Below are 115343 nucleotides of genomic sequence, written 5' to 3'. Positions count from 1 at the left end.
ACTTTTGCCTTGAATTCACGCTTGTCTGTCAGTTTGACATAGACTTCGGATGCGCCATCTACCACGTGCGCATTTGTCAAAACATAGCCATCCTGGGAGATGATGAAACCAGAACCGACTCCGCGTGGCACTTCCTCCTCTTGCTGTTGAGGTGTTTTACGACCTTTAGGAGTTGGTTGTTGTTTTGGTGTTGGCATGGGAGTGCCGAAGAAGCGGCGGAAAAATTCCTGCATCTGCTCATCTTCAGCGCTCGTACCATTTTGGTTTAGCTGAACTTTTTCTGTTGTCCTGATATTCACGACAGCCGGGCCAGATTTTTCTACCAGTTCGGTAAAATCAGGTAGGCCGACTGCGGCTGCAGCCTCAGCCACAGGATTGGCATTGATTGCGGTCGGCGCAATAAAACCCACACAGGCACTCAAGACCAGGGTGGAAGCAATTTTTTCAATTGGAAAAAGTTTATTCGCTTTCATGGTGTCATTCGCTTATTTAGGTTTAAATTCAATTGAGTTCATTACTTGCCGGATTGCACTGACAGGCACTTCACCTACCACCGTAAGCCAGTACTCAGCATGGCGTTTCCCCATGATGGTCATGGCACCTTGCTGCAAACTGCCCTCCGTACGGTTTTCGCTATCCGGTTCTATAAAAACGGAAATCGCTGCCAAACCATCAGAGAAAATCATTTGCACTACCTGATGTGATTTGATCGCTGTTCCATCACTGTTTTTTGCATTTCCAGCAGCGGGAATCAGTCGCTTCATTTCACGGGTTTTCTTGAATCCGGCTGGCAAGGATTTAACAACCCAACCTGAATGGATATTGGACTGCACCGTTAAATTTTCAACCTGCCATTGTGCAGTATTTTGAAAAGTCGGTTTTACCCTCTGCTTGTCAATATCTCCGATGGTCAATTGAGTGAAAGCGATTTGTTCTATCACTTCATTTCTGGTATTGACAGTTTGTGCACGCAGCAACAGGCCAGAATTTTTTTCTACGCAGAGGCGGTAGCCATAGCGGAAACCATCACGTGGATCAAGCAAATATGTCTGACAATCGATACCCGCGACACGGCCAAGTTCAGCCTTTTTTATTGCATAAGAATCGGGGAGGGATTGCGCATTCGAGGTCAACAAGGCGGGAAATACTTCTTGTGTTGCATTTTTCTCTACCTGCAAGGTCTTACTTTCAGGCAGGTAGCAGGTCACTTCTTCGTTTTTTCGCAAGTATTCTCTGGGTTGCCCATCAAGAATTTCCAATTTTTCCAGTTCATTATTCCCATCAAGAACATGGGTAATTCTGGAAGTCCTGATTTGACTGGCTTGCTGATAAACAAAAGTACCGGAATAATTCAGCTTTTGCGCAGAAGCCTGCATTTTACGCAGTACGCTATGCACTTCACGCTTATCGTCCACCGTCTCTTGCGCCGCTGCCGGCGCCAACAAACCCAGCAAGCAGGCAGCCCCAGTCAATGCGATATTAAAACGCCATACGCACATCATATTTATTTTTCCGAAGCAGATGAAACGGCGTTAGCGTGCGTAACGTATTGTGCTCCGTTATTGATTGCGGGAGAAAAGCGCTGATGCGCCATCAGATAGCTGTCAATTCGTGGATCGCGCAGCATATCGATTTCTACCGGCTTTTTATCATTGCCTGACATAAGCTGAGAAGCTTGTTTGACAGGCTCATTCACTGCCAGCGTATTCACGCCAGGGTTTTCGGTATGATTGGCTAGCTGTACATTGCCTGAACTTGCAGCCTTGCTGCTGATTTGACTCGCTGCATCGGGATTAGTCTGAAAAGACTGCAATTGCGGGATCATGACAAAGGCGAACACCGCTGCGGCAGCCATACCAGCGACGGCTGCGTAAGCCCCCAGGAATTTTTGCTTCCTTTGCCTGCCCTGATTATCCTGCCCGCTGCTTTTTTGCATGGCTGTTGGCGCCAGTACAACAGGCTCGGCATTCAGTTTTTCAGAAAACCGCCGAGAAAAATCTGCACTGAAAGTAACTGCCAATTCTTCTGAACGAAGCACATCACCTATCTGGTGATAAATTTCCCATGCATCTTTGCTTTCTGCTTCATTTAAGCTCGCAAGCAGGGAATCCAGCTGAGCATCACTCAATTCGCCATCTGCCATGGCTGAGATACTCTCGTGTTGATTTGTGCTTTTGTTCATAATTTTCACCTTTTACCACTATTTTTGAATTCGTTTGTACTGCGTTTTGTTCGATACAAGCTTTGACCAGCGTTCACCAGCGTTGTTCCAGTGTAGTACCCAACAAGGGGCGCAATTTCTCGGCTATCGCTTCACGCGCCCTGAATATCCTGCTTCTCACCGTCCCTATGGGACAAAGCATGACTTCTGCAATTTCATCGTAGCTCAAGCCTTCTATCTCGCGCAGGGTAATTGCATTACGCAATTCCTCTGGCAAAGTCGACATGGCTGAGTTCACCGTTTCTGCTATCTGCTTGCTTGCCAACAGGGACTCTGGCGTATTGATATCCCTTAAGCCATCTGCATCAACAAAAGACTCTGCTTCATCCACATCAGCTTCTGTTGACGTGGGAGCCCTGCGCCCTTGGGTGACCAGGTGGTTTTTCGCTGTATTTACCCCGATACGGTACAACCAGGTATAAAAAGCGGAATCGCCACGAAAATTCGGTAATGCTCTGTATGCCTTGATAAATGCTTCCTGCACTACATCTTCCGCTTCTGCATGATCGTAGACGAGCCGGGACACGAGCCGCATTAGTTTCCTTTGGTATTTGGAAACCAGAAGCTCGAATGCTTTTTTGTCACCACGCTGGACGCGCTCAACCAATAGCTGATCAATTTCGCGTTCTGTCGTCACTCATTCATTCCTAAATTTGCATGGAACGAGAAAAGCCCATCCCAAATGCATGTTATTACCGTCAACATACGCGATCTATATACTGTCAGAGTCCGCGTGAATCCTAAAAGTTCCTTTGGCAGAAGTAAATTTCATGTCAGTTTGCTTGATGTTGTCCAATCCATATCAAACTAACCCTCAATGCCTGGAATGCAGCAGGGCTCAACGAATCTGGCAGTATAAGCAACTTATGTTCCTTGCCCGCTTCATCAAGTAAAAAAATTGATAAAAAGTATGGCCAAATACGACTTTTGTGACTTAAATGCACATTCAGCCTCGTTAACTGCACCTCTTGCTGTATTTTCAGGTGAAGTATCATCTCCCCTGTCGCAGAAATACTCAACTGCCTGCTTTGCTGGATGTGTTGCCAATGTCTGGAAACAAGGTAAGCGCTGCTGCAAAATGAACTGCTGATAATCAGGTAGATGACATAGGCTGGCACTGAGCTTGATTTCACCAGCAACAGGATGCTCAGATGCGCCAGTACCAGCATGCATAAGCATGCCAATTGCAGTATGCGTGAAGCACGGGTAACAATATGCAGTGCTATCGTCATGGTAAAAAAAATGGCACTTCATTTCGCTTGAAATGAAGTGCCAAGGCTAATTTTTTAAAAATCAGACTTTTGCAAATATCAGCGTACCATTCGTTCCGCCAAAGCCAAACGAATTTTTCACTGCATAATCTATGCGCATATCACGTGCGGTATTCGCACAATAATCAAGATCACATCCTGGATCCTGATTAAAGATATTCATGGTAGGTGGTGAAACCTGATTGTGCAGAGCAAGAACCGTAAACAAAGATTCAAGACCACCAGCGCCACCCAGCAAATGCCCCGTCATCGACTTGGTCGAATTGATGGTCATCTTGTATGCATGATCATCAAAAGTCGCCTTGATTGCATCCGTCTCGTTCTGATCACCAATTGATGTAGACGTGCCATGCGCATTCAGATAACTGATTTGCTCAGGGTTAATCTCAGCATCTTTCATGGCATTGATCATACTGCGGCGCGGACCATCCATGGTTGGCGTAGTGATGTGATAAGCATCAGCGCTCATACCAAAACCAATGACTTCAGCATAAATCTTTGCACCACGCGCCTTGGCATGTTCATATTCTTCCAGAACCATGACACCAGCACCTTCACCCAGAACAAAGCCATCGCGGTCTTTATCCCAAGGACGGGAAGCCGTCGCCGGATCGTCGTTTCTGGTGGAGAGCGCCCTTGCTGAAGCAAAACCACCCAGACCCAGAGGAGAAATCGTCGATTCTGCACCGCCGGCGATCATCACATCAGCATCGCCATACTCAATCATGCGAGCAGCGGAACCTATGCAATGCAGGCCAGTGGTACAAGCTGTCACGATCGCAAGATTAGGCCCTTTCAGACCATACTTGATCGACAGATTGCCAGAAATCATATTAATGATCGAGGCTGGTACAAAGAAAGGACTGATACGGCGTGGTCCACGCGCTATCAAGGTTTCCTTGGTTTCCTCTATCAACGGCAAACCGCCAATACCTGAACCTACGATGACGCCAATACGGTCGGCATTTTCTTCGGTGACGGCAAGACCAGAGTCTTGAAACGCCTGCATCCCTGCGGCGATGCCGTAGTGGATAAAGGTGTCCATGTTGCGCGCTTCTTTTGCCGGAATATAATCCTCGACATTGAAGCCCTTCACCTCACCTGCAAAATGTGTAGTGAAAGGAGTTGCATCAAATTTGGTAATCGTTGCAATTCCGGATTTACCTGAAGTGATGGCACTCCAGGCATCTGCAACAGTATTGCCGACTGGCGAAATACAACCGAGCCCGGTTACAACGACTCGACGTTTAAGCGAACGACTCAAGCGTTTCTCCTGGATTTGAAAAAATTCGACTAATTAAGCCTTCAGATGGGCTTTAGCGTAGTCAATCGCTTGTTGAACAGTAGTGATTTTCTCAGCTTGTTCGTCAGGGATTTCCATTTCGAATTCGTCTTCGAGTGCCATCACCAGTTCAACTGTGTCCAAAGAGTCTGCACCCAAATCATCTACGAAAGAAGATTCGATTTTGATGTCAGCTTCAGCGACGCCCAGTTGTTCAGCGACGATTTTCTTAACGCGTTGTTCGATATCGGACATGTGTGTCTCCAGTGAAAAAATCAAAAAAATAAGGGCCTACAGAAAGGTGCGCGCATTTTAGCAGGTTTGTGAGCAAAAAAAGCAAGCCTCTGATCCCCGGCAACAACTCCTGCTATTTTCGTCGAAGTTGCCTATAAAAATCAACAAAATGATTAGGCGAGGTACATCCCGCCATTCACGTGCAGTGTCGTTCCTGTGATGTACCCTGCATCTGGTGATGCCAAAAACACTGTTGCTGCGGCAATATCTTCCGGACGACCAAGTTTGGCGAGTGGGATTTGCTGCAAAATGGCCGCTTTTTGGTCCTCATTCAAGGCCCTGGTCATGTCAGTATCGATAAAACCAGGGGCAATACAGTTCACTGTAATATTGCGGCTGCCTATTTCCCTGGCCAATGCACGGCTCATGCCAGCCACACCGGCCTTGGCAGCAGCATAGTTCATTTGCCCAGGATTACCAGAAGAGCCCACTACGGAAGTAATATTGATGATGCGGCCATGCTTGGCCTTCATCATGCCACGCAATACAGCACGGGATAAACGTGCGACTGAAGTGAGATTGGTAGTGATGACGCTATCCCACTCCTCCTCCTTCATGCGCATGGCCAGTTGATCCTGGGTAATTCCAGCGTTATTGACCAGGATAGACAGGCTGCCAAATTCTTTCTGGATTTCATCGACCAGACCTGCAGTACGCTCTACATCATTGACATTGAAAGCTACGCCCTTACCTGAGCCAGGCGCTACTTCTTCAAGATACGCAGTAATTGCTGCCGCACCAGATTCTGTTGTTGCAGTACCTATAACTTTAGCACCGGCCTTGGCCAGACCAATAGCAATTGCCTTGCCAATACCGCGGGATGCGCCAGTAACCAGCGCCACTTGATTTTCTAATTGTTGAGTCATTTCAAGAGTTCCAATACTTTTTCTAAACTTGCCTGATCAAATACAGTGTCGCCCGTCAATTCAGCCTGAATACGCTTCGTCAGGCCAGTCAAGACCTTGCCTGGACCACATTCAATCACATGCGTGATGCCATCGGCATGCATCTTATTAATAGTTTCGACCCAACGTACCGGACTGGCAGCCTGCCTGACAAGCGCATCCTTGATAGCATCAACATCACTAACAACAGCAACATCGACATTATTAATCAATGGAATTGCTGGCGCCGAAAATGGAATGCCAGCCAGATATTCGCGCAATTTGTCTGAAGCAGGCTTGAGCAAGGATGAATGAAAAGGTGCAGAAACTGCCAAAGGCAAGGCGCGCTTGGCGCCTTTTGCCTTGGCAATTTCGCAAGCGCGGTCCACAGCGGCTTTATTGCCAGCAATGACAACCTGTGCCGGCGCATTGAAATTCACAGCCTCTACCACTTCGCCCGACACTGCAGCCATTGCTTCGGCACAAGCGGCCTGCACATCCTCGTCAGACAAACCCAAAATAGCGGCCATGCCGCCCTGTCCCACAGGCACGGCATCTTGCATGGCTTGCGCACGGAAGCGCACCATAGGCACCGCATCTTTAAAAGCGATAACGCCAGCGGCCACCAGGGCTGAATACTCACCCAAACTATGACCAGCCACCAGCTTGGGGGCTGCACCACCTGCAGCGATCCAGGCACGGTAGCAAGCTACGGCTGCCGTCAACATGACAGGCTGGGTATTAGTGGTCAGATCCAGCGCTTCTTTTGGACCTTCATTAATCATCATGCCCAAATCCAGTTGCAGTGCATCAGATGCTTCAGCAATGGTTTGTTGCACGACAGGATTATCAGCAAAGCCATTCAACATGCCTATTGCTTGCGAACCCTGTCCAGGAAATACAAATGCAAATTGCGTCATTTATTATCTCTAATCTTATCTCTAATATTCATTATTGATTGCCCAACTCACGTCCCAGGACACTCACATCTTGACGATGGCCGCACCCCAGGTAAAACCACCACCTACACCTTCAAGCATCACTGTATGCCCAGGCTTAACCCGGCCATCACGTACAGCCAGGTCCAATGCCAGCGGTATCGAAGCGGCAGAGGTATTACCATGCTGATCAACCGTGACCACCACTCTATCCATAGGCATGCGCATTTTTTTTGCAGTACTTTGCATGATGCGTATGTTTGCCTGATGGGGTATCAGCCAGTCGATCTGATCTGTAGTCAGACCAGCGATTTCCAGCGCTTCGTTGGCAACCTTTTCCAGTAAATTAACAGCAAGCTTAAAGACAGCCTGACCATCCATATACAAAAACGCGCTACCCTCAACTACGCCACTCTGGACATTGCCTGGCACACATAAAATATTGGCATAGCTGCCATCAGCATGCAATTTGGTGGCCAACACACCGGGCTCGTCCGAGCGCGACATGACGATAGCACCTGCACCATCACCAAACAGCACGCAAGTAGTACGGTCTTCAAAATTCAGGATGCGGGAAAATACCTCAGCACCGATCACCAGCACGTTTTTATGATTGCCCGCCTTGATCATGCTATCAGCGATGGACATGGCATACATGAAGCCGCTGCATACCGCTTGCACGTCAACAGCGGCCCCACCATTCGTGATGCCAAGCTTGTTTTGCACTACGCATGCAGTACTGGGGAAGCCCCCCAGAAAATCAGGTGTTGATGTTGCCAGCACGATCAAGTCAATATCATTAACCTGCATCCTGGCGGCATCCAACGCCCGTTTCGCTGCCTCTACCGCCATATCACTGACCGCCACGGATGGCTCAGCATAATGACGGAAAGAAATCCCGCTACGGGAGAATATCCACTCGTCTGAAGTTTCTATACCCTTCGCCGCCAGTTGATCTGTCAATTCCTGATTGCTTACTTTTTTGGGAGGCAGGTAGCTGCCTGTACCGATAATTTTGCTATAGAAAGTCATGCGGTTTTCTGTACCAAGAGTTCATTGTTGTCTGGAGCGACCTCAGCAACTGCGTCAGCATCTGCAATCGGCATCAATTTCGCCATTGAAGTCGCAATGCGTGACAATACATCATTTTTTGCCGCATCGAATGCGCGCTGTATTGCCCACTCATAACTATACTTGTCTGCGCTACCATGGCTTTTAAACACAAGGCCACGCAAGCCCAGCAAACTACCACCATTGTAATTGGAAGGATTCATGGTGCGCGAGATGGATTTCAAAGCGCCACGAGCGAAGATGGCACCCAACATATTCAGGGGATTACTCTTAAAGGCTGCAGTCAGCGTGATTTTTACAAAACGCCCCATCCCCTCAGCCGCTTTCAAGGTAACATTTCCGACAAAGCCATCGCAAACAACGATATCAGTCGTGCCCTCAAAAATATCATTGCCTTCGACATTGCCATAAAAATTCAGCAGGCCACGCTCATGATCGGCACGCAATAATTGCGCCGTTTTTTTGACGACATCATTACCTTTGATGTCCTCCTCACCTACATTCAACAAACCTATGCTTGGCTTATCTTTACCCTCCAGCGCAGATACCAGGGCAGAACCCATGATGGCAAACTGATGCAAATGCAGAGGCTCGCAATCTACATTCGCGCCCAGATCCAGCATATAGGTAGGAAGATTTTTTTGATTCGGCAGGATGCTGCAAATTGCCGGACGGTCCACGCCTTGCATGGTTTTCAATACATAACGGGAAACTGCCATGAGTGCGCCGGTGTTCCCCGCAGAAACGCAGGCCTGGGCAGTGCCTTCTTTAACCTGATTGATGGCGACGCGCATGGAAGAATCTTTCTTGCGGCGCAAGGCAACCTCTATAGGGTCATCCATCTCTACCACTTCTGTGGCGTTGATAATTTTTAAGCGTGTATGTGCACCGGCATGTAGCTTCTTCAGCTCGGCCTGAATGATAGATTCAGAGCCCACCAGGAGAAATTCGACATCAGGTTCGCGATTGGCAAAAGCAACAGCTGCTGCCACTGTAACTGCCGGGCCATGATCTCCGCCCATGCAGTCTATGGAAATTTTAATTGTCATGTAGTGATACGAAACTTCAATCCGAAACAGCGAGTGTATCAAACCGGAACAGACATCATCCCGAATTAATTTTTCAAAAGCGGGATTATCTCAAAAATTCAAAGACTCGCCGACAACAATTCAATCAAAAAGCAAATTAAGCACCCACTCAATCTCGCAAGAATGTATTAAACAAGCAAGTCAGGGTATAGGTTAACGCAAAAAAGCGGCGCCAAGTCAAAGACTCGTCACGCCGCTTCTTTACCAGGAACAGAGATTACTCGTCGTTCTTGGTTTTCAATACTTTACGACCACGGTAAAAGCCGTTAGGGCTGATGTGGTGACGCAGATGTGTTTCACCAGTTGTTGGCTCGATACCCAGTTGCGGTGCAACCAGGAAATCGTGGGAACGGTGCATGCCACGCTTGGATGGGGATTTTTTATTTTGCTGAACTGCCATGATAACTCCTAATACTTCAAAAAATGTTTCTAAAATTTAACACGCCTGGTTGAAGAATGCGAACATCAGCAACCAAGAATCCCTAACAATACTTCGACCTGAGTGTTTTTTCAGAATAATGCCACTAGGTACGCCCATTAATTTTCTTCAGCACGGCAAAAGCTGATTCTTTTTTGCCGACTTCCGCGTCAATCGCTGCAGTAGTATCTGCTGAAGCCAACGGTAGATCCGGGCATACTGCATGTTTGGGCGATTGGGGTATTGCCAGTAGCGCCTCATCCTCTATCAAATCCATGATATTGAATGTTTTGCTACCTACTACAACATCGATCTCGTCATCTTCAAGCAATGCTTCAATTTCATCTGCATTTTCTTCGTTTTTGGCGAGTACCAATATGGATTCAGAGTCAATATCAAATGCAAATGGTGTCAAACAACGCTGACACATCAACTGCACCGTACCATCCACAGATAATTGCAACTGCGGATGACCCAGCTTGTCTTTGCCACCCTGCAGAGACCAGTTCAGCGCACCTTCGGCACTTGCACTTTCTTCGGACAGGCGAGGTAAATCTGCGACTAAAATGCTTCCCGAACGCTGCTCTTCGAGCCGGGAGAACGTGAAAGCGTCAATCACAAATGCTTGCATAGGATTATTTGAACCCAGAAAACCTGCGATAATAACAGGATTACACCTAAGTAGTCAAAGAATTGGCGTGATTTTTTCGCGTAATGGCTATGAAAACCATAGGAAATGTTTCCGCAATGCAAATAAATAAGCAGCAAAGCAGGTTGATACTGGCATCAAGCTCAGTTTACCGCCGTGAATTGCTAACAAGACTGCAATTCAATTTCGAAAGTATAGCACCTGAACTTGATGAAAGCCCAAACCCGGGAGAAAGCCCCGAGCAAACCGCCCTGCGCCTGGCGCAACAAAAAGCTGAGGCGATAGCAAAAAATCAGCCAGACTCTATAATCATAGGTTCAGATCAGGTCGCGACGCTGGGGGACCTACAAATTGGCAAACCAGGCAATCATGAAGCAGCTTTAAAGCAGTTGCAACTCATGCGCGGACGTGAAGTGGCGTTCCATACGGCTCTCTGTGTCCTGGACAATCGTCAAAACGCCCCCTCCCCTCTACAAATTCAGGATATCTGTACTATGGTCAGGTTCAGGGACTTAAGCAACACGGAACTGGATGCCTATTTGCGCATAGAGCAGCCCTACGATTGCGCAGGCAGCGCCAAGAATGAAGGACTGGGAATCGCTATCATAGAAAGCATCAAAAGCGACGATCCCACAGCATTAACCGGCCTGCCACTTATTGCCCTGACCAGCATGCTACGTAATACCGGCCTGAGCTTCTTCAATCTTTGAATTGATCGCTTTATCCATTTCATAAAATAAAAAATCAAAACCCCATGACAGGCACGCTTTACTTAATCCCCAATACCCTGGGTCTGAACGAAGATCAGCAAGTTAATTTACTTGCCAGCATCATCCCCGACACCGTACAAAAAATGACGGCAGAACTCAGTCACTTCGTCGCTGAAAATGCCAAAACTACACGCGCTTATCTGAAATACCTGTCACAGGCACACCCCCTGCAAAAAGCCATGCAGGAAATCCAGATCAGCGAGCTGAATATCAATACGCCAGCGCAAGCACTGGAAGGCCTGCTGCAACCACTGCTGCAAGGTCATGACGTGGGTTTGATATCTGAGGCTGGTGTGCCCGCGGTTGCTGATCCGGGTTCTAACCTCGTCAGGCTCGCTCATCAACGCAATATCAAGGTACGCCCTCTGGTTGGCCCTTCCTCGCTATTACTGGCTTTGATGGGCAGTGGGCTGAATGGGCAAAGCTTTGCCTTTCATGGCTATTTGCCGACAGATGCCGCGTTGCGTGCAAAGCGCATCAAAGAACTCGAAGAGAGATCAAAAAAAGAGAAGCAAACACAATTATTGATAGAAACCCCTTATCGCAATGCTGCCATGCTGGAAGCCTTGAGTAATCACTGCCACGGATCTACGCTGATCTGCGTGGCGACGGATTTGAGCCTCAACACGGAATCACTGCAAACAAAAACGGCGGCTGAGTGGAAAACCAATTTAAGCAAGCAACAAGGCCCTGATTTTCATAAAAAACCGACAGTTTTCTTATTCTTAAGCAATTAAAAAGTGCACGACCGGTCGATTTTTCCTATTTGCGCTAAGATGTATTTTTTCCGGAGGAATGCACATGCTGAATTTTGATTTTTATAACCCTACACAAATCCTGTTTGGCAAAGGGCGCATAGCCGATCTGAACAAGGCTATCCCAGTCGAAGCCCATGTGTTGATGCTGTATGGTGGTGGCAGCATTAAACAAAATGGTGTCTATGATGAAGTCATTGCTGCACTTGGAACACGTCAGGTGACGGAATTTACTGGCATAGAACCCAATCCCAGCTATGAAACACTGATGAAGGCTGTCGAACTCATCAAGCAAAACAAAATAGACTTTTTGCTTGCAGTTGGTGGCGGCTCTGTTATCGATGGCACCAAATTCATCGCCGCTGCGGCCTTGTTTGAAGGCGATGATCCCTGGGTCATCATGGAAAAACGTGGCAACAATGTGACCAAGGCCATGCCATTTGGCAGCGTACTGACTTTGCCGGCCACTGGCTCCGAAATGAATAATGGCGGTGTCGTCACCCGTAAATCCATCAAGGCAAAAATGGCGTTCTCCAGCCGCCATTGCTTCCCGCAATTCTCGGTGTTGGACCCGACCAAGACTTTTACCCTGCCTGTACGCCAGATCGGCAATGGCGCAGTTGATGCCTTTGTCCACATCATGGAACAGTATCTGACCTACCCGGTTAATTCACCGGTGCAAGACAGATTTGCTGAAGGCCTGCTGCTGACACTGATAGAAGAAGGTCCGAAAGCCCTGGCTAACCCTGAAGATTACGATGTGCGCGCCAATCTCATGTGGTGTGCCACCATGGCCCTGAATGGTTTGATTTCAACTGGCGTGCCGCAAGACTGGGCGACGCACATGATAGGTCATGAACTGACCGCCTTGCACAACATTGACCACGCCCAAACCCTCGCCATCGTGCTGCCTAGCATGCTGCGCGTACGCAAGGAAGGCAAACGGGAAAAATTGCTGCAATTTGCAGAACGCGTATGGGGTTTGCATGAGGGCGATGAAGACAGTCGCATAGAAACAGCCATCAGCCGCATGCAGGATTACTTTGAGCAAATGGGCGTCAAAACCCGTCTCAGCGACTACCAGCTTGACAGCAATGATATTGCACCTATCCTGTCAGCACTGGAAACCCATCGCATGGTGAGCCTGGGTGAAAAGCGTGATGTGACTTTGGACGTCAGTCGTCAGGTATTGGAATTGAGTTTGTAATTAATTGCGGCCATTTATTCCAACAGGATTGAATGGCCGTAAATTTATTTCTTTACCGTTTTCTGGATATGGCAATTCGCATCCAGAAAACGCATGGCTCCTGTGTAATTGGTATCCCAGTCATCCATTAAATAATTACCAGCCTCTTCCACGAAATTATTCCAGTCCTCCAGCAAGCCTTCCTGCTTTTCGTGAGGCGCTGCTGTCTTTATCCAGCCCGTCGCCAACTCTGATTTGAATCCCTCATCACGGAATTTTTTCACCAGGCTTTTTGCTGTTTTTTCTGGTAATGTCGTTTTTGGTGTAATGCCACCAACAATACAGACGAACAGGGTCAGCAGCGAATCGATATCGGTTTTACCCTTGGTCAATTTCGTCCACTCCTTGGACACCAGAGCATCGTATTCAGAAGTGTCTTCCACTTCGTGGTCGCGCAAATAATAGCGATCCTTGAGTTCATACACCAGCTTATCCAGAGAGGCCGACTTATCTTGCAGGCGTGGCAAATCATGGGATTTGATCTCACCCAGTACGCGCTCAACGATGGCATGAAATTTCTCAGGGATATCAGCCATATCAATGGCTGACAAAGCCTTCTTCAACTTTGCTGCGGTATACGCACGGATAGCATCTATCAGGCTGGCGAACTCCACCTGGTTTTGCAGTGTCGCTTCAGGCTTGCCAAACATTTGCAGCAACAAGGCTGTGCGGACTACTGACACGGCTTCGACATCTTCTTCTTTGAGATAGCTGGCAGACAAGCCCAGTTCTTCACCAAACCAGTAGCCAGCCTCGATTTCCAGCGCATTCATTTGCCGGTGTTCAAGAGTATTTCTATACTCAATCGGCTTTTCCTTGAGTGACCAGGCTTCCAGAAAATCTTCTACCTTACCCTTGGCTTCATGACCCAGCAAGGCATATTCCGGCATGGCGAACAATGCTTTCAGCAAACCTGAGCCGCCACGCGACAAGGTCAGAAAGGTATTGTCGCGTATCATCTTGGCGGCCAGTTCAAGATCACCCTTTGTGGTTTCGATCAGATATAGGCTGGCCAGGTTGACGATACGTTTGCGTGCCGCTTCAATTTCCGGGCGCAGGTATTTACTGCCAAAAGTATCCGCTATCTGCACCATGCCTTTTGGGGCTTCTGCCTCAATCGCAGCAATCTTGGTGGTGGAAATAATTGCCTTTTGCACGCCATAACGCAGCGCCGATTCAAAGTAGGGGCGATTATCAAGCAGGGCGATTTCAAAAGTATTTTCAGGCATAAATACCAGAATAGAAGCAGGCTATGGAAATGAAAGGCAGGCAGAAAAAATCCTGCCACGTGCATTAAAATAACATCAACAATTACAAGGCTGACTCTTCGTCATCATCCTTGTCGTCGCCATCATCATTGTTTTTAGGGCGCTCGTCCTGCTCTTCTTCATTGCCGCCCTCGCCGCCTTCCAATAATTCATCTTGCGCCAGGCTGGCCTGGTAAGCTTTGTAACGTGCACGCAATTTCATCAGTACTTCGCGGAAAATTTCTGGCAGTTCATAGCGCAGGATATAAGTCACCTGCATCCAGTCGTGATCTTCCAGATTGGCCATGTCCAAAGGCGACGCCAGGCTCTCGGTGTCGCGGGTCAGATTGAGCAAATCATCATCACGTGCCTGGGTTTTGTTGTCGTCGCCATATTCATACAAATCGAAAGTCGCGTAGCGGTAGAAATGCTCTACCATTTGCGCCCTGTCGAGCAGGTAATCGACGAGAGCGTCATAGCCACCCTCCACTTCGGCGATTTCATACAAAAATTCTGCCGGGTCAGCACCTTCGCGGAAAATGACGGAATTGACCATGCCACGCAATTGTTCATGTGTCTGATCGCCATAGCGGCGTTCCAGCACCACAGCCTGGGCAAACTGCTCAGGCGTGACCAGCAGGTTCACCAAAGACTCTTTCGATGCATCGTACTCACGGATAATTGCCAGCAAATCCTTGGCCGGAAATTCATCAAGGGCAGCTACCAGTGCTTTGTCGCCTTCGGTTTCGGCCAGATTAGCCAGCGCATGTTCAGCACCGGCGATGTCACCCGCCTTGACCAGGCTTTGGGCTTCGATTAATGCAGGATAATTCATCTGTACTCCTTATTCTTTGCGGTCAAAACCTTGCTCAGCCAACCAGTCTGCACCGGCTTCGCCCAGATCATAATCATCACCATCATCACCGTCATCGCGACCGTGCCTGCCATATTGGCCATCAAGATCGCCATGTTCTTTCAGCTCTTCATTTTCCTCATTGGCTTCTTTATCTTCATCCTCATCAGCACCTGCCGCATCGCTAGCACCAGCTTTACGCGTGGTATTACTACGATTCAGATATTCCAGCGCTGCAGCCGTCACCAGGAAGGCTTCACCGTCAGGGTCTTTCAAGACAATACGACTCAGCGGCTCAGCCCAAGGCTCCAGCTTGACTGTTGTCGATAAACTTTTCCAGGAAGGGAATTTGCCTGCTTCTTTGGTAATCAATGATTCCATCGTCAATGGATTCATGAAAATGAAGCCCTGATGAAAAGCCACTGCCAGCATTTCAGGATTGCTGGCCATCATGGGTAATAACATAGGCAATTGTTCAGCCTTTTCACGCAACCTGGCCTTGAGCACGTTTTTGCCCTCGGAATCGGATTTCAAATCTTCCAATTCAGCCTTGTAGAGCGGAATAATATCTTCAAAAAAACGTGACAATTTCACTGCAATACTCCTGATAAATAATTTTTCCAGATTTCGGTCGCTGTCTCTATGGGAGAATCCAGTAAATTGCGCCGGCGATTTTCATCATAGGCAGTACGCGCTGCCTCGTCCGACAAGATATCGTAAGCTTCTTTGACCGCATGGAATTTTTCCGGCGCCAGTTCAGAATCATTTCTGTCTGGATGAAACTCTGCTGCCTTTTGACGAAACGCCTTCTTGACGTCTGCCAGACTCGCATTGGTGGCAATACCGAGAATAAAATAATAGTCTTTCATACACACCCTTGGCTTGCACTTGGACTTGAATTGACACTGCAGATCAGCAGCGAAGAACAAGGGGAACCATTTGCATGGATCCCCCTATACAGGAACAAGCCAGAATTCAGCTATTCCTGTAGATGCATATTAATGGTGATGACCGTGTTCGCCATGCACGTGACCATGCACAACTTCTTCATCAGTAGCTTCGCGTACTTCCAGCACTTCTGCATCGAAACGTATGGTCATGCCAGCCAGGGGATGATTGCCATCGACAGTCACCACGCCTGCATCAATGGCAGTAACGCGGAATTGCATGGTTTCGCCAGTTTCTGGCTCACGTGTTTCAAACATCATGCCAACTTCGATATCAGGAGGAAAAGCACTGATATCTTCTTCGCGCACGAATTCTGGATCAAATTCGCCAAAACCTTCTTCTGGTGCCAAAGTTACAGAGACTTTGTCGCCAACGGCTTTGCCATCCAGCGCGGCCTCAACTGCTGGCAAAATATTATCATATCCGCCATGCAAATAAACGATGGGCTGCTGATTCTGGTCTATGAGCTCGCCCTCAGCACTGAACATGGTGTAATTCAAAGTGACAGCGGTATTTTGTGTGATTTGCATGACAAATAAATAGAGTAATTGCGCATTATTGCGACAAAATTGAAATGAGTAAGCTTGATATCCAAGCATATATAGCCTACAAGCACCCATTTCAATAGGCTAACCGCGTATTGTAGCAGAGCCGCCTTCTATTTTTGGAGTTTGCTGTTTTTGTTATTCTATCTCTTCTGCACGTAATGCTCTTTCTTCAATGAACACCAGGAACTAAGCTTGGTTACAGCACAATTTTATTTTCCGTTAGGCAATAAAAAACCACCAGCGGCGGTTTTAAAAGTGGGACTGGATTGATGAAAGCCTGTCAAACACCAATTTTTTCAAGCATGGTACCCAGTTCACGCAGAGCTGGTTCCAGCTTGGGGTGCTGTGCAGCGAATTTCGCTGACAAAGCCTGCGAACGCTCGCTCAAGGCCGCGAATACTGGGTCATCGTGATTTTTTGTAGTAGACAAGACATGTTGAATATCCTCATTCAATTTCTCCAGCAAGGATTTCAACTCATCATCAACAGCTTCAGTACTTGCCAACTCTTGATGTAAGAGGCCCAGCAAATGTTTCAATTGCTCTTGTTTCATATCATATCTCCTTGATGGAACATTCTTAGCTTTTTGCAGCTTAGCTTTTTGCAGTTTAGTTGCTGACTCGCGGAAAAACCAGTACCACGGCTTCGGCAGCTATACCCTCTTCCCTACCTAGATAACCAAGACGTTCATTGGTTTTTGCTTTGATATTGACCTGGTTGATATCAACCTGCATATCTTCAGCAATATTTGCCACCATGCCTGCAATATGTGCTGCCATCTTCGGAGCCTGGGCAATGATGGTGGCATCCAGATTACCCACTTCATAACCTGCAGCGTGAATACGCTTGACAGCCTCACGCAATAAAACACGTGAATCAGCACCGGCAAAACGGGTATCGGTATCGGGGAAATGCCCCCCTATATCACCCAAGGCGACTGAACCAAAGAGTGCATCGGTAATGGCATGCAATAACACATCCGCATCTGAATGCCCAAGCAAACCTGTTGTGTGCGGGATAGTGACCCCACCAATAATCAATTTGCGACCGGGCACCAGTGCATGACAGTCATAACCCTGACCTATTCTGTACGGTAACATCTTATTTTGCATCAAGCTTCCTTTATTCTTCCGGGCTATTTAAATACTGGGCGATTAATGCCATATCGCTGGGTAAAGTCAGCTTCATATTTCGTGCATGCCCTTCAACCAGTATGGGGGCATGGCCTGCAGCTTCAATAGCGCTGGCTTCATCGGTCACCTGATATGCAGCATCCAGGGCATCGCACAACAACTGATAACGGAACATTTGCGGGGTTTGCGCCAACCACAAGCCATCACGAGGTATGGTTTGTACTTTGCCGTTTTCCACCCGTTTGACGGTATCAACTACCGGCAGGGCCAACAAGCCGCCGACTGTATTATCAGCAACCTGATCAATTAAATGCTGCAGCAGGCCAGATGTCAAACCCGGTCTGGCGGCATCGTGCACGAGTACCCAGTCTGCATTACCCAAAGTACTGGCTAGCTCGCTCAAGCCATTTCTGACCGTATCACGGCGACTGGCACCACCACAACGCAAGATTGTCAGCTTTTCTGCTTTATGCAGATATTCATCTACATAAGCGTCATCCGGGCCGACGACGACATAGGTATGCTGTATTTTTGAAAAACCAAGGAATGCATCGACAGTGTGCTGCAGAACTGATTTACTGCCTATACGCATATATTGCTTAGGTGTAGCTGCGCCCATACGCGAACCCACGCCCGCAGCAGGAATCAGCGCAACATAGCGAAGCGTATCTATCAGCTTTTCGGCGTCAAAATGATGTTCTTGCAATTGTTTTTCCATGAATGTCACAAGCTCTTGAAGCTGCCCCGATAAGAAAGAGCCCCTTCGTTTATAATTAGGCGCTCATTTTAACCGCGTATCTTGTTCCGTAAGCAGCTTTTACGGCATTCCACATGTATAGCCGCAATGTCATTTGATTTCAGCAAATCCTTAGCAAAACCCGGCCATAAACTGGCACTCCCCAATTTGCATGGTTCTTCCGATGCTTACGCCCTGGCGCAAGCAGCGACGGCGCTCAAGGCTGACAAGCGCATGCTGACCATTTTTGTCGCCAACCCTGGAGATGCCCAGCGTCTGCTGGATGAAATCCCTTGGTTTAATGCAGAACTGCGCTGCCATTTGCTGCCAGACTGGGAAACCCTGCCTTACGACGCCTTTTCACCGCATCAGGACTTGGTGTCTGAGCGCCTAGCCAGCCTGCATGAAATCCAGAATGGCAATTGCGATGTCTTGCTGGCACCGGCAACGACGGCCTTGTTGCGCATGGCCCCACCCTCTTTCCTGGCAGCCTACACCTTCTTTTTCAAAAAAGGTGATCGTCTTGACGAGGCCAAGCTAAAGAACCAACTGACACTGGCAGGTTATAGCCATGTCAACCAGGTCATGTCACCGGGTGAATATTCTGTGCGCGGTGGTTTGATAGACTTGTTCCCCATGGGCTCGACCCTACCTTACCGCCTGGATCTGTTTGGCGACACCATAGAGACCATACGCACCTTTGATGCCGATACGCAACGTTCGCTCTACCCTGTGCCGGAAGTACGCCTGCTGCCTGGTCGCGAATTCCCCATGGATGAACCTGCGCGCGCTGCCTTCCGCAGCCGCTGGCGCGAAACTTTTGAGGGTGATCCTTCACGTTCCAGTATCTATAAAGATATAGGAAATGGCATACCTTCAGCCGGCATAGAATATTACCTGCCGCTATTCTTTGAGCAAACCGCCACCCTGTTTGATTATCTGCCAGAAGCGCCGCATTTTGCGCTGATCGGCGATATTGACGATGCCATCCGGCGTTTCTGGAACGATACCCGTTCACGCTACCAGTTTTTAAAGTCTGACCGTGAACGCCCGGTGCTGGCACCAGAAAGCGTGTTTCTGCGCGACGAAGACTTTTTTGCTGCGATGAAACCGCTGGCGCGCTGGACCATCGCGTCCACCGATAAATCTGCTACTGCCTCTGAAGTATCCAGCTTTTTACCAGATATCGCCGTCAATCGCCGCGCTGATGATCCGCTAGCGAACTTGCGTTCCTTCCTGCTGCAAACAGACAAGCGCGTGATGATCTGCGCCGAAACACTGGGTCGTCGCGAAACCTTGCAGCAGTATTTCACTGAATACGATATCCGTCTAAGCCTGTGCGAAGGCTATGCCGACTTTACCACAGCGAATACCAAGCTGATGCTGGGCGTAGCTCCTCTGCACGCCGGTTTTGTACTTGCCGATGGTCTGGCATTTATTACTGAAGCCGAACTGTATGCCGGCAGTGGCAAACGCATAGGCCGTAAAAAGCAGGAAGCTGTTACCCAAGTTGAACACATGGTGCGCGACCTGTCAGAACTGAAAATTGGTGATCCTGTCGTCCATAGCAACCATGGCATAGGCCGCTACATGGGCCTGATCAGCATGGACCTGGGCGAAGGTGAAACCGAATTCCTGCATCTGGAATACGCTAAAGATACCAAACTGTACGTGCCGGTATCGCAATTGCATGTCATTTCTCGTTACTCCGGTGCGTCGCCAGATGACGCGCCTTTGCATAGCCTGGGTTCAGGCCAGTGGGAAAAAGCCAAGAAAAAAGCGGCGCAGCAAATTCGCGATACTGCCGCCGAGTTGCTGAACCTGTATGCCCGCCGCGCCGCGCGCCAGGGCCATGCCTTTGAGTATTCTGCACGTGACTATGAAGCCTTTGCCGATAGCTTTGGCTTTGATGAAACACCGGACCAGGCAGCAGCCATCACCGCTGTCATTGGCGACATGACCTCAGGCAAGCCTATGGACAGGCTGATCTGTGGCGACGTTGGCTTTGGCAAGACAGAGGTAGCCTTGCGTGCCGCCTTCGTTGCCGTCATGGGTGGCAAGCAAGTCGCCATCCTGGCACCTACCACCCTGCTGGCAGAGCAACATGCCCAGACTTTTGCTGACCGCTTTGCCGCCTGGCCAGTGAAAATTGCTGAATTATCACGATTCCGTTCCGGCAAGGAAATCAGCATCGCCATGAAAGGCATGGGCGACGGCACTGTTGATATCGTCATTGGCACGCATAAACTGCTGTCTGACGATGTTAAATTCTCCCGCCTTGGCCTGGTGATTATTGATGAAGAACATCGCTTTGGTGTACGCCAAAAAGAAGCCTTGAAGGCTTTGCGTGCAGAAGTCGATGTATTGACGCTGACAGCGACACCGATACCACGCACCCTGGGCATGGCACTGGAAGGCTTGCGTGACTTTTCTGTCATCGCGACAGCACCGCAAAAGCGGCTGGCGATCAAGACCTTCGTACGCGGCGAAGATGATTCTGTCATCCGCGAAGCCTGCTTGCGTGAATTGAAGCGTGGTGGTCAGGTCTATTTCCTGCACAATGAAGTTGAAACCATAGAAAACCGCAAGGCCATGCTGGAAGCCTTGCTGCCAGAGGCACGCGTAGTCGTGGCACATGGCCAGATGCATGAGCGTGACCTGGAAAAAGTCATGCGTGACTTTGTGGCCCAACGGCATAATATTTTGCTGTGTACCACGATTATTGAAACCGGTATCGACGTACCAACTGCCAATACCATCATCATGCACAGAGCCGACAAATTCGGTCTGGCACAGTTACATCAATTGCGTGGCCGCATCGGTCGCTCTCACCACCAGGCTTATGCCTACTTGCTGGTACATGATGTACAAAGCCTGACAAAGCAGGCGAATCGCCGTCTTGAAGCCATCCAGCAGATGGAAGAACTGGGTAGCGGCTTTTACCTGGCCATGCATGATCTGGAAATTCGCGGCGCCGGTGAAGTATTGGGCGATAACCAATCTGGCGAAATGCATGAGATAGGTTTCCAGATGTATTCCGACATGCTCAGTGAAGCAGTACGCTCGCTGAAGAATGGCAAGGAACCCGATCTGGCCGCACCACTATCAACCACGACAGAAATTAACCTGCACATCCCTGCCCTGCTACCGAATGAATTCTGTGGTGACGTACATGAACGTCTGTCCATCTACAAGCGTCTGGCCAATTGCAGCAGCGCTAGCGGCATTGATGATATGCAGGAAGAAATGATAGACCGTTTTGGCAAACTGCCAGAACCCGTAAAATCGCTGCTGGAAACCCATAGACTGCGCGTTGCAGCCAAACCGCTGGGCATCATCAAGATTGATGCCCATAGCGAAGCTGCGACACTGCAATTTGAACCCAAGCCACCGATAGACGGCATGCGCATCATAGAGCTGGTGCAAAAGAACAAGCACATCAAACTGAATGGTCAGGACAAACTACGCATCACAGCCGCCATGCCCGACCTGGCCAGCCGCGTAGCCCAGATCAAGGCTACCATCAAGGCACTGCACTAATTAATTGAATAAAAGAGACGACCATGCATTTGACCATACAAGGCCTGAACAACACGCTCAGCAATAATATCGCACTCGTTCAGGATATCGCCAGCCAGACCAGGGCAAAACTGATGCAACTGAATGTCCAGGCAGTGCGCCTCGACGATGCAGAATTTGATGCGCAGACTTTGAGCGCAATACGCGAGCGCTGCTTCGCTGCCCAATTAGATATCACGGCTCTGGACACGCAACTTGCGCTGACTGATTTCAAACTGGTCGCCATGGACATGGATTCAACCCTGATCACTATAGAATGCATAGATGAAATCGCTGACATGCAGGGCTTGAAACCGCAAGTGGCAGAAATTACCGAAGCCGCCATGCGCGGCGAACTGGAATTCCAGGAGAGCCTGGTCCGTCGCGTCGCCCTGCTCAAAGGCCTCGATGCCAGCGCCCTGCAACGCGTATACGACGAGCGCCTGCAATTGTCCCTGGGTGCAGATCAGATGCTGAAGACCATACAGCAAGCCGGTCTAAAGACTTTACTGGTATCCGGTGGTTTTACTTTCTTCACCGACCGCATGAAATCACGCCTGAATCTGGACTATACCCACTCCAATGTACTTGAAATCCAGGACGGCAAACTGACCGGCAAAGTCATAGGCACCATTATTGATGCAGATGAAAAACAGAGAACCGTGGAGCGCGTCTGTGCCGAGATGAGCATTCCCACCGATCAGGCCATCGTCATGGGTGACGGTGCGAATGATTTGAAAATGATGAAAATTTCTGGTTTGTCCGTCGCATTCAGGGCCAAGCCTGTGGTGCGTGCACAAGCAGACGTGGCCCTGAATTTTGTCGGGCTGGATGGAGTGTTGAATTTGCTGCAGGCACCTAGCCCATAAGCACTGAAGCACACAACACTGATAGTCAGTTCCCCCTCAACACTCAAATAATAGTACGAACGTTCTATTATTTGAGTTAGAATAGTTTCAGCTCATCCAGCACATCCACCTGTGCCAGGAGTAAGATCATACAAAAACTGAAACAATTGGGAGACACCGATGTTTGAAGAATTCATGGGCACCATGCCAGTGGCCGAGCGTCAAAAATTTGATGTGGCGGCACTGGCAGACTATATGCGTCAGCATGTTGAGGGTTTCGACGCTACGCTGGCAGACAAGCTGGTGGTGGAGCAATTCAAGGGGGGGCAGTCCAACCCCACTTTCAAACTCAGCGCGGGCGACCAGCGCTACGTCTTGCGTGCCAAACCTGGCCCAGTCGCAAAATTGCTACCTTCTGCCCATGCCATAGAACGTGAATTCAAGGTCATGAATGCCTTGAACAAAGCGGGTTTCCCTGCAGCACGCCAATATGCACTATGCACCGATGAAGATGTTATAGGCCGCGCCTTCTACGTCATGGAATTTGTTGATGGCCGTGTGCTGTGGGATCAATCGCTGCCCGGTATGACACCAACTGAGCGTGGCGAAATCTACGATGAAATGAATCGCGTCATCGCGCAATTGCACACCATCGATTATGCAGCCATCGGTTTGGCCGACTACGGCAAGCCAGGCAATTATTTTGCTCGCCAGATAGATCGTTGGACCAAACAATATCGTGCTTCCGAGACTGAAAAAATCGAAGCCATGGACAATCTTATTGAATGGCTGCCGCATAATATCCCGCCTGGAGACGACACCAGTATCGTGCACGGCGATTACCGCCTCGACAATATGATGTTCCACCCAACCGAGCCACGCATCATGGCGATACTGGATTGGGAACTGTCAACGCTTGGTCACCCCCTTGCTGATTTTTCTTATCATTGCATGAGTTGGCATGTAACCCCCGGCCAGTTCCGTGGCATCGCTGGTCTTGATCACAAGGCATTGGGCATCCCCAATGAGCAAGAATACATTGCCAAATATTGCGAACGTACAGGTAAAACCATACGTCAGGAAGATTTCAATTTCTACCTGGCCTATAACCTGTTCCGGATGGCAGGGATTTTGCAAGGCATCATGAAACGCTATGTTGATGGCACTGCATCCAGCGCACAGGCGAAAAAATCTGGCGAAGCGGCACGCCCCATGGCTGAACTCGGCTGGAGCTACGCTAAAAAGTAATCATCTATTCAGACAGCACATTCTCTCAGTTCCAAAGCAGCACAAAACGACAATATCATTGGAGACAACATGGAATTCGAATACTCAGATCGCTGTAAAGACTTGCAAGGCAAACTCTTGCGTTTCATGGATGAACATATTTATCCCAATGAAAAGGCCTATAAGGAAGAAATTGACCGTAATGGCCTAGAAAAAGGCAATCGCTGGATCGCTACCCAGATCATTGAAGACTTAAAACCAAAAGCGCGTGCACAAGGCTTGTGGAACTTATTCCTGCCAAAATCAGTGCGTGCGCCAGAAGGCTTGTCGAATCTGGATTACGCGCCACTATGCGAAATCATGGGCCGCGTGAGCTGGGCACCGGAAGTATTCAACTGCTCAGCACCTGACACCGGCAATATGGAAACCATAGAACGCTATGGCAGCGAAGAACACAAGAAGCAATGGCTGGAACCACTCTTGCGTGGTGAAATCCGCTCTGCCTTTGCGATGACAGAGCCAGGAGTTGCCTCATCTGACGCCACCAACATCGAAACCCGCATAGACCGCGATGGCGATGACTATGTCATCAATGGTCACAAGTGGTGGATATCCGGTGCTGGGGATCCACGTTGCGCCGTGTATATATTGATGGGCAAGACTGATTTCAATGCCGCCCGCCATTCACAGCAATCGATGATACTGGTGGATGCCAAAACTCCTGGCATTACAGTTGTCCGCCCTCTTCCCGTTTTTGGTTACGACGATGCTCCACATGGTCATTGCGAAATCCTGTTTGAAAACGTGCGCGTGCCAACATCGAATATTCTTTTAGGTGAAGGCCGTGGTTTTGAAATTGCCCAAGGCCGTCTTGGCCCTGGCCGCATCCATCACTGCATGCGTGCCATAGGCGTGGCAGAGCGTGCGCTGGAATTGATGTGCAAGCGTCTGAACAGCCGCACTGCCTTTGGCAAGAAAATTTCCGAACAAAGCATCTGGCGTGAGCGCATTGCAGAATCGCGCATACAAATCGACACGGCGCGCCTGTTGACTCTGAAGGCGGCTTATATGATGGATACCGTCGGCAACAAGCATGCTCAGGCAGAAATTGCCATGATCAAGGTATTGGCACCGAATGTCACCCAGCAAGTGCTGGACTGGGCGATACAGGCCCATGGTGCTGGTGGTGTTTCTGGCGATTTCCCGCTGGCAGCACAATGGGCTGGTAACCGTACTTTACGCCTGGCAGATGGCCCGGACGAAGTCCACAGGAATGCGATAGCCAAGCTGGAACTGGCAAAACACATCAGTCTGACGGAAGACTTGGGTTTGCCAATTACCCGTTCCTAAGCAAATAAGTCTGAATTGAGTCTGTGCGCAATTCGATAACAACATGAGTTGCGCACGACTATACTCTTGATATTATTTGGTACGAAGAATCACATTAACGGATTTTTGTGCATCAATGCCCTGGCAAAGACAAAACGCTCATGGCAGGTTTTTCGCCTGCATTAACTCCTGATCCGTTGTTAACAATTGCCAAAAAGATGCATAGGGCAGGAAAGACTGAGGCAGAGTTAAGCTACTAACAAATTAGTGCGCCTGATGTTGATAACTGGCATAAGCCGTGGCGGCCAAGATGATGGAAGCACCAGCTAATTCAAGCATTCCCGGTGTTTCTCGCAAAAACAGGTATGCCAGCAACATGCCATACACCGGCTCTAGCGAAGTCATGATGCTGACAAAACTGGTGGATAAATGACGCAGGCTGAACATGAACAAACCATGAGACAAGGCTGTAAACACCGCACCCAGCAAGATCAACCCCGACCAGATTTGTACGCTGTTGCCTGCCAGATCGCCTGTCAGTAACACCAAAGGCAGAAGTAAAACTGCGGCCACTCCATTTTGCAGAAATGCCAGTTTAAATGCAGGAATATGACTGCCCTGCCAGCGATTCACCATCGCCAGCAAAGCGAAACTGAAACCGGATAATATCCCCAGGCCCAAAGCATGGAGCGCACCATCCTCCCATGAAGTGGCACTGACCATCACCACCATACCAACAACTACAAATATAGCAGCCAAAGCATCGCATGCCCGCCTCTGCTCTTTAAAAAACCAGGGTTCAAGCAATGCCACAAATAAAGGAAAGCTGGCAAAACCCATCAAACCAAAAGCAACTGGAGCAAAATTGAGTGAGGCAAAAAAAGTCAGCCAGTGTATAGCCAGCAAAAAACCACAAAGGGCAACGCCCTTTGAAATATCTCGAAAATGCAATTGTCGCTGATAAGTTAGTACAGGTATAAGGCACAAGGCTGCAAACAAGGTACGCCCAAATACCAGCATTAAGGAGCTGACGGCCAGCGACTTGCCCAGCACGCCAGCAGCGCCGAATAAAAATACCGCAATATGCAGGGCGAATAAAGCAGGCAGCGCGGTCTTTTTCATATGAGTTTTATGCTTGCCGAGTATTAAGTATAAAGCCGAAGTATAAAGCGTTGATGCAACATGTCAGATGAAGGTTTTGCACTTTTATTTTGGATTAAAGCGCAAACGCATGAATCTATGCATAATGGATACTTGCTGTTTTCATCAACCCATTAAAGAGGGAAGCAATGATAGACGTTTATTCCTGGCCGACACCAAACGGACACAAAGTACACATCATGCTGGAAGAATGCGGCTTGCCTTACCGCGTCATTCCCGTTGATATTGGCGCTGGTGATCAATTTAAAGCCGATTTCCTGGCGATATCACCAAATAACAAGATACCTGCCATTGTCGATGCCGACGGCCCCGACGGCAAACCTATCGCCCTGTTTGAATCTGGTGCAATACTGATTTATCTTGCTGCTAAAACTGGCTTATTCCTTGGAAAAACCGACAGGGAGAAATACGAAGCTCTGCAATGGCTGATGTTTCAAATGGGTAGCGTTGGCCCCATGCTGGGTCAGGCTCATCATTTCCGCATCTATGCGCCTGAAAAGATAGAATATGCCGTTGACCGCTATACAAATGAAACAAAGCGCATCTACGGTGTCATTGATAAGCAACTGGAAAAAACCACTTATCTGGCAGGAGAGGAATATGGCATCGCCGACATTGCCACCTTCCCATGGACACGTTCATTCGCCAATCAGGGTGTAGACTGGGCAGAATTCCCGAATGCCAAACGCTGGTTTGATGCTATCAGCCAACGTCCTGCGGTACAACGTGGCGTGCAAGTATTGGCAGATTTGCGCAAACCTCTCGACAATGACAAGGCAAGAGAAGTTTTGTTTGGAAAAACACAGTACGCAAAGAAATAAACTCATTCACCGGGGGAGTAGCCAATTACCGTTACAATGGGCTTCACCCCCTCAACACTATTTCAGTATGCGTCGCCCTATAAAAAGAAACCGCCTCAAACTCGCCGCTGAAAGCCAGCGCGTCGCTAATCTTGCGCTTGCAGTTGCACAATCTGCCAGCCGTGTGGAAGACCTGGACTGGCAAGCCAAACTGGATGCACTGGTAACGAAAAGCCTCAGACAACACCATCAGGACATGTTGGAGTCAGCCACTGAGCATCTGTTCCAGACGCATCCCAATGGCTATGAGGTACTGACCGAAACACTGGAATCTGTGAGCACCTGCGCCCAGTTTGAGCATGAGGGACAGCCTTACACCAGCTTGTTGATCGCTGCCCCCATACTGGCCTGGACGCGTTTTGAAATTGCCTCGGGCAGCATACCTACAGAAGCGCTGGACACCCTGCACACGCAATTGAATGCCCACTTGCTGGCGGATGAAGCAAAGCTGCGCTTGTTACCCGGTTTGTACTCGATAGATCAATTACCGCGCAGCCATGTAGAAACCTATGCCTTGCTTGAGCGTCATAGCTTGGCTTTGTTAAAAAATACGCCTGCACCAACAGAAGCCGAGCGCGCACCTACTATTCCTTTTTTGGCTGACATACGTTATGTACTTGGGGTCCTGGTAGTGAAAAAAGATGCTCCACTCTTCCAGTGGCAAACCATAGATGCGCCTTATGATTGCGCACAAGCCAAAAATGATGCCTTGTTGCAATGGCAGCTACAAACAGATGCGACTGTCAAACGCCTGTTACCCGGATGTGGCATAGAACTTTTATTGCCCGAAGCCTATTACACGGCCTGCCGTGAAGCAGATATCAGGATACGTCCTGCAACCATACGCTCTGCCATGTTCTATCTGACCCAGACTCTGGGTAAAGAGGCCGACCAGTTCACAGTCATCATCGCATCTTTTGGCGAGCAGGAAAATCCAGGACAAATTGACGAATACCGCATCAGTTTTTGCCTGCGCGACGCGCCTGAAGTTATCTATGGTGTAGTCTGGCCGCTGTACCAGGCAGAGGACCAGATCATCGCTGTCAATCTGGATGAAAATGAACAACTTGCCGGTGAGATACCAGGCATCTTGCAAGAATGCGGTGTCACTGACATCATTCAACTGGAAGAAATTTTTGCCATGGAATTCTGCGATGATTGCGGCACACCACTATTTGCAGACAGGGATAGCGATCTGGTTCATACCGAAATGCCGGATGATGCACCAACACCAGGTGCAACCCACTTCCACTAAGCGTCAAAATTTGTCTAGTTTGGTGGTGATAGATGACGACAACGGGCAACCCTGCGCATAAAAGTGAACAAACCATCTCTGGAACAGACTCTGATTTTCATTTCAGAGATGGTTTGAGTACTGACGCACCAGCCATTAGCCAATTAATCTCCCAGTTTGTTCTGGATTTTTGCGTCAACCCTGATGGCAGCGGTGCTGATTTATTTTTGCAGTCTGTATCAGAGCCTGCAGAATTTTCTTATCTCTCTGATGCACGCTATCATTTCATTCTTGCGTGGCATGGTGAAACGCTGGCTGGTTTCATTGCCATGCGCGACCTCAGCCATCTGTTTCACCTGTTCGTCAATCCATCATTTCAGAAGCAAAGACTGTCAAGCGCCCTATGGCAGCGCGCACATCAGCATGCTGCCGCACAAGGGCATACGGGTCATTTTACTGTCAATTCTTCCTTGAATGCTATTCCCGTATATGAGCGTTTTGGTTTTCAGACCAAAGGTGAGGTAGTAGAAATGCACGGCATCGCCTTCCTGCCTATGCAAACTCCCATAGTCCATCTGTAACAAGTTTTTACGACTCAAACACTAGCTGCCAATTTTGCTTGGCACATTTGTGAAAATCCGTTGTACAATTAGTTTTGAACGGTCGTGCTTTTTTCTGCTTTTTTCTTTAATTGCTTGCTGCGGCCCATATAAACAGGAGACAACATGGATTTGAACTATACGGCAGAAGACCTTGCCTTCCGGGATCAGGTGCGCACCTACCTTGAAGCCAATCTTCCACAAGACCTGCAGCAAAAAGTATTGAATCATAAACGCCTGTCCAGAGAAGATTTTGTTCGCTGGCACAAAATACTAGCCAAACAGGGCTGGGTAGCCACAGGCTGGCCAACAGAATATGGCGGCACAGGCTGGACAGCAACCCAGCGCCATATCTTTGAAGAAGAATGCGCCCGCGCTGGCACACCGGCCATCCTGCCCTTTGGCGTGAATATGGTGGCACCCGTCATCATGGCATTTGGCAATCAGGCACAAAAAGACTACTACCTGCCACGCATACTGAGTTGTGAAGACTGGTGGTGCCAGGGCTACTCAGAACCAGGCTCAGGTTCAGACCTTGCATCCCTGAAAACCCGCGCCGAGCGCGAAGGTGAGCATTACATCGTCAACGGCCAAAAAACCTGGACCACTCTCGCACAGCATGCCGATATGATCTTTTGCCTGGTGCGCACTGACACTGGTGTACGTAAACAGGAAGGCATCTCTTTCCTGCTCATCGATATGAAGACGCCGGGCATTACCGTACGCCCGATCATCATGCTCGATGAAGAGCATGAAGTAAATGAAGTCTTCTTCGACAATGTCAAAGTCCCTGTAGAAAACCTGATAGGCGAAGAAAACAAGGGCTGGACATATGCCAAATACCTACTCGGCCATGAGCGCACGAATATCGCTGCCGTAGGCCGTGCCAAACGTGAATTGCAATTTCTCAAGCGCATAGCTGCCAAACATCAAAAAAATGGCCTGCCGCTGATTGACGATGCCGTCTATGCCAGCAAGGTCGCCAGTCTGGAAGTGGAATTGATGGCATTGGAAATTACAGTCCTGCGTGTTATTTCACAAGACAGTGGCCGCCCTGGCCCGGAAGCTTCGCTCCTCAAGATCAAGGGCACAGAAATCCAGCAAAGATTGACGGAATTGATGGTAGAGGCAGTTGGCCCTTACGGCCTGCCATTTGACCCAGCTTTCCTCGAAGGTGAGACTGAACATAGCATAGTCGGTGACGATGATGCTGCACCTTTGGCACCGTATTACTTCAATTTCCGCAAGACTTCCATTTATGGTGGTTCCAACGAAATTCAAAAAAACATCATCACTCAGATGATTCTGGGTCTGTGAGGAGAGCAAAATGGATTTCAATTTAACACAAGAACAAACACAGTTTGCTGATGCCTTGCGTCGCTGGGTAGAAAAAGACTATGGCTTTGAACAGCGTAAGCAAATCATAGAATCTACTGAAGGTGTATCTGCAAAAGCCTGGGGTGGCCTGACAGAACTTGGCGCACTGGCCTTACCCGTACCAGAAGAGCAAGGCGGCTTCAATGGTTCTGCCATCGACATGCTGGTCATCATGCAAGAACTGGGACGCGGCATTGTTATCGAGCCCTACTTCGCCACGGTCTTGGGCGCAGAGTTTTTGAAAAAATCCGGCAAGCATGCAGATGTGCTTGAGCAAATCGCTGGCGGTGAAGTCAAGCTGGCAAATGCACTCGGTGAAAGGCAATCACGTCACGACCTGTTTGACATTGCCACCACTGCCAGCAAAAGTGGCGATGGTTTTGTACTCAATGGCAGCAAGACCGTGGTGCTGCACGGCGCTCAGGCAGACAAACTGATCGTCTCTGCACGCAGCAGCGGCACGCAACGCGATGCGAATGGCATCAGCCTGTTTATCGTCGATGCAAATGCAGAAGGCATCAACCGTCGCGATTACCGTACCATCGATGGTTATCGAGCCGCTGATATAACATTCAAAAATGTACAAGTTGGTGCAGATGCGCTGCTAACTACCGTGGACGGCAGCTGGGAATTACTCGATGCGGTGGCAGATTACGGCGTTACCCTGTTGTGTGCAGAATCCATAGGCATCATGGAAGCAATTACCGCAGCTACCCTGGATTATCTGAAAACCCGTCAGCAATTTGGCGTACCTATCGGCAAATTCCAGGTCTTGCAACATCGCATGGCAGAAATGTTCATGGAAATGGAACAGGCACGCTCAATGGCAACGCTGGCTGCCGTCAAAATCGCTTCTGATGATGTAGAGGAGCGTCGGCGCACGGTATCTGCCGCCAAGGCAAGGATAGGCCAGGCTGCCAAATACATAGGCCAGCAAGCCGTGCAATTGCATGGTGGCATGGGTGTCACCAATGAACTGCCGGTTGCCCACATGTTCAAACGCCTGACCACGATAGAGCTCACACTGGGTGACACTGATCATCATCTGGCCAGATTTGTCGCACAACCCGGCTTTAAAAGCGCAGCCTGAATGCTGTAGAAAAATCCCGACTGTGTTCGGGATTTTTTTTGCGTTTTAAAACAATAAGGAAACAACGAGGACACACTATGAGTATCAAAACAGATCGCTGGTATTTTGAAGACTTCATTCCCGGTACAGTCATAGAACTGGGACAGCGTGTAGTAACGGAAGAAGAAATCATCACATTTGCCAGGCAATTTGACCCGCAATCTTTTCACGTCGATAAAGAAACCGCCAGCCATTCCATCTTTGGTGGCGTCATCGCCAGCGGCTGGCATACCTGCGGCATGATCATGCGCATGGTGGTGGATGGGTTCCTGGCCAATTCATCCAGCATGGGCTCTCCTGGCGTTGATGAAATACGCTGGATATTACCGGTACGTCCCGGCGACACCCTGACTGTCACAGCCGAAACTACGGGTAGCAAGCTGTCTACTTCAAAGCCAGACCGCGGTGTCATCAATACCTTGTGGAAAGCCTATAACCAGGAAGGCAAGCTGGTCTGCACGATTACCGGCATGGGCATGTTTGGCCGTCGTCCAGAGTAAAAAAATCAACATCAAGGAGACATGATGAGAGAATTTAATAGTCTTGCCGAATTAAAAGACTTGATAGGCCAGGAAGTTGCGCAATCAGAATGGGTAAAAATCAGTCAGGAAAGAGTGAACACTTTTGCTGATGCTACTGGCGATCATCAATGGATACATATCGATGTAGAAAGAGCCGAACGTGAATCCCCGTTTGGCGGGCCGATTGCACATGGCTTTTTGACTTTATCCTTACTGCCCATGCTGGTTGCCAATGCCATCAAACTCACCTACGTCAAAATGGGTGTCAATTATGGACTCAACAAGGTACGCTTCCCCTCCCCTGTACCTGTCGGCAGCCGGGTACGCGCGCGTTTGAAACTGCTGGAAATAGAAGACATCAAGGATGGCGCGCAATTCACCTGGGAAGTCACGATAGAACGTGAAGGCCAGGATAAACCGGTATGCGTGGCAGAATCAATTTCACGCTGCTATTAGCTCAGCCACTTACACCTCTTTGAGAACGAATACATGCCCAACCCAGACACATTAAAACGCTTCATCGCCAAGGTTGAAGCAAACCAACATGCCGCAGCGTGCGAAGAGTTTTATACCGAAAATTCCAGCATGCAGGAAAACCAGGCCAAACCCAGGATAGGCCGTGCAGCACATGTCGCTGCCGAACATGCCGTCATGTCGCGCGCCAGGTCAGTCACATCTACCTGCGTGCATCCGGTATTGGTGAATGGTGACCATGTCGTCATACGCTGGATTTTCAGGTTCGAGTGGTTGGATGGCAGTGTCACACAAATGGAAGAACTTGCCTACCAGCGCTGGGAAGGTGAATGCATAGCTGAGGAAACTTTCTTTTATGATCCAGCACAACGTATCCCTCAGCGAGCCAGCACTTGAAATAGTTGACACTTGAAGTGCGGTGAGGCCAAAGCACATGCCATGGCCTCAATAGCTTCAGTGAATGAGATTAATAAAATTTGACAGCGTAAATCGGTGGCAAATTAACAGATATCTGGTACCAATCATCCCCCTCATTCTCACTCGCCCACAAGTTGCCGGTAGTCGATGCCATCAACAGATTTTTGCCATTTTCCGACACAGCCAATCCATGGCGATACACCAGGTCATAACAATCTTGTTGTGGCAGACCGTTTCTTAAAGATTCAAAGGTCTTGCCACCATCCCTGGTACGCGTGACGCTCATGGCGCCATGCAGGGGCACACGCTTTTGGTCCGCCACAGCAGGCACAAACCAGGCAATATCGGGGTTGCGTGGGTGGGCGGCTACAGCAAAACCAAAATCTGGAATACCTTCAGGCAAATGCAATTGCTGCCAGCTCACAGCATCGTCTTCACTACGCCAGATACCATTGTGATGCTGACACCATAAGACATGGCTGGCGAATTTGCTGCGTGCGATCAGGTGCGGGTCCTGGATATTTTGCTTGTCTGCCATGTCAGGCGGCATATAAGCCGCATGCATACCGGATGCACATAATCCCCAGTTCTTGCCGCCATCTTCAGTTTTCCAGGCGCCGCCACAGGAGATACCCAGCAAAATATGCTGAGAATTGCGCGGGTTGACGCATATCGAATGTATGCCTGGCGTATCGTAACCGCCGCCCATCCACTCCTTGCGCTCTTCCCTGTCCCACAGACTGCGCACCAGCTCCCAGTTGTTGCCACGGTCAACAGAACGGAATAAGCCACCAGGCAAGGTACCGGCCCACAACACGCCCGGCTCTTCACTGCCACCAGTTTCCAGTGACCAGATGGCCTTCAGTTTCCAATCGACATCGTCCTCTGTTTTAGGGTGTTCAGGATAAGCTGGCGCGGCGATCTCTGTCCAGTCGTCACGGCCTTCATCCCGTCTATGCAACTTGACTCCAAAGTGTCCGAGATTCAATGCTGCATAGACGGCGCCATCGCGTTTGTCATGCAGGCACATGCTCAGGGGTTCTCCCAGAAAACTGATCTGATCCAGCTTCCACTTGCCGTCAATATGGATCAATTCAAACAAACCCTTGCGGGTTGCTACCATTGCTTTCATCATTAGCCTCCTGAAAGAGCCTGCAAGACATAGACTTGGCTATTTGAATTTAAAGGGTCACGCAAGCCACTGCGTTGCATGACACGCTTGCCATCGATAAAGATCACCACATGAAAACGCAGATCACCCTGTTCATCCAGGATATAGCCGCGTAGAGTGGGGTTGACCTGAAATGCTGCTTCCAGCGCATCGCGCAAATTATCCGCCACCGTTTCCACTTCAGGAACTTCAGTAAAACGACTGAGTTGCTGGGTGAAAATCAACCTGGCCATGATTATGCCCAGTCCTTGTATGGGTGTTTGAGCAAATTCGCATTTGCATAACGCCGGTCGTGGCTGACTTCTTCACCCAGCCAGGCCGGACGGTCAAATTGCTGTTGCTCGGATTCAAGCTCAACCTCTGCCACAATAAGGCCTAGATTATCGCCAATGAACTCATCCACTTCCCAGGTCAAACCTGCAAGAGGAATACGGTAACGTGTTTTTTCTATGAGAGGTTGCTGGCAGACTGTGTCCAGCAAGATTTGAGCATCGACCAGCGGGATGGGGTATTCCCATTCGCCACAGCTAATACCGGTTGACATGCCTTTGATGGTCAGCATCGCACGTTCTGCTTCTATGCGTACCCGTACGATGCGACCCGGGTCAGAACAAATATAACCCTGGCGCAGAAACGTGCCCTGCCCCTGTTGTTTGAAATCCTGATTCACAACAAGGAATTTGCGTTCAATTTCTACGCCCATTACTACTCCGATCAATAAATACCGGAATTATGCACTCAATGTAGCCAAAATCGGTTGCAACATTGCTTCACCCAATTTGATACTGCGAGAACCATCCCAACCCACTTCTGCATCCGGCAAATTGGCATTGTCCTTGAATGGCAATTCCAACGTCAGTGAAACGCATTTGAAGGTATGTCCAATATACTTGGATGCCAGTTTCAGTACATCTTCATTGTATTTGGATGCTTCGTAACCGTATTTGGTCTGGAAGTCCGGGCTGGCCAGGCAGAAGCTATTCACAAAATGCTGCTGCTCCTGCATTTGCTTTTCGCTAAAGCCTGCCAGCATTTCGCTGCCGGCCACGAAGATGTAAGGCAAGGCTTCATCACCATGGATATCCAGGAACAGGTCGCAACCTGTTTCATGGATCTTGTTCTTCACATAATACACTTCAGGGCTGGTTTCCAGCGAAGGTGTCATCCATTCACGGTTAAGGTTGGCACCAGCTGCATTGGTGCGCAGGTTGCCGCGTACAGAACCATCCGGGTTCATATTAGGGACAATATACACAACCGCTGTTTCCAGTATGCTGCGTGCGATTGGATTGGATGGATCCAGCAAGGCATTCAATGTGCCTTCAACCAGCCATTCAGCCATGGTTTCACCAGGATGCTGGCGCGCAATAATCCAGACTTTCTTTTCAGCCGCTGGGTCACCAACTACGATCAGGTTCAGATCGCGGCCATCGACGGTATTGCCCAGGTCTTCAACGCGGGCAACAGAGGAATTTTCTACCCCGCCCAGCAAGGCCAGGTGACGTTCCCAGGTATAAGGCTCAAAATAAGCGTAATACACGCTGTCACGCTCAGGGGTATGGCGTATGGTCATGACCTTGCCATCAAACTCGGTATCCACACGGAACCAGTTGGCCCTGTCATAACTTGCTACCGCACGATAGCCTTCCCAGCCCTTGGCATAGGTAGCATCACCCGCATTGAGGATACGCATGACGGTCTCCTGACCACGCGCACCCTGCAAGCGAAAGTGAAACCACTGCCAGATATCGGCATGTGAATCCTTGCGCAAATTTAAATCGATGGCCCCCGCCTGTTCCGCCTTGACGACTTCGATCGCTCCCGCGTCGAAATTCTGACTGATTTTAATTGTCATGTTGTATTTATTCAGAAATGTTTTTAAGCACCGTGGTGATACGGCGACCTAGGATGAGTATTTTCACAGTTTTTTCTAAATTATGAAAATATTTCAGTCAAATAATGAATAAAATCGGACAAATCTTTTCACCAAGGCAAGCATTTAAGAAGTTTCCGGCCAAACATAGCAAAATTCGCCACGATATACTATAATCTTTCGCTCAGTGTCGGGGCGTAGCGCAGCCTGGTAGCGTACGTGCATGGGGTGCACGGGGTCGGAGGTTCGAATCCTCTCGCCCCGACCATTGAAATCAAAGACTTACCCAGTTTGCTGATTACATAATCAGCACTGTATATTGAAGAAATCTTCAATACTTTTAAAACCTGCCTTGCGCAGGTTTTTTTATTTCAGTATTTCATTTTACTGAAAAGTATCATTTACCTCTCATATTTCCGTTAATTCCCGGTATTGTTGTATTTAAAATGCGTCGCACATCAACCCAAAAGCCTTGCAAGTTTAGCGTTTTGTATTAAATTTGAAATATTTATATAAATATCATAATCAATCACTAAAATTGATTAAAATAGCTTAGCAAGATTCTGACGACGCAAATACTTAAGCGTGGGTAAGATGAAACAAAAGCTTTGTTACATCGATATATGTCCTTACGCTAAACGGAGCGATAAGTTGATATTCTCCGGCTCCAGACAGAGCTGGCAAGAACGCTTACAGATTTTCCAGAATATCGTTTCAAGTCGGCACACTATCACCTGCAAGCGGGTGTTGATGACTGAAGCCCCCCTTTTTTTCTTTCCCTATCAATTTAAGCGTCTCTTAATCTTCCATGGTTCTTTTGTTCCATGTGCAGATATATTCCGCTTGCGGATCCGCAGAAAAGCGGGGTATTTATGAAAATGCCGACACTAAGATTGCGCACGGTTCGCCATAAACTGCTGCTCATGGTCTTGATCGCCAACTTAGTCACTTTAGCATCCGCTGGCGGGGCTCTGCTCTATCATGAATTAATGGAAAATCGCGCCAAGACGGTAGCTGAATTGTCGGTACTGGCAAGTATCCTGGCGCAAGGAAGTGCAGTAGCGTTGGAATTTGATGACATCAAAGTGGCCAATGAAAATCTGGCGCAATTACGGGCTAACCCCAATATTGTCGCTGCGGCGATATACACATCTCAAGGCAAATTATTTGCTCACTATTTACGTGAACCTGGTCGCAAGAATCAATTGCCTGCCAGTCCCAGTGTCGAAAATTCTCATTTTGAAGATGGTGAACTCGCAGTCTTCAAACGCATCAGTTCAGATCACGAAACTCTTGGCACAATATATTTGAGGCAGCACTATCAACTCGGCAAGTGGCTGCTTGATTATCTAGTCATACTTGGTCTGGTTTTATTTGCCAGCCTTGCATTAGGTGTACTTATTTCATCTCATTTGCAGCGTTGGATTTCAGTTCCGATTCATGCCATCAGCAGTGTCGCAAGACAAGTCATGGAACAGCGCAATTATCATTTACGTGCCAGTAAAAGTACGGAAGATGAAATTGGTCAGTTGGCCCAATCCTTCAATGACATGCTGCAAACTCTGGAGCGCGAGATCAGTGAAAAAAGCCAGGCAGAACAGGCTGTACGTACCCTGAATGCAGAACTTGAAGGCAGAGTGATTGATCGCACCAATGAACTGCAAGTTGCTAACCAAACCTTGATCAGCAGAACCGAAGAAGCAGAAAGTGCCAATCGTGCCAAGGCAGATTTTCTCGCCAATATGAGCCATGAAATTCGCACTCCCATGAATGCCATCCTGGGGTTCGCTTATTTGCTGGAACAGAATCAACTTAATGATGACGCCATAGATCTGGTCAAAAAAATCCGCAATGCTGGCCGTTCATTGCAAGCTATCATCAATGACATCCTGGATTTTTCCAAGATCGAGGCCGGGCAACTGGAGGTGGAGCATGCCCCTTTCCGTATCGTCGATTTGCTGGACAATCTGGCAGGGATTATGGCTGCCACCGCTGGTGACAAAGATATCGAACTGAACATTTCCCCGCCTCCCGCGTTCAGCGGCCAATTGCTTGGCGACGCACTGCGGGTAGAGCAGGTACTGATTAACCTTACCGGAAATGCCATCAAGTTTACCGAGCATGGCTCTGTCACGGTGAGCATCAGTCAACTAGCCAGGGATAACAGCACGATTACCTTGCGCTTTTCTGTGCGGGATTCTGGCATCGGTATTCCGCTGGATAAACAATCACAGATTTTTGCAGCATTTTCCCAGGCCGACATCTCCACTACCCGTCGTTTTGGTGGCACAGGCCTGGGATTGACCATATGTCGCCATCTGGTGAACAAGATGGGCGGAGAGATCGGTGTCATCAGCGAGCCCGGTACGGGCAGCGAATTTTGGTTCACCATACCCTTTGAATGGTCGCCAACCAGCGCCTATGCGCCGGCCGAAATGGCTGCGCTGGATATCCTGATCGCGGATGACAGTGAGAATGCCCGCGAAAACATGGCTCTCACAGCGCGTTCAGTGGGCTGGAACCCAACCAAGGTGGATTCAGGCGAAGCCGCCATTCAAAAAGTTCAGGCCAGGCTTGAAAGCAATACTAAATATGACGTGCTGCTGTTTGACTGGAAAATGCCTGGAATAGATGGTTTGCAAACTGCAAGCCTGATTCGTAGTGTATTGAAAGACGATGCTTCACCTATTGTTGTGATGGTTACTGCTTTTTCACGGGATGAATTGTTGAAGCATGCAGATATCGGCCTGATCGATGGCGTACTCAGCAAACCTGTGACCTGCTCAACCCTTTATAACTGCGTCGCCGAAGTACTGGGCCGTCGCGGTACTGGCCGTCTGCAAAGGAAACGTCAGGCCAGGATATTAAAAGAAAAACGCATTCCCGGAGTGAATGTGCTGGTAGTTGACGATAGCGAAGTCAATCGCGAAGTCGCTCAAAGAATCCTTGCTGCGGATGGCGCTACGGTCTATTTGGCAAATGATGGGCTAGCAGCAGTGGAATGGCTGCGCAAGCACCCTAAGGTGGTTGATATTGTGTTGATGGATGTACAGATGCCATTGATGGACGGCTACGAAGCTACAAGACAATTACGTGCCTTGCCGGATGCTGGCAAACTGCCTGTCATCGCCCTCACTGCCGGCGCATTCAAAATGCAACAAGAAGCTGCGCATGAAGCGGGCATGAATGCATTTGTTGCCAAGCCTTTCAACGTAGAAGAGTTAATGACTGCCATACAGCAGTTGACTCACTGCCAGTCAGAGATGTCTGAAGATGATGATCATACGCAAACCTCAGGCATCACAGCTACACAGAATATTGAAAAACTTCCGGGCATTGCCGTAAAAGAAGCGATGGCCGTGTGGAATGATTTCGCAGTTTATCGTAAATTTTTGCTGAAATTCAAGATCGACTATATTGATAGTGCCGACCAGTTTTCCGCTTGCTACGCGGCAAATGATCTTGATGCAATCAAAGCTTTGGCACATAAGTTGAAAGGGTGTGCAGGAAATTTAGGGCTTTTTGATATTGCGCATGCTGCGGCAGAAATCGAAACCACCGGGACATCAGGAGAAGGTCAATTTGCCCTGGATAAACTGCAAGTGGCTATGGATAAAACCTTTGCATCCATCTCACTCTTGTGTACCGAAGAAAAAGAATCAGAAGAATCATCGATAGAACCTGACTCTATCGACAAAGGAAAAGTTGGCCCCTTGTTGCTTGAGCTTTTGCAGGCGCTGGATACCGATCACCCTGATCGAGCCAACCAGTTATTTGAAGCACTCAAACCTTTGCTGCCTGCCGACAAACTTGCGTCGCTGCGCTCACTTGTTGACGATTTTGATTTTCGGGGTGCCGAGACACTGACCTGGCACCTGGCTAAAGATTTCGAGATCGAACTGAAGGACTAATCCATGCCCACCGCACCCATTCTCATCGTTGATGACGAACCTGGCAATCTAGCCACTTTAAAGCAGATCTTGGGGGCCGATTACCTGCTGGCATTTGCACGTAGTGGCCAAGAGTGTCTGAATGCTGCAAAAAAACACAAACCCGCCTTGATACTGCTTGATATACAGATGCCTGACATGGACGGATATACCGTTTGCAAAATGCTCAAAGCAGATACGGAAACGGAAAGCATACCCATCATCTTTGTTTCTTCTTTAGGCGAAGTTGGAGATGAGACTGCGGGTTTCGATTGTGGTGGTGTTGATTATATTATCAAGCCGGTGTCGTCTGCCTTGGTACGTGCGCGCGTGCGCACTCATTTATCACTGGTGCGCACCACCATACTTGAACGCTACGTTAAACAACTTGAAATCGAGCAGGCAAAAACTGCCCGCCTGAGCCGGATACATGCCGTCTTAAGCGGCACCAATTCTGCCATTGTCCGCATCAGGGAGCCGCAAGCACTACTGGAAGAAGCTTGTCATATCGCCGTCGAGCAAGGTGGCTTTGGTATCGCCTGGATCGCTATTTTTAATGACAACGACAGTTCTTTCAAACTGGCAGCAAGCCAGGGAGTAGACCTTGAGCAAATGAATGTGTCCTTGCTGTCAGAGACAAACAGCGTCACTGCAGAACATGGGATACCTGAGCATATATTTAAAACCGGCCAGGCTGCTTACTGCAATGACGTACGAACCAGGGCAGATTCAGATCGCAGTTGTCGTGACGCTCTTGAGCGCGGCTACCTTTCCATTATCGGCCTGCCTTTGATGATAAATGACAAGGTGGTCGGGGTCATGGTCTTGTACGCCAGAGAAAATCATTATTTCGATGATGAAGAAATGAAACTGCTCAGTGAACTGGCAGGTGACATGTCATTTGCATTATTGGCGATCAATAACGAGAAAAGGGCGAATTTTTTATCCTATTTCGATCCTCTCACCGCCCTCCCCAATACCAGTCTTTTTCTGGACCGTGTAGATCAACTGATACAGTCGGCCCACAGGGAAAATTACGGTGTGTTTGTCATGGCAATCAATCTGGATCGTTTCAAGCATTTGAACGATACTTTGGGGAGACATGTAGGCGACCACATCTTGAAGCTGGTTGCCAAACGTCTTATCGATACTCTGCCTGGTCACTACAGTGTGGCACGTATAGGTGCAGATAATTTCGCGATACTGGGGGAACTGGCGAGTAACGCAGATGTCAGCGCCACTTGTGAGCAGATCATCAGTTTATTGCAAGAGCCCATGCTGATTGATGACTGCCGCACGCAAGTATTGGCCAGACTGGGGGTTGCCATTTACCCCACAGATGCCATTAATGCAGAATCTCTGTTCAAGAATGCAGAGGCAGCATTAAAACAATGCAAGTTGCAAAAGAAACGCTTTCAATTCTATTCATGGGAAATCAACGCCAGGATTTCTGACATGATAGAAATGGAAAACATGTTGAAGGCTGCCTTGGACCAGAATCAGTTTGTATTGTTTTTCCAACCCAAGATAGACTTGCGGACCGGCCAGATCATCGGCAGCGAGGCTCTCATACGCTGGCAACATCCTGAGCGTGGATTGTTGCCACCGGGTGCTTTCATTGAATTGGCTGAAGAAACCGGACTCATCGTCCCCATTGGCACCTGGGTTATCAATGCAGTTTGCGCGCAGCAAGCTGCCTGGTTGCGTGATGGACTGCATATCGTGCCAACCGCCGTCAATCTCTCAGCGCTGCAATTCAAGGAAGGCAACGTGTTGGGAATTGTGCGGGAAGCTCTTTCAAAAAACAAGTTGGGATCAGAGTCCATAGAATTGGAATTGACAGAGTCTACGATCATGCACAAGCCTGAAGATGCTGAAGTCATCATGCATGCATTCCGCGAACACGGCCTGTGCCTGTCACTCGATGACTTTGGTACTGGCTACTCTTCCCTGGCTTACCTGAAACGTTTTCCATTTAATACTGTAAAAATTGACAAGGCTTTTATCACAGATATTACACAAAATCCCGAGGATGCAGCCATCGCTACTGCCATCATTGGAATGGCACACAGCCTGCATATGAATGTGATTGCGGAAGGGGTCGAGACCGAGGCGCAATTGAAGTTCCTGCGTACCCGAAATTGCGACCAGATACAGGGCTACTTCTTCAGCCCCCCAGTTCCAGCAAAGGATTTTGCCATGATGCTGCTCAACGACAAGCAGTTGGTGCCAGAAGCTGATAGTGAGCAGCAAACCTTGCTGCTTGTCGATAGCGAAGAAGCCATACTCGCAGCATTAAAACGGTCCTTGCGTGGTCAGGGATACCGCATACTTACTGCCCCTGACAGTCAGAAAGCCTTGGAACTATTGGCAGTCAACCCGGTGCAAGTCATTTTGTGCGAACAACGCCTGTCCAAAATGACAGGTTCGGATTTTCTGACGATAGCAGCCAAACTGTACCCCGATACCATGCGCATTGTACTCAGTGGTTACACGGAATTGCAGTCAGTCCTTGATGTCATTAACCGTGGCGAAATTTATCGATTCCTTACCAAACCTTGGGATGATGAACTGCTCAGACAAAATATCAGTGAAGCATTCCGGCGTTATCGCCCATCGCTAATTGAGTAAACGTCAGCAAAAAAATTTACTGCCCGCTGGCGACTCTATATGCGACGGAGATAAGGCGTGAACTGATGAGCACCAAGTCCTGGGTTGCTGTTTTTGGGGCGACTTCAAACCGGACCTTGCCGTCAACAACGACAAAATTGATCATGCTGCCCGTAGACAATGCACCTTCTGTTTCTGTCACCGTCAGGATCGCACGTCCTTTGGCAGTCGCTAAAACATCCGCTATTTTGTTACTGGAACGTGCCACAAAAAGTACATGGACACCATTCAGACCATTAGCACCTTCATCGCCCTTTAGCTTTTTCACTAAAAAAGCACGCCCATTGATATTGCGACCCAATGCCATTTGCACCAATTCATTCGCAACACCATCCGAACCAAGAACGGCAATATTCAATGCGCTGTCTGCTGCAGAAAATGATTTTTCTGGCCATTCAACATAACTGCAAAATTTAAACAGATATGCGGCCTTGACACGCTGCTCAAGATTGTCGCTCAAGTCATTTGCTTGTACGCAAGGAACTCTGAACAAGAGCAACATCAATGAAAGCAAAAAGCCAGAAAATAGTTTTCCCTCCGGTTTTGGGACAAACCATGATTTTCCAGATTTTAAAGCTTCCATATCACCCTGACCATCAGACTGCGCTCGAATTCAGCCCTGTTCGGGCTGGCTCCAAATTCGGCATGAGATTTCTGTAGCAGATTTTGCCCTATCAACGAAAGCTCTATACCGGGTCTGATTTTCCAACCCAAGCGCATATTTAATGAAGTATAAGCGGGTACAGCGGGTTTCGGCAGGCTCGCTACATGACGCAGATGGAGGTCAAGCTCCTTATCTTTTGCCAGCTCGAAACTGCTGCGTATCATCCAGTAGCTATCGGCATCATTGACTATGGTTAAACCATTTCCACTTGAAATGTCCTTGCTACCTGCCTTTAATTGGGTGCTGATATTTTGCCAAACACCACCCGCCGTCAGACGCCACGCAGAATTGGCTTGCCAGGTTGCCCACATTTCAACACCCTTGGTCCTGCCCTCAGCCAGATTGCGAAAAACTGCATCCAGCCCCCCGGCACCCGGCTCCAAGGTTCGCATTTTGTCATATTCAGTATAGAAAATGGTTGCGGAATAAGTAATGTTTTTATTTAATTGGCCGCGGTAACCCAGTTCTGTGGTTTTGGCTATCTCAGACTCAAAGTCCGGACCGCCGGCATAAATATATCTGAGCTTCCCACCTATCAGTATGGGTTTGGTTGGCGCAAATAAATCACGATCTATACGTGACGGTGTCCGTACTGAACGCGACAATGATGCCCATAGCAAGTGCTTGTCTGTGGGTTCCCATGCCAGGCGCAAATTAGGCAAATTTTCCAGGCCGGTATAACTGTTTTTTTCAAATTTCAAACCCAGGGTCAGGCGTAAATTTTCTCTGAAACGAATTTCGTCCTGAATAAAGATATTTGCCCAATGCATGTTCAGGTCACCGGGCAAAAACCCAAAGCCATTACCGTTCTGTACCCTGTCTATTGCATACCGGTAGCCAGCTCCCCACACCAGATTGTGCAAACTGCCGATGGTCTGGGATTGCTGGAACTCCATATCCAGTGTATCGAGATGTTCGTTATAGGCGTTTGGCTGATTGCGCTCAGTATGATCCCAATACAATTGCAAACTGCTATCGGTATTGTCAGCAGCCTTCCAGCCTGTGCGGCTGAGCAGATTGATGCCAGCAAGCTCAATATCTGCCGTGCCGGCCTGGTGCAGGCTGGCGTGATAAGTATTGCCAATAAAAACCTGCGTACGCTCTGCTTGCTCCCAATCAGAACGGAATCCAAATTGGTCGCGACGCCAGCCTTCCAACAATGGCTTGCCGTTCAAGTTACGGCTGTCATCATTGTCTGCGTGCTTGGCATAAACCCTGTAATTTGCTCCATTATCAAAACTGCTGCCATATCGCACTGCCATATTGCGCTCGTGTGGACTGATACCCGCACTGACCAGGCTACCTGTAGTATCTTTGGCAGACCGGGTGATGATATTGATCACGCCATTGACAGCATTGGCTCCCCACAGCGTAGCGCCAGCACCGCTGATCACTTCTATACGCTCAACATCTTCCAGTACCACGTCCTGAGCATCCCAGAACACCCCTGAAAACAAGGGGGAATAAACGGTACGTCCGTCAATCAACACCAGCAACTTGTTTTCAAAGGGACTATTGAATCCTCTTGCGGTAACCGCGTAGTTCCTGGCATCCACCCGCGCCACCTGCAGGTTTGGTGCAAGTCGTAAAGCTTCCGGCAGGCTGGCCACCCCTGAACGACGGATTTCTTCGTTCGTAATAACAAAGATGGAAGCGGGAGCCTTGGCAACATTTTCGACTTTTTTGGAGACCGAAGTAATGCGTATATTAGCCAGCTCATCGAAGGAAAGATCGAGAAAATTATCTGATGCAGCCACGGCCGCATAGCATGGTGTTGCCATTGTCACGGCAAACAGCAGACTTGAGGTCTTAAAGCTGATCAGGGAATCTATTCGCCGCTTGCGGAATAAACAGGATGATTTCATTTAAGCCTCTGACAATGCGAGGTTGCAGAGGCTATGCCTCTATCCATTGAATTGCGCAATACATATGCAATTAAAGATAGACTTTATTTTAAATAATTACTACAGGAATAAGATATTTTTGTAAAAAAACAGCTTTTTTACAACTACACTTAATACAGCTCTTTTGCCATATCACGTACGGTGCGCAATAACAGATCAGCGCCTGGGAACAATAAATGTTCAGTCTACAGTGACTTCCGCAGCCATGAGTTTAGACAGCATCAAAAGACTAAAAACATTGACCATAAACCACAAGCAGAGAGATTTCATACTATTCATCCTTAAACTATTCTAGCTACCTGTGCCACCTGTCCGTGCACCCCAGATTGATACTCCTTCTTGCGATTGTGCGGTAAAACTGACGACAAAAGCTGAAGCGTTTGTATTCCACTGACGCGACAAAACACCGCTGAATATGCCACCGCCGTCCAGAGTAATCTGGACATTGTTATTACCACGATGTTTCCAGCTACCGCCAACTGCACCGGAGATACTGCCGTCGCTGTTAAGCCTGATATTTTGCGACAGCTTCAAGTTAGTAGAAATATCCTTGCCATGATTAATCATTTTGTAGCTGCCTTCAGCGTCCTTGCTACTGACTTCTGCCGGCTGTGCTGGCAAGCTTTTGCTTAATGGTGCATAACGGAAAGGAGCCACTACCGGCCAGCCATCTTCATTAATGAACATCTCATGCGCACGCACTTCATGCAGTTCGCCAGTGTTTGGGAAACGGATATGGAAAATCAAAAAATACTGATTAGTTGAGGCCTCATAATAAGCTGAATTATGGCCGGGTGAAACATACCCCAAAGGTGTACCAGTCTCCCCCACAGCCAGGGCAAACTGGTGGTTACCCATCAGTTTTTGTCCATATGACGCAATGCTTGCGTCATCAAACAAAGGCAATGCCGGATTGGATTTGACCTTGTCCATATCATTCCCTCTGGCATCCAGATAAGGACCATCTGGTGCCAGCGAACGGGCTACGCGTAAATTGTAGGCTCCATTCGCATCCAGCCCGCCAAAGGAAGTGAACATATAGTAATACTTCGATTGTGGGCTATACATGACGTAAGCACCTTCAATGCGACTATGGTTACTGCCCATCAGGTGTTTACCATAACCCTGATTCGCTTTGGGCAAGCCCGTGGTTTTATCCATGGCAAGGATAAAAATCCCGCCAGAATAAGAACCATAGATCATCCACAGATTGCCATCCTTATCACGAAACACATTGGGATCAACCGCATTCGGGTGCACCAGCGGATCATAGATGGTCTTGCCATCTTCGCTTAGTTGCCCCCACATCCCGGATTTCAGGAAAATCTGCTTATTGACATATGGCCCCTCTATCTTGTCAGCAACCGCCACACCCAAGGCCGAACGGGGAGAATCACCTTTGCAAGAGTTGTAGTAAAAATAAAACTTACCGTCATCAAGCTGAATTACATCTGGTGCCCACAAATCTACTACTTGCGACCAGGAAAACAAATCAAATAAGACCCTGGTCACATCAGCAAATAAAGGATTACCCGTATTGACGCCGTCAGCTACTTTGGTCCAGCTCATCAGATCAGTAGATTTTGCTGCTGCCAGATGCGAACCAAAAATATAGTAAGTGCCCCCGGTCTTCACTATCGACGGGTCATGCACAGATACATTATTAAAACTCAAGGCCGCCTGTGTCAAATTACCGCCATTCGTCGTACCTGTAGGGGCTGTACCTGTTGCAGTAGCACTTGTGCCGACCACTTCAACTGCTCCCCCTCCTGCACTACATTCACCGCAAACGGTCAACATCAGCAAGCCTGCCAATACCATCGCCTGCGTCAAAGTTGATGATGCCATTTTTGTTCTCGTATGGTTTTAGATAATTGCACAACGATATGTAGCAATTATTCAAGCGCAACCACAACTATTGCCTTGGCCGGGATATTCAATGTCAACTTGCCAGCTTTCGCGTTTGCATTAAAACTGCCCGGCTGGACTGATTGCGGTTGGGCAAAGGTATTGTGGGCGTCCATAGCCTTGGCAGTCAGTAGCCTGCCTTTTGCCGTTTTCAGCTTTTCACCAGTCACATCAATGTCTATCTCAACACTCTTGTTGGGATTAGTGTTCACCAGTGATAAATATAATTTCCCGTCCAGGGCACGGGCAGCCGAAGCACTTACTTCAGGGATACTGGTTTTACCAAAACTGTATTCAGGGTTATTGGTTATCATCAAAGGCAAGGCAGTCGCATTTTGGAATGGCACATACATTTCAAATGCATGATAAGTTGGTGTCAGCAGCATCTTGTCTTTATCAGTCAGTATCATGGCTTGCAAGACATTGACCATCTGGGCAATATTGGTCATGCGTACACGCGCTGCATGAGTATGAAAAATATTGAAGTTCAATGCCGCAACCAGGGCATCACGCAGACTGTTTTGCTGATATAAAAATCCAGGATTAGTGCCTGCTTCTACGTCATACCAGGTACCCCACTCATCGACATTGAAAGAAATTTTGTTTTTTGGATCGTTGACTTCCATCTTGGCGACATTGTTCTTGATCAGGCTGTCCATGCGCAACGTATTTTTTAGCGTGGATATCCATTGATCTTCACCAAAACCAAGCGCCATGCCTTTCTTTTCCCATACGCCGGTAGGCAAGGTGTAATAATGGAAGCTGACACCGTCAAAGCGCATATTCCATTGTTCATGAATGTTCTTGGTCAAATAATCTGTCCAGGCAGTGTCATCGTCATGACCGCCACTGGCAATGATTTTCGGCATGTAAGCCTTGGGGGCTTTCAAGAAACTGGCATATTGATTGAACAGGCTGGTGTAGTATTCGACCTTCATATTGCCACCACAACCCCAGGCCTCATTACCAACGCCAAAGAATGCAACATTAAATGGCTTGTCGCGGCCATTTTTTCGGCGCAATTCTGCCAGGGTGGACTTGCCGTCACCCGTCATATACTCCAGCCACTCTGCCATTTCCTGCGGTGTACCAGAACCCAGATTGCCATTCACGTAGGCATCAGCCCCCAGCAGATCAACCAGATCAAAAAATTCGTGTGTACCAACGGCATTGCGTTCTTCCACATTACCCCAGTTGGTGTTCATCTTCACTGGACGGCTCTCACGCGTACCTATGCCATCACGCCAGTGATACTCATCAGCAAAACAGCCACCAGGCCAGCGTACCAGTGGCACATGCATTTTTTTCAAAGCACCAATGACGTCGTTGCGCCAACCCTTCGTATTAGGAATAGATGAATCTGGCCCTACCCACATGCCTTCATAAACGCCTGTGCCCAAGTGCTCAGCAAATTGACCATAAATATTCTTGTTGATAACGGGGCCGGGCTTTTTCGTATCGATGCTGACGCTGACTTGATTACCAGCAGAGACCGGAATGGCAATCACCGCAGAAGCAAAAACTACTGCAGACAATACATCTGCTTTAAAACTGGTTTTTAATATTTTCATTTTTTGTTTCCTGATTTTTAGGCTAGATGCGTGCACCCACCGCCTGCTTTTCCACAGGCGGTCACAGCGAATCAGAGGCAACAGGCATTGCTATACGCTATATGGTCTGACAACAGTCGAGATCAAATTCACAGGATCAGACCCAGCCGCCATCGACGATAAACTCCTGCGCGCTGCACATGGCACCGTCATCCGCCGCCAGGAACAACACCATCGAGGCAATATGTGCAGGCATCAGTTTTCCGCGCAGGCATTGATTTCGCTTGATTTCCTGCTCACCTGACTCATCTACCCACAAGTCAATCTGGCGCTGTGTCATCACCCAACCAGGTGATACGGTATTCACCCGTATGCCATGCGCACCAAATTCGCGTGCCAGTCCACGGGTCAGGCCGACGACTGCTGCCTTTGCAGTGGCGTACACTGGGTAACCCGCACCCTTGATATGCCAGGAAATCGAGCTTACATTGATGATGGAGCCACCACCTTTTTTCTTCATGCCAGGCAAGACAGACTGACAGGTAAAAAACATGGGGCGCTGGTTAATGGCGATGCGTTCATTCCAATAATCGACACTGACTTCTTCAGTCTGATGGCGCTGATCATTGGCTGCATTGTTGACCAGAACATCAAAGTCACCGATCTCTGCCGCCAGTTCAGCCATGGCTTTTTGCAGCGCCGGAATATCAGTGATATCGCAATAGCGGTACAGGGGCACAGGCATGCCAGTAGTAGTCAATTTGGAGCACAGTGCCTCGCTGGCATCTTTGGCGATATCAACGAATGCTACCTTCGCACCCTGACGGGTAAAAGCACTGACCAGCTCTTCACCGATGCCGGTGCCGCCACCAGTAATAAATACTGTTCGTCCTTTGAGGCTGGCATAGTGTGCCAATTGATTCATGTCGTTTCCTGCTTAGAGTTTGATGATGTAGCTATTTTTTTGTCGGCTAAACCGATTTACTGCATCTATTCCAATTACAAACTATTTTTTTCCTGATACGCCACCATGACGACGCCAGATATTCGCCGCATTCTCATTGCACAGGCTTATTGGCAATAATAGCTGTGACAGGATTGCTGGCGCATGCAAGTCCACTAAGATAGACAATAGAAAATACAGGATAAAATCCAGCACCACCCGGTTTCACCAGGAAATAAATCAGCACACTAATCCAGACTAGCGCAATCTGGGTCTGTCGAAATAATTTGACCTTGCAATAGAGCTTGGTGATCCATTCTATAAAATAAAATCAGGGTTTCATCAGTTTGATCTGCAGTGAACTATCATTGATTTCAAAGGTATTGGCCTTCATCAGATTGATGACTTCTGCACCGGCCAGCAATACCGGGCCGTAGCTATGTGCAGCAAATACATTTACCGGGCGATAATAATAAAACGCCGGATCAAAGCCCATACCCGTACCCACACAAGTACCTTCCACCTGGCCTTTTTGCGTCACTTTACTGGCTACTGCATTCCATGCCAGCATGACTACTGGTGCGTAGGCACGTTTATCGATGAAGCCGCGATTAATGGCGTGTGCCATGGCATAGGTATAGATGGCAGTGGCTGATGTTTCCAGGTAACTGTCATTACGGTCCAGTAGTTGATGCCAGAAGCCTGTGCCATGTTGATAAGGCGCCAGACCTTTGACGTGTGCCTGCAATTGCGCCAGTACGTCGGCATAGCCAGGGTGATTTGGCGGCAGTACATCCAGCAATTCAACCAAGGTCATGACGGCCCAGCCATTTGCCCTGGCCCAGTGGAATTGCGGATGAACACCCATGTCCTGCACCCAGCCATGCATGTACACGCCTTTTTCCTTGTTGAACATGCGTTCAGAAAACTGTTTGACCTGTTTCACTGCATCGTCATAGTACCTGGTGTCGCCTGTCAATTTACCCATTTGCGCCAAGGCTGGCACACTCATGAACAAATCGTCGAGCCACAAGGTATTTGGCTGTGGCCGGTTGCGGGCCAGCGTGCCATCCGGCAGACGGAACTCCTTGGTGCTGACATAACTGCTGCAAATATCAATCAGGCTGGACAGCTTATTGGAGACACCATCCCTGGTGGCCTTGATCATGGCGGCACACATGGCACCGGCATCATCCAGCGCATGGGGCTGCAACAAGGAACGGATAGGTGAAGGGCTCTTGGGATTGGCTTTCAGCCGCGCGATATAATGCGGTGCGAGGTCTGCCAGAAAACCGAGGCGATCACTGGCGTAATTGCTGAAGCGTTTGTCACCTGTAGCACTGCCAGCAAGCAGCATGCCTGCGTAGGTGACACCCCATTCATAGCTGGTCAAACGATAATCACCGGGTGCCAGTATCGTATCATCATTGATCTGAGAAAAATCAGTTACCTGCTTTTTTGTTTTGCCATCAATAATCCTGGCAGGCGTAACATTATCCAGATAAGCATGGACGCGATACAGCACTTTTTTGACATCTTCTGCTGTTGGTTGACCGTACGGCGTCGGGTAATCGGGTTGCATCAAATGCAGGGGCGCGGTGACGTCATTGGCTGGCTTGCCTTTATTATTTTCTTTACCGGCGGCCATTGCTGTGTGCATGCTTAGTGGCAGCATGCAGCTGATACCTGCGATGGTCAATAATTTGAATATTAAACGCAAGCCGGATTGGTTTTTTTGTCTCATCTTTATCATCATTTTTTTGCTCTGTAAATTAGTCCTGCGAGTACCAGTTTTATTCCAATTGGTAAATCTTGAAATCACGTATTTTTTGCCGGGATTGTGTCGTCCGGAATCCAAAGTAGCCATCCCGCAAGGCATCTTTGTCTTTGTATGAAAAGAAAACTTTGCCATCGACCAGAACGCGCGTGCAGCCTTGGTACACCGCAGTTTCTATGAAGTAGTCCCGGTTTTCCTGCAATAAAGTGTCGCGTTCATTCAACTCGGTCAGCAAGCTACGTTCACCATTACCCTGGTATTTGCGAAACCTGGTTGTGGTGTTGGTATTGCCGCCTATGCCTGCGTAATACAGGCGTAAATCATCGTATTGTTCAAATGCTCCCTTGCGGGTAAAGATGTTTTGATCATGTGGATCAGTCGCCATCCAGAATTGATTCAAATCAGACAGGCGGTCATTACGCCCCTGTTCCATCACTACCCTGCGGGTGTAGCTGATCAACATGTCGCCAGATAATTTTTGTTTGAACCACACCGTCACCCCTTTCGCTGCATCGATCAAAAGCTGGTGATGGTCAACGCTGATATCGGAGTTCTCTGTGTCGGCGGACTCCACCTGCCACTGCCACAAACCAGCATCAAAGTCATCCTTGTAAATCAGCTTGCCTGGCTTGCCCCATTGACTGCAAGTAGCGTCCGCAGACTGTGCAGCGGCAGGTAAAGCCAGGATCATGACAACGAGAGTTGAAATAGTCTTGCAAACTGGTCGCAGGTTTGTTCGAACATGAGGCATGGGTATCATTTTATGAATTACTATTTTGGTGATGCAGCAGGCAATTTGAGATCGGCTGACTTATCATTTAAATAGTTTTTCAACTGTGCATATTGCATAGTCTTGATGCCCGCCACGACCATTCGTGCATTAAATTCTGCACCAGCCAGATTGGTGTGGGTATGTTCGTCTGGCGTCACCAAAGGGAACAGCTTCATCACTTCATCCTTGCCCATGGTGTCGTAGGCAGCGGCGATGCTTTCATTCAGGTCAATGAAATCTGCTTTTTCCTGTTTCGCCACCTGTTCAGCCCAGCCGCCATAACTGGCTTTGCTACGATTGATTTTTCCATTGGCGTCCCAGTTCTTGCGTGGTATGGGAGAACATACGATAGCCTGCACGCCTTTTGCCTTGGCCTCTGCAATATATTTGCGTAAATACCAGCCATAGCTGTGTACTGTTTCTGGCACCTTGGTCAGCAGGTTATCGATATCCTCAGCCTCGTCACCTATGCCCTTGATGGTTCCACGCGCACGGCTGGTATCGTTAAGCGGGCCATTGTCATTATGGCCGAATTGCATGATGACAAAATCACCCGGCTTCATCAAGGCCAGGCTTCTTTGCCAGTGCCCACCTGTCAGATAAGTACGGCTGCTGAGTCCGCCAATGGCGCGGTTGACGACATTGATTTTATCCACCTGAAAATAGGCCTTGATGGGATTACCCCAGCCCCACTGCCCTTCTGCCCCCTTGTTTTGACCGTCATCCCGGCCATTACGCACGGTTGAATCACCAATAAAAAATACCGAAGGCAATTGCGGATTCGCTGGCTCGGGCAATACGATACGCGCGGCTGCATTGGGGTCGGTATTCACCGCAGGTGGCGGCATAGTCTGCGCCAGAGCAGAACAAGTCCAGCCCAGCACACTTACACAGATCAGGCGGCGTACCGCAGACATACTGGTATTCATAGATGGATGATGGCAATGATGGTTAAGTATCGTCTTTGCAGAAAACTGATGGGTATTGATCATCATGGGCAGATCAGAATTTAATGATCTCAACAGCTTTCTCACATAATTTCATTTTATTCGAGAGCTTGTAATTGACTGCAAGACTTGCTTAAAGAATCAAAAAAATGATCAAGTTGATCGGAAGATGCAAATTCTGGAAAATTTGCGCGAAATCCGCGCACAATATGCAGCACTGATGCCATTCCATTCAAACACGTTGAGGGAATGATCATCCGGGATTTAACCGATTACTCCCACACATATCAAAATTCCATGAACCGCTTATCTGTTCGCATCTTATCCTCCCGTTTCTCGATTCTCCTTCCGATTCTCTTCTTATGTCTGTTCTGTCTGTACTCAGCATCTGCCTTCGCGCAAATAGGTCATCGCTTCCCCAACGAACGCAAAGTGGTCAAAGACCCGGTCACTGGGGTGATGTTGACCTTTTTGACCAGCCAGCCGCATGGTGATTCAAAAATCTACCCCACCCATCCACAGTGGACTTCGGATGGGCAATGGGTGATCTTTCGTTCAGGCATCGCAAAAGGCGAAGCGATGGCAGTCAATGAGCAAACCGGGGATATCGTACAGGTGTCTGAAGGTGGTTATACCGGCATGCTGAATGTATCGACACGTGCAATGAAGCTGTATTTCATGCGTAGCACGGATAAATCTCCACGCGAAGGAAGACCTGGTCGTCCACGTCAGGCTACGCCGCTTGAATTGGTGGAAGTTGATCTTGCTGCGGTATTTGCAGACAGCAAAGCTGGCAAGATGAAGCCGGCAGAAAACTACCAGCGCGTATGTGGCGTAGTACCTGCTGAAGTCGGACAAGCCGCCGACCTGGCACTGGATGCTGCCGACGAATGGATATACTTCCGCGAGACCTCACAGGAAGCGGCAAAATACCTGGCAAAAAATGCGCGTATAGAAAAAAGCTTCGGCCCCAGAAACATGGGTGCAGGCCCCGGTGGTATTGCAAAAATGCATGTCAAGACGGGGGAAATACGCCACGTTATCTCGGTACCATTCCAGATCGGTCATATCCAGGCTAATCTTTGGAATCCCGGAGAAATCATCTTTTGCTGGGAAACCGGTGGCAAATCACCTCAGCGCACCTGGGTAGTAATGGCTGATGGCAGTGGCTTGCGCCCGCTTTATCCAGAAGCTGATTATGAATGGGTCACTCATGAAGCGGTAATTTCAAAAGATGAAGTGGCGATGGCGATTATGGGACATCGCACCATCGGGGGAACAAATAATAATGCTAACAAAGGCACTGCCGTTGAGGTTGCCAACCCGGGGCAAGACCCGGGCTGGGGCAACGCTGGCACACGTGAAAAACCCAGCGGCCTTGCCATAGTCAATTTGCGCACACGTGAAATGCGCATAGTGGGACAAACACCATCAGGCAGCGGCTTGTGGCATGTGCATGGGTCTAGCGATGGTCGCTGGGCGGTTGGTGATGATTTCAGCCGCAGCATCTATCTGATAGATCGTCTGAGCGGCAAGATGAGTTTGCTCAGTACCGGGCACAAGGACACGGCAGCGGACCACCCTCACCCTACATTCAGCCCGGACGGCAAGAAGATAGAAATTCAGTCAGCCATGCTGTCTGCAGATAACCGAACGCTGAATATCTGCATTATCCCTGTGCCAAATTGATTTAAATTGACAGGCGTATTCAGATCATGCGGCGAACATCAATCCAGTTTTTGAACGCGCACATTGCGCAGTTCATATGCAGTGCCTTCAAGCTGAAAACCGATGTGGCCAGAATCAGGGCTGGATTTGCTGATCCTGTTTTGCACGATGCCATTGATCTTGACTTCAACCGATCCATCCCTGGCAAGAATGTCACAGCTATTCCATTCACCGACTGGTTTTTCGCTATCAGCAAGTTTTGCCTTGATGGGAGGATATGCGCCCTCGGCCGTAGTCAGGGGCTCGGCAAAGCTGGCACCGGCCATGGGTAACAGGTCGCCGACATTTTTGTATTTGGTCTGGATTTGCAGACTCAACGGCCAAACCTTGTCTTTGGGGCCAGAACTGATGTGTATCAGGACGCCACCGTTGCCAGGAGCTGCAGTCCAGCGCCATTCTGCATGCAGTACAAAATTTTTATAGCTTTCAGTCGTGGCGATATAGCCCGAAGGCTTGCCGGCAGAAGCAATCACGCCATCAGCCGTGAAACTGAACACTTCTTCAATCTTGCTTGCGGGTGTAGTTTGAATTTCCCAGCCCTTGAAATCACGGCCATTGAACAGTTCTTCGGCATTTGCAACAGGGCTGACCATGAGAGAAAGGATGGATGCAACAGGCAATACTGATAATTGAAATGGTCTCAAAAAACGGGAAAGTTGACGCATGATATTCTTTCTCAAATAGGGTCGATATTTTTCATAAAATACTTCATTTACTACCATGACACGACTTTTTTTCACTTTGTTACTGGCACTCTCGGCTTTTTCTTCTCACGCACAATCAAGTTCCATCGCCCTGTGGCCAGAGGGCGTGCCAGGGGCGAAAAGCATAGGGCCAGAACAGAGTTCTGATGGTCGTACATCAAATGTCAGCGAACCCACGTTGACTTTTTATCCTGCCGCTGCAGATAGAAAAAACGGTGCCGTCGTGATCATTTGCCCCGGTGGTGGCTATGTACGCCTCTCTACCCTGCGTGAAGGTGAGCAATACGCCCACTGGCTCAGCACACTGGGTGTCAGCAGCTTTGTATTGAAATCCCGCCTGGCAGAATTTGGCCACCCTGCCCCTTTACAGGATGCCTTGCGTGCCATTCGCCTGGTACGCTCCAGTGCCTCGCAATATGGCATAGATCCCAAACGCATCGGTGTCATGGGCAGCTCGGCGGGCGGCCATCTGGCAGCCAGTGCTGGCACTCTGTTTGATCACCCCCTGGGGCGCACCGGCACTGCACTTGATGGTGTCAATGCCCGCCCTGATTTCATGATACTGATGTACCCCGTGATCACCATGCAAGACCCGTCGGTACATGCGGGATCCCGCAAAGCCCTGCTGGGTGCATCGCCCAGCGCAGAATCCATGCAATTGATGTCGCTGGAAAAACAGGTTAGCAGCACGACGCCCCCTACGCTGTTGATCCATACCCAGAATGACAAAACTGTCCCGGTTGAAAACAGTATCCTGTTTTACCAAGCTTTGACGAAAGCTGGTGTGCCAGCGGAAATGCTCTTGTTTGAACGTGGCACACATGGCATGGGCATGCGACTTGGTAACGGCAATGCATCCGATTGGCCGCATCGTGCTGAAGAATGGTTGAGGGATAGAAAAATACTGCAATCCGACAACCTATCAGAAAAATAAGCTACGCGGAGATACAAAAATCGCCAGCCTCCATCATGTACAGGCTGGTGACTTTTTCATGCGAAATAAAATACGGATTTCAATGCCAATTGCTGGGGGCGATTATCGGCTTCAACCTCCATCAGGTCCGCCATGTAATCCCACCAATGTCGCATGACAGGATGCTTAGGCAAGTCATCGATCTGGTGGTTGGGATGCAATTTGAGTACGCCAAACAGATGCAAAGTCTCTTCATCCAGAAAAATGGCATAATCATAAATACCAGCAGCGTGCAATGCCTCTGCAAGATCTGGCCATAACTCATCGTGGCGGCGCTGATATTCCTCTGCATTGCCTGACTTTAGTTTCATGCGAAAAGCACGCGTTATCATGGCTGACTCTCCTGCTGTCATTTCACTGGTTTGACTGTGACCATCTTCTTCAATTCGGCAGCGGCCAGCATGAAGCCGCCGACACCATAGTCAAAGCTCGATGCTGGCCTATAGAAGGCTGGTTCGGCACCGGTCTGCTGTATGCCACCCAATCGGCCATCTGCATAGACATGTTTCAGTATGCCTTTCCACGCCCTGGCGATTACTGGTTGATATTCTTTGGGATCAAGAATGCCGCGATTGATGCCATAGGCCATACCATACACAAACAGGGCTGAGCCAGAAATTTCCGGCAAGGGATAAGTCGCCCGGTCCAGCAAACCGGCATGCCACAGGCCGTTTTCATCCTGCAGCTGCGCTAAACGGGCGGACATTTCACGTAACTGCTGCACGTAAAACGGGCGTTGTGGATCATCTTTGGGGATATAGTCCAGTGTCCTGGCTATCCCACCCATGACCCAGCCTTCGCCGCGTGACCAGAAAATTTTCTTGCCATTGGGTTCGGTCTTGTTGATATAACTGACATCGCGTGCGTACAGGTGTTCTTGTTTGTCGTACAGCAAGTCGTAAGTGTTTTTCCACTGGGTATGCACATAATCGAGGTATTTGCGCTCACCTGTTGCCACATACATTTTTGCCCATACGGGTGGTGCCATGAACAAGGCATCACACCACCACCATGGCAGGCGGTCGTCGCCTGGTTTGAGAGTCTTCAGATCAATCAGGGTATCCAGATCAGCTTTGGTCGGGGTGATGAATTCAGGCTGATTGTTGAGGAAATACAGATCCAGATAAGTCTGCGCCACGCTCTGGTCATCCGCATTTGGCAGACGCTTCGCCAATTGCCATTGATGCTGCTGGCTCATGGCCAGCATGGCGTCTTTGTATTTGCTGTCGTTTGTCGCTTCCGACGCAGCCATGAAGCCTGTATACATTACGCTGGATGTCCAGATACGCCCGAAATGCGCTTGTGAGCGTGCCAATTGCCAGTCAGCCACCTTGCGCAAGGCTTTTTCTATTGCTGCTGGTTCCAGCTCTGCGGACAAGTCCGTTGCCAGAGGGCCACCATCAGCAGGCGCATCACCAAAATGACGCGAAGTATCCTTGTCGATGATGGCTTGCATGGCTGGTGTGGGTAGTGGATAGTTCTGCGCCCAACCCAAGGCTGGCAACATGCTACCGACAAAACCCAAACTGGCAAGCACAAGGTATTTTCTTTTAAGCTTCAAAGTGTTCTCCTTCATTTTATTGTTGTTTGTTTCGTTCTCATTTTGTGGTGTCAGAGGTCTTGCTGTTTACAGCAGACCCTATAGCCAGGCCCAACACTTCTGAATCTGCTGATATCTGTACCGGTTTGCCATCTTCGAAAACCAGCCTGGAATCTGACAACTTCCAGCGTCTTACATAACGGATAAAACCACCGCTGTTCGCCTCAATATCCAGCTTGCTGAGATTAAAATCCTCAAGCGGAGCTTGCGCATATCCTTCAATCTCAAAAGCGGTTTTTGCACCACGTGCCTTGATGCTGGAAATATTGACGCGACGCAGTCTGGATATGCCGTCTTTTTCTGGTACTGGTGTCACCAACACTTTCCAGTAGTCCGGCGCATCTTTCACATCATCGGGAATCTTTGCATAGCTGTATTGCGGGTTCCAGTTCATGATCACGCGCAATACCACAGGTACGTCATTCATGACAAAATCATGGATATTAAGGTCTTCACCAAAGCCACCACGTGTATGCGCTGATTTGAACAATATGCCTACTGGCACATCTTTCATTACCTTGAAGCGATATGCTTCAATACGGCGGAACCCTCCCGAGGTCTCGCTACCAAAACTTAATCCGGCAACTGCTTCCCGGACAGTGATATCACGTATGACCACATCTTCTGTCGGGCGATTGACACGCAAGCCATCAGAGTCGCGTCCCGCCTTCAAAACGATTGCATCATCATTGACCGCGATATCTGCCTGCTGGACCAGGATGTCTTTGGATGAATCGATGTCTATGCCGTCAGTGGATGGCCCATGCCCACCTTCGTTATTGCGGATGGTGATGCGGTCAACGACCACTTTGTTCGAGTAACAGATATGCAAGGTCCAGAAGCCGGAGCGACGCAACAGCAAACCATCGCCCACACGCACATCAGATGCCTTGTAGATTTGCAGCAAACGCGGACGACCGGCATCGTAATCCGACGCCCATCTCAGGCCACGAGGTTCGTAGGCCTTGCGCAGCTTCCAGTAACTTTCCCAGAATATCTTGCCATCACCGTCAATCACACCTTCACCAGTAATGGCAACCTTTCTTTGTTCATATACATTGATCAGCGCTGCTGGCCAGCTCATCTCTATACCGGCAACCCGGGTAGGCATGACAGGATAATCCTGTATGTTTTGCGAACCCAGCAAGATAACATCCTTGTCCAGACGCAGCGTGACACCAGTTTTGAGGAACAAGGCCCCGGTCAGGTAAGTACCAGCCGGGAAAGTCAATGTGCCGCCCTCTTTGGCAGCAGCATCAATTGCTTTCTGTATGGCGAGGGTATTGAGCGTCTTGCCATCGCCTTTGACACCATAGATATCGGCACTGATCTCTTTCCCAACTGCAGTCAGCGACGTCAACATCAACAAGAGCATCAATAATGCGGCAACTGCCAGATGCAAGAGTGTCGGCAAGACAAATACCATGTCAGTATGGCGCAACCAGTGCCGGGCCAAGGATTTCATTGCAACTTCGCGCCTGTCAGTTTGACTGGTCCAAGAATACCGGCAGGTTGAGCCTGTATCAGATGTGTGTCCTGAGGGATGAATCGCTGTCCATACCTGGCAGATAGCAGGCGATAGTCCGGCAAGGCATGGCCAGCCAGCGCATTCAATCCCAGGTTGGCGACCTGTATCTCCAGGCGGTTATTACCGACACGCAGCAATTTGCTGATATCCAGCTGGTAAGGCGGTTTCCATACCGAACCGGCACGCTGGCCATTGACGAAAACGACTGCTGCTTCCCGCACAGGGCTGTCAAGCATGGCGCGCATGCCACTCGGTACTTTAGGTGTCAACTCCAGCGGCGTACCTGGGCCGAAATCCAGTGTCAGCCTGTCGTCCTTCAATTGTGCCGCGTTCAATTCCAGGTCTTTGGTATAGCTTGCAATGCCAGAGAAATAGCGCGTTGCTTCATCTTCTGTCCATGAACGCAGGCTGGACATATTCACCGCTTGCGATTTTTCACTGAACTGTACTTTCCAGTCACGGCTTAAATCAACAATGGTAGTGGCATCTGCCAGCCTGGCTTCTGGTTGAACATTCTGAGGCGTATCTGTCAGTACCAACACCCGTGACTCATACGGCGCCAGATGCAGAACCGGCTTGAAATCAGCATTGCTGATCTTGCCGTCATATGGATTCCACCAGTAAGCTGTTTTGTACTTGCTGCGGAAAGCGGCATTCGCAATCACCTCGCGATTGCCGGTATTGGCAATGAAATAGACATCCGAATCTGTCAATTGTCTGCGAATGAATCCTATGTTTTCTTTTTCAGCACTCAATTCCATATCTGCAGGAATAGCAGATTTCAATGCAGCGCCCACGGCGCTATCACTATTGACCAGGCTGACCTTGTCTTTATTTGCAAACAGGGCATCTGATGCCGTTTGCACTTCCGCACTGATGCGCGTCGCATCCAGGTAGCCTGGTGCCAACGATGGCTTGCTGCCAACCGCAATGATTTTTCCACCAGCACGCACATAATCATTCATTTTGGCAATGACTGCTGGTGACAGCCGGATCACATGCGGCAAAATCAGAACGGGATAATTGATACCCAGTTCCATGACAGATTCACCGTCAACGTAGTCGATGTTATGTCCCGCATCGATTATCTGAGCACTTAACTCCGGCGTTACATACTTACCCATTTCTGCCGACACCGACACCTTGCCCAAAGACAGGGTCGCGTACACGTCGTCCACCGGCAGGAACACGGCAACCTGGTTCGCCGGTTTACCCTGGCGCATCAGGTAACTCATTCTTTGCAGATAGCCATTGATGTCCGGCATGACATTCCACCATGGCAGATGGGTATTGAATACCGCCGCTGCGTAGAACGCGTGGCCAGGCTCCAGCCTACCGGGTGGTGTATAGGGCCAACCATGGCCGACGAACTGATTAACGCCCTGCAACAGCATGCGGTCAGCTTCTACCTTCATATCCAGCGGTGTCGCGCTGAATGCAGGCGAATGCAGCCAGGTCCAGGTTTCAGCAGAAATGACGGGACGGCCATATAGGTGGCCAGCGGATGTCGCCCAGCGTGTAAATGAAAACTGGCGGAACTGATAGCCCTCGCCTTCTGGCAAATCAACCAGTTTATTACTCGACATGGTCACCGCCGGTTCGCCATAGGTTTGCGAACGGAAACGAGTGCCATGAGTTTTTGCCCATTGATTCACAGGTACCAGATAGCGTTCGTTTGCCAGTTCGGTCTGTGTCAATGCCCAGTCACGCCGTATGGCGGCGGCATCTGCACCAATGCCATATTCGATTTTTGGCAGGTGTGGTTTCAGGTCATAGCCGCGACGGTGCTGGAACTCAGCCAGAAAATCATCGGTCCAGTCGGTACCGTAGGCTTCCAGGCTGTCAGAAAATACGGCGTATGGCGGATTTTTCCCAAAGGCTTTCAACAGTGGTTCAGCCACGGTTTTAAGATGATGATCAATTGCATTGCGGCTCAAATGATCAAGCACAAAACCTTCTGCCCCCAAAGCGGCACGTTTGACCTGCTGGCCGGTACGGCTGGCGATATAGCACACCACTACGCGGTCAGTGCTTGCAGCATTGACGCCTGCACGGCCACTTTTACTTGCCAGTAGCCGGGGTTCAAATAATTGCAATTTGCTGCTATCTAACTGTTTTGTCGTACCATCTGCCACAAAGCTGGCCAATAATTTTTCACCATTCATGATGGCTGGCAAGGCGAAACTTTCATTCCCGGCCGGTAACTCAATCACGGCGACACGCAAACGACTGGCGGCATCACGCACGCTGACATGTGGGCCGCCGTATGGCCAGCCGCTGCCCAGTGTAATATCTACCCTGAGTTTGTTGGCACGTGCCTTGTCATTGGCAAAACTGACGTGTTCCAAAAATTGTTTCGACAGATATGGATAATTGTGTGTACCTTTGGCCGCATCATCCAGTTCCATGGGGTAGACAGCCTGAATCTCAAAGCCTCCAAACCCTCCTGCTTTCATGTCCAGTATTTCACGTTCCAGTTGCTTCTTTTCTACCGATGGCCCAAACCACCACCAGCGTACCATGGGGCGCGCATCATCAGGCGGCGTGGCGAACGCTTTGGCGACTTCTTTCAAAGATGGAAAATTCGCTGCTGCCTTGGTTTGTGCCATCGCCGGAACAACGCACAGCATGGCAATAGAAAACAGGACGCAGGTGCGCAATTCGTGAACAGCAAATGCAGGCAATGTAGGCTTGGTCATAGAAAATGATAGTCCAGACAAACAGAAAACAGGTATCTATCCTGAATAGAGATCAGCTTATCGCTAAGCCTATTCCATATGCAGACATGGCGATGAGAAAATCCCTCTGAAGCAGATCAACTGTGCGCAAGAAGGCGCAGCAGCGAAAAGACGTCAGAGGGAGCTGAATCAGACTATTCCGCTACCACTGGCACCAGCCTTGGCGGGGCGAAGTGTCGCCTGTTTTTCACGATAGCCAGTTGCACGATAGCAGGCCACCGGATCAATAGCCGCACCAGAACGCGCACGTGCCATGGCCAGGATAGGACTGACATCAGTGCGGAAAGCCTGTTTCAGTGTTTGTGCAGCCAGCAGCACATCATTGTTTTCCTGATATGCGCTCAATGCTTTGCGGTCTACCAGTGCGGACTGTACGAAAGAACGCTGTACTTCGATCGCACTTGACATCAGGCTTTCTATAGGGTCGGTCACATTGTGTGACTGATCCAGCATGTAGGACGGTTTAAAGGCATCACCGTCACGTTGCGCAACATCGGCCAGTTCATTGAAAATCAGGAACAGCTGAAAAGGATTGATACTGCCAGAATCCAGATCGTCATCACCATATTTGCTGTCATTGAAATGGAAGCCACCCAGTTTGCCAAATTGCGCAAGGCGGGCCACGATCATTTCTATATTGGTATTTGGCGCGTGGTGACCAAGATCAACCAGGCATTTTGCCTTGGGCCCCAATTCTGTAGCGCAGGCATAACTGGTACCCCAGTCGGCAATTGTAGTGGCATAGAATGCGGGTTCAAACAGCTTGTGCTCGATATACATCAGCCAGTCTGCTGGCAGTGCCTGGTAGATGTCGCGCATGCTGTCGAGATAGCGTTCGAGCGCACCACGCAAATTATGCTGGCCAGGGAAGTTGGCACCGTCGCCCACCCATACGGTCAAGCCTTTGGAGCCCAGTGCACGGCCCAGTTCTATGCATTCGATATTGTGTGCTACTGCCTGTTCACGTACGGCCTTGGCATTGGCAGTCAGGCTGCCAAATTTATAGGTCTGTTCCTGATTGACCTGATCCTGGAAGGTATTCGAATTAACGGTATCAAATCCCAATCCGTGTTTGCTGGCAAATTCGCGCATGGCTGCCAGATCGCTGTTTTTATCCCAGGGAAAATGCAGAGATACAGTAGGTGTAGCCTGTGTCAGTTGATGAATGACGGCACAGTCTTCCAACTTTTCCATGACATCGCGTGGCTCGCCCTTACCTGGAAAGCGTGCAAAGCGGGTACCACCGGTACCGACACCCCAGCTTGGCAAGGCGACGGCAAAGGTCTGGGCTTTGGCTGTCAGTTGCTCAATGTCCTGCCCGCGTCTGGCCAGCATACTACCCAGGGCAGCATAGTCGGCATCCAGATTCTGTTGCAGTCTGGCGTTGTGTTCTGCCACCTGGCCGTGGTCAATTACTTTATCCATCTTGTGTCTCCGTCTTGTTGCTGACCTGAGCCTGATACCTGATATCAGGCTCAGGTCAGTCAATTTTTATATTTTAGCGCGTGAATGCAGCAGCATTGCCTGCATCTACGTTGATGATGTTACCTGTGCTCTTGGCAGACTTGTCGCTGGCCAGGAAATACACTGCTTCTGCGATATCTTCTGGCAATACGCTGAGTTTCAGCATGCTGCGCTGACGATAGAATTCTTCGATATCATCTGCATCGATTTTATTCGAGACCGCACGTTCTTCTTTCCATTTGCCATCCCAGATACGTGAGCCACGGATCACTGCATCCGGATTGACCACATTGACACGTATGCCGTGGGCTGCGCCTTCGAGAGCGATACAGCGTGCCAGGTGGATTTCAGCCGCTTTTGCCGTGCAATATGCAGATGCACCAGCGGAAGCAACCAGGCCATTTTTGCTCGCAACAAATACCATACTGCCACCGATTTGCTGCTGCTTCATGATGCGGAATGCACTACGGCTGACCAAGAAATAACCCTTGACCAGGATGTCCTGATTACGCTCCCAGATTTCCAGTGTCGTTTCATCCAACGGTGCAGACGATGCGATACCTGCATTCGAAATCAGCAAATCGATACCGCCAAAGCGCAGGGAAGTTTCGCTTAGTATGGCGTCGACATCGCTTTCGCGGGTGATATTGGCGCTGATGATGGCTACATTGTCTTTGCCTGCCACCTTGGACAAAACCTGATGTGCCTGGCTCAATGCCTCGCCATCAATGTCTGTCAACATGACGCAAGCACCCTCTTGCAATAACTGGCGTGCCACTGCCTGACCGATACCACCGGCAGCACCCGTCACCAATGCGATGCGACCTGCCAGACTCTTGGGCTTGGGCATGCGCTGCAGTTTGGCTTCTTCCAGCAACCAATATTCGATATCAAAGGCTTCTTGCTCTGGCAAACCGACATAGCTGTCAACACCATTCGCACCGCGCATGACATTGATGGCATTCACATAGAATTCGCCAGCAATCCTGGCAGTTGCCTTGTCTTTGGCAAACGACAGCATGCCTATCCCAGGGATCAGATAAATAATCGGGTTGGCGTCACGCACTGCCGGGCTGTTATCATGTTTGCAACGATCATAATAAGCAACGTAATCTGCGCGATATTGACGCAAACCTTCATCCAAACCGCTCAAAAGCTGATCAAAGTTGGGATTGGCAGGATCGAAATCAATCACAAACGGGCGAATCTTGGTGCGCAGGAAGTGATCAGGGCAAGATGTACCCAGTGCAGCCAGTGCCCGCAAGTCTTTGCTGCAGACAAAATCCAGCACAGTTGCGCTGTCATCAAAATGACCTAGCTTGAATTCTGTCTTACTGATTTTGCCACGCAGCACAGGCATCAGGCGAGCAACCAGGCTGGCACGTTCAGCCGCTGGCAAGGCACTATACCTGGCACCGCCAAATGCAGGCTTACGGCTGTTTTCTTCCAGCCACGATTCGGCACGCTGTATGATCGCCAAGGTAGTTTCATAGCAGGATTTGGCAGTATCCCCCCAGGTGAACAGGCCGTGACCTTCGAGAATGATGCCTTTCAGATTCGGCTGAGCCTGGGAAACCGCCTCCAATTTCAGGCCCAGGTCATAGCCAGGACGCTGCCATGGCAACCAACCTAACTCGCCTTCGAATATTTTTTGCGTCAATTCCTTGCTATTGGCGCATGCAGCAATGGCAATGACTGAATCAGGATGCATATGATCAACATGCTTGCGATTGATATACGCATGCAATGGCGTATCGATACTGGCGGCGCGGGGGTTCAGGTTGAAGGTGCAGTGTGGCAAATAAGCTACCATTTCGTCTTCCAGTGCCAGACCACGATAGCGGCCTTTCAGGGAATGCAATTTATCCATGTACAGGGTCGAGAAGCCATCCATCTTGATGCTCCCCAGATCGCCACCAGAACCTTTTACCCACAGCACTTCTACCTGCTCACCAGTCAGGTAATCCGGCATCATCACTTTGGCCGAGGTATTACCTCCGCCAAAGTTGGTGATGCGCATATCAGAGCCGAGCAGATTTGAGCGATACAGCAATAATTCTGGCTCAGTCAGGCCAGTTGCGTATGCATCATCCCAAAGTGAAGTGATAGGCTTCTTCTGCTCGGTTTGCATCGTTGAGGTCATACATTCTCCGTGATTAATTAGTGTTTTTATGACAAATTCATTAGCCTGAAGCCCCAAGTGATCAAGGGCTGACCGGATCAATCACATCACTTGCTCATGTGAAGCATTTTGTCCGTTTTGGCAGTGGCAGTCAGTAGAAAACAGCCAGCTTTGAGTGTCAATACAGAAGCAATCAAGAAGCTGATCGAAGTCGCAATAGTCAGCATGATGATTGAAATTTCCAGAGCCAGATTAATGTGGAGGTAAATAATCAATCATTTGATCAATATATGATTGACGCCCGATTTTTAAGTGATTAGTCTCGCCATATGCCAGCAAATTGCTACGAATTAATGACTGGTGCATGCCGCGATAAAGATAATAGACGGCAATAGACGGAGACAAAAAATGGTAAATCACAAACGTCGTAAGCGTTTGCTAAAATTGCTCGCCGAGCATAATTCAGCAAGCGTCCAACAGTTGGTTGCTTGGCTCAGTGCATCCCCGGCTACAGTCAGGCGTGATATCAGCTGGCTTGCAGCCCGCAATCTGCTTACCCGCACACGTGGTGGTGCAGAAAACCTGCAGCAGGTAAAGCGCTCAATTGCACTCACCAGCGAAACCTTCCAGAACAATATCAAATGCTATGCCGACAGAAAGCGAGCTATTGCGCGCTATGCGGCAAACATGTGCAACGACGGCGAAACCATCATCATCAACGGCGGCACAACGACTTTCATGATGGCTGAGTTCCTGGTTGATAAAAAGCTCAAGATACTGACGAATTCTTTCATGATGGCAGAACGCCTGCTGGTCTCCAGTGAAAATGAAATCATCGTCCCTGGCGGCCGCGTGTATCGCGAACAGAATGTCATCCTCAGCCCTTTTGACAACGACATCACTCAGCACCATTACGCTGGCAAAATGTTCATGAGCGTGTATGGCTTGTCTTTGCTGGGTCTGATGGAAGTTGACCCGCTCTTGATACAGGCTGAAAAACGTTTGATCAGTCAGGCTGAGGAACTGATCGTTTTGGCAGACAGCTCAAAATTCGCCAAGAAAGCCGGGCTCATACTCTGCGGTTTGAATCGCGTGTCTTGCCTCATCACTGATCATTATGCATCCGACTCAGCCGTGCAATTGCTAGAGCAGTCTGGCGTCAAAGTCATTACTGTGGCACCGGAAGAATTACCTGCAAAAGACATATTAAATAAATTTACAAATGCTTATGACACAGAGTCTGCAAGCATGTTCCAGGCGGAGACAGTTTGATGAAAAGAAGAAAAGTATTACTGGCAGCAATTGTATTTGGCATGCTGGGTGCCTTGCAGGGTTGTGAACAGAAATCAGACAAAACAAAAATTGCCATCGTTGTTAAAAATCTGGGTAATGGTTTTTTTGATGCTGCACATGAAGGTGCCAAAGAAGCGGCCAAACAAATTGGCAATGTAGAGATCATTTACACAGGCCCGACCACACCCAGTGCCGAAGGCCAGATAGAAATTATCAATTCACTGATCAGCCAAAAGGTCAATGCCATCGTCATTTCAGCAAATGATGCCAATGCCCTGGTGCCTATTACCAAAAAAGCCATGCAACGCGGCATCAAGGTCATCTCTTTCGACAGCGGGATCGCACCAGAAGGCCGGTTGATGCAGCTTAATCCATCCAATGCTGAATTGATAGGGATCAAGCAATTGGAGATGGCATCCAATGCGACTGGTGGCAAGGGTGAAATCGCTATCTTGTCCGCATCCGCCCAGGCGACCAACCAGAACATCTGGATCAACGCCATGAAAAAAGGCCTGGAAAAGCCTGAGTTTGCTGGCCTGAAACTGGTGGCAACTGTGTATGGTGATGACCAGTCTGATAAAAGTTACCGCGAAGCGATAGGCCTGTTGCGCAGCAATCCAAATCTGAAAGTCATTATTTCCCCTTCCACTGTTGGTATCAACGCTGCCAGCAAGGCCGTGGTCGATGAAAAACTGGTAGGCAAGGTATTCGTTACCGGCCTGGGCTTGCCATCAGAAATGGCTGGGCATGTTAAAAGCGGTGCGGTCAAGGAATTCGCCATCTGGAATCCTATCGATCTTGGTTATGCTGCAACTTATATCGCCAATGAATTTGTCAAAGGGAACCCAAATGCCAAGGCAGGTGGCAACTTTACCATAGGCCGTATGGGTACGATTGCGATTGATGCCAATGGTGAGGCAGCGATGGCCCCGCCGTTTACTTATAACAAAGAGAATGTAGAGCAATTCTCCAAGATCTTTTAAGTAAAGATACATATTCAGTATCGGCCCGTGATTCGCTTCAATGGGCCGCCTGCAAATAGAGGTCAGTTGTTTGTAAAAATTCATACCTGCAGCAGATGCTTGTGCCTGTTATTTTTTGATGCAGACAACTGACTTCTTTTCTATTATCGCCTTGCCTTATATTAATGACGTTAATGACGAACGAGCACAATCCGTTTCCTATCGCCCCGGACGGTTCACCGGCACCACCTATTCTGGCATTGACAGGTATTTGTAAACGCTTCCAGGGCATCATTGCATTGCATGAAGTTGCGCTCAATGTGCGTGCAGGCGAAGTCATGGCACTGATCGGTGAAAACGGTGCAGGAAAATCCACTTTAGTAAAAACACTGACTGGCATTTATCAACCGGATAGTGGCAGCATGCACATCGCTGGCAGGCAAGTTCGCTTCGCCAATCCACAAGATGCCATGTTGGCAGGCATTACAGCTGTCCATCAAGAAACCGTCATGTTTGATGAATTGACGGTGGCAGAAAATATTTTCATAGGCCGCCAGCCCATGCATGGTTTTCCGGCAAGGGTAGACTGGGCATTGATGGAGGCGCAGTCTGAAAAACTGTTTGCCAGACTGGAAGTGTCGCTGCCGGTACGCGCCAAGGTCAAAGACCTGAGCGTGGCACAACGCCATTTTGTCGAAATTGCCCGCGCCCTGTCGCAAGATGCGCGCGTGGTCATCATGGATGAGCCCACCGCATCCTTGTCACAGCGGGAAATTCAAGAGTTGTACCGCATCATCAGGCAACTGCGCGCCGCTGGAACAGCAGTGATTTTCATCTCACACAAGTTTGATGAAATCTATGCCGTGGCCGATCGCTATACCGTTTTACGTGACGGTCATTTTGTTGCCGAAGGCGCACTGGCTGATATCACGGAACCAGATCTGGTGTCCCTCATGGTGGGACGCTCCATCCATCAAACCTTCCCCAAGCAAGACGTGGTCATAGGCGACACTCTGCTTGAAGTAAAAGATTTTTGTCATCCTACCGAGTTTGACAATGTCAGTTTTTCTTTACGCAAGGGGGAGATTCTGGGGTTTTATGGTCTGGTGGGTGCGGGCCGTTCAGAAGTCATGCAAGCCCTGTTCGGGCTCAGCAGTGACGTTAGTGGCAGCGTAAGCCTGGAAGGCAAGGTGTTGGCCATCAAATCAGCCAAAGATGCAATAGCCCATGGCATAGCCTATGTGCCAGAAGACCGGCAGCATCAAGGTGGGCATCTGACCATGTCGGTGCAGCAAAATATCACCTTGCCTATCCTGGACCGCATAGGCTTTCTGCTGGGCAAGCGACGCAGCGAAGAAGCTGCAATTTCACGACACTACAGCGAACAACTGGAACTCAAGGCTAGTCATTTGACGCAACTGATCGCCGAGCTGTCTGGCGGCAACCAGCAAAAAGTCATCCTGGGCAAGTGGCTGGCAACCAAACCCAAAGTCATCATTCTGGACGAGCCAACCAAGGGAATCGATATTGGTTCCAAGGCTGCGGTGCACCGCTTCATCAGTGAACTGGTTTCAACCGGATTGTCAGTGATACTGGTGTCGTCCGAATTACCGGAAGTACTGGGCATGTCTGACCGCGTTATCGTCATGCATCAGGGACATATCAAAAAAATATTTGACAGAGCACATGCCACACCAGAGAACGTAGTCGCTGCGGCATCTGGCAGCGATGCACTAGTAAGGGAAATGGCAGAGGAAATAGCATGAAGCACTTGAAGTATTTACAGCAAAGGGAAGTATTGCTGGGATTCATGATCGTTTTTATGATAGGCCTGGTTGGACTACGTGCACCGGTTTTTCTCAGCGTATCCAGCCTGTCCAATCTGTTAACGGACAGCACGCTGTTGATCATGCTGGCGGTGACCCAGATGTTTGTCATCATTACACGTGGTATTGATTTATCAGTGGCATCCAATCTGGCACTGTCAGGCATGATGTCTGCCTTGCTGGCGTCAAAATTCCCTGACCTACCCCTGTTGCTGATTATATTGGTGGCAATCGCCATTGGCCTTGGTCTGGGCCTGATCAATGGTTACCTGATCGGTTATCTGGGCTTGCCACCTATTGTCGTAACGCTGGGCACCATGAGTGTCTACCGCGGCCTGGTATTTGTATTGTCTGGTGGTGCCTGGGTATCGTCGCACCAGATGCCTGCAGGCTTCATTGCCTTCCCGCTCAGTCAGTTATTGGAGATTACGCACCTGGTCTGGATTGCCGCTATCGTTATTGCGGTGATGTGGTATCTCGCCCGTTATACGCATTTTGGCAGAGACTTGTATGCTATTGGCAATCAACCGAATGCGGCCAACTACATTGGCATCCCTACTCCGCGCCGTCTGTTCTGGACCTATGGCTTGTCGGGCTTGATGGCTGGCTTGTGTGGTTATCTGTGGGTGGCGCGTTACGCAGTGGCCTATACAGAAATTGCCTATGGCTTTGAATTTACCGTCATTGCAGCCTGCGTTATTGGTGGCATCAATATCGCCGGTGGTGCAGGTACAGTATCTGGAGCCGTGCTGGGTTCACTGTTCCTGGCAGTCATCAACAACGCCCTGCCTATCATGAAAATCTCTCCATTCTGGCAAAGCGCACTGACCGGCGTTGTGATACTTACCGCTGTAATGATCAATGCGCGTAGCAATAAGAAAAGCAGCCGCCAGATTTTGCCTTTGCAACTGCTGCAAAAAAATGCAATCAGGAGCAGTACGTGAACACAACGACCATGACACCATCAAGCAACAACTCACGCTACACCATACGCGACCGGGAAGATTTTCAGTTTAAAAAAATCTTCTCGCATTGGGAGACCCTGCTGGCCATGCTGTTTGTCGCGGCCTTCATTGTCAACAGCCTGGTATTACCAAATTTTTTTGATTTGCACAATCTGGCTGATGGCACTTTCAACTTCAGTGAAAAAGCATTGATCGCCTTGCCCATGGCCTTGCTGATCATCTGCCGCGAGATCGATATTTCTGTGTCCGGCATATTGGCATTATGTTCAGTTGCCATGGGGCTGGCTAATTCACATGGTTTTCCTGCTTACACTTTATTATTCATCGCCATATTTACCGGTGCAGCCTGTGGCAGTTTGAATGGTTTGCTGGTGACACGCTTTGCCCTGCCCTCCATCGTCGTGACGATAGGCAGTGTGTCATTGTTTCGTGGCCTGGCCAGCGTCGTGCTTGGCGATCAGGCATTTACTTCTTATCCTCAGTTATTGATAGACTGGGGCCAGGGCTATTTCTTTGATCTTATTCCCAGACAATTCATCGTCCTGTTGGTCTTTGTCGTACTGTTTGCGATTCTGCTCCATGCAACCAGTTGGGGACGCCGCATCTATGCGATTGGCAACAACCCCGTTGCTGCCAGATTTTCTGGTGTGGCGGTCGATAAATATCGTTTCATGCTATTTACATTGACCGGTGCCATGGCTGGCCTGGCTGCATTTTTCCTGACAGGTCGTATCGGCAGTACGCGCCCGAATATTGCCACGGGATGGGAACTGGAAATCATTACCATGGTGATCTTGGGTGGTGTCAGCATTGCAGGTGGTGCCGGAACCATTATCGGTGTGTTCCTGGCAGTTTTGACATTGGGCATCGTTAATTACGGTATGGCATTGGCAAATATTCCTGGCATTATCATGACCATCATAGTAGGTATCCTGTTGCTGATCACTATTGCCCTGCCCCGCCTGATGAATCTTAAGAAACAAAGAAAATAAAAAGCAAATGAAGCAGAATGCCAGCATCGTCCTTGACATAGGCAAGACCAATGTAAAACTCAGCTTGCTGGATGCGCAGGTAAATACTTTGGCCGAGCAACGCTGCGCTAATAACATCATCCAGGATGGTATCTATCCACATCACGATACCGACAGGATATGGTCGTGGATGCTGCAGGTATTCAGTGAGTTTTCCAGGATTGCCAGGGTGTCAGCAATCATCCCTGTGACCCATGGTGCAACTGCTGCGCTAGTGAATGATAAAGGCTTGGTGCTACCAGTTCTGGACTATGAGTCAGAATTGCCTGAGCGGGATAATCATCAATATCAGCCGCTACGCCCGTCATACCAGCAAAGCTATTCTCCTGATTTGCCAGCGGGCCTCAATCTGGGCCGCCAACTGGCCTGGCTGCAAAACAGCTATCCGCATGAGTTTGCCAAAGCCTCACATATACTGATGTATCCACAGTACTGGGCGTGGCGCTTATCTGGCGTTGCCGCAACTGAAGTCAGTTCCTTGGGTTGTCATACTGATTTGTGGGACACCAGCCAGCAGACATACTCTACTTTAGTGGAAAAAAAGGGATGGACATCTCTTTTCCCACCCATGCAAAAAGCATGGTCCAGACTGGCAACGATACGTCCCACGTTGGCGATGGAAACCGGTTTGCCAGCAGATTGTCAAATAGTATGTGGTGTGCATGACAGCAATGCATCCCTGCTGAGGCATATGAAAAATACAGGCAATACGCATCGTACTGTACTATCAACGGGTACCTGGATGATCGCAGCCGCCTTGGGTGCAGATCAGAAAAGGCTGGACGAACATGCAGATATGCTGGCCAACACCAATGTGCTGGGTGAGGCAGTTTCATGCATGCGCTTTATGGGCGGGCGAGAATTTGCAACTTTGGCTGGACAAGAACCTGTCACATGCAGCCCATCGGACCTGTCCAGACTAATCAGCCAAAATACCTACGCACTCCCTTGCTTTGCCGAATCAGGCGGCCCGTTTTCTGGACAATTGGCCAAAATATCAGGACAGGCACCAGAAAACATGCAGGAAAGGTATGCGCTCGCCACTCTGTACTGCGTACTCATGACAGATTATTGCCTGGAAAAATTGGGGTCTGAAGGCGATATCATTATTGAGGGAAGTTTCACTAACAACCCTTACCTGGCAGCATTATTGGCCAGCTTGCGACCAATGCAAAGCATCATGCTGTCAAATGATACCAGCGGCACCACTTACGGGGCCTGGATGCTTCATCACTGGGACCAATTGCCAGTCATGAGTGAACAAGCAGATGCCACGAACAAATTGAAACCTCAAGGCTGGCTAGCGTATAAAGCCAAGTGGCGCGAATTGGTGATGTCCAGATAAGCCTTTATCGGTCTCGGTAATTCATCAATTCAACAATGGAAGCCTTGTCATCACGCTCCCATTTTGCATTTATTCAATAACTACTCATTTGATAAACGGATATAGGCAGGCGCATCGCGATCAACCTGCAAGCCCTGCTCCGTCAGCAATAACTCGACTACTTGCAAGGAACTGCGTCTCTGTTCCTTACCGTCTTTTTTCTGATCTGCACCACGCTTCCCCGGGTGAGTGAAGTAAAATAAAAATGCCCTGTCACCATTCACGACAACGTCGGGATGTCCGCCGATGACGCCGTCATCTTCGCCATGTCCCGGCATCTCCAGCAGGTTTCCACCTGACTGACGCTTCCAATTCAGTAAGTCATCCGAACGGTATGCGGCCAATCCGCGCCACACATCAGTAATCATCCACCATTGCTCTTTCCAGCGAAAAACCTTGGGCCCTTCCCCGCTTTGGTCGCCTACGGCCTTGCCTTTGTCTATCCAATTTTCAAGGTCAGCGCTGTCAGCATAGTAAATAGATTTCTTGTCCACTTCATTGTTGTACCACATCCGATACCCACCTTCTGGCAAGCGCAGCACCGTGGCATCAATCACTCTTTCAGAAGCAAGTTGTAATACCCTGGCATTACGCCAGTGGCGTAAATCCTGGCTGACCAGATGCACCATGTAGCGAGGGTGCTTCCAGTCACTAAAGATGCCGGGCACCACGGTCAGAAACATATGATAGCTGCCATCATCAGCCCGGATGATATCCGGCGCCCAATGAGTAGCTTCAAGCTCGCCCATGGATGGTGGCAACGCTATGTCTGCTTCACCTATGTAATGCCAGTTGGCACCCTCGTCATCTGATTCAGCAATGCCTATGCGTGTCCCGTGTACCCAGGCGACGCCAGGTGCATCAGAAACATTAGCCCGTCGGTTGGTGTAAAACATCCACCATTTCCCCAATGCTGTATTGCGCACCAGCACAGGATCTGCAGCGCCATCCATGATGGGATCTCTGAACAAAGGTTTGGCGGCCCGTTTGCCCTGATTAATCATGGGCGCACCAGGCTGGCCAAAATCTGGTGTTCCGTCAGCGTTCCAACTAAATGTCTGAGCACGAACATGCCGGTTCGGGTCATTCAGTGCATTTCCCTTGATTTCCCGGTAATCACGTGCGTGATATACCAGTACATCAGTCTTGCCATCCACAGTAGTCGTGAAGGAGTTATGCCCAGGTCCATACTGATTACTTGCGGCGTTGCTCTTGAATACAGGCTGTGCAGATTTGCTCCACACCTTTGCATCAAGCAGATTTGCGTTTGCTGGCGCTGTCAATAAACCCATACAGTAATTTTCATCGGTAGCACTGGCTGAATAGGTGATGAATATGTGACCATTCCTGATCAATACTGCTGGCGCTTCATTGACTTCGTATTTACGCTTTTCCCATTCATAGTCTGGGCGCGACAATAAAGTGGCCGGCCCGGTAATGGACAAAGGTGTATCCATCTTCGCCAGATAGATATTGGTATTCTTTTTATCGGGCGCAGAATCGCGTTGCGTCCACACCATGTAACGTTGGCCTACATGGGAAAAGGTGGTCGCGTCCAGTGAAAACGATTCCCAACCCGTCTTGATCTGACCCCGCTCTACCCACTCTCCCTCAACAGGATTGAGTGCACTGTTTTCCAGCGCATACAGGCGTATGTCCCAGATCGCATCTGCTCTGCCAGCTGTAAAGTACAGATACCATTTTCCATCAATGAAATGTAATTCTGGTGCCCAGATGTGATGACTCATGGTGCCACTGGCATGTTTGCGCCAGATGATTTTGACATCTGCTGTACCCAGCTCATTGATGCTGCGTGCACGTCTCAACTCGATACGATCATATTCTGGCGCTGTAGCAGTAAAGTAATAATAGCCATCTGTGTGTAAAAATATCTGCGGATCTGCCCGATTTTTCACTAATGGATTATTAAAGACAGGCTGGGCAGACAGCGAACTAACGACAGACATTAATACTATCCATATCAGGCTAAGGATGGCAATCCGGTACTTTACATGTGAAGTCATAGGAAATAACTTAAAAATAATAGCGTGCAATAAAAAACCAGCCATCTGCACTAGCATGGCTGGGTCAAATACTGCGATTAACAAAAATTTTTACGAATTAATTCTTAATCGAGACACCGATGAAGTAACGACGACCAGACCATGCCAGCTCATTCGGACGTGACAGATCACCTGCATCCGTGATATTTGCCTGATCAGTCAGGTTCTTGCCTTCGAATGAGATAGTAATAAACGGGCTGTAACGATATTGAAATTTCGCATCCAGGTAACCGGTTTTCTCGATAAAGTTAGGATTACCAGATACATCATTGGTACCTGTGTAATAACGGTCACGATAGTGATAGGCAAGCCGTGCATTGAACTTGTCCTTGTCATACCACAGACCCAGGTTATAGGCATTTTTGGACAGGCCAGCATATGGCAAAATCGAGTTATCCAGAGGATTCAAACGCTCTGTTCCTGGCGCATAGGTAAAATTCATGCGTGTATAGTTGGCATCAACACCAAAACCGCTGAGGAAGCCAGGCAAGAAAGTGAGTGCCGTCCTGCCAGCAAGTTCTATACCGCGCGTCACAGCACCAGGGTAATTGATAGGCATCTTGACGTCCCACAAGGTGCCGTCTTTGAACAGATCCACATTCTTCACGTTAGTCGATACGCTATTACCAACAGTGATGTTCTTGCGAAATACTGCCAGACTGAGCTGACTGTCAGCATTTGGATAATATTCCAGACTCAGATCTGTATTGCTTGCCTGGAATGGTTTCAAGGCAGGGTTACCAGCTGTGCAATCATCTGTACCATCGCCACCAAATTGTGCGGCACCGCTATTCTTGGTACATGTCGCATTCGGGACGATATCCAGGATCCTTGGCCTGGCCATGACCTTACCCCAACCTACACGTACCAGGAACTGATTTGGTATCAACCATGCACCGGCGTTAAAGCTTGGCAATACATTCGAATAAGTATTGTCTATGCTGGTAATGGAATTCGACAGAATGACTGTATTAAAAGTTGTGGAGCCAGGTGTTTTCTCGACATTGATCTGTTGCTTGAACAAACCCTGAGAGACATCGCGCGTTTGCGTATACCGGACACCGATATTACCGAAGATATCCTTACCAAACAATTCAGTGTCAAAGTCTGCTCGCAGATAGACTGATTTCACTTTCTCATCGACAACATAGGCAGGAATCTGTGCATACATTTTACCGTCACTACCAGGGGCGTTATACAGGTAATCATGGTTAAAGTGGGTCAGATCAAAGTTGGAGCCCACATTTGCAAATGAAGGAGCAACCCAGTTTGTGGGCACATTGCTGATGCCGCTATACCCCTTGAAGAAGGTACCAGGCGAAGTCGAGAATACAGATTGCGCCAGCGCAGCCATTGCAGAACCATTGACTGACCTGGTCCATGCATTCGCGTCAGCAAGATTTGTCGGGCCCACTGTCGCACGCACCACATTGGTCGTATTCAATGGATCGTAACTGTAAGTCTGGTTGATATTTGCTGTTTGCACATAAACATCGTCTGCTGTACTGTTCAAGTCATTGCCTGCACTTGCAAGGTAACCACCGCCATTATATTGACTGGATTTTGCCTGCTGCGACTGCACGCCAAACCAGATGCGGGACAAGAAATCAGTCTTCAGCTTATATTTAAAGTCAAGCTTGAGCTGGTCTTCTTTGTTGATCGTCTCTGAAGGACGATACTGCAACTGAGCAGCAACATAAGAATTTGGATTCGAAGGGTTGTAGCCTGAAGGGAAAGTGAAACGTGGCAGCCCGGAAGAATCAAGGTTCACCTGCAGACCTGGAGCATTCTGCGTCAATATCAGATTATTTGAATCGCTGCTGTAAGTAGATTTGGCAGTTGATGCCAAGCCTTCTACATCAAGGCTTTCACCCTTATAAGTAAAACCCGCTGTCGTATATTTCGAATCAATCTTCAAGCCAAAATCACGCAGGGATGTACTGAAGCCTGCTTGCCCGCCATTTGGCGAAGCCGCACTACCTGGCACCAGGCAATTGCCGAGCACATACTGAGTAACAATATGATTTTCCACAATCATCCCGGCTGGCGTCGTGGTTGTTGAAACCGGTGTACATGAGCCACCAGTCGGTACAGCAGTCGTTGCGGCATAGGTCGGTAAAGTACCTGTACCTGACAAGCGCGTTACTGCACTGAAATCTGTACCGTAGTTGTAATCCCTCAGTTTTTGATTCTGAATATTGGTCTGGTAACTTACCCAGGCATTCAAGCGGTCGGTAAATTTATATTGAGCGGTCAGTTCGGCCGAAGTCCTTTCATGATCACGTTCCCAAATACCGTAACGCGCAATCTGTGGCGAATAATCATTCCACTGTGATATGCAGCTTGCCTGCAGAGCAGCTGTAGCAACAGCTGCAGTCTGTGTTGCATTCGCTGGGCTACTCAAATTGGAGCAATCAGCTTTGGAGCCCACTCCTGCCAATACCGGATCAATACTGGGTACTGTTTTTTGCGCCGAAAAGTCCCAGTCACGGAAATAACGCCATGAAGTATTCCGCGAAAAATCACCACGCGTCAACACCTTGTCGTAAATGACATTCGCCATCAGTCCAAGACGGTTATCAAAGAATTTATCAGTGATAAAGAGATTGACGCGTGGCTGTATACCACCGCGCTGTGGCGCCTGCTCACCAGCGACACTGCCAACGACAGTCATTTTTTTGAAATCGAGTGGCTTGCGTGTCGTAATCTGTACCGAACCACCAATACCGCCCTCGGTCATATTGGCTGTCACACCTTTGATAACGTCAATCGAAGAAATCAGTTCTGCAGGCAATTCACGCAAATCAGCACCACGCCCGGCTCCACCGGTTGTACTCAACACTGAAACACCATTGACTTCAATCCTGTTCAAGTCCGGCTCAACACCGCGAATGGAAACACTGGTACCTTCACCAAACGAACGTTCCAGTTGCACACCTGTAACCCGCGACAGTGCTTCACCGACGTTCTTGTCCGGGAATTGACCGATGTCTTCAGCAACAATGGAATCAGCTACCGTATCTGCGCGCAGTTTTCTATCAATTGCCGAGGCTACTGATTTGCGCGTACCGGAAACAACGACAACATGATCTGCCTGCTCTTTAGTTTCTGCCGGTTTTTTTGCTTCTTGTGCCATGCTTGAATTGGCAGCCAAAACAGAAAGTACGGCCAAGGCTGTGCCTTTGAGCTTAGGATTAAAAAATTCTTTTTTGCTGCGATTGTTTAACACAATTGTCTCCTCCATTTGTCGGCCATTTATGGCCTGTGTTATTAGCTGTATTCCGACTATCAAATTTGGTATGTCATTAAATCCAGCTCATTCAATGAAAAAGATTTTAAGTGATGATTAATTCCAATTACGTTGATAAAAAAAAGAATCAAGAAAGTGATTGGTTTTTAAGCAGAAATTTGATCATTTCAGACGAGAAGATGAAAAAATGATTAAAGCTGATTGCAGATTTTCAACGCATTTTCATGCGATGCAGCATGCAATAATAGAAATAAAAAGCATCAAAAAAACAAAGCGAAAAATGGGATAGAATTTGTCAAGTCCTTAAGAATAAGGCCAGATAAGGCATTCAAATTCCCTCATTAAGAAATGCAGGAAACAAATAGCTGAAATGCCCCGTAACTTACTTGCCAGCACCTTGCACTGCCAACTCGCGCAAGATATCTAGCATGGCTTGTGCACCTGGTGACAAGCGATGTTGCTTTCTGGTGACAATACCATACGCATCCATACGCAATCCCAGATCAAATGGGAGCACAGTCAACAGATTAGAATCAAGATAGGTGCGGATCAGGTCTTCCGGTAAAGCCGCCACCATATCACTGGCCATCAATAAACTCGTAATCACTGGCAGCGATAGGGTCTCTACCGTTTCTATAGGTTGATCAAGACCATGAGACAAGAACAGTGAGGTCAGGCGATCGCGCAGAATGCTGCCACTCGGGGGAAGTATCCAGGCCTCTTTCGCGAGATCATTCAGAGTCAATTTTTTACGCAATGCAAGCGCATGCTTGCTACGTGCAATCAGGCTGTGAGGCTCATCGGTCAAGGGCTCAAAATTTAATTCCGCGGCAGATTCAGAATCAAGAATGCGCCCTATCACCATATCCAGCTCACCTGCACGCAAACGCTGTATAAGTATTTTGCTGGTATCAACTTGTATGGCAACATGCAAGCGCGTGTGGCGTGATTTAAGCAGGCTTACTGCTTGTGGGATAAGATTCGTCGATGGAGTCATAACTGAGCCTATCGAGACAAAGCCACTTAAACCTGACAACAACTCCATGACTTCCTGGTGGGCGGCGTTCATTTCTGCCAGCGCCGCACCTGCCCTGCGTATCATGATCTCGCCATACCAGGTCGGTGATATCCCGCGTGGAAGACGCTCAAACAACTGTACACCCAGAGCATATTCCAATTCTGTCAGCAATTTGGATGCCGCAGGCTGAGTCAGATGAGCAGCCTCAGCCGCATGAAAAATGGAACCGTGGCGTCCCAATTCAACCAATAACACCAGATGACGTGTTTTCAGATGGGTACGGACAAAACGGTCGGGGCTGGAATTGCTCATGGCTTCAGCAGTAAAGACTAAGGTCAATCATGATACAACTGTGACCGCCCCCCATCAATCAAGATATCGGTGGCATTGATGAAACGTGCTTCATCACTGGCAAGAAAAACCGCCGTATAAGCGACCTCTTCAGGCTCACCTATGCGACGACAAGGCAACAAGGAGGCTTGTCGTTGTTGTTCTGCTACTGGATCAGGGCAACTGGCAAACCAGGATTGTATGGCTTCAGTTAGTATCAAACCAGGTGAAATGGAATTAACTCGTATTCCGCGCGCTGCATACTCTATACCCAAAGACCGCGTCAGGCCTATCAAAGCATGTTTGGCAACTGGATATGGGAAACATCCCGGTATGATTTTATGCCCATGTACAGAAGCGATATTGATGATACTGCCAGCACCCTGTTCAAGCATGAACGGCAAGACGGCGCGGGTAGTATTCCAGGCACCTTCCAGGTCGACAGAAAAACAACGCTGCCACTCTTCATCCGTCATTTGCAAGGGGTCTGAAAATACATTCATGCCCGCATTGTTGACCAGCACGTCCACTTTACCGAACCTGGCTATCGCCTGATTGACCAAGGTTCGCATGGCACTGGCATCAGCGACGTCTGCCTGAACAAAAAGACTATGCTCAGGCCCAAGCTCAGACGAGATACGTTCAGCGGCAGCATCATGATTGTGACTATTCAACACAACGCGTGCATCTTGCCGCACAAAAAGGCGTGCGATAGCTGCGCCTATGCCCAAGGTGGAGCCAGTGATGATAGCGACTTTGCCATGCAATCTCCCGGGCACCTGAGTATTATTGACTGGTGAGGACATTATGATTTGCGCGCAGACCGGCTTTTTAACTGGTCCAGCAATACAGCAGCCAGCAGAATGAAGCCGCGCATCAGGTATTGATAGAAAGCGTCCACATCCTGCAAGTTCATGACATTCTCTACCGTACCCATAATCAGCACACCGACCAGTACCCCGGTGATTCTGGCTTTTCCGCCCTGCAGGGATACGCCACCCAGTACGCAAGCGGAGATGACATCAAGTTCAAAACCTTGCGCCGAATTTGGTTGGCCACTGGTGATGCGGGATGCGAGTATCAGGCCAGCCAATGCAGTCACCAGACCCTGCAACAGAAATATCCAGATACGCAAGCGCTCAACCTGGATGCCAGCGAGGCGCGCGGCATCTGGATTACCACCAATCGCCAAAGTGTTTCTGCCAAATACCGTGTGATTGAGCAGAATACCAAATATCAAAAAACAGGCCGCAACAACCAGCACCGGAAACGGCAATCCCAAAATACGGCCATCACCAAAACTGATGAACGTCTCATTGGAAATACCCACTGCCTGGCCTTTTGAAACAATGAAAGCCAGACCACGCACCATCAACATGGTAGCGAGTGTAGCGATCAAGGCATTCACCCGCAAATAGGCAATCAACACGCCATTGCCTGCACCTATCAATGCACCAGCCAGCAAACCGCCACCAACCGCAAGTGTGATACTGCCGGTACGTTCAAGGATGATCGCGCCCAGCACGCCAGTGAAGGCAATGGTCGATCCTATGGACAAATCAAAATCACGTGAAGCAAGACACATCATCATGGTACAGGCGACCATGCCTATCTGTGCCACGGAGAGCATCAACCCGACAATATTGGTACCTGAGAAAAAATTTTCTACTGTGAAGGACAACACAATAAAAAGTAAGGCATATGCCAATGGCATACTCTGCTCATGCAACCAGTGCTGGGTCGTCTTCATACTGTTGTTCTGTCTCGGTTTTATTTGCTGAACTACTGTTTCATCATCTGTCTGTGCAGGATTAAGGGAAGACATGAAAAATTCCTGTAAAAATTATGCCACTTGCAAATCAGGCAGCGCCAGTTGCAAAACTGCTGCTTCATTTGCCTGGCTGCGCTCAAGTTCGCCACTGATCTGCCCTTCACGCATGACTATGACGCGGTCGCAAATTCCCAATACTTCAGGCAATTCACTTGACACCACAATCACACAGCAACCACGCTCGGCGACTTCATGAATGATGCGATAGATTTCATTTTTTGCGCCCACATCTATTCCACGCGTTGGTTCGTCCAGTATCAGTACCTTCAAACCTGGTTCTGCCAGCCATCGGGCAAGAATCACTTTTTGCTGATTGCCACCTGACAGCAAACGAATTTCTTGTTCGCGATTCGGTGTCTTTATTTTTAACCTTTGAATAAAGCGATCAGCCAGTTCTGCTTCATGTTTGTGTCTTAAAAAAAGACCTGCCAACAAGCCATGACGGCGACAACTGATATTGATGTTTTCTGCGACGGATGCATCTGCCAGAATACCTTGTTCCTTGCGGTCTTCAGGGCACAAGACGATGCCTGCCTCGATCGCGGCAGCCGGCCCATGATCTGGCACATTGACACCATCCAGCACCACACTGCAACCAGCGTCTTTCTTGTCAGCACCATATAACAGACGCATCAACTCGGTACGGCCAGCGCCAACCAGGCCAAAGAAGCCCAGCACTTCGCCACCGCGCACACTGAAATTTTGAGCCACTTTTAGCGTCTCGCCTTTCAACTGCTTTACCACCAGCCTTTCAGACTGTAGTTGGCGTGGCCGGTAATCGTAAATATCACTGAGTTCACGTCCCACCATGTCGTTGATGAGCACATCCCGTGGCACATCGGCCATTACCGGATGGGTGACGATTTTTTGACCATCGCGAAAGATCGTGCAGGTGTCACAGAGAGCGTATAACTCTTCCAGTCTGTGTGAAATATAGATGATGGTGCGACCTGCTGTACGCAGATCACGTATCAGACGGAACAGAATTTCGCTTTCGCGATATGACAAACTGCTGGTAGGTTCATCGAAGGCAATAACCTGTGCGTCCTGCAGCAAGGCCTTGCATATTTCTGCCATTTGCCTTTGTGCTATCGACAAATCACAGAGCCGGGCATCCGGATCGAGATCCACGCCCATTTGTTGCAAACGCTGGCTTACCTGGCGCCGTGCTTCAACCCTGTTCACGAAACCCAGCTTTTGCGGCAAGCGTCCCAGTAGCAGGTTTTCTGCCACCGTCAGTTCAGGGACATATTGCAACTCCTGATGAATGACTGCGATGCCCGCTGCGATGGCATCACCGGCAGACGAGAAATGACAAGCGCGTCCATTCAACAACAAGCGCCCGCCATCCGGTTTGTACTGACCACCCAGTATTTTCAAGAGTGTCGATTTACCCGCGCCATTTTCGCCAAGCAAGCCATGTACCGTACCCGCATGGGCTTCAAAGCTGACGCCATTAAGTGCTTTCACACCCGGAAAATATTTACACACATCTTCAAACTGAAGAGATGGAGCCTGAGATGATGACATGAGCGACTGTATCCTAGAGTCCGAATTCTGCACGTACATCGGTCTGATTGCGACGTGTCATCAAGACACCGGTAGTCAGTGTCAGTGGCGCAGGAGCCTTGTTTTCAGCTATCCATTTATACATGTTCACTGATGTTTCATAACCATGACGCTTAGGACTGATCAGTACGGTGCCATAAAATCCAGTTGGATTGGGTTTGGCAAATTCATTCAATGCGGTTTTGCTGCCGCCTATGCCTATGCCTATCACGGCATCACTGCGCAAGCCCCTGCCCTCGGCTGCACGCACTGTGCCAAGAACAGCTTCATCATTCATTCCAAAAACCAGCCAACGCTTGAATTTTGTTTGTTTGGTCAAAGCGATATTGGCAGCATTGAAGGCACTTTCTGTATCCGTTTTTGCCTGTGCTGCATCCACAATATTGGTTGCCGGGAAACCCGCAGCCTTTAATGCATCTAATGCCCCCTGAGTACGTTCACGAGCCGTAGGTAACTGATCAAATGCCATCCGCATGGCACCGACTTCAGCCATATTCCAGCCACGTGATTTCAATTCTTCTACCAGCCCCTGCCCAACCTGCTTGCCAATTTCATAGGCCGAAATACCCATGTGCGGAATAGATGCTATTGGCTTGCCACTACCATCGACAAGCTGGTCATCGACCGACATCACTTTCAGGTTATTTCTTTTGGCGGCACGTTCAACCGCCATACCCAGTTTGACATCAGGCGCACAAATCACAAAACCCTGGGCTTTTTGCGCAGCCAGGTTATCTATGGCAGCCATCATTTTCTCACCATTAGCCACGCCTATTTTCACCAGGGAAAACCCTTTTTCCTTGGCAGCCTGTTCTGCATAACGCCATTCATCCTGAAACCAGGGTTCTTCAGCCTGTTTCACCAGAAAACCTATTTTTACAGGATCAGCAGCCTGCGCTGCCGATATTGCTGCAAGACTGAAACAGCCAACAGCTAAAGTGGTGCCGATGACACTCAAGATCTGCGCACTTACTTTTTTTATTGCGTTTTTTATCATCATTGTCTCTTTATTGTTTTTGGGGCTAAGGGCAATACAGAGCCAGCATCACTGTCATCAAACAAGACATCTGCTACTGCCAACGGTGCATCCATCTGCATCGCAAACAAGCTGCCAGCAGCCGGCATACGTAATAACTCTTCGGCACTCATTTCCTGGCGTGCGCTGCTGACCATGAGATAGTCGCCATTGGCGCCACCAAATGCAGGGCAGGTAGGATTTTTGGTCGGCACGGATAGTCTCTGCAGGCAATGCCCATCCGGCGCGTACTGGGCAACACTGCCAGCGCCCCACTCTGCATTCCACAGGCATCCATTACTGTCAATGACAGAGCCGTCTGGATAGGCTTTATCGCCTTCCGGTACGGCAAACAAACGGATATTACTAACACTGGCAGTTTCAGCGTCATAATCACATTGTTGTATGCGACGACTTAATGTGTCGGTAAAGTACATGATCTTGCCATCAAGGCTAAAGCAAATACTGTTGGCAATTGCTACGGCAGGCAAAGCCAGCCGGCGCAAACCATAAGGCATGGAAAACTGGTAAAAACTGGCAATAGGACGTTTTTCTGGCGCTTCATTCATGGTGCCAAATACGAAATAACCACGCCTGTCGGTACGCCCATCATTCACACGTGTGCGAGCTTCTGCCGGATCAACCGCAACCAGTGACTGCACCGCCAACTGGACTGCCGCAGTTGCACTCGCCGTCAACTGTGCAGATGAAGCAGGTGCTCCTGTATTTTTTGGCAAACTGGCAAAACACAGGCGCTTTGCCAAACCAAGCAAAATACGGCCAGAACGACAGTGAGCGAAAGAACCCAGGCGATCTGGCAATCTGTACGTGACCACAGCTTGACCAGGCTTCCAGGTTTGCAGGCTTGCGGCTTCAATATCGGTCCACCACCAGCTTTCTGTGACACCATGCCAGCTCAGGCCCTCACCCAAAGTGGCAGAATGCGCGACGGCCTGTTGCAGACTGCTCGTTTTGTCACTCGATGATGCAATATGAGAAAGTGGCATGACTTCTATAGGTATTCTGTGTAATAATTATGTTTATTGCTAATAGATGCTTGCGTGCCAGCGATCCTGATCGCCAGCAAATTCTTTTCAATACAGACAATAAAATAACAATTCCAACTATCCCGAACAAATATGAATTTTCGTATTATGTATATGAATTTGGCATAGCTCCCAATTTAAATATCAGGAATGGTTTTTCTCCACGCCTTCCCTGATCGTTCTGACAAAATTGCGTGCCTGCACCCTTACTGCTGCAGCATCCATCCCTGGCTTATACAGGGCAGACCCCAGACCAAATCCACTGACGCCAGCCTTCAGGTAAGCCTGCATATTGTCCGGAGTAATCCCACCCACAGGCAAGAGACGCAAGCTGGCTGGCAAGACGGCACGCATGGCGCGTACTATCGGTGGCGTGACCAGTTCAGCGGGGAAAAGCTTGACCGCATCTGCACCTGCGTACATGGCAGCAAATGCCTCCGTCAGTGAACTGGCACCTGGCACGCAATACAGGCCCTGGGTTTTGGCTTCCTTGATGACCTGAACATCAGCGTGCGGCATGACGATCAAGCGCCCACCAGCGTCACGCACCTGACGTACGGCATCCGTACTCAACACCGTGCCAGCTCCCACCAAGGCATCTGCTGGCAGGCAACGGCTCAATATGCCTATCGATTCGAGCGCAGAAGGTGAATTCAGCGGGACTTCTATGATGCGGAAACCGGCTTCATACAAATCAGTGGATAGTGTTTCCACTTCTTCGGGGCGTATGCCACGCAAGATGGCAATCAAGGGCAAATCAGCAAATGCCTGATCGAATGTGGCGGGGATGGTTTTCATGAAATTCTTCCAGATTGCGTGGATGTCTACATTCAGGGTTGCAGCATGCCAGCCGTAACTGCCAGATGCCATAAACCCGCTGGTGCAGTATTGGCCAGCACTGCATCTGGTTTGACACCCAGGCGTGAAAAAGCCAAGGTGTATCGTGCGCAAAGAGAGGCATCGCCTATTACTATCAGTGGTGCATGTGCCAGGCCACGTTCTGAGCGCCAATGCAAACCGGCCAATAATTCATTGGCGATCAACAAGCCAGACAGATAGTCAGCCAGTCCACCAGGTGCCATATCACCCATCAACCCCAGAGTGCGCACACTGAACAATTGATGGCTCAAACCCTGGCCCATCATCTTGCGGGCGGCATCCAGGCCAGCAATGAAGCTGGCATCGTCAATTTCACCATGGTCCGAAGGCATCAGGCGGCCAAGGACTGAATGCTGCTTCAGGACGGCAAACAATTCACCTGTCACGTGCGTGGCAAAAGCATGCACTTTTCCATCTACAATACTGGCCCATTTCGAATGCGTGCCTGGCATGACTATGCATGACTGGCCAGCCCAGTCTGGCTGTCCTTGCAGTGCACCAACAATCTGGGTTTCTTCGCCACGCATGACATCAGGTGCATCGCCGCGATATAACAAGCCCGGCACAATACCCATGCGTGAAGGTACAGAGCGCAAATCTCCTGCATCTATAGATAGGATATTGATAGCAATATCCCGTGCATTTGCCGGACTTTGCACATACGGCACTTCTTGCCAGCCATGCTTGCTGCCGACCATGCCACAAGCCAGCAATGGAGCATCAGGCCAACTTGCCAGCCAGTCGCCCGCCAGTTCCTGCAGTACCTGCACATAAGCTGCTTGTCTGCCCTGCATGACAGAAATACCCGAAGCCGCTTCCCGGCTATCGATAAGCTGACCATTTTGTCCAATCGAGAAAACCCGCAAGCCTGTACTACCCCAGTCAATACCGATCAGGCTGACATTTTCTTTCGCGTCCAAAGGCAGAACTGCCTTGCTTTGTGTGGTATTCATTTCTACCATTCCGCAACACTGCCGTCAGGATGGCGCCATAGCGGATTGCGCCAGTCAGGGGCACGCAGGCTGGCTTCTTTTACGCGTTCTTCATCAATTTCCACGCCCAGACCAGGCTTCGGCAAGGCGGCAATATAGCCATCGGTAATCCGCAAGTCTTCGCGATTGATGACGTAATCAAGCAGCTCTGCATCCTTGTTGTAATGGATACCCATGCTTTGCTCTTGTAAAACTGCGTTATGGGCGACAAAATCCAGTTGCAAACAGGCTGCAAGCGCAATCGGCCCCAAGGGGCAATGCGGTGCCAGGGCAATATCGTAGGCTTCTGCCATTGCGGCAATTTTATGGCATTCGGAAATACCACCAGCATGAGACAAATCAGGCTGGACGATGGCAATGCCCCCCTCCTGGAACACCCGTTTGAATTCAAAACGCGAATACATGCGCTCGCCCGCGGCCAGCGGTATTGAGGTACTTTCTGCCAGGCGCGGATAATATTCTGCCTGCTCTGCCAGCACCGGCTCTTCCACAAACAAGGGGCGGTATGGCTCCAGAGCGCGCAACAAGACCTTGGCCATGGGTGCTGCAACACGACCATGAAAATCAATGCCAAATTCGATCTGGTTACCAAAGGCACCGCGAATTTCAGCAATACGCCCCACAGCTGCATCGACTGCCGCCGCGCTGTCGATGATGCCAAATTCTTCTGTGCCGTTCATCTTGAAGGTATCAAAGCCGGCTTCACGCAAACGGCGAATATCGGCAATCACGTCAGCAGGCCTATCACCTCCAACCCAGCTATAGGTCTTCATGCGGTCACGCACCAGGCCACCCAGCAATTGATATACCGGCACGCCCAGGGCTTTGCCCTTGATATCCCACAAAGCCTGATCAATTCCTGCCATGGCGCTCATGAGAATGGCACCACCACGATAAAAACTGCCGCGATACATGACTTGCCAAAGGTCATTGATGCGGGCCGGGTCTTGGCCTATCAGATAGGGGGCAAATTCCTGCACCGCTGTTTCTACAGTGCGGGCCCGCCCTTCTATGACAGGCTCGCCCCAACCAACGATGCCTTCATCGGTTTCTATCTTCAACAACATCCACCTTGGAGGAACACGGTAAGTAGTCAGTTTTGTTATTTTCATGACGCAATGGCTAAGCAAATGAAGTCATGAGTGTAGATGGGCACTCATGATAAGAAATATGAATTAACTGGCCCAAAGTATATGAATTTGGAATAGCTGCTGACATGACCAGGCAAGACAGGCTCGACGCTGATACACAACTACAGGCTCTCTCGCTCTACCTGTTTGCGTTGGATATCTGCCAGTCCACTACAATCTTTCACAGAAAAATCCTTCACGTCCTGCAGGCTAAAACCTGGTGTTCCAGATCGAAGCGGGAAACTCACCCGTCCAAAATAAGCACGACTCACATCATGTAAAACAAAGGCTGGCCTGCTGTCTGGCTGCACATATTTGATATCCACATGATGTAACTCAAGGTTATTAATATGACGGGCAAACAATGCATGCGCAGGGCTGAGGCCAAACATGCTGGGTTCGGGATAACTACTGGCATTTTCTGGCGGATTGGCAGCTACTTTACCAAGCTCACCACCGCCCTGATGCAAGACATGCATGTTACTGATACGCACATCTTCTATAGGATAGCCAGGCACACCACTGATGATGGAGGCATAGCGTGAATCGGCGCCCGACACTGTGATATTGCTTATATTGATGCGCCGCATGGCACCTGTCACCGCACCATCAGGTGCGCGCAAACGGCTACCAAGACGGATGAATATGGGTGGATTGGTCAAATCACGCATGGTCAGATTGTTGACGCTGATATCCTCAATAATGGCACCGTCGACGCTTTCTATAGCCAGCCCACGGCAGCGCTCAAACACACAATTTGAAATTGCAATATTACGGAAACCGCCGTTTGACTCTGTACCTAGTTTGATGCGCCCAGCCACGCCTTCTTTATCTGGCGCAAATTCTTGCTTGCGCTGGAAACTGCCATCCAGGAAAGTGCCCAGATCAAAGCCAGAAACCTGGCAATTAGTGATACTGATATTTTCGGTAAAGCGTTTGTAGCCCAGTGCGTATGAACTTTTCAGGCATATCGCGTCATCATTGGGGGAATTGATACTGCAATTAGAGATATGAACATTACGGCAACAATCTATATCAAAGCCGTCCCTGTCGGTATCGACTTTTAAATTATCTATCGTCATATTGTCAGCGGCTGTTGCCAGCAAGGCGAAGTGACCGCCATTGAAAATACTGATGTCACGCAAGATAATGTTTTTACAGTTTTTAAGGGCAATCGCTTTATTGCCCTTACCCACCATATCAGCACCATAAGCCTTGCCATTACCACGCTCACCATGCGGATCGCTATTACCAAGACTCAGTGGCATATCACCTGGCTTGGCGGTACGGCGCGGGCCAGGCCCGGCATGCGTTAAACCGGCACCATAGATGAGTCCGCTACCAAGAATAGCGACGTGTTCAAGATTTTCGCCCCAGATCAGACTATTGTGCCAATGGCTATGCCCAAAATCCTGATAGGCATCCCATTCGTTTGGTTCTGCCTCATCGTAACTACCGCCATGCTTTGCAGGGTCTGCAGCAATCAGGGTAGCACCCGCATCCAGATACAGAGTGACATGGCTTTGCAGGCGAATCGAAAAACTCAGGTATCTACCAGCCGGGAAGTACACCGTTCCACCACCTGCTGCCGCAGCAGCTTTAATCGCGCGATTAATGGCATCAGTGTCAAGCTTCTTGCCATTGCCGCTGGCACCGAAACCCCTGACATTAAAATTGCCCACCAGATTGGCATTGCCTACGGTTTTCCCTTGCGCCATCACTGGCAGAGCAAACGTAGGTAGCATGGCAGCTAAGGCTCCTGTACCGAACACGCGCAAAAAGTCGCGTCGCAATCGCGATGATGTCTGCTTATTCAATCTCTTGTCTCCAACTAATCTTTTTAATGGATTTGTCATGGCATTTTTTCTTTTTCATCCACGCAAAATATCAATCGAGATTACCATTAAAAAACTAGGGAACACCCATTCAAAATGTTCAACTTGATGATTAATAGTGAGCAAGTTCCTGAGTATTTCAGACGAAAAGCATCAATTATCCTGATTTGATCTGATGAATAACATATAACACTTAGAAAATCGCTTGAAAAAAGCGAAAACAATCTGCTAATGCTCATCAGCGTGATTACATCACTCCCTGCTGTTGACATGCTTTACCGCCAAATTGATACTCAAAATAATAAGCTGCATTTTTAAAATTGATGTGGCCATAAAAATAGAGACATCTCACACCTCGTCCAATTCAATCAAGCTTCTGCGTCAGATGGACATGGCTCGTTGCCTGGTGTGGGCATTCATCTACTCATTCCCAATTCTTTGTTTGACTATGGTCAGAAGGAAAATGATGAACTCAGTAGTACGATTAGGATTGACTATGCTGGCATTAACCTGCAGCGTAGTCCTGGCACAGGTACAAAATACTGCGTCACCGCAAAATACGCCACAAAGCGCCCCCATCACAGGTGATGCCCTAATGGACAGTTTCGGGCTGACCAGTACCAACAAGGTACAGACCAATAATAGCGTTGCACCACCTAATGCCAACCCCAAGGTGACCCCGCTGAAGGGCGACACCAGCTTCCTGATGTCTGCCTTTCCTTCTACGTCACAAAACAAGCTCAGCTTGTTTACTTCTTATGATGGCACAAGCTTTGTGCCGCTCGCATCAGAAGCATACACACCACCACAGGGCCTGCTGCGCGACCCATCCATTTTGCATGCAGACGATGGCTATTATTATGTGATTTACACGACAGGCTGGGCTGGCGATACGTTTGGCGTCGCCAAAAGCAGCGACCTGCGCCACTGGCAACATGTACGCGATATACATCTGCAATTAGCTGACACAAAGAGCAAGGTCAGCAATGTCTGGGCGCCAGAATGGTTTACCGACAGTGACGGCTCGGTGCACATCGTCGTGTCAGTATCCACACAGGGGACCAAGGGTCCCTTTGGTGCCTATGTGCTGCATGCCCTGGACAAGACATATGCCAATTTCTCACAAGCCCAGGCTATGGCAGGTCTGCAAAATAATTACATTGATACCTTCCCCGTCAAGGATGGCTCACGCTACGTGGTCTTTACTAAAAATGAAACCAGCAAGTACATAGAAATGGCGTCCGCCCCAGCTCTTGCCGGGCCATGGAAAGTGGAAAAAACTGGCGACTGGGCAGGCTGGGGCAAGCCTTCGGAAGGCCAGGCCCTGGTCAAGCTGAAAGATGGCGGCTGGCGCATTTACTTTGACGACTATACGACCAAGCATTACTGGTATTCAGACAGCAAGGACAATTTCAAAACCTGGTCAGCAAAGCAAGAACTGGGTGGCGTATCGGGTGCGGTACGCCATTTCACCGTCATCAGCGAACCGACCAAGGTCCTCGAGCAGGCCACCGCAGCCAAAGCCCCTGCCAGGAAGATCACCTGGGATAAACACTCGCTGATGATAGACGGCAAAAGGGAAATGATCTGGGCCGGTGAATTTCATCCCTTCCGCCTGCCCAATCCCTCACTGTGGCGTGATGTCATACAGAAAATGAAGGCCACCGGCCTCAACACTGTAGCCATTTACTTTGACTGGGGCTATCACTCATCTCGCCCGAATCAATATGATTTTTCCAGCATACGTAATGTAGAACTGGCGATAGAAATGGCAGAACAGGAAGGCATGTATGTCATAGCCCGCCCCGGCCCTTATGTGAATGCAGAGCTGACACTGGGTGGTTTCCCCGGTTATCTGGCCAGGCAAAAGGCGATTGCCCGTACTGATGCTGCCGAATATATGCAGTCTGCTGATGAATGGCTGACCCAGGTTGATGCGATCATCGCGCGCCATCAAATCACCACTGGCGGTGGCACCGTGATTGCCTATCAGTTGGAAAACGAATTATCAAATACCTCGGATACGCATAAGCGCTATATGCAACACCTGGCAGACAAAGCCAGGGCGGATGGCATCAGCGTGCCGCTGTTCCACAATTCTGCCGGTCGCCTGCCTAACTGGACCCCACCCAATTCCAGCGCTCCTTACGCAGTGCCTGGCCCCACTGACTTGTACAGCTTTGACGGATACCCTGGCGGCGGCTGCACCAATACCAAAGAAATTGGCAAACCAAATGTCGTGCCTAACTGGGGTATGTATGGTGAAATCCCTGCCAATACAGGAACTGGGCCTGTCAAGATTGGAGCCCTCGCCTCTCCCAACACACCAGGCTTTGCAGCAGAAATGGGCGGCGGCTGGTTTGATTTCTGGGGCAGCGTCGGTACCTATGACTGTACCGCGCAGCGCACCGGGTCGAAATACGTACGCACATTCTATGGCGCGAATCTGATCAATGGCATTTCCATCCACTCCATCTACATGATGTATGGCGGCACATCCTGGGGCTGGCTGCCAGCGCAAGTGGTGTATACGTCCTACGATTATGGTGCAGCAATTGACGAAGGCCGTGGCTTGCGCGAAAAAGCCCTGACATTGAAACAGATGGGTCATTTTGTAGAAGCCGCAAAATCTGTATTGAGTGCCATGGATAAAGGCGAGGCAATCACCGCTTCCAATCCTGCGGTCAGGCTGTACCACAATATCAGTCCGATGAATGGCTCACGTCTGATTTTCGCCATCCATACCAAGACCGATTCCATCACGGAAGAATTATTCAGCTTCAAGCTCACTACACGTAATGGCAGCTACCAGATTCCGCAGGCAGGTACTTTGCGTATCAAGGACCAGAACGTCAAATTGCTGTTATCTGATTATGCACTGGAGCGCCAGCATCTGGTCTACACTACATCAGATACCCAGACCCACCTGCGACAAGACGAGCGCGATATCGCCCTGCTGTATGGCCGCAAGGGTGAAGATGGTGAAACCGTGCTGCGTTATAAATCAGCGCCAAAAGTCGAAGTACTGGAAGGTGCAGTCAATACAGTCTTTGATCCTAAAAACGGCGATCTGCGATTGAATTATGTGCACAAGGATTTGATACGTGTACGTATCAGTGGTGGCGGCAAAGCAGATTTATTGCTCTTGCTGGCAGATGATGAAACTGGACGCAACTTCTGGCGCCAGGAAACCTCGCACGGTACCGTCCTTGAGCGCTCGCCAGCACTGGTGCGTCAGGCCAGCGTGCAAGGCAGCACCTTGCACCTGAGTGGCGATACTCACGAAAGTAGTAAGCTGGACATATGGGCACCAAAAGCCGTCACGCACATTACCTGGAATACAGTCGCCATCGCCAGCAACAAGAATGTTGATGGCAGTTTGTCGACCGAGCCCCTGACTGGCCCTGCTGACATTGTTTTGCCAAAACTGATGCAACAAACATGGATGCGCCGCATGGATTCGCCTGAGGCAGCCAAAGTATTTGACGACAGCAAGTGGCGCAAGACTGACCTGACCTCTACTGCAGCCACTATCAAGACCACACCACCTGCTGGTCAACCCATACTCAGCATGAGTGATTATGGCTTTCACCATGGCGATGTCTGGTACCGAGGTTACTTCAAGGTTCAGACTAACAAACCACTGCCTGAACAATTGGAAATAAGCTATGGCGGTGGCGGTGCAGGCTTCATGCAACTGTGGCTGGATGGTGTCTACATCGGCGAAAATGAAATGCCGACCGGGAAACCCAAGCCAGACAACTGGGGCACGGCCAACTTCAAGCTGCCCGCCGAGGCATTAAGTGCAGGCGAGCATGTACTGTCTGTCATGGTCAGAAATAATTCCCATAACTGGGATCTGGCAGCGGACGATGAACATAAAGTAGCGCGTGGCCTGATCAGCGTGTCGCTGACGCATGACATCAAAGAAAAATTTGCCACACCAATTACCTGGAAAATCCAGGGTAATAAAGGCGGTGAAGAAATTGCTGATCTGGTACGCGGCCCCATGAATAACGGCGGCCTGTATGGTGAACGTGCAGGCTGGTATTTGCCGGTTGGTGCGAAACCTGATGCCGAGAAAAAAAATAACGGTTGGGAAAAAACCAGCCCCGACGCTGCACCACCAGCGGCAGGTACTTACTGGTTACGTACCAATTTCAATCTGGATATGCCGGCTGGCCATGACGTACAACTAGGCCTGGCCATAGGTGATACCAGTCAGCCACGTTCTGACCGCAGAAATCGCGTCCTGATTTTCGTCAATGGCTGGAATATAGGGAATTTCATTTCCCATATAGGCCCGCAACGTCTTTTCATCCTGCCACCGGGCATATTGAATCCGAATGGTGAAAATACGCTTGCTTTGGCAGTCAGTACCGATGGCAAGCCTGCGAATGCGCTGGAGCCACTGGAATTGGTCAAGATACGCGCAGCCCGTGGTGGTGTACCGCTGGAACTGGTACCAAGCCCTTCCAATCTGCAACGCTGATGACAAACAGAAAATCTGCAAATATGAAAATCAATCATGTATTGACCTGCGCCTTGGTAGTCACCAGTCTGACCGGTGTTTACAACAGCCAGGTGCAGGCAGCAGGCCATACCACTGTCAAAGCCAAAACTGTAAGCCTGGGTAACACATCGCTGAGCGGCAAGCAAATGGAAAAACTCGATCGCGGGGTCGTAGCCATCAATACCGGCAAGGCCAATTTCATCAGTTGGCGCTTGTTGGGAACCGATCCAGAAAATATCAGTTTCAATATTTATCGCGGACAGGAAAAATTAAACCGAGTACCCCAGCATGTAACCAATTACACCGATGACGCAGGTACACCTGCCAGCAGCTACACTATACGTCCGGTCATTGACGGTGCTGAATTGCTGGCAGATGCGCCCAAAAGCACATGGAGCAATTTATATAAAACCATACCTGTACAAAAACCGGCCGATGGCATTACCCCTGATGGATCAAGTTACAGCTATATGCTGAATGATGGTTCTGCAGCGGACCTCGACGGTGATGGCGAATATGAGCTCATCATCAAATGGCAACCGACTAATGCCAAGGATAATTCCCAGGCTGGCTACACCGGCAATACCTATGTGGATGCCTACAAGCTCGATGGTAAATTGTTGTGGCGCATCGATCTCGGCAAGAACATCCGTGCCGGTGCACATTACACCACCTTCCTCGCGTACGACTTCGATGGTGATGGCAAGGCAGAAGTCATGATGAAAACTGCGGATGGCACCATAGATGGCAAAGGCAAAGTCATCGGCAATGCAGCTGCTGACTATCGCAATAGCAAGGGATACATTTTATCCGGCCCTGAATACCTGACTGTATTCAATGGCATGACCGGTGCCGCCATGGCCAGCACCAACTATATCCCGGCACGTGGCGATGTTGCTGCCTGGGGTGATGCATATGGCAACCGGGTAGATCGCTTTCTTGGCACGGTGGCATTTCTGGATGGAGAACGTCCCAGCGCTGTATTTTCGCGCGGCTATTACACACGCGCCGTCATTGCAGCCTGGGATTGGCGCGACGGCAAACTCACCAGCCGTTGGACATTTGACAGCGATATCGAAGGCAGTCCGGTCAATGACCAGGGCGCACACTGGATGTCGGTCGCTGATGTGGACGGCGATGGCAAAGACGACCTCATCTATGGCGCTGCCACGGTAGGCAGCAACGGCAAGATGCTGTACAGCACGGGCCTGTGCCACGGTGATGCCCTGCATGTAGGCAAGCTTGATCCCAATCGCCCGGGACAACAAATTTACATGGTGCATGAAACACCAAGTTGTTATGGCCCGCATGGTCTGGAAATGCATGATGCTGCTACCGGAAAAATACTCTGGAGCATAGATGGCAAAGGTGCCGATGTTGGCCGAGGCGTCTGCATGGACATAGATCCTGCTTATTCCGGTGAAGAATGCTGGGGATCAGTCGGTGGGCTGATGAGCGCCGCAGGTGTGGAAATTTCACCCCAGCATCCACGCCGCGTCAACTTCGCAGTCTGGTGGGATGGTGATCTCTTGCGTGAATCACTGGACGGCACCCTCATAGAAAAATGGAATCCAAAAGCCTTCGCCTTCGAGAGATTGCTGAATGGTGCGACTTACAATGCTGCATCCAATAATGGCACCAAATCTACACCTGTACTGTCAGCAGACTTGTTCGGTGACTGGCGCGAAGAAGTTGTCTGGCGCAATAGTGACAGCACTGCCCTGTTGGTATTCAGTACCACCATACCGACAGCGCATCGTATCACCAGCCTGATGCACAATCCGCAATACAGGATGCAAGTGGCGGGACAAAATGCCGGTTACAACCAGCCCCCTCACCCAAGTTTTTACTTGGGTGATGGTATGACCGTGACCAAGCCAGAGCCCATTTACACACCTTGATACGCCCTGATTTTCAATGCGCGATTAAGCAACAAGCACAGCTATCTCCAGACCTATAAAGCAACGGATAATGTTTAAATTAACGCGTCGCAGTTTCATCAAGACAACGGCAGCTACCGCATTTGCCAGCCAAATACCATCCATACAAGCACAGAATCTGTCTGCGGACAATATGGGTACCACAGGTGCTACAGTAAAAGCAGATGAGTTCATACGTCTGAATTGGCTGGAAGCCAAAGCCCCACAGATATTGACAGGTACGACAGTAGGCGTACCTTGGCCACGCGGCAAGATCACCAAGAGCCAACAATTTCAATTGATCAATCAGGACGGCAAAGACCTGCCTGCCCAAAGCTGGCCCTTGGCATACTGGCCCGATGGCACTTTGAAATGGACTGCACATGCAGTCGCTGCTGGCGTCAGCCTGGGCTCTGAATTGCAGGTTAAGCCTGTAGCAAAAACTAACCTGCCATCTGAAAAGATTGTCAGCGTCAAACAAAGCAAAGATAGGTATTTGATAGATACCGGCCTGATGGTGTGCGAAGTGGCCACTCATGGGGCACAGTTTATCCGCAGCGTGCAGCGTGATGGAAAAGACATCATGCGCAACGGCCACCTGGTCGTCATCAACGATGATCAGCCAGATGGCGAAAACGGTACCACCCGTCAGCACAATTACCTCAGCAATATCAGCCAGGTCAGTCTAGAGCAAGATGGCCCGGTACGTGCAGTACTGAAGGTGGAAGGCATGCACAAGGATGCCAAACGGGCCTGGTTGCCATTCGTACTCAGGCTGTATTTCTATGCAGGCGCGGATACCATACGCATCATGCACAGCTTTGTTTATGATGGTGATGAACAGCGCGATTTCTTGCGCGGAATAGGTTTACGCTTCGATGTCGCCATGCGTGACGCGCTGTATGACAGGCATGTGCGCTTTGCCGGTGAGAACACAGGTTTGTGGGCAGAAGGTGTGCGTAATATGACCGGCCTACGCCGTGACCCTGGCCCCGCAGTACGGAATGCCCAACTGGCAGGTCTCGCCTGTCCGCCATTGACACAATTTCCCGACGTGATACAGCGCCTGATCCATCTGGTGCCGGCATGGGGTGACTACACCCTGTCACAACAATCAGCAGACGGCTTCAAGATACGCAAACGCACTAAATCCGGTTACGGCTGGGTGGAAGCAGCCTGGGGACACAGATCACCCGGTACCGGCTATATAGGCGGGGTCAGTGGCGGCGTCGCTTTTGGCTTGCGTGATTTCTGGCAACGTCATCCCACCCAGTTGGATATCCGTCAGGCCCATACCGATACCGCCCAGGTCACCGTCTGGATGTGGTCACCTGATGCCCCGGCCATGGATCTGCGTTTTTATCATGATGGCATGGGTATGGAAACCCATGATCAGGAACGCGAAGGCCTGGAAATCACCTACGAAGATTATGAAAAAGGATTTGGCAGCCCTATGGGTGTGGCCCGCAGCAGCGAAATCACTTTATGGGTATGCGCCGCCACTCCTTCAAGGGAAAAACTGGTGCAGTTTGCCAATGCCATACAGACACCGCCGCAACTGATGGCGAAGCCCAGCCATATCCTGGCGACTGGCGTCTTCGGAGGGCTATGGAGCCTTCCTGATCGCTCGCATCCCGTAAAAGCAGCGCTTGAAGATCAGCTTGATTTCCGCTTCAATTTTTATAAGGAACAGGTAGAGCAACGCCACTGGTATGGCTTCTGGGATTACGGTGACATCCGCCATACCTATGATCTGGACCGGCATGAGTGGCGTTATGACGTGGGTGGTTTTGCATGGGATAATTCCGAACTCTCCCCTGATCTATGGCTCTGGTATTCCTTTCTACGCACCGGGCGGGCAGACATCTTCCGTTTTGCCGAAGCCATGGTAAGGCATACCAGTGAAGTTGATACCCATCACCTGGGCCAGTTTGCCGGTCTGGGTTCACGCCATAATGTCCAGCACTGGGGCTGCAGTGCAAAGCAGTTGCGCATCAGTGCCGCCGTCTATCGCCGCTTTTATTATTACCTGACGGCAGATGAGCGTATAGGTGACATCATGCATTCACTGATAGACGCTGACAAAAAACTGGAAACCACCGATCCTGCACGCAAACTCAAACCTAAAGAAGATATCAACAAGATCAAGGCACATGCTGGTTTCGGCACGGACTGGGGCTCGCTCGCCGGTAACTGGCTGACCGAATGGGAGCGCAGCGGTGACATCAAATACCGCAACAAGATATTGACCGGCATGCGCGACATAGCTGGCATGCCCCATGGTTTTTTCAATGGCAACAGCTTTGCCTATGACGCTGACACCAGCCATCTGATTAACGTCTTTGGCAACCGCGCATCTGCCAGCCATTTGAATGCTGTCTTTGGTGCGGTAGAAATCTTTGCCGAACTGGTGACCCTGACTGACGAACCCGGGTTTGTACGAGCATGGCTGCAGTATTGCGAGCTCTTTAATGCAGGCAAACAGGTGCAGATCAATGCACTGGGCATGCCGCACGGTGCTGGCAATGCCCTGCGTAACGGTCACTCCAGGCTCACTGCCTACGTTGCCTGGAAAAACAAAAATCCGGCATTGGCACAACGCGCCTGGCGCGAGTTTTTTGGCAACCGTGGTGTACCTCCATTGCTGAAGACAGTACATGTGCAGGGTGTTAATAGTTTGAATCCGGTCGATGAAGTGCCCTGGATCAGTACCAATGACACGGCACAATGGGGTTTGGCAGCAATACAAAACCTGGCGCTAATCGGTGAGTATATTCCTTCGATCGCAGACCTAAAAAAAATGGATGCTACCGACAACGACTGAACAAATGGAAAAACTATCTTTTGACAACAAACTGATACAAAGCAAGTTGAACCACGCAAGCATTTTTACGTCATAGTGTTGGCAATTTCATCCAATGGTATTTAACTAAACCTAAATCATGACTACACGTAGTAAAAAAAGATGCGCTTCAACTGTAACGCAATTTATCCGTCATGGTGGCAAGACAAACCAAAACCTGGTACTTGGTGTGTTAATCACCAAGATTTTGTGTATGGGACACAGTGCTTACGCGCAGCCTCCGGCAAAACCAGTTGTACCTGCAATACCAACTACACCTGCTACTCCCGCTGTCAACGTACCCAATGCTACGGTCCCAGCAAAAACTGGGGACAACAAACCAGAAGAAGTTGACAGCAAGACGAGTGCCGTCAATAAAACGGAAATCAAACCCGCAACACCAGAACAAGCTGCTCCCGGCAATGCTGATATTCCATCTGTTACGGTGCAGGCAGAACGCCCTAGCAATCGCATAGACCGCCAGGTTTATGACGTTAAATCAGATGTTGCCAGCACTAACGGAACAGCAGCAGATGCACTCAATAATGTCCCTTCAGTAGCGGTCGATCCCGATGGCACGGTCAGTTTGCGAGGCAGTACAAAAGTACAAATTCTGATTGACGGCAAGCCATCTGCCATGATGCAGGGTGACAACCGTGGTGCTGCGTTGAATGCCATGCCTTCACATGATATAGAGTCGGTAGAGGTCATAAACAATCCTGGCGCGCAATTCGGTAATGAAGGTGGTGGCGGGCCTATCATCAATCTGGTAATGCGTCGCAATCGTCAACCAGGTGGCTTTGGCGTTATCAATGCCAACGCCGGATCTGCAGGTCGCTTTAACACTGCATTATCCGGTAGTTATCATGAGGGTCCATTTGGCATACAGGGTGGTGTCAACTTCCGTCACGATGGCAGAAATTCAGTGGGTGAAGCAGTTCGCGACCGCACAGATGGCTTCACTGGCATTAGCCAACACAGTACCCAGTCATCCAACTCTGCAGGGCTGAATGATTCATCTGGCATCAACGCGGCAGTCACTTATAACCTTGGCACCAAAGATACCCTGGGTGCCAACTTTTCTTATGCCAGGCGCAGCAATGATCAAAAATCGACCGATCATTACCTCACACTTGATCAAAACAATAATCCTTATAGTGACTATGTACGTTCTACCCTGCGCAGTGGAGAAAGCACCAACTATAGCTGGGGTGGGCGCTATGACCATAAGGGCGATATCAATGGCGAACTGATGCGCCTGGATTTGCGTGTTTCAGCGTCTGGCAATGCCAGCGAAAATAACTATTCGAATGTGTATGCCATTAACCCTGGTTTCTTCAACGACATACACAGCAAGCAAAATAACGTCAACAACATCAAAATCGTCGATTTTACCGGTGACTATGAGCGCCCAGATGATCGGGGAATTTTGAAGATGGGCTATAAAATAGCCAATAACAAAAGCGATTTCGATACAGGATATTTTAATGTTGATCCCGCCAGCGGCATAGCAACGATTAATCCATTGCGCACCAATCGCTATAATCTGGATGAAGCAAACATTGCACTATATGGCTCCTATCAGTTACGCCTGAATGAAAAATGGGGTGTACTGGCTGGGTTGAGAACTGAATACACGCATATCGATATTCAGCAATTGACTGCGCAAATTGGAGCAACCAATCACTATATTAATTATATTCCCAGTTTCTTTGTCAGCTACAAAGCCAGCGACGACGCCACCATACGTTTTAGCTATGCCCATCGCATACGTCGCGCCAATGCGAATGAGTTGAATCCTTTTGTTGTGTACCGCGATGAATTGAATGTATCGAGCGGCAATCCCAAGTTAAAGCCGACCCAGACGGACTCTTTTGAACTTGCTTACGAAACACGGGCGATGGGCTTGGACATGAATATCAGAGGATACTATCGCAAAGAAAGTGACAGCATACTGTATCGCCGCACTTTCATTACTGACACGGTATTACTGACTACATTGGACAATGGCGGTGGCAATCATTCCAGCGGTATAGAATTCACGCTCAGTGGCAAGGTGACACCCAAGTTCTCTATCAATACCAGCGGTAATCTTTTATTCACAGAACAAAAAATCCTGACCACATCTGGCCAGGAGATACAGCGTTCAGCATCTTCACTGAGCTTGCGCGGGCGCTTCAATTATCAGCTTAGTGATCAAGACCATCTGCAATTGAGTTTGAATACGCAGGGAAAAACCCTGTCAGGAGAAGGATACCGTCAACCCAATTCGACAGCTAATTTCAGTCTGCGCCACAACATTACACAAAATCTGAATCTGGTTTTGAATGTCACTGACATCTTCAACTCCAACAAAACAGAAACGATAGTCGATACGGATACGCTAAAGGAGCGCAACACCAGACGGTATGATGGCCGCCTGATCTATGTTGGCCTCTCGTATCGGTTTGGTGGCTTTACTCCGGCTGGATCTGGCAATAATCGCCCTGAAATGCGCCGCCCGTCAGGCTAAAAACCAAATTCATTCGCATTGAAGTGGCCTGCTGATAGCAATCAGCAGGCCACTTGCATTTCATACCGTTAATCATAGGCTTGATTGTTTTTCAAGATGCTGCACTTTGCTACGTGGCCCCCCTAAAATACCTTGATAATTTGTTTGCTCATATTTAGTTCCTACGCACTCATTTACCACATTCACTTATGAAGATACTGTCTCTTTTAAACGCATTTATTTTTCTTAACGGCGCTGCATTTAGCTGCATGCTGTATGCGCAGACATATTCATTTGATTTCAATGTCAAACCAGCAGCTAAGTCCCAGGCTATAAAACCCGACACTATCTATACGGTCGATACTGGATATGGCTTTGAAAACGGCGCGCAAATCCTTAGCACCCGCACTGGCGTCAGCAGCACCAAACCTTTCCTGTTCTCGGTGGCAGTACCGGAAGGAAATTACCGTGTAAAAGTCACACTGGGTGATGCTGATAGCGTATCCGAAACCACGGTGAAGGCCGAGACACGCCGTCTGATGCTGGAGAAAGTGGTTACTCAAAAAGGTGAGCGAGTTGACAGAAGCTTTGTTGTTAATGTCCGTCGTCCAGCCATTGCAGGTGGTGGTGAAGTAAAACTAAAGCCGCGTGAAACAGCAGAAGAACAATTTACCTGGGATGAGAAGCTGACACTGGAATTCAACGGCACTCACCCCAGCCTTGAAGCAATCGAGATAGAACGTATCGACAACATCCCTACTCTTTATTTGCTGGGGGACTCCACCGTCACCGATCAACCCGGCGAACCCTATGCCAGTTGGGGTCAGATGTTGCCACGCTTTTTTTCATCCGATATCAGTGTCGCCAATTATGCGCAATCTGGCGAATCCCTGACCTCGTCCAGAGCAGCACGCCGACTGGACAAAGTACTCAGTCTGGTCAAGCCTAACGATTATGCGTTCATTCAATTTGGGCACAATGACATGAAGGCAATAGATGCAGCCACCTACAAAAACAATCTGAAAACCTATACAGCAGCACTGGCTGAAAAGCATGTGCAAGTGATTCTGGTCACGCAGGTGCAACGTCGTACGTTTGATGGGGAGATAATCACCAATTCACACAAGGGCTATCCGGATGCCGTACGCGAAGTAGCCAAAGAAGAAGGCTTGCCCCTGATCGATTTACACGCCATGAGCAAGGTTTTTTATGAAGCGCTGGGGCCAGAGAAATCATTACTTGCCTTCAAACCGGGCGATGGTACGCATCACAATGCCTATGGCGCTTACGAGCTGGCAAAGTGCGTAGTTGAGGGTGTACGCCAAGCCAAATTACCTCTGGCAAAATCCATTCTTTCTCAATCAGAGAGTTTCGATCCTGCAAAACCGGATGCTCCTGAATCGTTTTTTGTACCGGCCAGTCCTGCCAATGTCAGCACCAAGAAACCAGATGGCAGTTGAGTTCTTATTGATGCGCACCTTATAATCAGTTTGGCCAATTGTTATTATTGCACCGCTCACAGGACTTTTCATGATCATACACGACACAATTACTCTCTCCTGGCGCAAGGCCATACAAATCGCTCTCCTCCTGGCGGTTACCGGTATAGCCTCAGCACAGACTGCCAAGGAAGATGACAGACCTATCGTGGAAGAAAGCAAACAGGTGGCCAAACAGGCGATAGATCCAAAACTGCCCTCTTTCTTTATCGTTGGTGACTCCACAGCTCGCAGTGATGCCCCCATGCGTGGCTGGGCTGATGAGATTGCACCCTACTTTGACCTCAGCAAGATCAATGTCATCAATCGCGCCATAGGCGGCCGCAGTAGTCGCACCTATATCCAGGAAGGTCGCTGGGAAAAGGTATTGGGTGAAATGAAAGCCGGTGATTTTTTGCTTGTACAGTTTGGACACAATGATGTTGGCCCAGTGGATGCCAGAGGTAAATTCAGGGGTTCCTTGCGCAGTACCGGTGAAGATACCGAAATCATCAACAAACCAGATGGCAGTATTGAGATCGTACATAGCTATGGCTGGTATTTGAAGAAATATATACAAGATGCCAGGGCTAAAGGTATTTCCATCATCATCGCCACACCTGTTCCACACAAAGACTGGGTTAATGATTTCGCCGAGCATCGCAAACTGGCGAGCACTGTAGCAAACGAAACGCAGGTAGCCTTGATTGATGTCACAGCTATTACTGGTAAAACATATGAGGTCCTGGGTAAAGAAAAAGTCGATACCTTATTTAGCGATCAGCGCACCCATACCAACATTACTGGTGCGAGGATCAATGCAGAATCTGTCATTGCAGGCATCAAGGGTCTTTCAAGCAATGGTTTGAACAACTATCTTTCACTTAAGGCTGGTCTAATCTCACCGCAACCTGAGTGATTTTTTTGACGAATTTCTACCATCATTGATCGCCTCATGAAACGCTTACTTTTTTCTGCTCTTCTATTCACATCCCTTTGCAATGCGCAAGTAGGTTCGCTGCCAGTCAAGCAGCCAACTACTGTTGCAAGCGATCAGAATTACAGTCCGAAATTGGCTTATCAAGTCTACTTCAATGACTATATAACGCTCAGAAAGGATCGCCCGGCTGATCTTATTTTCATCGGGGACTCTATTACAGAGCAATGGCGCTGGGGAGCTGGCTCCCCCGTATGGAAAAAACATTTTGAAGAACGCGCTATCGACTTCGGACTAGGTTCGGACAGAACTCAACATACGATCTGGCGCCTTGAAAATATCGATCTGTCTGCCTTTGCGCCTCAGATCGCTATCATCCTTATTGGCACAAATAATGTACAAGATACGCCAGAAGAAATTGCTGATGGTGTAAAAGCCGTCATTGCGGCAACTCAAAAGAAATTCTCTGGGATCAAAATTGTCTTGTTAAGTATTTTACCTAATGCGCGAGCGACAGAAAAAATGGCAGCGACCAACACATTACTAGCACCGCTGGACGATCAAAAAAACATCTATTACCTTGATCTCGCTGCGCAACTTCCACCTCTGGGTGACAACTGGAAAGGTATGAGCAAGGACAAGCTGCATTTATCTATTGAAGGATACGAAATTTGGGCAAACGCCCTGGAACCTTTGCTTTCGACAATGATGAACCAAAAATAATATAGCCATTTTTGGCAAATTCAATTTTCATTTTTTTTTGACGCAGCACCGATAAACAAGCACTCTGTCTTTGTTTTAATTTTCCGCGTCCACATCTGCGTGGAAATTAAATATGTATCCTCAAATTGCAAGGAAAATAAATTCTTGCAGCAAATGTTTGGATCAAATCCGTATTGTTGCGATTCTTTTGCGCTAACATAATCCTTTCAAGGGTTTGAGCCAGAACATCCTCAGCCTCAAAAAATTTTCTGGTTTTTCTCTTTCAGCAACTGATCGATAACAGGAGTTATTCCATGAAGACTTTGATGACAAAGAAAAGCAGCGTGCCTTTTCTAAAAACAACGCTCATTACCTGCGGTTTATTAGCCGCCCCTCTGATTGCAACATCACAAACCAAACCCGCCGCCAGTGCACAAAGCAAAACCACCACTACAAAAACTGGAACACAAGTGGTTAAACCCCCGATTGCTTTTGCGTATATCGACTTGGCGACCAATGCCAGCGATATGCCTGGCGGCATGATGGGTGGCGCCATGCAGGGCGCGCAGTCTGGTGGATTTTTCGGTGCATTGGGCGGTATGACTCGTGGCGGCACAACTAACAATGACAGGGGAAACGTGTTCGGCAATACTCATTCCATGGGTTTTGTCAGCGGTAAATTTATGGATGTGTCAGTTTTCACAAACAAGAATACCTCGCTGACAGATGCCAACCAGATGATACCCGTTGGCATGAATCTGGGTGATAGCTTGAAGCTGGTAGCTCCCGCTCCAGAAAAGCCTGTGCAATACACCCAATCTGAAGAAACACCATCAGAGCCCAATTATGAAAAACCCAAAGGTAAGATTTCGATTTACTGGGGCTGTGGTGAAACTATAAGACCCGGCCAACCTCGCACACTCGATGCTTCCAAGGCGTCACCAGAGGACTATGCAAAATTCTTTGCCATGCGCGGCAAAGTCACCAAGGGCGCGCGTTCGCAGCCTGGCAACCCGGCATGGCCTAACAAGAACGATGATAGAAAAGTGCCGGATACAGCCTCACTGGTAGGACAACATCAGTTTGTTGGTAATGGCATACCTGAAAGTTTCAAACTCAATCTGGCGTCAAACAATGATTTGATGGCGGCGATTGAACTGGTACAAACCAAGAAGACCGGCGGCGTTGGCCTGGAATGGAAACCAGTGCCAAGTGCACGCGGCTATTTCATTAGCGTCATGGGTGGTCAGTCTGGTGGCGGTGATAATCCTGAAGTCGTGGTCTGGACATCCAGTGAATTACCAGACTTTGGTTTTGGTCTGGTAGATTATCAAGCGAATGCAGATGTTGATAAATGGCTTAATGAAAAAGTCGTCCTGCCTGCCAGCACGACCAAATGTGATGTCCCCAAGGGCATTTTTGGTGAACAAGGTGCTGGCATGCTGCGCATGATTGCGTATGGTTCAGACGCTTATTTTGCATATCCACCACGTCCAAGTGATCCCAAAATAGCCTGGGAACCTGACTGGCAAACTAAGCTGCGCATGAAGTCGACTTACAGCTCTATTCTGGGTGGCATGGGTGATATGGGCGGACGCAGGTCAAACAATGCATCGCAAGCAGAACAGCAGCAAAGACCTGAGCCAAAAGAAGAACCCAAGGTCAAGGCAACAGATGTCTTGAAAGGCTTGTTGGGATTTTGAACTACAGTGATATCAAGTGAAATAATTCACTGAAAACAGGCATGACGGGAGTATTGATTGCTCCCGTCTTTAACAACAAAATAGACGCATAATTTCTTGCCATTTGGAAACTATGTTTTCATTTTTTTGGAGATATGCAGAGCGTTATTTGTAAACTCCGCTGGCAAACATGACATCATCAACGATTTCGTTATACATGGATTTTTGCGTCATTTCCTTGGTCAAAGGGTGCGGCCATTTATAATTAACCCAACCTGCATTCTTGCCCTTCGCTGCCAATAATTGTTCTTTCATGATCATCACACCATCAGAATCTTTAAGATCAATGATATTCTTGCCTATCAGTTTCTTGTTAGCCCCATGTGCAACGACTGTACCCGTCAGATCATATGCGACGACGTACAGATCGCGTTCATTGAAAGGACCAGCAGTGTCGTTCACAGCTTCAAAGGTCTTGTCTTTGCCATTTGCCTTGTAATAGGCAATCACTTTTTTAACCATCGCCTTGGCCTGGTCGCTGCTGCTATTTTCGGCCGCATGCGTAAAACCTTGTAGCGACAAGGATAAAAATGCAAATAAGATCAGTGAAAAAAGTTTCCTCATGGTGCGTCTCCTTAAGAAATAAAATTTATTTTTGAGAACGTCGAAACTGTAGGTTTGAATATGCAATTATGGTATCAAGAAGATTTTCTGTTCCCTTAAAATGAATATGAGACACGAATAGCATCAGAAGCTCATATGGAAAATCAGTATATTGTTGGACAATAAGACTGTCCAGAACAGTCTCCACAAAATACAGCGTCAATTAACAGATAATTTTTACCCTATCTCCCGTTGCATAAGAAAGGGCTCGTTTCAAGACATTGCCTCCTGCATACTCCCTTGAAGAGTAAGCTCAATTTTGCAGGAATAGCATTTGTAGCGTATCAGTACCCTCTGACAATATCCACAGTCTGCGGTAATTCGCCACTATTCCGATAGCGCCGTATATTTTCAGCAACAATCAGCGAAGCGGTCGCTCTATCTGTTGGTGCCGCACAATGTGGCAATACTGACACATGCGGATGTTGCCAATGCCATTCTGATGTCGGTAATGGTTCCGTTTCAAATACATCAAGAACTGCATGCGAAACATGACCATTATCAAGGGCTGCATGCAAATCTTCGTCGTTGATGACAGCGCCGCGGGCAAAATTAATCACGGATGCGCCAAGCGGCAATTGTGTCAGCACCTTGGCATTGATAAGCCCCCTGGTATCAGGTGTCAAGGGCAACAGACAAACCAGGATACTGGTTTTCGCCAGCATAGCAGGCAATTCACTTTCACCAGTAAAACATTCAATGTCAGCAACAGATTTCTCACTACGGCTCCAGCCACAAACTGTAAACCCTGCCCTCACCAAACTTTGGGCTGCAGCTTCCCCCAAGGCTCCCAGGCCAAGCAGACTTACAGTCCTTTGCTGGGCAGGCGTATAAGTGCGTGGCAGCCATAGTCCTTGCGCCTGTTGTCTCGCATAAGCAGGTATTTCACGATGCAGGTACAGCGCCCATGTCAACACGGCTTCTGCCATGGTACTGGCAAGTTGCGGATCAATCAGGCGTACTATTTTCAATTTTGTATTACCCAAGTCGGCGACCAGGCGCTCCACCCCGGCCCAGACACTATGCACCCATTGCAGTTGTGGCAATTGCTTTAATTGTTCCGGATTGGGGTTGGCGACGATGGCGACTTTACAAGTAGCCTTATCCTCATCACTCATGACATCAAAATCGAGAATCTGCTCATCAGGCAAGGCTTTTTGCAGTGCATCTACCCAAGCTTGAGTATGAGAGTAACCAGGCGCAGCCAAGAATGGAATTACATTTGATGTCATTTTTCGTAAACACTTTCAAGATTGTTGAAACCTTTGATTTCTATAGGATTACCTGAGGGATCGAGAAAAAACATGGTTGCTTGCTCACCTGGCTGACCAGCAAAGCGTATCGCTGGTTCCATCACAAATGTCAGCTCATGACTGCGTAATCGCTCAGCCAATTTCTGCCAATCAGCCATCGTTAAAATCACGCCTAAATGAGGCATGGGCACCATATGATCCCCTACCCTACCAGTGTTAGTCGTGGCAAAGGGCGCACCCAAATGCAGGGAAATTTGGTGACCAAAGAAATCAAAGTCTACCCAGGTGGTAGTGCTACGCCCTTCACAACAACCCAGTATGCCCGCATAAAATTGCCTGGCCTGATCAAGATCGTGTACGTGATAGGCAAGGTGAAATAAGGCCTTCATACATTTGACTCCTTGTTGAATTATTGTTGCTCGCATAGCGATTCAGCAAGCTTGAAATGCTAGCGCCATTCATTCGAAAGAGATAGCATATTATTTTTATGAAGTTCAAAAGAATTTTTTATGGACACCCGGTATTTGCAAAGCCTGATCGCAACGATAGAGTATGGTTCGATCGCCGAAGCCGCAAGAGTTGAAAACCTGACTGCGGCCGCCATCAGCCAGAGAATTCAGGCTTTGGAAAGGGAACTGGGTTTTCCTTTATTATCGAGACACATGCATGCAGCAAGGCCGACTGAGGCCTGTTTGCATTTATTGCCACGGGCACGCAATATTGTGCGCGAAGTCAGTTTGTTGGCTGGTGATGCAGACACGGATGGTTTAACCGGCACGATAAAGATTGGTGCCATTTCTACCGCAATGACAGGCATGCTGCCCGCAGTACTGCGCCATTTGAACAGGCACGCCCCGAATCTGAAGCCAGGTATCGTGCCTGGTACATCCCGCTCCTTGTATCAGGCTGTACTGGATGAAGAGTTAGACGCAGCGATACTGGTTATTCCAGCGTTTGAATTGCCCAAAAGCCTGACGGCATACCGCATCAAGACAGAGAACCTTGTTTTGCTTTCCAGGTATGTGCCACAGGGTGATATTAAATCTACACTGCAATCAAAACCGTATCTGCGCTATGACCCGATGGCATGGGGTGGGCGTTATGCTGAAAAGTACCTTAAAGACCAGGGTTTGAAGCTGCAAGCCATGTGCGACCTTGATGCACTTGAAACCATCGCTATGCTCGTGGCAGATGATGTAGGCGTTAGCTTGATACCGCATTGGTCAGGTCTTGAGCAACTGGCCAGGCATTGTGCATTAACCAGCATACCTGATCCGGCATATGCACGCGAATTGGTATTACTCAGAAAAACCTTACATTCACGGCCTGCGATGTTGGACCTGTTAACTCAATCATTGAAGATCAAGTCCCGATCTGACCGGCTCTAATTTCATCTGATCAATAGCCGAGTTCATTTTTGCTATTTTGAGCGGATTTGAGTAAGCGCATCAGCCATTTGATTTTTGTGTCGAGGAACCCAACATACCTGCAATTGCTCAAAAGCTGAGGCCAATTGTTGTGCCCGCTGTCGATATTGCTGCATACGCGCCAAGTCACTAGCCTTGATCTGATTAAAGTCATTGATGACGACCTGGCTATCTCCACGCACAAGCAAGTTCACAATCTGGAGTTGTTGCGCCTGACGCAATACCAAAATCAAACCACTATATTCTGCATCGCAGCTGTCACCATATTCCATATGACCTACGTATTCAAAATTTTGGCCATCCGGGGCTTTAAATATGCAAGCAATCTGACACTTTCCAGGATTGGGGACAGCCGAGCCATCGAACCAGGCTTGCCACGTATTTAAGGGCAAAGCGGTAAGTTGCTGAATTTTTCTGTCCCTCTTCTTTTCTGCTTTCTTTGCCAATCTATGAGCTGCACCTGTCGCTTTTACTGCATCGCGCTGTAATGCAAGTTCTGCGATGTCCTGCAAACCTGCATTCTGTGCTGCTTGTTCCAGCAGATTAAAAAGCGCCTGCACTGGTTGCAGTTTTTCCTGCCTTGCCAATTGGCGGCTAAGTGCATGCTCTTTGCGTGTGGCAATCTTGATCAGTTGTTGATGTGTAAAATTGAAATACATACAGCTTTGTAATTTGGATTTAATAGATGTCCTGATATGACCGATATCGGTCGCGATCTACACTGGCATGTAACATTAAAACTGATATTCTTCTTGATATTCACCCACAACAGAAAGGAAATGTATCATGCTTGAACTCAGACCAAATTGCGAGCGTTGTGACTGCGATTTGCCAGCAGATTCTGACAAAGCCCGCATCTGCACTTTTGAATGCACGTTCTGTAGCAATTGCGTTGAAGGCCCGTTGCAAGGCGTGTGTCCGAATTGTGGTGGAAATTTTGTCCCCAGGCCTATCAGACCTCAAAATAAGTTGCTTAACAATCCTGCGTCGAACAAACGCGTACATGCAAAAACAAATTAACGTCAATTGACTAATCCATGTCCAAATCTGTCCTTAGCACACACCATATACTGATCGCTGCCATTGTCATTTTGCTGTGGGGGATGAATTTTGTGGTGATAAAAATAGGCTTGAAAGGCATCCCCCCCTTCCTGATGGGAGCGCTGCGCTTTATGTTGGTGGCATTCCCGGCAATTTTCTTTTTGCCACGCCCAAAAGTGCCTTTCAAATTATTATTGGCGTATGCCATGTTTATCAGCCTTGGACAATTTGCTTTTCTGTTTACAGCGATGGCAGTTGGTATGCCGGCCGGTTTAGCATCGCTGGTTTTGCAAGCTCAGGCTTTCTTTACCGTCGGTTTATCTGCTATGGTGTTTGGCGATAAGCTGCGCACCAGTAATTTACTTGGCATGCTGGTAGCTAGCGTTGGTCTGATATTATTGGGCAGCGCAAGTATTGCCAGCTCAGCCAGTCAAGTGACCTTGGCAGGTTTTATGCTGACTTTATGCGCAGCATTTTCATGGGCGAGTGGTAATGTCATCAATAAAAAGATAGGTGTGACGAATGTGTTGAGCCTGGTGTCATGGAGCGCTTTGGTGCCTATACTGCCATTTCTTTTGCTCTCTTATCTTTTTGAAGGTGGCAATGTCATTCTGCATAGCTTGAGCAATATGAGTTTGTCATCTGGCCTGACTATTGTTTATCTGGCAGTCGCAGCAACTCTGATAGGTTATACCTTGTGGGGAAAACTACTGTCCAGCTTACCCACCCATCTGGTTGCACCGTTGACACTGATAGTGCCAGTGGTTGGCTTGACAGCAGCATGGTTGATGCTTGATGAGAAACTGAGTCAAATCCAGCTATTAGGTGCAGTTACTGTAATGGCGGGCTTACTCATTAATGTATTCGGGTCAAAACTGGCTCACAATTTACGCAATATATTCGCCTGACTGACCATGCCCCGCATTCAGCCAATTTATTTTCTATTGTTATCAGACACTCTGCTCCTGGATATCGCCGGGCCAGCAGATGCGCTCTTGTTCGCTAATCGCTATCAGGATGCAGTGCGTTTTGAGATGCACTTTATCAGCCCCAAGCAGAGCGTCAACTCTTCTGTTGGCTTGCAACTAGGACCATTGCAAGCTTTGCCGGAACAACTTGCTGAAAATACCATCCTGATCTTGCCCGGACTGATTGGTGGCAATGAAGTCTATGCGCTGCCAGACGCACAAATTGCCATCACATGGCTGTCACAACATGTGCACTCCGATCACAGGGTGGTGTGCATTTGTTCTGGTGCCTTACTGGCAGCTCACGCTGGCTTATTAAGTGGCCATAAGGCAACCACACATCATAATCATTGTCATGAATTAGCTGAAATAGATAGCTCTATCAGGATAGAAGAAAACCGCATCTTCGTTGAAGACGGTCGTATCAGTACCAGTGCCGGCGTTACTGCAGGCATAGACCTGGCGCTGCACCTGGTTAGCGAACTAGCCGGCCCGTTGGCAGCGAGTGCGGTAGCACGCAATCTGGTGGTGTACATGCGTCGCTCGGGCAATGACCCACAATTATCGCCGTGGCTAAAATGTCGTAACCATTTGCATCCCATCGTTCACAAAATACAGGATGCCATGGTCAAAGATCCTGCTTATCCCTGGAACTTGACTGAACTGGCAAATATTGCCTGTAGCAGCACACGCCATGTCACACGGCTCTTCAAGTTACATGCAGAAGTTTCAATACAAACCTATCTGACTTCACTCCGTTTATCGCTGGCGAGTAAATTCCTGGCTAATACTGATTGGTCAATAGAACGTATTGCTGAAGCAGCCGGTTTTGGCTCAGCAAGACAATTCAGACGTATTTGGCACATGCATTTTTCTGCCCCACCTTCAGCCGGACAATTCAGATAGCACGTCAGGCTCAAATGGCATTTAATAAAAACAGATAAGCCCGACACTTTACAGTGACGGGCTTGTCTGTTCTTATCGTGCTGTGAAGGGATCTTACCCCGGCCTTGTTACCGATCTATATCGGCTTAATTTTAAAACAATTGCAAGTCACATTGCAAAAAACCCACCGCTTTCCAGAGGTGGGTTTTTTATTTTTACACAACAGGGAGGATATTCTCTCCCTGCTGCATGGGTAGCAAGCTACCCATTTTCCTGCATAGCTTACTGAATTAAGCGATGAAGTCGCCGGCAACGATAGAACCTGCGCCAGTGATTTTAACGATAAAGTCAGTTGCATCAACAGTACCTACCGTGCCACCGATGTTTTGGAAGGCATAAGTACCAGCTGCTGTACCTGCAGTTACAGTGATGACGTAAGCCTGGGTGTTAGCTGCCAGAGTCGCGCCAGCTGCAGTTGCTGCTGTAGCGATGGCTGCTGCCAGAGTTGCTGTATCAGCAGAAGCGATAGACAACAAGTTCAATGTTGTTGCTGCAGTGCCAGTTTTGAACACGTCAGCGCCAGCAACTTTGAAGTTTGCCACTGTATCGATATTGCCCAGAACAGAACCAGTAGTGATAGTTTCAGCACCAGTTGCAGTTGCAGACAGATTGATCGTATCAGCACCTGTACCGCCTGTGACTGTTACTGCTGTCGCAGCTGTACCCAACAGATTAACTGTTTGGCCGCCTGTACCCAGAACAACTACGTCGCCAGTTGCGCCTTTGGAGTAGTTCAGAACAACACCAGCACCGTTTTCATTGGTGAAAGTGTAGCCAGTTGCTGCAGAGCCAGTGACGTTCAGTGTTTCAACGCCAGTAACCAGAGCAGAGATGTTCAAGTTAGCACCGATAGCACCGATGTTCAGAACGTCTGCACCCAAGCCGCCGTCCAGCGTTGTTGCGCCGGCGATTTGTGTTGCTGTGTAGTTGAATGTATCTGCACCTGTACCACCAACAACGCTCACTGTGTTAGTACCAGCAGTGAAAGTGTTAGTACCGTTAGCCAGTGTGAAGCGTTCGATCGCAGCGTTAGCAACGATAGTACCGGCTGTAGTCAGAGCGATAGTTTCTGTATTGCCTGCAGTTACAGTGCCTGTGAAGCCATTGTATTGCGCTGCAGTCATGGTGTACACACCAGTCGCTGCCAATGTCAAGTTTTCAAAGCCGGAGATGTTGGAACCAGCGATGTTAGCACCAGCTGCCAATGTCAACGTATCTGTACCTGCGCCTGCACTGAAAGTACCAGCGTAAGTGAAATTACCCAATGTCAGGTTGTTAGTACCTGTACCCAGATTCACATTACCAGCTGCGAAGGAAGCACCAGCACCTGTTACGTCCACACTGTCATTACCTGTGCCGCCATTCACTGTAGTAATACCAGTGGTAGTTGCACCGAAAGTGATAGTGTTAGTTGCGTTAGCCAGATTCAGAGTCTTGATGTTGGTGATAGTACCGCCTGTTGTACCGTTACCGATAGCAACAGTAGCTGCATCACCCAGAGTGATGATATCTGTGTCAGCAGCATTACCGTTGACAGTTGTACCACTCAAAGTTGCAGTCAAGCCTGTGAAGTTGTCGTTCACGTTCAATGTGCTGTTGAATGTGCCGCCAGCTGTCAATGCTGTTGGAGTCAATGCTGTACCACCGCCGTTGACTGGGTTAGTACCAACAACACCTGTTGTTACTGTTGCGCCGCCAGATACTGTCACTGCATTGGATGTTGTCGTGTTGTTCACGCCGCCGCCAGTTGCATTGGAAGAAGACGTTGTGTCAATCACCAAAGTGCCGCTAGTAACAGAGATCAAGGACAGATCGATGTTGTTTACACCAGCGATGTCATCAACGATAGTCAGTTGATGTGGCACATTGCCTGTGAAAGTGATCACTGGTGTGCTCAGGGACAGAGCAGCACGGGCAGCGACCAGAGCAGCATACTGGGAAGCAGTAATCACAACCGCAGAGTTCGCAGTGATGTTTTCGATGTTGGACAGTTGTGCACCGGCCAGGTTGAT

The 115343-nt window shown here is 49.0% G+C and carries 95 protein-coding genes and 1 tRNA gene (1 of these 96 running past the window's edge); 38 read left to right on the top strand and 58 right to left on the bottom strand.

Annotated elements, in window-relative coordinates:
• The 13 genes from AC3WQT_RS12520 to AC3WQT_RS12460 form a co-directional block, all read right to left on the bottom strand.
• Positions 1 to 473, bottom strand: the 5' end (the start) of a protein-coding gene (locus AC3WQT_RS12520) for a DegQ family serine endoprotease (RefSeq protein ID WP_492704289.1). Its footprint begins 1009 nt before the window's first position; only the first 473 of its 1482 coding nucleotides appear in the window; it begins with the start codon at positions 471 to 473; its stop codon lies off the left edge, out of view.
• 12 nt (positions 474 to 485) lie between these two features.
• A complete protein-coding gene (locus AC3WQT_RS12515) occupies positions 486 to 1502 on the bottom strand; it encodes a MucB/RseB C-terminal domain-containing protein (protein ID WP_492704288.1) in 1017 nt (338 codons plus the stop codon).
• Positions 1503 to 1504: 2 nt separating this feature from the next.
• Positions 1505 to 2182 carry a sigma-E factor negative regulatory protein gene (locus AC3WQT_RS12510; RefSeq protein ID WP_492704287.1) on the bottom strand — a complete coding sequence of 226 codons (678 nt, stop codon included), beginning with the start codon at positions 2180 to 2182 and terminating at the stop codon, positions 1505 to 1507.
• A gap of 73 nt (positions 2183 to 2255) precedes the next feature.
• On the bottom strand, positions 2256 to 2858 hold the full coding sequence (rpoE, locus tag AC3WQT_RS12505; RefSeq protein WP_492704286.1) for an RNA polymerase sigma factor RpoE: 603 nt from the start codon (positions 2856 to 2858) through the stop codon (positions 2256 to 2258).
• Between the two features lie 136 nt (positions 2859 to 2994).
• A complete protein-coding gene (locus AC3WQT_RS12500; protein WP_492704285.1) occupies positions 2995 to 3390 on the bottom strand; it encodes a protein YgfX in 396 nt (131 codons plus the stop codon).
• Positions 3391 to 3514: 124 nt separating this feature from the next.
• Entirely contained in the window at positions 3515 to 4756 is a 1242-nt protein-coding gene (fabF, locus tag AC3WQT_RS12495; RefSeq protein ID WP_492704284.1) for a beta-ketoacyl-ACP synthase II, read from the bottom strand.
• 33 nt (positions 4757 to 4789) lie between these two features.
• Entirely contained in the window at positions 4790 to 5029 is a 240-nt protein-coding gene (gene acpP, locus AC3WQT_RS12490) for an acyl carrier protein (protein WP_110253556.1), read from the bottom strand.
• Between the two features lie 152 nt (positions 5030 to 5181).
• Positions 5182 to 5934: a 3-oxoacyl-ACP reductase FabG gene (fabG, locus tag AC3WQT_RS12485; RefSeq protein ID WP_492704283.1), complete on the bottom strand. Its 753-nt coding sequence runs from the start codon at positions 5932 to 5934 to the stop codon at positions 5182 to 5184.
• On the bottom strand, positions 5931 to 6872 hold the full coding sequence (gene fabD / locus AC3WQT_RS12480) for an ACP S-malonyltransferase (protein WP_492704282.1): 942 nt from the start codon (positions 6870 to 6872) through the stop codon (positions 5931 to 5933). Before fabD ends, fabG begins: the two co-directional genes overlap by 4 nt.
• A gap of 63 nt (positions 6873 to 6935) precedes the next feature.
• Positions 6936 to 7922 carry a beta-ketoacyl-ACP synthase III gene (locus AC3WQT_RS12475; RefSeq protein ID WP_492704281.1) on the bottom strand — a complete coding sequence of 329 codons (987 nt, stop codon included), beginning with the start codon at positions 7920 to 7922 and terminating at the stop codon, positions 6936 to 6938.
• On the bottom strand, positions 7919 to 9010 hold the full coding sequence (gene plsX, locus AC3WQT_RS12470; protein WP_492704279.1) for a phosphate acyltransferase PlsX: 1092 nt from the start codon (positions 9008 to 9010) through the stop codon (positions 7919 to 7921). The genes AC3WQT_RS12475 and plsX overlap by 4 nt, the downstream gene beginning before the upstream one ends.
• A gap of 256 nt (positions 9011 to 9266) precedes the next feature.
• Positions 9267 to 9449, bottom strand: a complete 183-nt coding sequence (gene rpmF / locus AC3WQT_RS12465) for a 50S ribosomal protein L32 (RefSeq protein ID WP_008449924.1) — start codon at positions 9447 to 9449, stop codon at positions 9267 to 9269.
• 124 nt (positions 9450 to 9573) lie between these two features.
• Entirely contained in the window at positions 9574 to 10098 is a 525-nt protein-coding gene (locus AC3WQT_RS12460; protein ID WP_492704275.1) for a YceD family protein, read from the bottom strand.
• Positions 10099 to 10214: 116 nt separating this feature from the next.
• Between AC3WQT_RS12460 and AC3WQT_RS12455 the strand changes: the two genes are divergently transcribed.
• From AC3WQT_RS12455 to AC3WQT_RS12445, 3 genes are all read left to right on the top strand, one after another.
• A complete protein-coding gene (locus tag AC3WQT_RS12455) occupies positions 10215 to 10826 on the top strand; it encodes a Maf-like protein (protein WP_492704273.1) in 612 nt (203 codons plus the stop codon).
• A gap of 44 nt (positions 10827 to 10870) precedes the next feature.
• Positions 10871 to 11623: an SAM-dependent methyltransferase gene (locus AC3WQT_RS12450; protein ID WP_492704271.1), complete on the top strand. Its 753-nt coding sequence runs from the start codon at positions 10871 to 10873 to the stop codon at positions 11621 to 11623.
• Between the two features lie 64 nt (positions 11624 to 11687).
• Positions 11688 to 12848 carry an iron-containing alcohol dehydrogenase gene (locus tag AC3WQT_RS12445; protein ID WP_492704270.1) on the top strand — a complete coding sequence of 387 codons (1161 nt, stop codon included), beginning with the start codon at positions 11688 to 11690 and terminating at the stop codon, positions 12846 to 12848.
• A 44-nt stretch (positions 12849 to 12892) separates the two neighbouring features.
• Here AC3WQT_RS12445 and AC3WQT_RS12440 read toward each other — a convergent pair whose 3' ends face one another.
• From AC3WQT_RS12440 to ispD, 8 genes are all read right to left on the bottom strand, one after another.
• A complete protein-coding gene (locus AC3WQT_RS12440; RefSeq protein WP_492704268.1) occupies positions 12893 to 14116 on the bottom strand; it encodes a hypothetical protein in 1224 nt (407 codons plus the stop codon).
• An 82-nt stretch (positions 14117 to 14198) separates the two neighbouring features.
• Positions 14199 to 14969, bottom strand: coding sequence for a hypothetical protein (locus AC3WQT_RS12435; RefSeq protein ID WP_492704267.1), 771 nt, complete (start codon positions 14967 to 14969; stop codon positions 14199 to 14201).
• A gap of 9 nt (positions 14970 to 14978) precedes the next feature.
• Positions 14979 to 15581, bottom strand: a complete 603-nt coding sequence (locus AC3WQT_RS12430; RefSeq protein WP_492704265.1) for a hypothetical protein — start codon at positions 15579 to 15581, stop codon at positions 14979 to 14981.
• Complete coding sequence (locus tag AC3WQT_RS12425; RefSeq protein WP_110253570.1) at positions 15578 to 15856, bottom strand: DnaJ domain-containing protein; 279 nt, start codon at positions 15854 to 15856, stop codon at positions 15578 to 15580. The genes AC3WQT_RS12430 and AC3WQT_RS12425 overlap by 4 nt, the downstream gene beginning before the upstream one ends.
• Positions 15857 to 15985: 129 nt before the next feature.
• Positions 15986 to 16465 carry an FKBP-type peptidyl-prolyl cis-trans isomerase gene (locus tag AC3WQT_RS12420; protein WP_492704264.1) on the bottom strand — a complete coding sequence of 160 codons (480 nt, stop codon included), beginning with the start codon at positions 16463 to 16465 and terminating at the stop codon, positions 15986 to 15988.
• Positions 16466 to 16763: 298 nt separating this feature from the next.
• On the bottom strand, positions 16764 to 17036 hold the full coding sequence (locus tag AC3WQT_RS12415; RefSeq protein WP_492704262.1) for a DUF4404 family protein: 273 nt from the start codon (positions 17034 to 17036) through the stop codon (positions 16764 to 16766).
• Between the two features lie 55 nt (positions 17037 to 17091).
• A complete protein-coding gene (gene ispF / locus AC3WQT_RS12410) occupies positions 17092 to 17583 on the bottom strand; it encodes a 2-C-methyl-D-erythritol 2,4-cyclodiphosphate synthase (protein ID WP_492704261.1) in 492 nt (163 codons plus the stop codon).
• 22 nt (positions 17584 to 17605) lie between these two features.
• The gene (gene ispD / locus AC3WQT_RS12405; protein ID WP_492704259.1) at positions 17606 to 18334 is read right to left on the bottom strand and encodes a 2-C-methyl-D-erythritol 4-phosphate cytidylyltransferase; all 729 of its coding nucleotides are present in this window, start codon (positions 18332 to 18334) and stop codon (positions 17606 to 17608) included.
• A gap of 126 nt (positions 18335 to 18460) precedes the next feature.
• Between ispD and mfd the strand changes: the two genes are divergently transcribed.
• From mfd to AC3WQT_RS12385, 4 genes are all read left to right on the top strand, one after another.
• A complete protein-coding gene (gene mfd / locus AC3WQT_RS12400; RefSeq protein ID WP_492704257.1) occupies positions 18461 to 21892 on the top strand; it encodes a transcription-repair coupling factor in 3432 nt (1143 codons plus the stop codon).
• Positions 21893 to 21915: 23 nt separating this feature from the next.
• Positions 21916 to 22779 (top strand): phosphoserine phosphatase SerB, encoded by an 864-nt coding sequence (gene serB, locus AC3WQT_RS12395; RefSeq protein ID WP_492704256.1) that lies wholly within the window; start codon positions 21916 to 21918, stop codon positions 22777 to 22779.
• Positions 22780 to 22938: 159 nt separating this feature from the next.
• Positions 22939 to 24006: a phosphotransferase gene (locus AC3WQT_RS12390; RefSeq protein WP_492704254.1), complete on the top strand. Its 1068-nt coding sequence runs from the start codon at positions 22939 to 22941 to the stop codon at positions 24004 to 24006.
• 69 nt (positions 24007 to 24075) lie between these two features.
• Positions 24076 to 25335: an acyl-CoA dehydrogenase family protein gene (locus tag AC3WQT_RS12385; RefSeq protein WP_492704253.1), complete on the top strand. Its 1260-nt coding sequence runs from the start codon at positions 24076 to 24078 to the stop codon at positions 25333 to 25335.
• 243 nt (positions 25336 to 25578) lie between these two features.
• Here AC3WQT_RS12385 and AC3WQT_RS12380 read toward each other — a convergent pair whose 3' ends face one another.
• Positions 25579 to 26436 (bottom strand): DMT family transporter, encoded by an 858-nt coding sequence (locus tag AC3WQT_RS12380; protein WP_492704251.1) that lies wholly within the window; start codon positions 26434 to 26436, stop codon positions 25579 to 25581.
• A gap of 167 nt (positions 26437 to 26603) precedes the next feature.
• Here AC3WQT_RS12380 and AC3WQT_RS12375 point away from each other — a divergent pair, with 167 nt between their 5' ends.
• From AC3WQT_RS12375 to AC3WQT_RS12340, 8 genes are all read left to right on the top strand, one after another.
• Positions 26604 to 27296 (top strand): glutathione binding-like protein, encoded by a 693-nt coding sequence (locus AC3WQT_RS12375; protein ID WP_492704250.1) that lies wholly within the window; start codon positions 26604 to 26606, stop codon positions 27294 to 27296.
• Between the two features lie 67 nt (positions 27297 to 27363).
• Positions 27364 to 28590, top strand: coding sequence for a DUF2863 family protein (locus AC3WQT_RS12370; RefSeq protein ID WP_492704248.1), 1227 nt, complete (start codon positions 27364 to 27366; stop codon positions 28588 to 28590).
• 32 nt (positions 28591 to 28622) lie between these two features.
• On the top strand, positions 28623 to 29150 hold the full coding sequence (locus AC3WQT_RS12365) for a GNAT family N-acetyltransferase (RefSeq protein ID WP_492704246.1): 528 nt from the start codon (positions 28623 to 28625) through the stop codon (positions 29148 to 29150).
• A 144-nt stretch (positions 29151 to 29294) separates the two neighbouring features.
• Positions 29295 to 30485 (top strand): acyl-CoA dehydrogenase family protein, encoded by a 1191-nt coding sequence (locus AC3WQT_RS12360; RefSeq protein ID WP_492704245.1) that lies wholly within the window; start codon positions 29295 to 29297, stop codon positions 30483 to 30485.
• Positions 30486 to 30495: 10 nt separating this feature from the next.
• Positions 30496 to 31635, top strand: coding sequence for an acyl-CoA dehydrogenase family protein (locus AC3WQT_RS12355; protein ID WP_492704244.1), 1140 nt, complete (start codon positions 30496 to 30498; stop codon positions 31633 to 31635).
• A 77-nt stretch (positions 31636 to 31712) separates the two neighbouring features.
• On the top strand, positions 31713 to 32174 hold the full coding sequence (locus AC3WQT_RS12350) for a MaoC family dehydratase (RefSeq protein ID WP_492704243.1): 462 nt from the start codon (positions 31713 to 31715) through the stop codon (positions 32172 to 32174).
• 24 nt (positions 32175 to 32198) lie between these two features.
• A complete protein-coding gene (locus AC3WQT_RS12345; protein ID WP_492704569.1) occupies positions 32199 to 32651 on the top strand; it encodes a MaoC family dehydratase in 453 nt (150 codons plus the stop codon).
• Between the two features lie 33 nt (positions 32652 to 32684).
• The gene (locus AC3WQT_RS12340) at positions 32685 to 33065 is read left to right on the top strand and encodes a nuclear transport factor 2 family protein (RefSeq protein ID WP_492704241.1); all 381 of its coding nucleotides are present in this window, start codon (positions 32685 to 32687) and stop codon (positions 33063 to 33065) included.
• A gap of 70 nt (positions 33066 to 33135) precedes the next feature.
• On the opposite strand, the gene AC3WQT_RS12335 is transcribed toward AC3WQT_RS12340, so the two are convergent.
• Genes AC3WQT_RS12335 through AC3WQT_RS12320 form a run of 4 tightly spaced genes read right to left on the bottom strand, consistent with a single transcriptional unit; the run spans position 33136 to position 36112 of the window.
• Positions 33136 to 34221, bottom strand: coding sequence for a WD40/YVTN/BNR-like repeat-containing protein (locus tag AC3WQT_RS12335; protein WP_492704239.1), 1086 nt, complete (start codon positions 34219 to 34221; stop codon positions 33136 to 33138).
• On the bottom strand, positions 34221 to 34490 hold the full coding sequence (locus AC3WQT_RS12330) for a MoaD/ThiS family protein (RefSeq protein ID WP_492704238.1): 270 nt from the start codon (positions 34488 to 34490) through the stop codon (positions 34221 to 34223). Before AC3WQT_RS12330 ends, AC3WQT_RS12335 begins: the two co-directional genes overlap by 1 nt.
• A 2-nt stretch (positions 34491 to 34492) precedes the next feature.
• Positions 34493 to 34960: a CYTH domain-containing protein gene (locus AC3WQT_RS12325; RefSeq protein ID WP_492704236.1), complete on the bottom strand. Its 468-nt coding sequence runs from the start codon at positions 34958 to 34960 to the stop codon at positions 34493 to 34495.
• A 27-nt stretch (positions 34961 to 34987) separates the two neighbouring features.
• Positions 34988 to 36112: a M14 family metallopeptidase gene (locus tag AC3WQT_RS12320; RefSeq protein WP_492704235.1), complete on the bottom strand. Its 1125-nt coding sequence runs from the start codon at positions 36110 to 36112 to the stop codon at positions 34988 to 34990.
• A gap of 209 nt (positions 36113 to 36321) precedes the next feature.
• On the opposite strand from AC3WQT_RS12320, the gene AC3WQT_RS12315 reads away from it, so the two are divergent.
• The 3 genes from AC3WQT_RS12315 (at position 36322) to AC3WQT_RS12305 (ending at position 42690) form a co-directional block, all read left to right on the top strand.
• Positions 36322 to 36398 (top strand) — tRNA-Pro (locus tag AC3WQT_RS12315).
• A gap of 604 nt (positions 36399 to 37002) precedes the next feature.
• On the top strand, positions 37003 to 40041 hold the full coding sequence (locus AC3WQT_RS12310) for a sensor histidine kinase, YfiR-like protein-associated (RefSeq protein ID WP_492704234.1): 3039 nt from the start codon (positions 37003 to 37005) through the stop codon (positions 40039 to 40041).
• 3 nt (positions 40042 to 40044) lie between these two features.
• Positions 40045 to 42690 (top strand): EAL domain-containing protein, encoded by a 2646-nt coding sequence (locus tag AC3WQT_RS12305; RefSeq protein ID WP_492704232.1) that lies wholly within the window; start codon positions 40045 to 40047, stop codon positions 42688 to 42690.
• 16 nt (positions 42691 to 42706) lie between these two features.
• Here AC3WQT_RS12305 and AC3WQT_RS12300 read toward each other — a convergent pair whose 3' ends face one another.
• The 8 genes from AC3WQT_RS12300 to AC3WQT_RS12265 form a co-directional block, all read right to left on the bottom strand.
• Positions 42707 to 43189 carry a TOL_0243 family YfiR-like periplasmic protein gene (locus tag AC3WQT_RS12300; RefSeq protein ID WP_492704231.1) on the bottom strand — a complete coding sequence of 161 codons (483 nt, stop codon included), beginning with the start codon at positions 43187 to 43189 and terminating at the stop codon, positions 42707 to 42709.
• A 110-nt stretch (positions 43190 to 43299) separates the two neighbouring features.
• Complete coding sequence (locus AC3WQT_RS12295; protein ID WP_492704230.1) at positions 43300 to 45258, bottom strand: TOL_0244 family TonB-dependent receptor; 1959 nt, start codon at positions 45256 to 45258, stop codon at positions 43300 to 43302.
• A gap of 330 nt (positions 45259 to 45588) precedes the next feature.
• Positions 45589 to 47145 carry a glycoside hydrolase family 43 protein gene (locus tag AC3WQT_RS12290; protein WP_492704228.1) on the bottom strand — a complete coding sequence of 519 codons (1557 nt, stop codon included), beginning with the start codon at positions 47143 to 47145 and terminating at the stop codon, positions 45589 to 45591.
• A gap of 47 nt (positions 47146 to 47192) precedes the next feature.
• Positions 47193 to 48776: an alpha-N-arabinofuranosidase gene (locus AC3WQT_RS12285; RefSeq protein ID WP_492704227.1), complete on the bottom strand. Its 1584-nt coding sequence runs from the start codon at positions 48774 to 48776 to the stop codon at positions 47193 to 47195.
• Between the two features lie 136 nt (positions 48777 to 48912).
• Positions 48913 to 49680, bottom strand: a complete 768-nt coding sequence (locus tag AC3WQT_RS12280; RefSeq protein WP_492704226.1) for an SDR family NAD(P)-dependent oxidoreductase — start codon at positions 49678 to 49680, stop codon at positions 48913 to 48915.
• A 349-nt stretch (positions 49681 to 50029) separates the two neighbouring features.
• Entirely contained in the window at positions 50030 to 51442 is a 1413-nt protein-coding gene (locus AC3WQT_RS12275) for a glycoside hydrolase family 88/105 protein (protein WP_492704224.1), read from the bottom strand.
• A gap of 49 nt (positions 51443 to 51491) precedes the next feature.
• The gene (locus AC3WQT_RS12270) at positions 51492 to 52166 is read right to left on the bottom strand and encodes a DUF6250 domain-containing protein (RefSeq protein ID WP_492704223.1); all 675 of its coding nucleotides are present in this window, start codon (positions 52164 to 52166) and stop codon (positions 51492 to 51494) included.
• A gap of 80 nt (positions 52167 to 52246) precedes the next feature.
• Positions 52247 to 53242 carry a rhamnogalacturonan acetylesterase gene (locus AC3WQT_RS12265; RefSeq protein ID WP_492704222.1) on the bottom strand — a complete coding sequence of 332 codons (996 nt, stop codon included), beginning with the start codon at positions 53240 to 53242 and terminating at the stop codon, positions 52247 to 52249.
• A gap of 411 nt (positions 53243 to 53653) precedes the next feature.
• Here AC3WQT_RS12265 and AC3WQT_RS12260 point away from each other — a divergent pair, with 411 nt between their 5' ends.
• Positions 53654 to 54883, top strand: coding sequence for a hypothetical protein (locus AC3WQT_RS12260; RefSeq protein WP_492704220.1), 1230 nt, complete (start codon positions 53654 to 53656; stop codon positions 54881 to 54883).
• 38 nt (positions 54884 to 54921) lie between these two features.
• On the opposite strand, the gene AC3WQT_RS12255 is transcribed toward AC3WQT_RS12260, so the two are convergent.
• Positions 54922 to 55587 carry a 3-keto-disaccharide hydrolase gene (locus AC3WQT_RS12255; RefSeq protein WP_492704219.1) on the bottom strand — a complete coding sequence of 222 codons (666 nt, stop codon included), beginning with the start codon at positions 55585 to 55587 and terminating at the stop codon, positions 54922 to 54924.
• A gap of 55 nt (positions 55588 to 55642) precedes the next feature.
• Between AC3WQT_RS12255 and AC3WQT_RS12250 the strand changes: the two genes are divergently transcribed.
• Positions 55643 to 56560, top strand: a complete 918-nt coding sequence (locus tag AC3WQT_RS12250) for an alpha/beta hydrolase (RefSeq protein ID WP_492704218.1) — start codon at positions 55643 to 55645, stop codon at positions 56558 to 56560.
• 56 nt (positions 56561 to 56616) lie between these two features.
• On the opposite strand, the gene AC3WQT_RS12245 is transcribed toward AC3WQT_RS12250, so the two are convergent.
• The 6 genes from AC3WQT_RS12245 to AC3WQT_RS12220 form a co-directional block, all read right to left on the bottom strand.
• A complete protein-coding gene (locus AC3WQT_RS12245) occupies positions 56617 to 56931 on the bottom strand; it encodes an L-rhamnose mutarotase (protein WP_492704216.1) in 315 nt (104 codons plus the stop codon).
• 17 nt (positions 56932 to 56948) lie between these two features.
• Complete coding sequence (locus AC3WQT_RS12240) at positions 56949 to 58160, bottom strand: glycoside hydrolase family 88/105 protein (protein WP_492704215.1); 1212 nt, start codon at positions 58158 to 58160, stop codon at positions 56949 to 56951.
• 37 nt (positions 58161 to 58197) lie between these two features.
• Positions 58198 to 59664: a glycoside hydrolase family 28 protein gene (locus tag AC3WQT_RS12235; RefSeq protein ID WP_492704214.1), complete on the bottom strand. Its 1467-nt coding sequence runs from the start codon at positions 59662 to 59664 to the stop codon at positions 58198 to 58200.
• Positions 59661 to 62426, bottom strand: coding sequence for a glycosyl hydrolase (locus AC3WQT_RS12230; protein WP_492704212.1), 2766 nt, complete (start codon positions 62424 to 62426; stop codon positions 59661 to 59663). Before AC3WQT_RS12230 ends, AC3WQT_RS12235 begins: the two co-directional genes overlap by 4 nt.
• A 168-nt stretch (positions 62427 to 62594) precedes the next feature.
• Positions 62595 to 63890, bottom strand: a complete 1296-nt coding sequence (gene rhaI / locus AC3WQT_RS12225; RefSeq protein ID WP_492704210.1) for an L-rhamnose catabolism isomerase — start codon at positions 63888 to 63890, stop codon at positions 62595 to 62597.
• A 73-nt stretch (positions 63891 to 63963) separates the two neighbouring features.
• Complete coding sequence (locus AC3WQT_RS12220) at positions 63964 to 66072, bottom strand: bifunctional rhamnulose-1-phosphate aldolase/short-chain dehydrogenase (protein WP_492704209.1); 2109 nt, start codon at positions 66070 to 66072, stop codon at positions 63964 to 63966.
• 387 nt (positions 66073 to 66459) lie between these two features.
• Here AC3WQT_RS12220 and AC3WQT_RS12215 point away from each other — a divergent pair, with 387 nt between their 5' ends.
• The 6 genes from AC3WQT_RS12215 (at position 66460) to AC3WQT_RS12190 (ending at position 73473) form a co-directional block, all read left to right on the top strand.
• Positions 66460 to 67323 carry a DeoR/GlpR family DNA-binding transcription regulator gene (locus AC3WQT_RS12215; RefSeq protein WP_492704207.1) on the top strand — a complete coding sequence of 288 codons (864 nt, stop codon included), beginning with the start codon at positions 66460 to 66462 and terminating at the stop codon, positions 67321 to 67323.
• Positions 67323 to 68327, top strand: coding sequence for a rhamnose ABC transporter substrate-binding protein (gene rhaS, locus AC3WQT_RS12210; RefSeq protein ID WP_492704206.1), 1005 nt, complete (start codon positions 67323 to 67325; stop codon positions 68325 to 68327). The genes AC3WQT_RS12215 and rhaS overlap by 1 nt, the downstream gene beginning before the upstream one ends.
• A 173-nt stretch (positions 68328 to 68500) precedes the next feature.
• On the top strand, positions 68501 to 70072 hold the full coding sequence (locus AC3WQT_RS12205) for a sugar ABC transporter ATP-binding protein (protein WP_492704205.1): 1572 nt from the start codon (positions 68501 to 68503) through the stop codon (positions 70070 to 70072).
• Positions 70069 to 71076 carry an ABC transporter permease gene (locus tag AC3WQT_RS12200; RefSeq protein WP_492704203.1) on the top strand — a complete coding sequence of 336 codons (1008 nt, stop codon included), beginning with the start codon at positions 70069 to 70071 and terminating at the stop codon, positions 71074 to 71076. The genes AC3WQT_RS12205 and AC3WQT_RS12200 overlap by 4 nt, the downstream gene beginning before the upstream one ends.
• The gene (locus AC3WQT_RS12195; RefSeq protein ID WP_492704202.1) at positions 71073 to 72089 is read left to right on the top strand and encodes an ABC transporter permease; all 1017 of its coding nucleotides are present in this window, start codon (positions 71073 to 71075) and stop codon (positions 72087 to 72089) included. The genes AC3WQT_RS12200 and AC3WQT_RS12195 overlap by 4 nt, the downstream gene beginning before the upstream one ends.
• A 7-nt stretch (positions 72090 to 72096) precedes the next feature.
• Positions 72097 to 73473 (top strand): FGGY-family carbohydrate kinase, encoded by a 1377-nt coding sequence (locus tag AC3WQT_RS12190; protein ID WP_492704201.1) that lies wholly within the window; start codon positions 72097 to 72099, stop codon positions 73471 to 73473.
• A gap of 80 nt (positions 73474 to 73553) precedes the next feature.
• Here the strand turns inward: AC3WQT_RS12190 and AC3WQT_RS12185 are convergent, their stop codons facing one another.
• From AC3WQT_RS12185 to AC3WQT_RS12130, 12 genes are all read right to left on the bottom strand, one after another.
• A complete protein-coding gene (locus tag AC3WQT_RS12185; protein WP_492704199.1) occupies positions 73554 to 75479 on the bottom strand; it encodes a family 43 glycosylhydrolase in 1926 nt (641 codons plus the stop codon).
• A gap of 154 nt (positions 75480 to 75633) precedes the next feature.
• Entirely contained in the window at positions 75634 to 78804 is a 3171-nt protein-coding gene (locus AC3WQT_RS12180) for a TonB-dependent receptor (protein WP_492704198.1), read from the bottom strand.
• 403 nt (positions 78805 to 79207) lie between these two features.
• Positions 79208 to 80155, bottom strand: coding sequence for a LysR substrate-binding domain-containing protein (locus AC3WQT_RS12175; protein ID WP_492704197.1), 948 nt, complete (start codon positions 80153 to 80155; stop codon positions 79208 to 79210).
• A gap of 23 nt (positions 80156 to 80178) precedes the next feature.
• The gene (locus tag AC3WQT_RS12170; RefSeq protein ID WP_492704196.1) at positions 80179 to 80979 is read right to left on the bottom strand and encodes an SDR family oxidoreductase; all 801 of its coding nucleotides are present in this window, start codon (positions 80977 to 80979) and stop codon (positions 80179 to 80181) included.
• Positions 80979 to 81998, bottom strand: coding sequence for an L-arabinose ABC transporter permease AraH (gene araH, locus AC3WQT_RS12165; protein ID WP_492704195.1), 1020 nt, complete (start codon positions 81996 to 81998; stop codon positions 80979 to 80981). Before araH ends, AC3WQT_RS12170 begins: the two co-directional genes overlap by 1 nt.
• Positions 81999 to 82016: 18 nt before the next feature.
• Entirely contained in the window at positions 82017 to 83534 is a 1518-nt protein-coding gene (gene araG, locus AC3WQT_RS12160; protein WP_492704194.1) for an L-arabinose ABC transporter ATP-binding protein AraG, read from the bottom strand.
• Positions 83535 to 83547: 13 nt separating this feature from the next.
• Positions 83548 to 84570, bottom strand: coding sequence for an arabinose ABC transporter substrate-binding protein (locus tag AC3WQT_RS12155; protein WP_492704568.1), 1023 nt, complete (start codon positions 84568 to 84570; stop codon positions 83548 to 83550).
• A complete protein-coding gene (locus AC3WQT_RS12150; protein ID WP_492704193.1) occupies positions 84570 to 85595 on the bottom strand; it encodes an SMP-30/gluconolactonase/LRE family protein in 1026 nt (341 codons plus the stop codon). The genes AC3WQT_RS12155 and AC3WQT_RS12150 overlap by 1 nt, the downstream gene beginning before the upstream one ends.
• Before the next feature lie 183 nt (positions 85596 to 85778).
• Positions 85779 to 86432 carry a 2-dehydro-3-deoxy-6-phosphogalactonate aldolase gene (locus tag AC3WQT_RS12145; RefSeq protein ID WP_492704192.1) on the bottom strand — a complete coding sequence of 218 codons (654 nt, stop codon included), beginning with the start codon at positions 86430 to 86432 and terminating at the stop codon, positions 85779 to 85781.
• Between the two features lie 32 nt (positions 86433 to 86464).
• A complete protein-coding gene (locus AC3WQT_RS12140; protein WP_492704190.1) occupies positions 86465 to 87466 on the bottom strand; it encodes a 2-dehydro-3-deoxygalactonokinase in 1002 nt (333 codons plus the stop codon).
• A gap of 2 nt (positions 87467 to 87468) precedes the next feature.
• Positions 87469 to 88617, bottom strand: coding sequence for a galactonate dehydratase (dgoD, locus tag AC3WQT_RS12135; RefSeq protein WP_492704189.1), 1149 nt, complete (start codon positions 88615 to 88617; stop codon positions 87469 to 87471).
• Positions 88618 to 88757: 140 nt separating this feature from the next.
• Positions 88758 to 90380, bottom strand: a complete 1623-nt coding sequence (locus AC3WQT_RS12130) for a rhamnogalacturonidase (RefSeq protein ID WP_492704188.1) — start codon at positions 90378 to 90380, stop codon at positions 88758 to 88760.
• A 586-nt stretch (positions 90381 to 90966) separates the two neighbouring features.
• On the opposite strand from AC3WQT_RS12130, the gene AC3WQT_RS12125 reads away from it, so the two are divergent.
• From AC3WQT_RS12125 to AC3WQT_RS12090, 8 genes are all read left to right on the top strand, one after another.
• A complete protein-coding gene (locus AC3WQT_RS12125) occupies positions 90967 to 94962 on the top strand; it encodes a beta-galactosidase (RefSeq protein ID WP_492704187.1) in 3996 nt (1331 codons plus the stop codon).
• Between the two features lie 23 nt (positions 94963 to 94985).
• Positions 94986 to 96884 carry a rhamnogalacturonan lyase gene (locus tag AC3WQT_RS12120; RefSeq protein ID WP_492704186.1) on the top strand — a complete coding sequence of 633 codons (1899 nt, stop codon included), beginning with the start codon at positions 94986 to 94988 and terminating at the stop codon, positions 96882 to 96884.
• Positions 96885 to 96954: 70 nt separating this feature from the next.
• The gene (locus tag AC3WQT_RS12115; protein WP_492704184.1) at positions 96955 to 99726 is read left to right on the top strand and encodes an exo-rhamnogalacturonan lyase family protein; all 2772 of its coding nucleotides are present in this window, start codon (positions 96955 to 96957) and stop codon (positions 99724 to 99726) included.
• A gap of 232 nt (positions 99727 to 99958) precedes the next feature.
• Positions 99959 to 102256 carry a TonB-dependent receptor domain-containing protein gene (locus AC3WQT_RS12110; protein WP_492704183.1) on the top strand — a complete coding sequence of 766 codons (2298 nt, stop codon included), beginning with the start codon at positions 99959 to 99961 and terminating at the stop codon, positions 102254 to 102256.
• A 248-nt stretch (positions 102257 to 102504) separates the two neighbouring features.
• Positions 102505 to 103695 carry a rhamnogalacturonan acetylesterase gene (locus AC3WQT_RS12105; protein WP_492704181.1) on the top strand — a complete coding sequence of 397 codons (1191 nt, stop codon included), beginning with the start codon at positions 102505 to 102507 and terminating at the stop codon, positions 103693 to 103695.
• 70 nt (positions 103696 to 103765) lie between these two features.
• Positions 103766 to 104632 carry a rhamnogalacturonan acetylesterase gene (locus tag AC3WQT_RS12100; protein WP_492704180.1) on the top strand — a complete coding sequence of 289 codons (867 nt, stop codon included), beginning with the start codon at positions 103766 to 103768 and terminating at the stop codon, positions 104630 to 104632.
• Between the two features lie 36 nt (positions 104633 to 104668).
• On the top strand, positions 104669 to 105373 hold the full coding sequence (locus AC3WQT_RS12095; protein WP_492704178.1) for a GDSL-type esterase/lipase family protein: 705 nt from the start codon (positions 104669 to 104671) through the stop codon (positions 105371 to 105373).
• Between the two features lie 293 nt (positions 105374 to 105666).
• A complete protein-coding gene (locus tag AC3WQT_RS12090) occupies positions 105667 to 107055 on the top strand; it encodes a hypothetical protein (protein WP_492704176.1) in 1389 nt (462 codons plus the stop codon).
• Positions 107056 to 107199: 144 nt separating this feature from the next.
• Here the strand turns inward: AC3WQT_RS12090 and AC3WQT_RS12085 are convergent, their stop codons facing one another.
• The 3 genes from AC3WQT_RS12085 to AC3WQT_RS12075 all read right to left on the bottom strand — a co-directional run bounded on the left by AC3WQT_RS12085 (position 107200) and on the right by AC3WQT_RS12075 (position 109339).
• Positions 107200 to 107658, bottom strand: coding sequence for a cache domain-containing protein (locus AC3WQT_RS12085; RefSeq protein ID WP_492704174.1), 459 nt, complete (start codon positions 107656 to 107658; stop codon positions 107200 to 107202).
• A 323-nt stretch (positions 107659 to 107981) separates the two neighbouring features.
• Positions 107982 to 108929: a 2-hydroxyacid dehydrogenase gene (locus AC3WQT_RS12080; protein WP_492704173.1), complete on the bottom strand. Its 948-nt coding sequence runs from the start codon at positions 108927 to 108929 to the stop codon at positions 107982 to 107984.
• Positions 108926 to 109339, bottom strand: a complete 414-nt coding sequence (locus AC3WQT_RS12075) for a VOC family protein (protein ID WP_492704171.1) — start codon at positions 109337 to 109339, stop codon at positions 108926 to 108928. Before AC3WQT_RS12075 ends, AC3WQT_RS12080 begins: the two co-directional genes overlap by 4 nt.
• Positions 109340 to 109459: 120 nt before the next feature.
• Here AC3WQT_RS12075 and AC3WQT_RS12070 point away from each other — a divergent pair, with 120 nt between their 5' ends.
• Positions 109460 to 110338: a LysR family transcriptional regulator gene (locus AC3WQT_RS12070; protein WP_492704169.1), complete on the top strand. Its 879-nt coding sequence runs from the start codon at positions 109460 to 109462 to the stop codon at positions 110336 to 110338.
• A gap of 32 nt (positions 110339 to 110370) precedes the next feature.
• Here the strand turns inward: AC3WQT_RS12070 and AC3WQT_RS12065 are convergent, their stop codons facing one another.
• Positions 110371 to 111036 (bottom strand): ribonuclease HI family protein, encoded by a 666-nt coding sequence (locus tag AC3WQT_RS12065; protein WP_492704167.1) that lies wholly within the window; start codon positions 111034 to 111036, stop codon positions 110371 to 110373.
• Positions 111037 to 111163: 127 nt separating this feature from the next.
• On the opposite strand from AC3WQT_RS12065, the gene AC3WQT_RS12060 reads away from it, so the two are divergent.
• The 3 genes from AC3WQT_RS12060 to AC3WQT_RS12050 are packed head-to-tail and all read left to right on the top strand — an operon-like array spanning position 111164 to position 113292.
• Complete coding sequence (locus AC3WQT_RS12060; protein WP_492704165.1) at positions 111164 to 111397, top strand: DUF1272 domain-containing protein; 234 nt, start codon at positions 111164 to 111166, stop codon at positions 111395 to 111397.
• 17 nt (positions 111398 to 111414) lie between these two features.
• Entirely contained in the window at positions 111415 to 112326 is a 912-nt protein-coding gene (locus AC3WQT_RS12055) for an EamA family transporter (RefSeq protein WP_492704163.1), read from the top strand.
• Positions 112327 to 112332: 6 nt separating this feature from the next.
• Positions 112333 to 113292, top strand: coding sequence for a GlxA family transcriptional regulator (locus AC3WQT_RS12050; protein WP_492704162.1), 960 nt, complete (start codon positions 112333 to 112335; stop codon positions 113290 to 113292).
• 269 nt (positions 113293 to 113561) lie between these two features.
• Here the strand turns inward: AC3WQT_RS12050 and AC3WQT_RS12045 are convergent.
• Positions 113562 to 115343: beta strand repeat-containing protein (locus AC3WQT_RS12045; protein WP_492704161.1), on the bottom strand; the 1782-nt coding region annotated here is incomplete at its 5' end.

The organism is Undibacterium sp. FW305-107, assembly GCF_058788535.1.
The sequence above is the reverse complement of the archived record's forward strand: the minus strand, read 5'-3'. Positions and strand labels throughout refer to the sequence as shown.

Coding starts and splice junctions, on each gene's coding strand:
- AC3WQT_RS12290 (WP_492704228.1), bottom strand. CDS start 47,145: ATGGCATCATCAACTTTGACGCAGGCGATGGTATTGGCAGGCTTGCTG.
- AC3WQT_RS12265 (WP_492704222.1), bottom strand. CDS start 53,242: ATGATGATCAATACCCATCAGTTTTCTGCAAAGACGATACTTAACCAT.
- AC3WQT_RS12245 (WP_492704216.1), bottom strand. CDS start 56,931: ATGATAACGCGTGCTTTTCGCATGAAACTAAAGTCAGGCAATGCAGAG.
- AC3WQT_RS12335 (WP_492704239.1), bottom strand. CDS start 34,221: ATGATGAAAGCAATGGTAGCAACCCGCAAGGGTTTGTTTGAATTGATC.
- AC3WQT_RS12065 (WP_492704167.1), bottom strand. CDS start 111,036: ATGTATTTCAATTTTACACATCAACAACTGATCAAGATTGCCACACGC.
- AC3WQT_RS12450 (WP_492704271.1), top strand. CDS start 10,871: ATGACAGGCACGCTTTACTTAATCCCCAATACCCTGGGTCTGAACGAA.
- AC3WQT_RS12095 (WP_492704178.1), top strand. CDS start 104,669: ATGAAACGCTTACTTTTTTCTGCTCTTCTATTCACATCCCTTTGCAAT.
- AC3WQT_RS12295 (WP_492704230.1), bottom strand. CDS start 45,258: ATGAAATCATCCTGTTTATTCCGCAAGCGGCGAATAGATTCCCTGATC.
- AC3WQT_RS12285 (WP_492704227.1), bottom strand. CDS start 48,776: ATGAAAATATTAAAAACCAGTTTTAAAGCAGATGTATTGTCTGCAGTA.
- AC3WQT_RS12435 (WP_492704267.1), bottom strand. CDS start 14,969: ATGAATTATCCTGCATTAATCGAAGCCCAAAGCCTGGTCAAGGCGGGT.
- AC3WQT_RS12350 (WP_492704243.1), top strand. CDS start 31,713: ATGAGTATCAAAACAGATCGCTGGTATTTTGAAGACTTCATTCCCGGT.
- AC3WQT_RS12310 (WP_492704234.1), top strand. CDS start 37,003: ATGAAAATGCCGACACTAAGATTGCGCACGGTTCGCCATAAACTGCTG.
- serB (WP_492704256.1), top strand. CDS start 21,916: ATGCATTTGACCATACAAGGCCTGAACAACACGCTCAGCAATAATATC.
- AC3WQT_RS12345 (WP_492704569.1), top strand. CDS start 32,199: ATGAGAGAATTTAATAGTCTTGCCGAATTAAAAGACTTGATAGGCCAG.
- AC3WQT_RS12190 (WP_492704201.1), top strand. CDS start 72,097: ATGAAGCAGAATGCCAGCATCGTCCTTGACATAGGCAAGACCAATGTA.
- AC3WQT_RS12275 (WP_492704224.1), bottom strand. CDS start 51,442: ATGAGACAAAAAAACCAATCCGGCTTGCGTTTAATATTCAAATTATTG.
- AC3WQT_RS12230 (WP_492704212.1), bottom strand. CDS start 62,426: ATGACCAAGCCTACATTGCCTGCATTTGCTGTTCACGAATTGCGCACC.
- AC3WQT_RS12125 (WP_492704187.1), top strand. CDS start 90,967: ATGCTGGCATTAACCTGCAGCGTAGTCCTGGCACAGGTACAAAATACT.
- AC3WQT_RS12150 (WP_492704193.1), bottom strand. CDS start 85,595: ATGCCACTTTCTCATATTGCATCATCGAGTGACAAAACGAGCAGTCTG.
- AC3WQT_RS12105 (WP_492704181.1), top strand. CDS start 102,505: ATGCTGTATGCGCAGACATATTCATTTGATTTCAATGTCAAACCAGCA.
- AC3WQT_RS12085 (WP_492704174.1), bottom strand. CDS start 107,658: ATGAGGAAACTTTTTTCACTGATCTTATTTGCATTTTTATCCTTGTCG.
- AC3WQT_RS12215 (WP_492704207.1), top strand. CDS start 66,460: ATGGTAAATCACAAACGTCGTAAGCGTTTGCTAAAATTGCTCGCCGAG.
- AC3WQT_RS12385 (WP_492704253.1), top strand. CDS start 24,076: ATGGAATTCGAATACTCAGATCGCTGTAAAGACTTGCAAGGCAAACTC.
- ispD (WP_492704259.1), bottom strand. CDS start 18,334: ATGGAAAAACAATTGCAAGAACATCATTTTGACGCCGAAAAGCTGATA.
- fabG (WP_492704283.1), bottom strand. CDS start 5,934: ATGACTCAACAATTAGAAAATCAAGTGGCGCTGGTTACTGGCGCATCC.
- AC3WQT_RS12185 (WP_492704199.1), bottom strand. CDS start 75,479: ATGTCTGTCGTTAGTTCGCTGTCTGCCCAGCCTGTCTTTAATAATCCA.
- AC3WQT_RS12140 (WP_492704190.1), bottom strand. CDS start 87,466: ATGAATACCACACAAAGCAAGGCAGTTCTGCCTTTGGACGCGAAAGAA.
- AC3WQT_RS12420 (WP_492704264.1), bottom strand. CDS start 16,465: ATGCAAATCACACAAAATACCGCTGTCACTTTGAATTACACCATGTTC.
- AC3WQT_RS12220 (WP_492704209.1), bottom strand. CDS start 66,072: ATGACCTCAACGATGCAAACCGAGCAGAAGAAGCCTATCACTTCACTT.
- AC3WQT_RS12355 (WP_492704244.1), top strand. CDS start 30,496: ATGGATTTCAATTTAACACAAGAACAAACACAGTTTGCTGATGCCTTG.
- AC3WQT_RS12055 (WP_492704163.1), top strand. CDS start 111,415: ATGTCCAAATCTGTCCTTAGCACACACCATATACTGATCGCTGCCATT.
- AC3WQT_RS12325 (WP_492704236.1), bottom strand. CDS start 34,960: ATGGGCGTAGAAATTGAACGCAAATTCCTTGTTGTGAATCAGGATTTC.
- AC3WQT_RS12380 (WP_492704251.1), bottom strand. CDS start 26,436: ATGAAAAAGACCGCGCTGCCTGCTTTATTCGCCCTGCATATTGCGGTA.
- AC3WQT_RS12360 (WP_492704245.1), top strand. CDS start 29,295: ATGGATTTGAACTATACGGCAGAAGACCTTGCCTTCCGGGATCAGGTG.
- AC3WQT_RS12340 (WP_492704241.1), top strand. CDS start 32,685: ATGCCCAACCCAGACACATTAAAACGCTTCATCGCCAAGGTTGAAGCA.
- AC3WQT_RS12455 (WP_492704273.1), top strand. CDS start 10,215: ATGCAAATAAATAAGCAGCAAAGCAGGTTGATACTGGCATCAAGCTCA.
- araH (WP_492704195.1), bottom strand. CDS start 81,998: ATGTCTTCCCTTAATCCTGCACAGACAGATGATGAAACAGTAGTTCAG.
- fabD (WP_492704282.1), bottom strand. CDS start 6,872: ATGACGCAATTTGCATTTGTATTTCCTGGACAGGGTTCGCAAGCAATA.
- AC3WQT_RS12235 (WP_492704214.1), bottom strand. CDS start 59,664: ATGAAATCCTTGGCCCGGCACTGGTTGCGCCATACTGACATGGTATTT.
- AC3WQT_RS12120 (WP_492704186.1), top strand. CDS start 94,986: ATGAAAATCAATCATGTATTGACCTGCGCCTTGGTAGTCACCAGTCTG.
- ispF (WP_492704261.1), bottom strand. CDS start 17,583: ATGTTACCGTACAGAATAGGTCAGGGTTATGACTGTCATGCACTGGTG.
- mfd (WP_492704257.1), top strand. CDS start 18,461: ATGTCATTTGATTTCAGCAAATCCTTAGCAAAACCCGGCCATAAACTG.
- AC3WQT_RS12075 (WP_492704171.1), bottom strand. CDS start 109,339: ATGAAGGCCTTATTTCACCTTGCCTATCACGTACACGATCTTGATCAG.
- AC3WQT_RS12200 (WP_492704203.1), top strand. CDS start 70,069: ATGAAGCACTTGAAGTATTTACAGCAAAGGGAAGTATTGCTGGGATTC.
- AC3WQT_RS12320 (WP_492704235.1), bottom strand. CDS start 36,112: ATGACAATTAAAATCAGTCAGAATTTCGACGCGGGAGCGATCGAAGTC.
- AC3WQT_RS12090 (WP_492704176.1), top strand. CDS start 105,667: ATGAAGACTTTGATGACAAAGAAAAGCAGCGTGCCTTTTCTAAAAACA.
- AC3WQT_RS12050 (WP_492704162.1), top strand. CDS start 112,333: ATGCCCCGCATTCAGCCAATTTATTTTCTATTGTTATCAGACACTCTG.
- rpmF (WP_008449924.1), bottom strand. CDS start 9,449: ATGGCAGTTCAGCAAAATAAAAAATCCCCATCCAAGCGTGGCATGCAC.
- AC3WQT_RS12375 (WP_492704250.1), top strand. CDS start 26,604: ATGATAGACGTTTATTCCTGGCCGACACCAAACGGACACAAAGTACAC.
- AC3WQT_RS12255 (WP_492704219.1), bottom strand. CDS start 55,587: ATGCGTCAACTTTCCCGTTTTTTGAGACCATTTCAATTATCAGTATTG.
- AC3WQT_RS12305 (WP_492704232.1), top strand. CDS start 40,045: ATGCCCACCGCACCCATTCTCATCGTTGATGACGAACCTGGCAATCTA.
- AC3WQT_RS12460 (WP_492704275.1), bottom strand. CDS start 10,098: ATGCAAGCATTTGTGATTGACGCTTTCACGTTCTCCCGGCTCGAAGAG.
- AC3WQT_RS12440 (WP_492704268.1), bottom strand. CDS start 14,116: ATGCCTGAAAATACTTTTGAAATCGCCCTGCTTGATAATCGCCCCTAC.
- AC3WQT_RS12060 (WP_492704165.1), top strand. CDS start 111,164: ATGCTTGAACTCAGACCAAATTGCGAGCGTTGTGACTGCGATTTGCCA.
- AC3WQT_RS12155 (WP_492704568.1), bottom strand. CDS start 84,570: ATGATAAAAAACGCAATAAAAAAAGTAAGTGCGCAGATCTTGAGTGTC.
- AC3WQT_RS12425 (WP_110253570.1), bottom strand. CDS start 15,856: ATGAAAGACTATTATTTTATTCTCGGTATTGCCACCAATGCGAGTCTG.
- AC3WQT_RS12175 (WP_492704197.1), bottom strand. CDS start 80,155: ATGAGCAATTCCAGCCCCGACCGTTTTGTCCGTACCCATCTGAAAACA.
- AC3WQT_RS12130 (WP_492704188.1), bottom strand. CDS start 90,380: ATGCTACCTACGTTTGCTCTGCCAGTGATGGCGCAAGGGAAAACCGTA.
- AC3WQT_RS12370 (WP_492704248.1), top strand. CDS start 27,364: ATGCGTCGCCCTATAAAAAGAAACCGCCTCAAACTCGCCGCTGAAAGC.
- AC3WQT_RS12500 (WP_492704285.1), bottom strand. CDS start 3,390: ATGCTGGTACTGGCGCATCTGAGCATCCTGTTGCTGGTGAAATCAAGC.
- AC3WQT_RS12100 (WP_492704180.1), top strand. CDS start 103,766: ATGATCATACACGACACAATTACTCTCTCCTGGCGCAAGGCCATACAA.
- AC3WQT_RS12110 (WP_492704183.1), top strand. CDS start 99,959: ATGGGACACAGTGCTTACGCGCAGCCTCCGGCAAAACCAGTTGTACCT.
- araG (WP_492704194.1), bottom strand. CDS start 83,534: ATGTCATCATCTCAGGCTCCATCTCTTCAGTTTGAAGATGTGTGTAAA.
- AC3WQT_RS12250 (WP_492704218.1), top strand. CDS start 55,643: ATGACACGACTTTTTTTCACTTTGTTACTGGCACTCTCGGCTTTTTCT.
- AC3WQT_RS12515 (WP_492704288.1), bottom strand. CDS start 1,502: ATGATGTGCGTATGGCGTTTTAATATCGCATTGACTGGGGCTGCCTGC.
- AC3WQT_RS12475 (WP_492704281.1), bottom strand. CDS start 7,922: ATGACTTTCTATAGCAAAATTATCGGTACAGGCAGCTACCTGCCTCCC.
- AC3WQT_RS12365 (WP_492704246.1), top strand. CDS start 28,623: ATGACGACAACGGGCAACCCTGCGCATAAAAGTGAACAAACCATCTCT.
- acpP (WP_110253556.1), bottom strand. CDS start 5,029: ATGTCCGATATCGAACAACGCGTTAAGAAAATCGTCGCTGAACAACTG.
- AC3WQT_RS12445 (WP_492704270.1), top strand. CDS start 11,688: ATGCTGAATTTTGATTTTTATAACCCTACACAAATCCTGTTTGGCAAA.
- AC3WQT_RS12280 (WP_492704226.1), bottom strand. CDS start 49,680: ATGAATCAATTGGCACACTATGCCAGCCTCAAAGGACGAACAGTATTT.
- AC3WQT_RS12080 (WP_492704173.1), bottom strand. CDS start 108,929: ATGACATCAAATGTAATTCCATTCTTGGCTGCGCCTGGTTACTCTCAT.
- AC3WQT_RS12270 (WP_492704223.1), bottom strand. CDS start 52,166: ATGATCCTGGCTTTACCTGCCGCTGCACAGTCTGCGGACGCTACTTGC.
- AC3WQT_RS12070 (WP_492704169.1), top strand. CDS start 109,460: ATGGACACCCGGTATTTGCAAAGCCTGATCGCAACGATAGAGTATGGT.
- AC3WQT_RS12260 (WP_492704220.1), top strand. CDS start 53,654: ATGTTGACCTTTTTGACCAGCCAGCCGCATGGTGATTCAAAAATCTAC.
- AC3WQT_RS12170 (WP_492704196.1), bottom strand. CDS start 80,979: ATGTCCTCACCAGTCAATAATACTCAGGTGCCCGGGAGATTGCATGGC.
- rhaS (WP_492704206.1), top strand. CDS start 67,323: ATGAAAAGAAGAAAAGTATTACTGGCAGCAATTGTATTTGGCATGCTG.
- dgoD (WP_492704189.1), bottom strand. CDS start 88,617: ATGAAAATAACAAAACTGACTACTTACCGTGTTCCTCCAAGGTGGATG.
- AC3WQT_RS12115 (WP_492704184.1), top strand. CDS start 96,955: ATGTTTAAATTAACGCGTCGCAGTTTCATCAAGACAACGGCAGCTACC.
- AC3WQT_RS12205 (WP_492704205.1), top strand. CDS start 68,501: ATGACGAACGAGCACAATCCGTTTCCTATCGCCCCGGACGGTTCACCG.
- plsX (WP_492704279.1), bottom strand. CDS start 9,010: ATGACAATTAAAATTTCCATAGACTGCATGGGCGGAGATCATGGCCCG.
- AC3WQT_RS12330 (WP_492704238.1), bottom strand. CDS start 34,490: ATGGCCAGGTTGATTTTCACCCAGCAACTCAGTCGTTTTACTGAAGTT.
- rhaI (WP_492704210.1), bottom strand. CDS start 63,890: ATGGATAAAGTAATTGACCACGGCCAGGTGGCAGAACACAACGCCAGA.
- AC3WQT_RS12510 (WP_492704287.1), bottom strand. CDS start 2,182: ATGAACAAAAGCACAAATCAACACGAGAGTATCTCAGCCATGGCAGAT.
- AC3WQT_RS12145 (WP_492704192.1), bottom strand. CDS start 86,432: ATGAAAACCATCCCCGCCACATTCGATCAGGCATTTGCTGATTTGCCC.
- AC3WQT_RS12415 (WP_492704262.1), bottom strand. CDS start 17,036: ATGAAACAAGAGCAATTGAAACATTTGCTGGGCCTCTTACATCAAGAG.
- AC3WQT_RS12390 (WP_492704254.1), top strand. CDS start 22,939: ATGTTTGAAGAATTCATGGGCACCATGCCAGTGGCCGAGCGTCAAAAA.